At 71.5% G+C, this 115,343-nt stretch carries 91 protein-coding genes and 4 pseudogenes (2 of these 95 cut by a window edge); 39 read left to right on the forward strand and 56 right to left on the reverse strand.

Annotated elements, in window-relative coordinates; translation table 11 throughout:
- Together ACH4K4_RS25750 and ACH4K4_RS25755 are read right to left on the reverse strand one after the other, a co-directional pair.
- On the reverse strand, positions 1–32 hold the 5' portion of the coding sequence (locus tag ACH4K4_RS25750; RefSeq protein WP_398170401.1) for a DUF779 domain-containing protein. Its footprint begins 364 nt before the window's first position; only the first 32 of its 396 coding nucleotides appear in the window; it begins with the start codon at positions 30–32; the stop codon falls past the left edge of the window.
- A 105-nt stretch (positions 33–137) separates the two neighbouring features.
- Positions 138–917, reverse strand: coding sequence for an SDR family NAD(P)-dependent oxidoreductase (locus ACH4K4_RS25755; RefSeq protein WP_398170402.1), 780 nt, complete (start codon positions 915–917; stop codon positions 138–140).
- Between the two features lie 255 nt (positions 918–1,172).
- On the opposite strand from ACH4K4_RS25755, the gene ACH4K4_RS25760 reads away from it, so the two are divergent.
- Positions 1,173–3,959 carry a LuxR C-terminal-related transcriptional regulator gene (locus ACH4K4_RS25760; RefSeq protein WP_398170403.1) on the forward strand — a complete coding sequence of 929 codons (2,787 nt, stop codon included), beginning with the start codon at positions 1,173–1,175 and terminating at the stop codon, positions 3,957–3,959.
- On the opposite strand, the gene ACH4K4_RS25765 is transcribed toward ACH4K4_RS25760, so the two are convergent.
- From ACH4K4_RS25765 to ACH4K4_RS25795, 7 genes are all read right to left on the reverse strand, one after another.
- On the reverse strand, positions 3,928–4,941 hold the full coding sequence (locus ACH4K4_RS25765; RefSeq protein ID WP_398170404.1) for a lantibiotic dehydratase C-terminal domain-containing protein: 1,014 nt from the start codon (positions 4,939–4,941) through the stop codon (positions 3,928–3,930). The two genes, ACH4K4_RS25760 and ACH4K4_RS25765, sit on opposite strands and share 32 nt — an antisense overlap.
- Complete coding sequence (locus ACH4K4_RS25770; protein WP_398170406.1) at positions 4,928–7,525, reverse strand: lantibiotic dehydratase; 2,598 nt, start codon at positions 7,523–7,525, stop codon at positions 4,928–4,930. The genes ACH4K4_RS25765 and ACH4K4_RS25770 overlap by 14 nt, the downstream gene beginning before the upstream one ends.
- Positions 7,526–7,551: 26 nt before the next feature.
- Complete coding sequence (locus ACH4K4_RS25775; protein ID WP_398170408.1) at positions 7,552–9,489, reverse strand: TOMM precursor leader peptide-binding protein; 1,938 nt, start codon at positions 9,487–9,489, stop codon at positions 7,552–7,554.
- A 108-nt stretch (positions 9,490–9,597) separates the two neighbouring features.
- A complete protein-coding gene (locus tag ACH4K4_RS25780; protein ID WP_360134322.1) occupies positions 9,598–9,780 on the reverse strand; it encodes a hypothetical protein in 183 nt (60 codons plus the stop codon).
- Positions 9,781–9,925: 145 nt separating this feature from the next.
- Positions 9,926–11,512, reverse strand: coding sequence for a SagB family peptide dehydrogenase (locus tag ACH4K4_RS25785; protein ID WP_398170409.1), 1,587 nt, complete (start codon positions 11,510–11,512; stop codon positions 9,926–9,928).
- Positions 11,509–13,404 (reverse strand): hypothetical protein, encoded by a 1,896-nt coding sequence (locus ACH4K4_RS25790; protein ID WP_398170410.1) that lies wholly within the window; start codon positions 13,402–13,404, stop codon positions 11,509–11,511. The genes ACH4K4_RS25785 and ACH4K4_RS25790 overlap by 4 nt, the downstream gene beginning before the upstream one ends.
- 107 nt (positions 13,405–13,511) lie before the next feature.
- Complete coding sequence (locus tag ACH4K4_RS25795; protein ID WP_398170411.1) at positions 13,512–14,231, reverse strand: helix-turn-helix domain-containing protein; 720 nt, start codon at positions 14,229–14,231, stop codon at positions 13,512–13,514.
- Between the two features lie 221 nt (positions 14,232–14,452).
- On the opposite strand from ACH4K4_RS25795, the pseudogene ACH4K4_RS25800 reads away from it, so the two are divergent.
- From ACH4K4_RS25800 to ACH4K4_RS25845, 10 genes and pseudogenes are all read left to right on the forward strand, one after another.
- Positions 14,453–15,120, forward strand: a pseudogene (locus ACH4K4_RS25800) (DUF4097 family beta strand repeat-containing protein).
- 55 nt (positions 15,121–15,175) lie between these two features.
- A complete protein-coding gene (locus tag ACH4K4_RS25805) occupies positions 15,176–17,452 on the forward strand; it encodes a DPP IV N-terminal domain-containing protein (RefSeq protein WP_398170412.1) in 2,277 nt (758 codons plus the stop codon).
- Positions 17,453–17,728: 276 nt separating this feature from the next.
- The gene (locus ACH4K4_RS25810) at positions 17,729–20,014 is read left to right on the forward strand and encodes an ATP-binding cassette domain-containing protein (protein WP_398170414.1); all 2,286 of its coding nucleotides are present in this window, start codon (positions 17,729–17,731) and stop codon (positions 20,012–20,014) included.
- A 248-nt stretch (positions 20,015–20,262) separates the two neighbouring features.
- On the forward strand, positions 20,263–20,964 hold the full coding sequence (locus ACH4K4_RS25815; RefSeq protein ID WP_398170415.1) for a class I SAM-dependent methyltransferase: 702 nt from the start codon (positions 20,263–20,265) through the stop codon (positions 20,962–20,964).
- Positions 20,965–21,070: 106 nt separating this feature from the next.
- A complete protein-coding gene (locus ACH4K4_RS25820) occupies positions 21,071–21,631 on the forward strand; it encodes a PadR family transcriptional regulator (protein ID WP_398170416.1) in 561 nt (186 codons plus the stop codon).
- A gap of 57 nt (positions 21,632–21,688) precedes the next feature.
- On the forward strand, positions 21,689–23,410 hold the full coding sequence (locus ACH4K4_RS25825) for an acyl-CoA dehydrogenase family protein (protein WP_398170417.1): 1,722 nt from the start codon (positions 21,689–21,691) through the stop codon (positions 23,408–23,410).
- Positions 23,411–23,528: 118 nt separating this feature from the next.
- Positions 23,529–23,918 (forward strand): SH3 domain-containing protein, encoded by a 390-nt coding sequence (locus tag ACH4K4_RS25830; RefSeq protein WP_398170418.1) that lies wholly within the window; start codon positions 23,529–23,531, stop codon positions 23,916–23,918.
- Positions 23,919–24,196: 278 nt separating this feature from the next.
- Complete coding sequence (locus tag ACH4K4_RS25835) at positions 24,197–25,561, forward strand: aspartate aminotransferase family protein (RefSeq protein ID WP_398170420.1); 1,365 nt, start codon at positions 24,197–24,199, stop codon at positions 25,559–25,561.
- 138 nt (positions 25,562–25,699) lie between these two features.
- On the forward strand, positions 25,700–26,941 hold the full coding sequence (locus tag ACH4K4_RS25840) for an acetyl-CoA carboxylase biotin carboxylase subunit family protein (RefSeq protein ID WP_398170422.1): 1,242 nt from the start codon (positions 25,700–25,702) through the stop codon (positions 26,939–26,941).
- Positions 26,938–28,176 carry an MFS transporter gene (locus ACH4K4_RS25845; RefSeq protein WP_398170423.1) on the forward strand — a complete coding sequence of 413 codons (1,239 nt, stop codon included), beginning with the start codon at positions 26,938–26,940 and terminating at the stop codon, positions 28,174–28,176. The genes ACH4K4_RS25840 and ACH4K4_RS25845 overlap by 4 nt, the downstream gene beginning before the upstream one ends.
- 56 nt (positions 28,177–28,232) lie before the next feature.
- Here the strand turns inward: ACH4K4_RS25845 and ACH4K4_RS25850 are convergent, their stop codons facing one another.
- Positions 28,233–28,748: a 2,4'-dihydroxyacetophenone dioxygenase family protein gene (locus ACH4K4_RS25850; protein WP_398170424.1), complete on the reverse strand. Its 516-nt coding sequence runs from the start codon at positions 28,746–28,748 to the stop codon at positions 28,233–28,235.
- Positions 28,749–29,554: 806 nt separating this feature from the next.
- On the opposite strand from ACH4K4_RS25850, the gene ACH4K4_RS25855 reads away from it, so the two are divergent.
- A complete protein-coding gene (locus tag ACH4K4_RS25855; RefSeq protein ID WP_398170426.1) occupies positions 29,555–29,917 on the forward strand; it encodes an STAS domain-containing protein in 363 nt (120 codons plus the stop codon).
- A 56-nt stretch (positions 29,918–29,973) separates the two neighbouring features.
- On the opposite strand, the gene ACH4K4_RS25860 is transcribed toward ACH4K4_RS25855, so the two are convergent.
- Positions 29,974–30,387, reverse strand: a complete 414-nt coding sequence (locus tag ACH4K4_RS25860) for an STAS domain-containing protein (protein WP_398170427.1) — start codon at positions 30,385–30,387, stop codon at positions 29,974–29,976.
- 199 nt (positions 30,388–30,586) lie between these two features.
- Positions 30,587–31,135: an STAS domain-containing protein gene (locus tag ACH4K4_RS25865; protein WP_398170429.1), complete on the reverse strand. Its 549-nt coding sequence runs from the start codon at positions 31,133–31,135 to the stop codon at positions 30,587–30,589.
- A 317-nt stretch (positions 31,136–31,452) separates the two neighbouring features.
- Between ACH4K4_RS25865 and ACH4K4_RS25870 the strand changes: the two genes are divergently transcribed.
- From ACH4K4_RS25870 to ACH4K4_RS25880, 3 genes are all read left to right on the forward strand, one after another.
- Positions 31,453–31,869 (forward strand): ATP-binding protein, encoded by a 417-nt coding sequence (locus ACH4K4_RS25870; RefSeq protein WP_398170430.1) that lies wholly within the window; start codon positions 31,453–31,455, stop codon positions 31,867–31,869.
- Positions 31,870–32,101: 232 nt separating this feature from the next.
- Positions 32,102–33,625, forward strand: a complete 1,524-nt coding sequence (locus ACH4K4_RS25875) for a carboxylesterase/lipase family protein (RefSeq protein ID WP_398170431.1) — start codon at positions 32,102–32,104, stop codon at positions 33,623–33,625.
- Between the two features lie 194 nt (positions 33,626–33,819).
- On the forward strand, positions 33,820–34,506 hold the full coding sequence (locus ACH4K4_RS25880) for a phosphatase PAP2 family protein (RefSeq protein WP_398170433.1): 687 nt from the start codon (positions 33,820–33,822) through the stop codon (positions 34,504–34,506).
- A 13-nt stretch (positions 34,507–34,519) separates the two neighbouring features.
- Here the strand turns inward: ACH4K4_RS25880 and ACH4K4_RS25885 are convergent, their stop codons facing one another.
- The 22 genes from ACH4K4_RS25885 to ACH4K4_RS25990 form a co-directional block, all read right to left on the reverse strand.
- Positions 34,520–35,845: a glutamate-1-semialdehyde 2,1-aminomutase gene (locus tag ACH4K4_RS25885; RefSeq protein ID WP_398170642.1), complete on the reverse strand. Its 1,326-nt coding sequence runs from the start codon at positions 35,843–35,845 to the stop codon at positions 34,520–34,522.
- A gap of 7 nt (positions 35,846–35,852) precedes the next feature.
- Entirely contained in the window at positions 35,853–36,404 is a 552-nt protein-coding gene (rfbC, locus tag ACH4K4_RS25890) for a dTDP-4-dehydrorhamnose 3,5-epimerase (RefSeq protein WP_398170434.1), read from the reverse strand.
- A complete protein-coding gene (locus ACH4K4_RS25895; protein ID WP_398170435.1) occupies positions 36,401–37,600 on the reverse strand; it encodes a polysaccharide pyruvyl transferase family protein in 1,200 nt (399 codons plus the stop codon). The genes rfbC and ACH4K4_RS25895 overlap by 4 nt, the downstream gene beginning before the upstream one ends.
- Positions 37,597–38,547, reverse strand: coding sequence for a glycosyltransferase family 2 protein (locus tag ACH4K4_RS25900; RefSeq protein ID WP_398170437.1), 951 nt, complete (start codon positions 38,545–38,547; stop codon positions 37,597–37,599). The genes ACH4K4_RS25895 and ACH4K4_RS25900 overlap by 4 nt, the downstream gene beginning before the upstream one ends.
- The gene (locus ACH4K4_RS25905; protein WP_398170438.1) at positions 38,544–39,827 is read right to left on the reverse strand and encodes a hypothetical protein; all 1,284 of its coding nucleotides are present in this window, start codon (positions 39,825–39,827) and stop codon (positions 38,544–38,546) included. Before ACH4K4_RS25905 ends, ACH4K4_RS25900 begins: the two co-directional genes overlap by 4 nt.
- Positions 39,824–41,098: a DUF4910 domain-containing protein gene (locus ACH4K4_RS25910; protein ID WP_398170439.1), complete on the reverse strand. Its 1,275-nt coding sequence runs from the start codon at positions 41,096–41,098 to the stop codon at positions 39,824–39,826. The genes ACH4K4_RS25905 and ACH4K4_RS25910 overlap by 4 nt, the downstream gene beginning before the upstream one ends.
- On the reverse strand, positions 41,095–42,120 hold the full coding sequence (locus tag ACH4K4_RS25915; RefSeq protein ID WP_398170440.1) for an NAD-dependent epimerase/dehydratase family protein: 1,026 nt from the start codon (positions 42,118–42,120) through the stop codon (positions 41,095–41,097). The genes ACH4K4_RS25910 and ACH4K4_RS25915 overlap by 4 nt, the downstream gene beginning before the upstream one ends.
- Before the next feature lie 3 nt (positions 42,121–42,123).
- Positions 42,124–42,771, reverse strand: a complete 648-nt coding sequence (locus tag ACH4K4_RS25920) for a PIG-L deacetylase family protein (RefSeq protein WP_398170441.1) — start codon at positions 42,769–42,771, stop codon at positions 42,124–42,126.
- Positions 42,768–43,562, reverse strand: a complete 795-nt coding sequence (locus tag ACH4K4_RS25925; RefSeq protein WP_398170443.1) for a glucose-1-phosphate cytidylyltransferase — start codon at positions 43,560–43,562, stop codon at positions 42,768–42,770. The genes ACH4K4_RS25920 and ACH4K4_RS25925 overlap by 4 nt, the downstream gene beginning before the upstream one ends.
- Positions 43,559–44,794: a class I SAM-dependent methyltransferase gene (locus ACH4K4_RS25930; RefSeq protein ID WP_398170444.1), complete on the reverse strand. Its 1,236-nt coding sequence runs from the start codon at positions 44,792–44,794 to the stop codon at positions 43,559–43,561. The genes ACH4K4_RS25925 and ACH4K4_RS25930 overlap by 4 nt, the downstream gene beginning before the upstream one ends.
- Positions 44,791–45,999, reverse strand: a complete 1,209-nt coding sequence (locus ACH4K4_RS25935) for a glycosyltransferase (protein ID WP_398170446.1) — start codon at positions 45,997–45,999, stop codon at positions 44,791–44,793. The genes ACH4K4_RS25930 and ACH4K4_RS25935 overlap by 4 nt, the downstream gene beginning before the upstream one ends.
- A gap of 8 nt (positions 46,000–46,007) precedes the next feature.
- Positions 46,008–47,306, reverse strand: coding sequence for an O-antigen ligase domain-containing protein (locus ACH4K4_RS25940; protein ID WP_398170447.1), 1,299 nt, complete (start codon positions 47,304–47,306; stop codon positions 46,008–46,010).
- A 1-nt stretch (position 47,307) separates the two neighbouring features.
- Entirely contained in the window at positions 47,308–48,843 is a 1,536-nt protein-coding gene (locus tag ACH4K4_RS25945) for a right-handed parallel beta-helix repeat-containing protein (protein ID WP_398170448.1), read from the reverse strand.
- 8 nt (positions 48,844–48,851) lie between these two features.
- Positions 48,852–50,849, reverse strand: coding sequence for an alginate lyase family protein (locus tag ACH4K4_RS25950; RefSeq protein WP_398170449.1), 1,998 nt, complete (start codon positions 50,847–50,849; stop codon positions 48,852–48,854).
- Positions 50,846–53,041 carry a bi-domain-containing oxidoreductase gene (locus ACH4K4_RS25955; RefSeq protein ID WP_398170450.1) on the reverse strand — a complete coding sequence of 732 codons (2,196 nt, stop codon included), beginning with the start codon at positions 53,039–53,041 and terminating at the stop codon, positions 50,846–50,848. Before ACH4K4_RS25955 ends, ACH4K4_RS25950 begins: the two co-directional genes overlap by 4 nt.
- A gap of 25 nt (positions 53,042–53,066) precedes the next feature.
- Positions 53,067–54,995 (reverse strand): asparagine synthase (glutamine-hydrolyzing), encoded by a 1,929-nt coding sequence (gene asnB, locus ACH4K4_RS25960; RefSeq protein WP_398170451.1) that lies wholly within the window; start codon positions 54,993–54,995, stop codon positions 53,067–53,069.
- A 3-nt stretch (positions 54,996–54,998) separates the two neighbouring features.
- Complete coding sequence (locus ACH4K4_RS25965; protein ID WP_398170453.1) at positions 54,999–56,570, reverse strand: Wzz/FepE/Etk N-terminal domain-containing protein; 1,572 nt, start codon at positions 56,568–56,570, stop codon at positions 54,999–55,001.
- On the reverse strand, positions 56,567–57,967 hold the full coding sequence (locus ACH4K4_RS25970) for a Wzz/FepE/Etk N-terminal domain-containing protein (RefSeq protein WP_398170454.1): 1,401 nt from the start codon (positions 57,965–57,967) through the stop codon (positions 56,567–56,569). Before ACH4K4_RS25970 ends, ACH4K4_RS25965 begins: the two co-directional genes overlap by 4 nt.
- Complete coding sequence (locus tag ACH4K4_RS25975) at positions 57,964–59,235, reverse strand: glycosyltransferase family 4 protein (RefSeq protein WP_398170455.1); 1,272 nt, start codon at positions 59,233–59,235, stop codon at positions 57,964–57,966. Before ACH4K4_RS25975 ends, ACH4K4_RS25970 begins: the two co-directional genes overlap by 4 nt.
- On the reverse strand, positions 59,225–60,544 hold the full coding sequence (locus tag ACH4K4_RS25980; RefSeq protein ID WP_398170457.1) for a nucleotide sugar dehydrogenase: 1,320 nt from the start codon (positions 60,542–60,544) through the stop codon (positions 59,225–59,227). Before ACH4K4_RS25980 ends, ACH4K4_RS25975 begins: the two co-directional genes overlap by 11 nt.
- Before the next feature lie 82 nt (positions 60,545–60,626).
- Entirely contained in the window at positions 60,627–62,105 is a 1,479-nt protein-coding gene (locus ACH4K4_RS25985) for a sugar transferase (RefSeq protein WP_398170458.1), read from the reverse strand.
- Between the two features lie 1,046 nt (positions 62,106–63,151).
- Positions 63,152–64,294 carry an FAD-dependent monooxygenase gene (locus ACH4K4_RS25990; RefSeq protein WP_398170460.1) on the reverse strand — a complete coding sequence of 381 codons (1,143 nt, stop codon included), beginning with the start codon at positions 64,292–64,294 and terminating at the stop codon, positions 63,152–63,154.
- A 171-nt stretch (positions 64,295–64,465) separates the two neighbouring features.
- On the opposite strand from ACH4K4_RS25990, the gene ACH4K4_RS25995 reads away from it, so the two are divergent.
- Together ACH4K4_RS25995 and ACH4K4_RS26000 are read left to right on the forward strand one after the other, a co-directional pair.
- Complete coding sequence (locus tag ACH4K4_RS25995) at positions 64,466–64,801, forward strand: ArsR/SmtB family transcription factor (RefSeq protein WP_398170461.1); 336 nt, start codon at positions 64,466–64,468, stop codon at positions 64,799–64,801.
- 317 nt (positions 64,802–65,118) lie between these two features.
- Positions 65,119–65,751, forward strand: a pseudogene (locus ACH4K4_RS26000) (transposase family protein); the annotation flags it as partial.
- Here the strand turns inward: ACH4K4_RS26000 and ACH4K4_RS26005 are convergent.
- The 3 genes from ACH4K4_RS26005 to ACH4K4_RS26015 all read right to left on the reverse strand — a co-directional run bounded on the left by ACH4K4_RS26005 (position 65,717) and on the right by ACH4K4_RS26015 (position 67,679).
- Entirely contained in the window at positions 65,717–66,175 is a 459-nt protein-coding gene (locus ACH4K4_RS26005) for a DUF6461 domain-containing protein (RefSeq protein WP_398170463.1), read from the reverse strand. The pseudogene ACH4K4_RS26000 and the gene ACH4K4_RS26005 overlap by 35 nt on opposite strands.
- A gap of 3 nt (positions 66,176–66,178) precedes the next feature.
- Positions 66,179–66,319 carry a hypothetical protein gene (locus tag ACH4K4_RS26010; RefSeq protein ID WP_398170464.1) on the reverse strand — a complete coding sequence of 47 codons (141 nt, stop codon included), beginning with the start codon at positions 66,317–66,319 and terminating at the stop codon, positions 66,179–66,181.
- A 118-nt stretch (positions 66,320–66,437) separates the two neighbouring features.
- Positions 66,438–67,679 (reverse strand): FAD-dependent monooxygenase, encoded by a 1,242-nt coding sequence (locus ACH4K4_RS26015; RefSeq protein ID WP_398170466.1) that lies wholly within the window; start codon positions 67,677–67,679, stop codon positions 66,438–66,440.
- Between the two features lie 390 nt (positions 67,680–68,069).
- On the opposite strand from ACH4K4_RS26015, the gene ACH4K4_RS26020 reads away from it, so the two are divergent.
- Positions 68,070–68,792 (forward strand): dienelactone hydrolase family protein, encoded by a 723-nt coding sequence (locus ACH4K4_RS26020; RefSeq protein WP_398170467.1) that lies wholly within the window; start codon positions 68,070–68,072, stop codon positions 68,790–68,792.
- Positions 68,793–68,830: 38 nt separating this feature from the next.
- Here the strand turns inward: ACH4K4_RS26020 and ACH4K4_RS26025 are convergent, their stop codons facing one another.
- Positions 68,831–69,784, reverse strand: coding sequence for a LysR family transcriptional regulator (locus ACH4K4_RS26025; protein WP_398170468.1), 954 nt, complete (start codon positions 69,782–69,784; stop codon positions 68,831–68,833).
- Positions 69,785–69,923: 139 nt separating this feature from the next.
- Here ACH4K4_RS26025 and ACH4K4_RS26030 point away from each other — a divergent pair, with 139 nt between their 5' ends.
- Complete coding sequence (locus ACH4K4_RS26030) at positions 69,924–71,204, forward strand: MFS transporter (protein WP_398170470.1); 1,281 nt, start codon at positions 69,924–69,926, stop codon at positions 71,202–71,204.
- 112 nt (positions 71,205–71,316) lie between these two features.
- Here the strand turns inward: ACH4K4_RS26030 and ACH4K4_RS26035 are convergent, their stop codons facing one another.
- Positions 71,317–71,733, reverse strand: coding sequence for an STAS domain-containing protein (locus tag ACH4K4_RS26035; RefSeq protein WP_398170471.1), 417 nt, complete (start codon positions 71,731–71,733; stop codon positions 71,317–71,319).
- Between the two features lie 563 nt (positions 71,734–72,296).
- Here ACH4K4_RS26035 and ACH4K4_RS26040 point away from each other — a divergent pair.
- Both ACH4K4_RS26040 and ACH4K4_RS26045 read left to right on the forward strand, forming a co-directional pair.
- Positions 72,297–73,061: a GNAT family N-acetyltransferase gene (locus tag ACH4K4_RS26040; RefSeq protein WP_398170643.1), complete on the forward strand. Its 765-nt coding sequence runs from the start codon at positions 72,297–72,299 to the stop codon at positions 73,059–73,061.
- Positions 73,062–73,641: 580 nt separating this feature from the next.
- On the forward strand, positions 73,642–74,007 hold the full coding sequence (locus ACH4K4_RS26045; RefSeq protein ID WP_398170473.1) for a hypothetical protein: 366 nt from the start codon (positions 73,642–73,644) through the stop codon (positions 74,005–74,007).
- Positions 74,008–74,168: 161 nt separating this feature from the next.
- Here the strand turns inward: ACH4K4_RS26045 and ACH4K4_RS26050 are convergent, their stop codons facing one another.
- On the reverse strand, positions 74,169–75,422 hold the full coding sequence (locus ACH4K4_RS26050) for a cytochrome P450 (RefSeq protein WP_398170475.1): 1,254 nt from the start codon (positions 75,420–75,422) through the stop codon (positions 74,169–74,171).
- Between the two features lie 318 nt (positions 75,423–75,740).
- Positions 75,741–77,174 carry a lamin tail domain-containing protein gene (locus ACH4K4_RS26055; protein ID WP_398170476.1) on the reverse strand — a complete coding sequence of 478 codons (1,434 nt, stop codon included), beginning with the start codon at positions 77,172–77,174 and terminating at the stop codon, positions 75,741–75,743.
- Between the two features lie 469 nt (positions 77,175–77,643).
- Here ACH4K4_RS26055 and ACH4K4_RS26060 point away from each other — a divergent pair, with 469 nt between their 5' ends.
- The gene (locus ACH4K4_RS26060) at positions 77,644–78,315 is read left to right on the forward strand and encodes a hemopexin repeat-containing protein (protein WP_398170478.1); all 672 of its coding nucleotides are present in this window, start codon (positions 77,644–77,646) and stop codon (positions 78,313–78,315) included.
- 79 nt (positions 78,316–78,394) lie between these two features.
- Here ACH4K4_RS26060 and ACH4K4_RS26065 read toward each other — a convergent pair whose 3' ends face one another.
- Positions 78,395–80,065, reverse strand: coding sequence for an IS1182 family transposase (locus tag ACH4K4_RS26065; RefSeq protein WP_398170480.1), 1,671 nt, complete (start codon positions 80,063–80,065; stop codon positions 78,395–78,397).
- Positions 80,066–80,290: 225 nt separating this feature from the next.
- Complete coding sequence (locus ACH4K4_RS26070) at positions 80,291–80,959, reverse strand: DUF1345 domain-containing protein (protein WP_398170481.1); 669 nt, start codon at positions 80,957–80,959, stop codon at positions 80,291–80,293.
- Positions 80,960–81,341: 382 nt separating this feature from the next.
- Between ACH4K4_RS26070 and ACH4K4_RS26075 the strand changes: the two genes are divergently transcribed.
- The 4 genes and pseudogenes from ACH4K4_RS26075 to ACH4K4_RS26090 form a co-directional block, all read left to right on the forward strand.
- Entirely contained in the window at positions 81,342–81,719 is a 378-nt protein-coding gene (locus tag ACH4K4_RS26075) for a hypothetical protein (RefSeq protein ID WP_398170482.1), read from the forward strand.
- Positions 81,712–82,785 (forward strand): polyprenyl synthetase family protein, encoded by a 1,074-nt coding sequence (locus tag ACH4K4_RS26080; RefSeq protein ID WP_398170483.1) that lies wholly within the window; start codon positions 81,712–81,714, stop codon positions 82,783–82,785. Before ACH4K4_RS26075 ends, ACH4K4_RS26080 begins: the two co-directional genes overlap by 8 nt.
- A 25-nt stretch (positions 82,786–82,810) precedes the next feature.
- The gene (locus ACH4K4_RS26085) at positions 82,811–84,034 is read left to right on the forward strand and encodes an oxygenase MpaB family protein (protein ID WP_398170484.1); all 1,224 of its coding nucleotides are present in this window, start codon (positions 82,811–82,813) and stop codon (positions 84,032–84,034) included.
- Positions 84,035–84,042: 8 nt separating this feature from the next.
- Positions 84,043–84,201: pseudogene (locus ACH4K4_RS26090) on the forward strand (transcriptional regulator); the annotation flags it as partial.
- A 371-nt stretch (positions 84,202–84,572) separates the two neighbouring features.
- Here ACH4K4_RS26090 and ACH4K4_RS26095 read toward each other — a convergent pair.
- Positions 84,573–85,646: a DUF5954 family protein gene (locus tag ACH4K4_RS26095; RefSeq protein ID WP_398170485.1), complete on the reverse strand. Its 1,074-nt coding sequence runs from the start codon at positions 85,644–85,646 to the stop codon at positions 84,573–84,575.
- Positions 85,647–86,175: 529 nt separating this feature from the next.
- Between ACH4K4_RS26095 and ACH4K4_RS26100 the strand changes: the two genes are divergently transcribed.
- From ACH4K4_RS26100 to ACH4K4_RS26120, 5 genes are all read left to right on the forward strand, one after another.
- On the forward strand, positions 86,176–86,283 hold the full coding sequence (locus tag ACH4K4_RS26100) for a keywimysin-related RiPP (protein ID WP_242577869.1): 108 nt from the start codon (positions 86,176–86,178) through the stop codon (positions 86,281–86,283).
- A gap of 165 nt (positions 86,284–86,448) precedes the next feature.
- Positions 86,449–88,305, forward strand: coding sequence for a lasso peptide isopeptide bond-forming cyclase (locus tag ACH4K4_RS26105; RefSeq protein WP_398170487.1), 1,857 nt, complete (start codon positions 86,449–86,451; stop codon positions 88,303–88,305).
- 23 nt (positions 88,306–88,328) lie between these two features.
- Positions 88,329–88,586 carry a lasso peptide biosynthesis PqqD family chaperone gene (locus ACH4K4_RS26110; RefSeq protein ID WP_398170488.1) on the forward strand — a complete coding sequence of 86 codons (258 nt, stop codon included), beginning with the start codon at positions 88,329–88,331 and terminating at the stop codon, positions 88,584–88,586.
- Between the two features lie 44 nt (positions 88,587–88,630).
- Positions 88,631–89,047, forward strand: a complete 417-nt coding sequence (locus ACH4K4_RS26115; RefSeq protein ID WP_398170490.1) for a lasso peptide biosynthesis B2 protein — start codon at positions 88,631–88,633, stop codon at positions 89,045–89,047.
- Between the two features lie 4 nt (positions 89,048–89,051).
- Positions 89,052–90,929: an ABC transporter ATP-binding protein gene (locus ACH4K4_RS26120; RefSeq protein ID WP_398170492.1), complete on the forward strand. Its 1,878-nt coding sequence runs from the start codon at positions 89,052–89,054 to the stop codon at positions 90,927–90,929.
- Positions 90,930–91,082: 153 nt separating this feature from the next.
- Here the strand turns inward: ACH4K4_RS26120 and ACH4K4_RS26125 are convergent, their stop codons facing one another.
- The 3 genes from ACH4K4_RS26125 to ACH4K4_RS26135 are packed head-to-tail and all read right to left on the reverse strand — an operon-like array spanning position 91,083 to position 94,686.
- Entirely contained in the window at positions 91,083–92,081 is a 999-nt protein-coding gene (locus ACH4K4_RS26125) for a hypothetical protein (protein ID WP_398170494.1), read from the reverse strand.
- On the reverse strand, positions 92,078–93,220 hold the full coding sequence (locus tag ACH4K4_RS26130) for a ThiF family adenylyltransferase (RefSeq protein WP_398170496.1): 1,143 nt from the start codon (positions 93,218–93,220) through the stop codon (positions 92,078–92,080). Before ACH4K4_RS26130 ends, ACH4K4_RS26125 begins: the two co-directional genes overlap by 4 nt.
- Positions 93,221–93,264: 44 nt before the next feature.
- Positions 93,265–94,686 (reverse strand): phenylacetate--CoA ligase family protein, encoded by a 1,422-nt coding sequence (locus tag ACH4K4_RS26135; RefSeq protein WP_398170498.1) that lies wholly within the window; start codon positions 94,684–94,686, stop codon positions 93,265–93,267.
- A gap of 249 nt (positions 94,687–94,935) precedes the next feature.
- Between ACH4K4_RS26135 and ACH4K4_RS26140 the strand changes: the two genes are divergently transcribed.
- The gene (locus ACH4K4_RS26140; protein ID WP_398170500.1) at positions 94,936–96,237 is read left to right on the forward strand and encodes a flavin monoamine oxidase family protein; all 1,302 of its coding nucleotides are present in this window, start codon (positions 94,936–94,938) and stop codon (positions 96,235–96,237) included.
- A 53-nt stretch (positions 96,238–96,290) separates the two neighbouring features.
- Here the strand turns inward: ACH4K4_RS26140 and ACH4K4_RS26145 are convergent, their stop codons facing one another.
- Positions 96,291–96,962 carry a TetR/AcrR family transcriptional regulator gene (locus ACH4K4_RS26145; protein WP_398170501.1) on the reverse strand — a complete coding sequence of 224 codons (672 nt, stop codon included), beginning with the start codon at positions 96,960–96,962 and terminating at the stop codon, positions 96,291–96,293.
- A gap of 100 nt (positions 96,963–97,062) precedes the next feature.
- On the opposite strand from ACH4K4_RS26145, the gene ACH4K4_RS26150 reads away from it, so the two are divergent.
- Together ACH4K4_RS26150 and ACH4K4_RS26155 are read left to right on the forward strand one after the other, a co-directional pair.
- A complete protein-coding gene (locus ACH4K4_RS26150; protein WP_398170503.1) occupies positions 97,063–97,893 on the forward strand; it encodes a phytanoyl-CoA dioxygenase family protein in 831 nt (276 codons plus the stop codon).
- Between the two features lie 26 nt (positions 97,894–97,919).
- On the forward strand, positions 97,920–98,234 hold the full coding sequence (locus ACH4K4_RS26155; RefSeq protein ID WP_398170505.1) for a Rid family hydrolase: 315 nt from the start codon (positions 97,920–97,922) through the stop codon (positions 98,232–98,234).
- Between the two features lie 91 nt (positions 98,235–98,325).
- On the opposite strand, the gene ACH4K4_RS26160 is transcribed toward ACH4K4_RS26155, so the two are convergent.
- On the reverse strand, positions 98,326–98,787 hold the full coding sequence (locus ACH4K4_RS26160; RefSeq protein ID WP_398170507.1) for a pyridoxamine 5'-phosphate oxidase family protein: 462 nt from the start codon (positions 98,785–98,787) through the stop codon (positions 98,326–98,328).
- Between the two features lie 308 nt (positions 98,788–99,095).
- On the opposite strand from ACH4K4_RS26160, the pseudogene ACH4K4_RS26165 reads away from it, so the two are divergent.
- A pseudogene (locus ACH4K4_RS26165) lies at positions 99,096–99,326 on the forward strand (3-oxoacyl-ACP reductase); the annotation flags it as partial.
- A 295-nt stretch (positions 99,327–99,621) separates the two neighbouring features.
- Here ACH4K4_RS26165 and ACH4K4_RS26170 read toward each other — a convergent pair.
- Positions 99,622–101,583: a hypothetical protein gene (locus tag ACH4K4_RS26170; protein ID WP_398170509.1), complete on the reverse strand. Its 1,962-nt coding sequence runs from the start codon at positions 101,581–101,583 to the stop codon at positions 99,622–99,624.
- 370 nt (positions 101,584–101,953) lie between these two features.
- Between ACH4K4_RS26170 and ACH4K4_RS26175 the strand changes: the two genes are divergently transcribed.
- Positions 101,954–103,201, forward strand: coding sequence for a serine hydrolase domain-containing protein (locus ACH4K4_RS26175; RefSeq protein ID WP_398170511.1), 1,248 nt, complete (start codon positions 101,954–101,956; stop codon positions 103,199–103,201).
- 105 nt (positions 103,202–103,306) lie between these two features.
- Here the strand turns inward: ACH4K4_RS26175 and ACH4K4_RS26180 are convergent, their stop codons facing one another.
- From ACH4K4_RS26180 to ACH4K4_RS26190, 3 genes are read right to left on the reverse strand one after another with little or no spacing between them, the layout of a single operon-like run.
- A complete protein-coding gene (locus ACH4K4_RS26180) occupies positions 103,307–103,645 on the reverse strand; it encodes an STAS domain-containing protein (RefSeq protein WP_398170512.1) in 339 nt (112 codons plus the stop codon).
- Positions 103,642–104,943 carry a PP2C family protein-serine/threonine phosphatase gene (locus ACH4K4_RS26185; RefSeq protein ID WP_398170513.1) on the reverse strand — a complete coding sequence of 434 codons (1,302 nt, stop codon included), beginning with the start codon at positions 104,941–104,943 and terminating at the stop codon, positions 103,642–103,644. The genes ACH4K4_RS26180 and ACH4K4_RS26185 overlap by 4 nt, the downstream gene beginning before the upstream one ends.
- The gene (locus tag ACH4K4_RS26190; protein ID WP_398170645.1) at positions 104,943–105,746 is read right to left on the reverse strand and encodes an alpha/beta fold hydrolase; all 804 of its coding nucleotides are present in this window, start codon (positions 105,744–105,746) and stop codon (positions 104,943–104,945) included. The genes ACH4K4_RS26185 and ACH4K4_RS26190 overlap by 1 nt, the downstream gene beginning before the upstream one ends.
- A gap of 213 nt (positions 105,747–105,959) precedes the next feature.
- Here ACH4K4_RS26190 and ACH4K4_RS26195 point away from each other — a divergent pair, with 213 nt between their 5' ends.
- Positions 105,960–106,928, forward strand: a complete 969-nt coding sequence (locus tag ACH4K4_RS26195) for an SDR family NAD(P)-dependent oxidoreductase (RefSeq protein ID WP_398170514.1) — start codon at positions 105,960–105,962, stop codon at positions 106,926–106,928.
- Here ACH4K4_RS26195 and dctA read toward each other — a convergent pair.
- From dctA to ACH4K4_RS26210, 3 genes are all read right to left on the reverse strand, one after another.
- Positions 106,925–108,301 carry a C4-dicarboxylate transporter DctA gene (dctA, locus tag ACH4K4_RS26200; protein WP_398170516.1) on the reverse strand — a complete coding sequence of 459 codons (1,377 nt, stop codon included), beginning with the start codon at positions 108,299–108,301 and terminating at the stop codon, positions 106,925–106,927. The two genes, ACH4K4_RS26195 and dctA, sit on opposite strands and share 4 nt — an antisense overlap.
- Positions 108,302–108,377: 76 nt before the next feature.
- Positions 108,378–109,436, reverse strand: coding sequence for a tartrate dehydrogenase (locus ACH4K4_RS26205; protein ID WP_398170517.1), 1,059 nt, complete (start codon positions 109,434–109,436; stop codon positions 108,378–108,380).
- Between the two features lie 57 nt (positions 109,437–109,493).
- Positions 109,494–110,399, reverse strand: coding sequence for a LysR family transcriptional regulator (locus tag ACH4K4_RS26210; RefSeq protein ID WP_398170518.1), 906 nt, complete (start codon positions 110,397–110,399; stop codon positions 109,494–109,496).
- Positions 110,400–110,819: 420 nt separating this feature from the next.
- Between ACH4K4_RS26210 and ACH4K4_RS26215 the strand changes: the two genes are divergently transcribed.
- On the forward strand, positions 110,820–111,581 hold the full coding sequence (locus ACH4K4_RS26215; protein WP_398170519.1) for a MerR family transcriptional regulator: 762 nt from the start codon (positions 110,820–110,822) through the stop codon (positions 111,579–111,581).
- A gap of 572 nt (positions 111,582–112,153) precedes the next feature.
- On the forward strand, positions 112,154–115,343 hold the 5' portion of the coding sequence (locus tag ACH4K4_RS26220; RefSeq protein ID WP_398170521.1) for an SDR family NAD(P)-dependent oxidoreductase. It continues 4,325 nt past the right edge of the window; 3,190 of the gene's 7,515 nt are visible here — the first part of the coding sequence; the start codon lies at positions 112,154–112,156; its stop codon lies beyond the right edge, outside the window.

Raw genomic sequence — 115,343 nt, forward strand, 5'->3', positions numbered from 1 at the left:
CGCTCCGTGGTGTGCTCCGTGGTGTGCTTCATGGGCCACTCCTTCGCCTGGTCGGCAACCGCTGTCCGCGCCGGCGCTGCGTGCAGTGTAGGGGCGACCGGCCCCGCGCCGTAGGGTCGCGCCCCGACCGTCCCGGATCAGTGGACGGACAGGCCGCCGTCGACGAAGAGCGACTGACCGGTGACGTAGGCCGAGGCGCGGCTCGCCAGGAAGACCGCGGCCCCCGCGAAGTCCTCTGGCAGACCGTTGCGTCCGGCCATGGTGCGGGCGGCCAGGTCCGCCACCTTCTCGGGGTCGGACGACAGACGGGCGTTCAGCGGCGTGGGGACGAAGCCCGGCACGAGCGTGTTGCAGGTGACGCCGTGCGGTGACCAGGCCTCGGCCTGGGAGCGGGCCAGCGACTCCAGCGCCCCCTTGGACACGCCGTACGCGCCGCTCCGGACGAACGCCCGGTGCGCCTGCTGGGACGAGATGTGGATGATCCGCCCGTAACCCCGTTCGGCCATACCGGGTCCGAAGCGCTGTCCCAGAAGGTAGGGCGCCTCCAGGTTCACCGCCATCGTGGCGTCCCACACCTCGTCGTCCAGCTCGTCCATCGGCGGACGCAGGTTGATCCCGGCGGAGTTGACGAGGATGTCGGGCTCGCCGAATATCCCGGCCGCCTCGTCGGCCGCCGCGCGCACGGCCGCGCGGGTGCCGAGGTCGGCGCTCACCCAGGCCGCCCGGCAGCCCTCGGCCGTGAGTTCGCCGGCCGTGGCGGCGAGCCCGGCCTCCTTGCGCGCCACGACCACGACGCTCGCGCCGGCGCGGGCGAGGGACCCGGTGACGGCCCGCCCGATGCCGGAGCTGCCGCCGGTCACCATGGCGACCAGCCCGTCGAGCGAGAACAGTTGGGAGAGATAGCTGTGGGAGGTCATTGCCGCACCTTAGACGGCAGGTGACCGGCACGGGCGTCCGGGGCGGCGAGCCCGGGGTAGGGCTGAACCGGTCGTTCGACTTCCTGGAGTCGCCGTCTCGGCAGTTCCGAACCGGCCGTCCGGGGTAGCGAACCGGCCGTTCTTGGCCCGGTCGGCAGTAGTCGTCCTGGTGCGGTGCGTATCAGGATGAAAGATGGACGAACCTGTCGGGTGTAAGTACGTCCCGACATATACATGTCTTGGGGAGGGCTGTCGATGCCGTTAACCGGTCGTGAATCGGAGCTGGCTCGGCTGAACGGGCTGATGGGGCGGGCCGGCGGCGGCGCACCGGTGATCGTCGCGGTGCGCGGCGAGCGGGGCATCGGCAAGTCGGCGCTGCTGGCCGAGGCCGCCGCCCGCGCCGAGGAGGCGGGTTTCCGGGTCGCGACCGCCACCGGCGGCCGGGTGCCGGGGGAGAGCACGTTCGCGGTGGCCCGCCAGGCACTCGGCGCCCCGGGAAGCGGGCCGGAGACCCTGGACGGATACGTCGGACGCGGCCGGGCGGTCCTGGCGCTGTCGCCCCTCGCGATCTTCGTCGACGACCTCGCCGGAACGGACCCCTCGTCGGCGCGCTGGCTGGCGGCCATGGCCTCGCTCGACCGTCCCGTACCGCTGCTGATCGTGGGCGCGGTCGGCGACGGCGAGGAGGGCGGCCGGCCGGACGAGGTGGCCGAACTCCTCGCGCGCGCCGAGCATATCGAGCTGGCCGGCCTGCCGGAGGACGAGATCGCGGGGTTCGCCGCCGACCGGTGCGGCGTCACGCTCGACGCCGCCGCGGCCGCCGTGTGCCTGGAGCAGACCGGCGGCAACCCGGGCCTGCTGCTGGCCCAGCTGGCCGGCCGCCCGGGTACGGCCGTCACGGCCCGGGAACTGCGCGGCGCGGCCGGGCCCGAGGTGCTGCGATGTACGCGGCGGTGGCTCGACGACCTGCCCCGACCAGCCCTGGCCATGGCCAGGGCTGTCGCGGTGCTGGGCGACAGCGCGGAGGTCGCCTACGCCGCCGTGCTGGCCGAGCTGCCGATGCCCGACGCGCTCCGGGCGATCGACACCCTCGTCGAACGGCAGGTCCTCGCCAACCGGGTGCCGCCGGCCTTCCGGTACCCGCTGCTGGGCGGCGCCGTGCTCGCCGGCATGCCGGTCGGCTCCCGGATCGGCGCGCACCTGCGGGTGGCCGGGATCCTGCGCGACGAGCAGCGGGGGGCGGAACGGATAGCCCAGCAGCTCGCGGCCGCGGGCCCGACCGGGCTGGACTGGGCGGTCGAGCCGCTGCGGACGGCGGCACGCAAACTGCTGCACGAGGGGAAGGCCGACGAGGCGAGCCGCTACCTGCGGTGCGTGCTGCGCGACCGGCTGCCCGCCGACGTACGGTCGGTGGTGCGCCGCGAACTCGCCGAGGCCGAGACGTTCGTCGACCCGGACCTCGCGCTGAGCGAACTGGACGCCGTGCTGCGCGAGACCGAGGACCTTGAGGTCTGCGCCGAACTGGCCCTGGACGTGGCCGCCATGCTGGTCGACCGGGCCAGGCCGGCGGACGCCGTGTCCGTGCTGGACGAGACGGCGGGCCGCATGGGCAGCGGCCACCCGGCGGCCGTCCGCAAGCTGACGCTCAGGAGGGCGACGGTCTCCCTGCTGGACCCGGCGGGCCCCTCCGAGGCGGCCCGCCGGCTGGCGGACGAGCCGGCCGCGGAGCCGTGCAGGGAACTGGCCAATCTGCGGGCCGCGCTCGCCTCCGACCGGGGAACGGACCGGGCAGCGGCCCTCGCCCACGCCCGGGAGGCGCTGACCGGCATGGGAAGTGATCTCGGGCGCAGCTGGCAGAGCTGCGCGACCCTGATCCGCGCCGACGAGCTGACCGAGGCCCGCGCCCACTGCCGGCGGTCCGGCAGGCTCAGCCGCGCGGTCTCCAGTCGGCGGTCCTGCCTGACGGCGGACATCTTCCGCGCCAAGATCTGCCGGGTCACCGGGGACCTGCCGGGCGCCGTCGCGATTCTGCGGCCGGTGGTCGAGGAGATGCATCCCAGCACCACCGCGCTGCCCATCATCGCCGGCTTCGCGGTGGCCGCGCTGGTGGAGGCGCTGGCGCTGTCCGGCGCCGGTGGCGAGGCGGCGGCGCTGCTGGCCGAATTCGGCCCCGCGGAACACGGGCCGGACGGCGACCTGGGGGAACGCTACGAGGAACCGTATCTGCTCGCGGCCCGGGCGGCCCTGCGGCAGCAGTGCGGCGCACCGGACCTGGCGGCCGAGGACCTGCTCGCCGCGGGGCGGCAGCTGACCCGCAGGGGCGTCGTCAGCCCGGCGGTCCTGCCCTGGCGGTCCCGCGCCGCGCTCGCGCTGGCCGCCGGGGGCGCGGCCGACCGGGCCGAGCCCCTGGCCCGCGAGGAGCTGGAGGCCGCCCGCCGCTGGGGGACGCCGCGCGCGATCGGCACCGCCCGGCACGCGCTGGCCATGACCCGGCAGGGCGAGACCCGGCTGACGATGCTGACCGAGGCGGTGCGGCACCTCGAAGCCTCGCCCGCCCGGCTGGAACTGGCGGCGGCCAGGGCCGATCTGGGCGCGGCGCTACAGGACGCGGGGCGGCCGGCCGACGCGCACCGGGCGTTCGCGGCGGCGCTCGCCCTGGCCGGGGAGTGCGGTGCCGGGCCGCTGGTCCAGCGGCTGCGGGAGGTGCCGGAGCCCGCACCGGTCCACGAGGCGCCGGTACGCGCGCACCCGCTGCTGACACCGCAGGAGGTGAAGATCGCCGGGCTGGCCCGGAGCGGCCACACCAATCGGCAGATCTCCCAGATGCTGTTCCTCACCATGCGGACGGTGGAGTTCCACCTCTCCGGCGTCTACCGGAAACTGGGCATTTCCGGCCGCCAGGAACTGGCCGCGGCGATCCCGGCGTCACCGTCCGAGCAGCCGCCCGACAGCCGGGCGGCGCCGGGAGGGCTCGCCTTGGAGCGGGCCCGCGCACACCACGCGGTACCGCTCAGGAGGCCGACGTCCGCGACAGGTCGGTGACCACCCGCCCCGCCAGGAAGCGCAGCTGGTTCTCCTGGTCCAGCGTCAGGCCGAGGCGGTTGTTGGCCAGGTGGACGCAGCGCAGCAGCGTCAGCGTGGTCGCGGGGTGCGGCAGCACGGCCAGATCGGGGCCCTGGGTCAGGGGAGTACGCGCCCGTTCGGAAGTGAAGGCGCCGGAATCCTCCCAGCCGCTGAGCCGGTCCCGCAGCTTGCGTACCGAGCGCAGCCAGTGTGCTTGCGGGGTCGCGCCGGCCGGTTCGGGGGCGAGCCGCCACACCCGCAGCGCCCGTTCCCGCAACTGCTCCCGGCGTGCCCGGTAGTGCGCTTCGGTGTCGGCGGGTTCGGCGCCGCGGGCGAAGGGGATGAGCGGCTGTCCGCTGTCCACCCACTGCGTGCGCAGGTCGTCGCAGAGGGCCAGTACGCCCAGCATCAAGTCCAGGGCGATCAGGGCCCGTTGCTGACTTGTGGTCCCGGCCGCCACGAGCGCCAGGGCCAGTTCGCTGGACTCCTGGAAGTGCTCCTCGGTGGCAGCCATGGCGGTGCCGTGGCCGTACACCTCGTGCTCGCGCCGGTACGGCAGGAACTCGACCGTGTTGTTCGAGCGCAGTACCCGGTCGTGCGCCGGCATGCCTTCCATGGCGGCCAGTTCGCCGGCCAGCTCGCGGTAGCGCGCGCGGTCCACCGTGTCCGGTGCCGGGCTGCTTTCGAGGAAGGCGCCGACCGACGCGGCGGTGCGCCGCCGTAGCTCGGCCGCGGCCTCCGTACCGGTGGGCAGGAGGCGCAGCCGCACGTGCGGGCCGCCCTCCCAGTACCGCAGGAAGAAGTAGCGGTGCAGCAGCCCGTCGGCGAAGAGCCCGGCGACCAGCGGCTGTACGCAGCCGGCCAGCAGGGCGTCGTGTCCGGTGTCGTAGAAGACGTGGGCGCACACCCAGTCGGACGCGCCGGCGGTGACCGGGTCCACCGTGCCGTCAGCGGCGGGCATGCTCTCCGACCTCCACGAGGTATTCGGTGACGCGGGCCCCCGCGTCGCCGTAGTGCGGCGCGGCGGCCGGGTCGGGCAGCGCCTCCTGGAGGAACAGCAGATTGCCCTCCTCGGCGAGCATCCGCTCGAACAGCCCGACCAGCAGCAGGTTGGCGAAGTCGATGTAGAGCGGCTTGCGCGACTTGAGCTGCCACACGTTGCCGCCGGTCAGCGCGGACGGGTCCAGCGCGCGGACGAAGCAGCGGTCGGGTACGCCGTGTTCGCGGAGCCACGAGGCCAGCCGCAGCAGGTAGCGGCCGTCCGCCTCGCCCCTGGCCCGCACCGGCGCGTCGCCGGTGCGGAAGACCCACTGGCGGCGGCTGACCGTGACCGTGCCGATGGTGATCCTGGGCTCGCGCAGCACACCGTGCGCCGTGGCGGGGGAGATGTCGCCGAACATCCGGCGGCCGGGGATGAGCAGCGTCGGCGTGTCGCCGAACGCCTGGATCAGCAGCCGCATCGCCGGCGGCAGCCAGAACTCCGCGATCAGGCTGGGGTGCACGGGGCGGACCTGGCAGTCCCGGGTACGCGACCACAGCACGAGCAGGTCGGGCCCGGGGTCGTGCCGCACTTCGAGGTCGTGCAGCGCGATGCGCCGGCCCGCGGGACGCGGGCCCGCCGCGCCCGGGTAGTCGATCTCGTCGGGTACGGCCAGCTCGCGCAGGCCCACATTGCTGCCGTAATGGCGGCAGGTGTCCGCGAGCACCACGCCCTCGGGCGAGCGGACCGGTTCGCCGGCCACGGTGACGCCCGCCTGGCCCAGCAGCCGGCGGATCCGGTCGCGGCCCCGCCCGTGACCGGCGTTGACCGCGTTGACCACGAACCCGGACGGGTCGCCGTACTCGCCGGTGACCTGCCCGTAGAACGCGACCGACCCGGGCGCGCGCAGCCACTCCGGCCAGCCGTCGGCCAGTGCGGCCAGCCGGCCGGGATCGACCCGTACCACCCCGTCGGCGTCCGGCTGCCCGTCCAGCGCGGCGCCGGTCAGCTCGTCCCGTATGCGCAGCAGCTCCTTGATGCGCGGCAACGGGCTGTCGGTGAGCGGCGCATAGCCGTGCTGCGAGACCGACAGCAGTCCTGACAGCCGCTCGTCCGCCCGCAGCTCTTCCTGCACGGCACGGTGGAACGCGAGGAACGGTACGCCCGCGCCCGTCCCGAAGCGGTCGGTGAACAGCCGGGCCAGGGCCACGCGGCCGGGCAGCGCGGGGTCGAGCGCCGCATAGCAGCGGCGGACGGTGTCCAGGTCCCGCAGCACCGGCTCCCACTCCTGCCGGTCCTGGCCGGCGGGCGGCCCGACGAGCAGGGCGTTCTCGATGATGTGGTTCTTGGGCGGCACGGCGATGCGCCCCGGCGCGAGGTGTTCGGCGAGTCCGCCCAGCGCCCGGTGGATCTCGCGGTTGCGCCGGGCGCGGTCGTCCGGACCGGCCAGCTCCGGATAGCCCGCCAGCAGCGTGGCCACCTCCTTGAGCCGGGCGGACACCTCCGCCAGCGCCGGCCCGCCGGTGTCCACCCACGCCCGCAGCGCGGCGAGCGGATCCGCCGCCTGTTCGGAGAACGGCGCCACGACCTCCAGCAGGCCGAGGTCGGTCAGCCGCTCGACGTAACGCGCGGCCTGCTCGGGTCCGGCACCGCTGCGCTCCACCAGGTGCGCCACCACGTCGCGCCGCAGCCGGCCGCCGTCGACGGCGACGAAGTCCAGGCAGGCCCGGACCGGCGCGGACATCGGCAGGGTGCGCAGCGGCTCCTCCTCGCCCGGCCCCAGGAACTCCCAGTGCCCGTCGGCCGGCCGTGCGCTCGGGTTGACCCGCAGCCGTGCGGTGGCCGCCAGGGCGGGGTGTTCGCGCAACTGCCGGACGAGCTGCTGGACGACCCACAGGTTGATCTCGACGGTGTCGCGCACCGCGAGGCCGCCGGCGTCCGCGCGCGGCCCGTCCCAGCGGCCGAGCCCGCTGATGGTGAAGGTGCTGAACGGGCTGGTCTTGGCCGCCACCCGGGACAGGTACTTGGCCAGCCGCAGGGCGAGTTTCCGGTCCGGCGGGCTGTCCTCGGGACGTCCCAGCCACTTGCCGAGCTGCTCGTGGAGCACCGGGCTGCCCTGGATCAGCCCGTGCCGGAACACCGGGTGGCCGGCCGCCTGCCGCAGCGCCGCGTGCCGGGCGGGCGCGTCCTGGGAGAGCAGGACGTCCAGCCACGCGAGGTCCTGGCGGTGGGTCGCCAGCAGGTCCGCCCACCGCTTGACGTCCGCCGCCAGTTCGGCGGGCAGCGCGGCGCGCACCTCGTCGTTCCAGCAGCGCGCGGCGGGCAGCCGCTGGTTGTGGACGGAACGGCGCAGCGCGACCAGCGCCGGTTTGGCGACCGGGTCGCGCCCGATCAGCTCGTACAGCGCGTCGGACAGTTTCCCGCCCCGCTCGGCCAGTTCCCGCTCGCCGTCGAGCAGCGCGCCGATCCGGCGCCACACCTCGGTCGACCGCAGCCCGTCCAGTACCGACACCGGCAGACCGCCGATGCGTACGCCGAACGTGTCCGCGACCTGGAAGCCACTCATCACTGTTCCTGCCTTCACGTACGGGTTCACGGGAACGGGTGCGGATGCGGATTGACGTCCGCCGGCTCCAGCGGCCGGTCCCGGTACCCGAGCCTGACCGGCACGTCGCGCAGCCGGGGCAGGCCGTGGGTACGGCGCATCCGGTGCCCGAAGGTCATCGGCAGCAGCCCTGGAATGATCACCTTCGCGCAGGCGAACCCGGCGGCGCGGTGCTCGTCGGTGCTCTGGTCGACCACGATGACGTCCAGACCACGGCTGGTGAAACGTTCGACCACCTCGGCCAGATCCTCACGCAGGTCGTCGCCGCGCGGCCGGCACGTCGCACGGGCGAATGCCTCGGCCACCGGCTGCTCCGCGTCTTCGCCCGGCAGGAAGGCGAACCGGTCGTACGCGTCCGGATGGCAGTACAGCAGCGCGTGGTCGCGCATCTCGCGCACCGTGTACGGATCGGCGACCATGCCCGCGATCCTGCGCAGCTCCTCGCGGTAGGCGGCGCGGTTCCAGCCCAGGTTCGCGGTGAGTTCCAGCAGGCCGTTGAGCAGCGCCTGTTCGGGATCGAAGTGGGCACCGGCGGCACAGATAGCGGCGGGCTCCGGACCCCCGCCGGGATGTACGGCCATCACCCACGAGGTCGCGATGCCGTGCTCGGGCGTGGTGGCGAAGGCGGCGACCCGGTGCCCGCTCTCCTGCCGTATCCGCTCGGCCAGCAGCCTGACCGCCGGATCGGAGACGGTGGACAGGTCCACGCGCGGCACCGGCAACCGGGCGTACCAGGTGAGCAGGAACGCGTCACGCTCGGCCAGCTCCAGGATGCCGTGCAGCGCGGCCTCCTCCAGGCAGCCGCCCAGGGCGCAGCCGTTGGACACCTCGTAGGCCAGCGGGCGCGCCGAGGAACTTCCGTGCCGGGTGCGGTAGTAGGCGTAGTCCTCGGGCACGAGCACGGGCTCGCCGCGGCCGAAGGAGTGCCCCCACACCCAGTTGATCTCCAGGTCCGGGGTGAAGACGGGATAGGGGAACTCCGGGTCCTCGTACCGGTCCGGCGGGTACAGGCCCAGGTCGGTCGGGCAGACCGCACGGTCGGCGACCTCCCGGTAGCCCGCGCGCACCGTCGTGCGCCGGCCGCCGGGTCGCGCGCCGCCCAGCCGCTCCAACGCCTCGGCCAGCGCGGTACGTTCGCAGCCTCCGTAGTCCAGGCCGCGGCCGAAACCCGCTTCCTGGATGCCGTCGGGCAGCCGCAGCGGCGCGGACACCATGGGGTACGCGTAGTCCGTCCGGACGTCCAGCTGCCGGACGATGCCGGTGTGCCCGTCCACGTAGGTACGGAGCAGGCCGTCCCAGTCCGTGTCCAGGCTGCGGACGCGGTAGACGTCCGGGGCGAGCTTGGGGCGCGGCGTGTCCATCAGCACCGGCGGCCGGTCGTCGGGCAGCCGGCCGCACCGGGAACAGCAGGGGTCGGGCAGGAACGGGTGCCGGTCGGCGGTGAGCGCGGCCAGCCCGATCATCGTGACCGCGTTGCGGGTGCCGGCGTGTTCCGGGTCGTCGAGGACGGCGGCGGCCTCGGCCGCCACGACCGCGGCGACCGTGTCGCGGGTCCAGGCCGACAGCAGTGGCGACGGCCGGGCGGCCAGCCGGTCGCCGTGGCGGCGCAGCAGTTCGGCGCGCGGGCTGGCCGGCCCCAGTGCGCGGTCCCTGCGGGTACGGGCGCACTGCGCGCACCCCGGCTGCCCCGGCAGCACCAGCGGCCCGATGACGACGTTGCCCAGCTCCACCCGGACCGGCAGCCACGGCAGCGCCGGGTTGCCCGCCGTCACGGTGTCCCGCCAGCCGTCGTCGACGCTGAGCACCCCGGCGCAGCGGCCGCCGTTCTCGCCTGCCAGCAGCTGACGGCGGGAGAGCTCGGTGCGGACCGCGTGCGCGAGCAGGCCCTCGCCGCGTACCGCGAGACCGGTCGGCCGATCCGGCACGTTCGCCTCCTTGGTTCTTCGGGTCGGTCGTGGTGGCACAGGCTGTCCAGCGGTACCGGGCCGCGCCCGGCGCCGAAGCGCCGGACACGGCCCGGCCGTATCACCGGATCAGCAGCAGCAACAAGAGCAGCAGCTCGCCGGCGAGCCCTGCGAGGTGCAGTTGGATGCGCCGATCTCGACCATCGCGTGACCGACGTTGATCGACTCCAGGGTGGAGCCGGGGGCGGTCGGCAGGATGTCGAGCTGGTCCACGCTCAGGTCGTCGAGGTCCAGCACCAGGTTCGCGTCCATGTCGTGTCCCTCCTTCCTCTGTGGGTGACGGTTGCGGACGGCGGTCGCCCGCTGTCCGAGCCGATTGTGTGATCCGCGGAGGCCCCGGGTCTCTACGGACGACCCGTAGGATCTGCGGGCACCGGGCGCCCTACGGTGCCTGTGGTCACCAGTCCAGCGGGGGCTCGTACTGGGACGTGGCCTGCCGCCGGCCCAGCACGATGGCGAAGACCGGCACGTGCGCGTCGCCGCCGCTGCCGGTCAGCTCCCGGACGACGCGGTCGTCGTACCCGTTGGTGATCCGGGCCGACAGCCCTTCGGCGGCGGCCAGCACACTGATCCGCTGGGCCGCGATACCGGCCTCGTGGTGCAGGATGCGGTAGCCGCGGTCCCCGAACCGGCGGGCGCCCTCGTACCGGTCCACCGAGAGGAAGACGACCGCGTTCGCGCGCGCCGTGTTCACCGAGGGCGTGCGGTCGCACAGCATGGCCACCGTGCGCCGCCCGTCGCGTCCGGGCACGGGCACGAGCGCGGGCGAGGGGTCCAGCCGGTACAGCCCGGCGGCCGGGCCCGTGGTGTTGAGGGCGAGTACGTGGCAGTCCAGCAGCGGGGGCAGCGGCGCTTCGTGATGGTCGGAGGGCACCGGCTCCAGCGCGTACCTGAGGAGGTCCGCGAGCTGCCGCTCGGGCAGCGGGGCGCGGGCCGGCTGGAACATCCGCCCGCCCGAGTCCCGCCGGCGCAGCGCGTCGCCCAACTCGACGCTCTCCGGCGGCCGGACGTCCTCCGCGAACGGCACGGCCCGGCCGGCCACGGGCAGGTGGAACGGTGCCGCGTCGACCGGCGCCGGCCGCGCGTCGCCGGTGAGCCGGGCGGCGCGGTCCAGCGCGGACAGCCGCGACCAGCGCGCCGCGTCCTCCCCGCAGGTACGCACGTGCTCCGTGACGAGGGGCGGCAGACCCGGCGCCGGCCGGGCGCCCACGGCATCCCGCGCCCCGACCTCCAGCACGGCGAACGCGGTCTCCTCCGCGCCGTCGACGCCCAGCGCCCGGTTCACCGGCTCGTCAGGGAACCGGTGGTGCACGCGGGCGTCCAGGCCGAGCGCCCCGGCCACCAGCAGCGCGTTGCCGATGACCATGCCGCACTCCTGCGCGCACAGTCGGTAGGCGTAGTCGCGGTACCGGAACGCGGTCTTGCGGAAGTACGCGGTCAGCACGACCAGCGCGGCCGTGTCCCGTCCCGCGCCCGCCACCGCAGCCCGCAGTTCGTCCGGCACCCCGCCGGACCGCAGCGCGGTCAGCGCGTGGTGGACCGGGTCGTAGTGGTAGCACCCCGCCGGTACGCCACCGGTGTCGCCGTTCAGCCACACGTACAGTTCCACCGGGTAGAAGCAGCGCGCGGAGGCGACCAGCCGGTGGTAGGGCCAGGCCGACTGCGGACCCAGCTCGATCCGGCCGAAGCCGTAGGTGTGGTGCAGCAGCGCGGACAGCGTGCTCCCGTCCCAGGGCCTGCGCGGCGGGCCCTTAGGATGCCGGTCGCGGAAGCCGGGGAACGACCAGCGCGCGTCGCCGACGCGCCGGGGCGGCGGCGCCAGCACATGGCGGGGCAGCCCGCGGTACGTCTTGCTCGGCAGCGGATCGTCAGGACCGCCCTCGGAACCGTGCCCCTCGGCGAAGAGTTCCTGCACGCCTTCGAAGGTGTCGTACCAGAACCGCAGCCCCAGCGTGCCGGCCCGGCCGTCGGAGACCTCGGTCATCCGAGCACCACCCGCACGATGTACGGCAGCACCTCGTGCACCGCCGGATCGTGGTCGAGCGGCACCACGACCGGGGGCTTTCCCCGGGACGCCAGCGCCTCGACCAGCGCGGGCAGTTCGGCGCCCGCCGGTACGGCCGCACCGGCCGGCGCCCCGGGCGGCGCGCCGAGGCCGGAATCCGGCGCCGGAGCGTACACGGACTCGCCGGTCAGCACGGACTGCCGGTCCAGCAGGGCCAGTTCGAGCCCGTCGGTCACCGCGCCGGGGCCGCAGGTCACCCCGATCGGCCGGCCCCCCTGCCACCAGGCCAGCACCGGCACGCCGAGCCCGGCGCCGATGTCGGCGGCCACCACCTCGCCGTCCGCCGTACGCAGCATGTCCAGATGACGGCGGCCGGCCTCCTCCAGCGGGGCACCCGCCACGTCCAGCGGGACCGCCTCCACGACGCCCCTGCGTACGTCCTCGACCGCCAGCCGCGCACACTGCTGCGCGACCGCCGCGGTGACCGCCTCCGTCCAGTCCAAGGCGGCGGCCACGCCGGGACCGGGAACGAACACGTCGCCGGCCGGCACCGCCGTGACCTCCTTGCCGACGAGGTCCCAGCCCCGCACCGAGCCGCCGTCGGCGAACCGTCGCGGGTCGGGCGCCGTCACCGCGTACCGCGCCAGCCCGCGCAGCGCCGCCCGCTGCCGGGCCTCGGCGAAGCCGGTGCCCCAGCCGAAGACCCGCTCGCCGGTCCCCTCGGGGCGCACCGCCTCGGTCACGTTCAGCGGCAGCTGCGTGAGATCGCCTTCCTCCAGCGCCCGCAGCACCCCCGTGTACCGGTCGAAGCAGGTCGCGGCGCGCGCGGAGAACTCCGTCCCGCTCAACGGAGCGGCCGAGCCGAGCCGTTCAATGCGCTGCCCGAATTCCTCGGCGCTCTCCTCCGGCGCATCAACGGCGGACGGGTGCGGGAGGAAGGAATGCGCCGAGGTGCGCAGTGTCTCCAGGTCGATCCGGGTCAGCGCCGCCCGCTCGTCCTCCCGCGCGCCCGTCAGCGCGGTGAAGCACGCCAGGCCCAGGTGACCGGCGACCACGGCGGCGGCCGGCCCGGTGAGAAAGGCGTTGGGCCGGGACGGCTCCGGCGCCGCCAAGCGCTGCCAGGCCGACGCCCAGGCGGCGCCGGACGGGCCCAGCCACGCGACGTCGTCCAGGACGACGCCTTGCACGAGCAGCCGGCCCGCCTCTTCGCACAGCCGGTGCAGCCGTACGGCCCGGTCCGCCACCGGCGCGGAGGACACGTGGACGACGGCATCGGCACCGTCCAGCGCCTTCACGAGTTCCTCGTCGGAGTCGCCGGACAGGACCGTCCGGATCAACTCCTGGTCCGGATCGCGCCGTACGGCCTCACCGGTCAGCTCGGCCAGCCGGTCCTCGTCGGTGGGGAACTCCGGAGTGCACACCGCGCGCAGCCTGCGGACGCCCGAGTGCAGCGCCGAGGAGATCAGCGCCGTGAACGCGGGCCCGGCGCCCAGCACCACCACCGAGCTGTTCCGGTACGTCTCGAAGCGCCGGGCCGCCGAGCCGCGGTAGTACTCGACGAAGGCGATCTCGGCCGCGTACGTCCGCAGTTCGCCGGGCGTCAGGCCGTGCGGCTCGTCCTCTTCCGCGTCGGTCAGGCAGCCGCCGTCCTCCAGGCGCCGCAGCAGTGCCGCGACCACGGCACGCTTGTCGTCCGGCAGCCCGTTCAGCAGGCCGTCCAGGGTGGTGGTGCCGTTCAGGTGCGGCGCCAGCCGGTCCACCCACTGGTAGATGGCGCCGCCCCGCAGTTCGAGGTTGGCGCCGGCACCGAACAGGTGCACCCCGTCTGCGGTGGGCACGTACAGCACGTCGGGCTTGAGTTTCGGTCGCATCGTCTGTCCTCGGGGTCGGCGGCTCGCCCCGAGTGTCACCACCGCCCGCGACACACGTCTCTACGGGCGCACCGTAGAACGACCACAGTGCTGCTCACGCCAGGGCGTCAGGGCGGACCGGGTTTCGTGTGCAGGACCTCCCGGGCCTGCTCCGCGGCGCGGGTGAGGCTCTCGGTGACGAAGTCGAGGAACCGGGCGATGTTTTCGAGGCGGACGCCGGCCGGGGTGCCGGGACCGAGGATGCCGACACCCTGCCGGGCGGTCTCGACGACCTGGGCGCTGGCGCGGGCGCTGGCCATCATCGACTGGTACCAGACGTCGTTGTCGACGACGTAGCGGTCGCGGCGGCGTTCGTCGCGTTCCCGGCGGACGAGGCCCTGGCCTTCGAGGAACGCGATCGCCTTGGAGACGGACGCCGGGCTGACCTGGAGGCGCCGCACGAGTTCGGACGCGGTGAGGCTGCCGGAGTCGGTGACGGACAGGCAGGCCAGCACCCGGGCCATCATCTTGGGCAGGCCCGAGGCCATGAGGACGGTGGTGAACACCTCCTCGTACTCGCGCACGGCCTCGGCGTCGCGCCCGTGGGCCTGCGGCCGCGCCTCCGGCTCCTGGGGCGCGGCCTGCCTGCGCCGGTGGGCGCGGCGTTCGGTGGCGCGGTGGGCCAGGTCGGCGCGGTAGGCGGTGGGGCCGCCGTTCCGCATCACCTCACGAGTGATCGTCGAGGTGGGGCGGCCGACACGTCTGGCGATCTCCGCGTAGGCGAGGCCGTCGGCCAGCCCCAGCGCGATCTGCTGGCGTTCCTGCTGAGTGAGTCTGCCTCCCGGCATCACGGTCTCCTTCGTGCTCTTCGATGCCCCCAGGGTAGCGTTCACCCTCAATTCATTGCAACGAACAGAGTGCTGACATTGCGTTACCTTCATGCCCATTGCAACGAAATAGAGGCTCCGAGCTGGGCTAACGTCGTTTCATCGCAACGAACTTATTGCCCGCTCTGGAAACGCAACGTAGCGTTTCCAATGACAGAAACGACGAGTCGCTGGAGCGCACGATGCAGAAGTTCGACACCCCCGCCCCGATCTCCGCCGTCCTCGACATCCCCGCGGGCGCGTCCGGCTCAACGCCGCCGACCGGGCTGACACCGCGGTCGAGGTGCTGCCCGCCGACGTCTCGAAGAGCCGCGACGTGGAGGCGGCGGAGCAGACCGAGGTCGCATACGGCGACGGCGTCCTGCGGATCGCGGCCCCGGCGAAGAGCCGGCTCCTCGGCTCGTCCGGAGCCATCGAGGTGACGGTTCGGCTGCCCGCCGGTTCCCGGGTCCGGGCGAAGGCGGCCAGCGCCGAATTCCGGGGCGTCGGGCGGCTCGGCGACGTCACCTTCGAGGGCGCGCACGGCCCGACCAAGATCGACGAGGCCGCGAGCCTCCGCCTCGCCACCACCGCCGGCGACGTCTCGGTCGGCCGCCTCGGCGGCCCCGCGGAAATCAGCACGGGCCAGGGCGACATCCGCATCGCGGAAGCCGTGCGCGGCACGGTCGTACTGCGTACCGAGGCCGGCGAGGTATCGGTCGGTGCCGCCGCCGGAGTCTCGGCCACCCTCGACGCCGGCACCTCCTACGGCCGGATCCGCAACGCGCTCAAGAACGCCGAAGGCGCCGCCGCCCAGCTCGACATCCGCGCGACCACCGCTTACGGCGACATCGTCGCCCGCAGCCTCTGAGAGCCACCCCGCCGGAACCGTCACACCCTTCACCACCCGAGAAAGGGCGAAGACAATGAGCACCACTGAGAACTACCAGGCCGCCGAGCAGCTCCTCCGCCGGTCCGCACGCCCCGGCGAGCTCGTCGTCGGCGACAAGGTCAGACCGCGGTGGACCGACGGAGGCGCCCGCTTCTGGTACGCGGTGAACAACGGCGCCGGCCGGCGCTTCGTACTGGTGGACCCGGCGGCGGGCACCCGCGAGCCCGCCTTCGACCACGCCCTGCTCGCCGCCGCGCTCGCCACCGCCTCCGGGCAGCCGGTCGACCCCGGGGCCTTGCCGTTCATGGCCATCGAACGCGTCGAGGGCGCCGTGGAGTTCGACGCGTTCGGCGAGCACTGGCGCTGCCGCCTGGACGACTACGCCTGCGAGCGGGCCGAGTCCAGCCCGCCGGGCAACCCGCTGGAGGTACCGTCACCCGACAAGAAGGTCGCGGTCTTCCTGCGGGAGCACGACCTGTGGGCGCGCTCGCTGTCCGACGGCCGCGAGTGGGCGCTGACCACCGACGGCGAGCCCCACCACCGGTACGGCTCCGGCCCGGACTGCACGAGCAACGGCACCCTGCTGCGCAAGTTCGGCCTGCCGCACCTGCCGCCGGTGGTGGCCTGGTCGCCCGACTCGACGAAGGTGCTGGCGCACCAGACCGACGAGCGCGACGTCCGGCAGACCCACCTCGTGGAGGCCAGGCCCGCCGACGGCGGCGCGCCCCTCCTGCACACCCAGCGGTACGCCTACGCCGGGGACGAACACGTACCGCAGGCCCGGCTGGTCGTACTGGACGTCGCCGCGGGCACGGTGGTCCGCGCGCAGGCCGAGCCGCTGCTCATGCCGGCGGTGTCGCCGATCGCGGCCAAATGGGCGTGGTGGGCGGCGGACGGCTCGGCGGTGTACTACCTCAGCCGGCCCCGCGACCTGCACACGCTCACCCTGCACCGGCTGGACCCGGCCACCGGCGAGGTCACCACCGTGCTCAGCGAGACCGGGGACACCCGCGTCGAGCCCAACCAGTGGATGTTCGAGCCGCCCATCGTGCAGGTGCTGGCCGACGAGGTGCTGTGGTACTCGCAGCGGGACGGCTGGGGCCACCTCTACCGCTACGACCTGCACACCGGCGCGCTGCTCGGGCAGGTCACCTCCGGGCAGTGGGTGGTACGGCAGATCCTGCGCGTCGACGAGGCCGAGCGGGTGGTGTACTTCACCGCCTCCGGGCTGGTGGACGCCGACCCGTACCGGCGCACGGTGTGCCGGGCCGGCCTGGACGGCTCCTGCTTCGCCAAGGTCACGGACGACGAGCTGGACCACATCGTCACCCTGCCGGACCACCAGGAGTACTTCGTCGACTCCGCGTCCACGGTCGGCACCCCGCCGGTGACCCGCGTCCGCGACTGGGCCGGGCGGGAGCTGGTCGAGCTGGAGCGCGCCGACACCGGCAAGCTCGCCGTCACCGGCTGGACGCCGCCGGAACGGTTCTGCGCCAAGGCGGCCGACGGGGTGACGGACATCTACGGAGTGCTGTACCGGCCGCGGGGCTTCGACCCCGCCCTGCGCTACCCGGTGGTGGACACCCTCTACCCCGGCCCGCAGGTCAACCGGGTCGCCCCGTGCTTCGACCCCGGCGGGACGGGCCTCGACGCGGAACCCCTCGCGGCGCTGGGCTTCGTGGTGGTGGCGATGGACGGGCGAGGCACCCCGGGCCGGAGCAAGTCCTTCCACGACGCCTCCTACGGGCGTATGGCCGACGCGGGCTGCCTGGCCGACCATGCCGCGGTGCTGCGGCAACTGGCCCGGACCCGGCCGTGGATGGACCTGGACAGGGTGGGCGCGTTCGGCCACTCCGGAGGAGGCTTCGCCGCGGCGCGGGCGATGCTGGACTTCCCCGAGGTCTACAAGGCGGGTGTCGCCCTCTCCGGCTCGCACGACGCCCGCTACTTCAACCCGGGCTTCGTGGAGACCTACGACGGTGCCGACCGGCCCGAGGCCTGGGCCCGCGCCTCCAACGTGGAACTCGCGGACCGGCTGGCGGGCAGGCTGCTGCTCGTCCACGGCGAAATGGACGACCAGGTCCACCCGCACCACACACTGCGGCTGGCCGACCGGCTCATCGCCGCCGGCAAGGACTTCGAGCTGCTCATCGTGCCCGGGGCCGAGCACGTCTTCATCGACTGCCTGGCCTATGTCCGCACGCGCTGCTGGGACTTCCTGGTCCGCGAGCTGATGGGCACCCAGCCCCCCGCCTACCGCCCCGCCCCCATCACCATCGACCCGGAGATGCTCGGCGAACTGTTCGCCTGAACGTTCCGAGGGCGCATTCGGCGAGGCCGGTGCGCGCCTGGTGCTGCGCGAGGGCCGCCCCGCGTGGCTGCGGCGACTCCCAAGGGACACCCGCCCACGTGCCCTCCGTTCCGTACCCCGTATTTGAGTACACCATATTTGAGTACGCCGTACGCGGAAAGTGTGGCAGAGTACGGCCACGCGACGGGGGGCCCGCGGCCGCTGCCCGCCCTCGGTCGTGCCGACCGTTCGAGGCGCCACCGTCCGGCCGCCGCACCGAAGGAGAGGGAACCCGTCATGCCTGCTGCCCCCGCCGACCCCCAGCCGGCCGCCGCCGACCTGCACCACGTGATCCAGGTTCGCGGGGCGCGGGAGAACAACCTGGCCGACGTGTCGCTGGACCTGCCCAAGCGGCGGCTCACCGTCTTCACCGGAGTCTCCGGATCGGGCAAGTCGTCGCTGGTCTTCGGCACCATCGCCGCCGAGGCCCAGCGGCTGATCAACGAGACGTACACCGCCTTCGTCCAGTCCTTCATGCCGAGTGCGGGCCGCCCGGACGTGGACGAGCTGCGCAACCTGAGCGCCGCGATCATCGTCGACCAGGAGCGGATGGGCGCCAACTCCCGCTCCACCGTGGGCACCGCCACCGACGCGTACACCATGCTGCGGATCGTCTTCAGCCGCCTCGGCACTCCCCGCATCGGCACCTCCAGCGCCTTCGGCTTCAACAGCTCCGAGGGCATGTGCCCCGAGTGCGAGGGCATCGGCCAGGTCTCGACGATCGACGTCGACCAGCTCGTGGACCGGGAGCTCTCCCTCGACGAGGGCGCCGTCACGGTGCCCAACTTCGCCGTCGGCTCCTGGTACTGGCAGGTCATGGCGGGCTCCGGCTTCTTCCCGCCGGACAAGAAGCTCAAGGACTACACCGAGCAGGAGTGGCAGGACTTCCTCCACAAGCCCGCGACCAAGGTGAAGGCCGCCGCCCTCAACACGACGTACGAGGGGCTCGTCACCAAGGTCCGGCGGCTCTTCCTGTCCAAGGACCGCGACGCGCTGCAACCCCACATCCGGGCCTTCGTGGACCGGGCGGTGGCCTTCACCGAGTGCCCTGCCTGCGGTGGCGCCCGGCTGAACGCCGCCGCGCTGTCCTCCACCGTCAACGGCGTCAACATCGCGCGGTGCTCGGCGATGCAGATCAGCGATCTCGCCGCGTTCCTGCGCTCGGTCGACGACCCGTCCGTGGCGCCGCTCCTCGCCAACCTGCGGCACCTGCTCGACTCCCTGGTGGAGATCGGCCTCGGCTACCTGAGCCTGGACCGGCCCGCGGGCACCCTCTCCGGCGGCGAGGCGCAGCGCGTCAAGATGGTGCGGCACCTCGGCTCCAGCCTGACCGACGTCACGTACGTCTTCGACGAACCCACCGTCGGACTGCACCCGCACGACATCCAGCGCATGAACGGCCTGCTGCTGCGCCTGCGGGACAAGGGCAACACGGTGCTGGTCGTCGAGCACAAACCGGAGGTCGTCACGATCGCCGACCACGTGGTGGACCTCGGACCGGGCGCGGGCACCGACGGCGGACGGATCTGCTACTCAGGGGACGTGGCGGGACTGCGCGCCTCCGGGACGCTGACCGGGCGGTACCTGGAGCACCGGGCCGGGCTGCGCGAGCCGGTGCGCACGCCCCGCGGCACCCTCGCGATCGAGGGCGCCGACCGGCACAACCTGCGCGACGTCAGTGTGGGGATACCCCTGGGAGTGCTGACCGTCGTCACCGGGGTCGCGGGCTCCGGCAAGAGTTCGCTCATCCACGGGTACGTCGCGGGGCGCGAGGGCGTCGCCGTCGCCGACCAGTCGCCGATCCGCGGTTCGCGCCGCTCCAACCCGGCCACGTACACCGGCCTGCTGAACCCGATCCGTACCGCCTTCGCCAAGGCCAACGGCGTCAAGGCGGCACTGTTCAGCGCCAACTCCGAGGGCGCCTGCCCGCACTGCAACGGCATCGGGCTCGTCTACACCGACCTCGCCATGATGGCGGGCGTGGCGTCCGTGTGCGAAGAATGCGAGGGCAAGCGCTTCACGGCGAAGGTGCTGACGTACAAGCTGCGGGGCAAGGACATCAGCGAGGTGCTGGCGATGTCCGTCGCGGAGGCGCACACGTTCTTCCCCTCCGGGCAGGCGCACGCCATCCTCGGGCGGCTCGCGGACGTGGGGCTGGGCTACCTGCGGCTCGGCCAGCCGCTCAACACCCTCTCCGGCGGCGAGCGGCAGCGCATCAAGCTGGCCATCCACATGAACGAGAAGGCGACGACGTACGTCCTGGACGAGCCCACCACCGGCCTGCACATGGCCGATGTCGACCAGTTGCTCGCGCTGCTCGACCGCTTGGTGGACGACGGCAACTCGGTCGTCGTCATCGAGCACCACCAGGCGGTGATGGCCCACGCGGACTGGATCGTGGACCTCGGCCCCGGTGCCGGCCACGACGGCGGCCGTGTCGTCTTCGAGGGCACCCCCGCCGACCTCGTCGCCACCGGCGACACACTGACGGCCCGGCACCTGCGGGAGTACGTCGGACGGTAAAAGCGCCGCCGGTACGCGAAATCGGGCCGGCCGCCCGTCCAACCGGTCGCGGTTGACCGGGTTCGGCGGGGGCCGGAAAGTGGGGGAGAACGGTCGCGGAATCCCGGTGTTTTCCGGATTCGATTCCTGGCGCTCGCCGAAACAGAACCGCTATCCGGCGAAAGCCGCCCACCAGACTCGGCGCCGGCCTCCGGTCCCCCTCCACCGGGGCCGGCGCCGACCTCCGGAAAGGGTGCCAGGATGCTGCCGTGATATCTCCGGAGAACGCGTACCACGGCAGACTGGGCGACTACTTCGCACGGATGGCCGGCACCAGCCCCTACAACGCCTGCGTCGACCGGCCCGCGGTGCTGGACCTCGCGGGCGACGTCGCCGGGTTACGGCTCCTGGACGCCGGGTGCGGTGCCGGGCACTACACGGCGGACCTGCTGCACCGGGGAGCCCGTGTCACCGGGATCGACGGCAGCGCGACGCTGCTGCGGCACGCCCGTGAGCGCGTGGGCGACCGGGCCGAGCTGCGGCTGCACGACCTGGAGGCACCGCTCGACTTCGCCGGTGACGCCGCCTTCGACGGAGCCGTGTGCGCGCTCGTCTACCACCACGTCGCGGCGCGGGCCCGGCTGCTGTCCGAGTTCCGGCGCGTGCTGCGGCCCGGCGGGTGGCTGGTGCTGTCCACCACCCATCCCACGGCCGAGTGGCTGTACCACGGCGGCTCCTACTTCGACGGGACCTGGGTGGACGCCAAGCTCCCCGATCCCTCGATGACCATCCGCTACCAGCGCATGACCCTGCAGGCCCTCGTGGACGAATGGCTGTCCGCCGGTTTCGTCCTGGAACGCCTCGTCGAGCCGCGCCCGCTGCCCCGGCTGCGGGAAACCGACGAAGCCCGGTACGAGAAGCTGTGCCGCGAGCCCAGCTTTCTGGCCGTACGGCTCCGGGCCCCGGCCTGACCAGGGGCGGACGCCGCCCCCTCCTGCCCGGGCACCGCGGGTGACCCGCGTCTCACCTGCCCGTAGCCGCTTGTCTATGCAACTCGTTGCATAGCAGGATCGGGGCATGGCGCTCGAACACGCGATTCTCGTCTCCCTGCTGGAGAAGCCGGGCTCCGGCTACGAGCTGGCCCGGCGCTTCGAGCGGTCCATCGGCTACTTCTGGACCGCCACCCACCAGCAGATCTACCGCGTGCTCAAGCGCATGGAGGGCGACGGCTGGGTCGATGTCCGCGAGGTGCCGCAGCAGGCCCGGCCGGACAAGAAGGAGTACTCCGTCGCCGCCCTCGGCCGGACCGCCCTGTCCCGGTGGCTGCACGAACCGATCGAGCCCGAGAGCGTACGGCACGACCTCGCGGTGAAGATCCGCGGCGCGGCCTTCGACGACCCGGCGGCACTGATCCGCGAGGTCGAGCGGCACCACCAGGCGCACACCGACCGGCTCACGCACTACCTCGCGGGGGAGCTGCGCGACTTCACGGGGCCCGAGGCTCCCGCGGCGCCCGATGCCGGGCAGCAGCTCCAGCACGTCGTGCTGCGCGGCGGCATCGCGTACGAGCGCATGACGATCGCCTGGCTGGAGGACGTACTAGCCACCCTCCACGCCTTGCGGCCCGAGCGGTCCTGAACCGCAGCGCCGCCCTGTCTCTCTTCCCACCCACCCTCGTCCCGAAAGGCGGACCCCATGGCCGACCCGCTGCTCTTCAACCCGCGCACTTACGACCCGGCGCACTTCGACCCCGAGACGCGCAGGCTGCTGCGCGCCACCGTCGACTGGTTCGAGGACCGCGGGAAGCGCCGGCTGATCGAGGACTACCGCTCGCGTGCCTGGCTGGCGGACTTCCTCGCGTTCTCGGCGAAGGAGGGGCTGTTCGCGACCTTCCTCACCCCGGCGGCCGCCGCCGACGGGCAGCAGGACAAGCGCTGGGACACCGCCCGGATCGCCGCCCTCAACGAGATCTTCGGCTTCTACGGGCTGGACTACTGGTACGCGTGGCAGGTCACCATCCTCGGCCTCGGCCCGGTCTGGCAGAGCGACAACGCCGCCGCCCGCGCCCGCGCGGCCGAACTCCTCGCCCAGGGAGAGGTGTTCGCCTTCGGCCTGTCCGAGAAGACGCACGGCGCCGACATCTACTCCACCGACATGCTGCTGGAGCCCGACGGCAACGGCGGCTTCCGCGCCAGTGGCTCCAAGTACTACATCGGCAACGGCAACGCCGCCGGTCTCGTCTCCGTCTTCGGCCGCCGCACCGACGTCGAAGGCCCGGACGGGTACGTGTTCTTCGCCGCCGACAGCCGCCACGAGGCGTACCACCTCGTCAAGAATGTGGTCGACTCCTCGAAGTACGTCAGCGAGTTCCGCCTCGACGCCTACCCGGTCGGCCCCGACGACGTCCTGCACACCGGCCGCGCCGCCTTCGACGCCGCCCTCAACACCGTCAACGTCGGCAAGTTCAACCTGTGCACCGCCTCCATCGGCATCTGCGAGCACGCGATGTACGAGGCCGTCACCCACGCCCACAACCGCATCCTCTACGGCCGCCCCGTCACCGCCTTCCCGCACGTACGCCGCGAGCTGACCGACGCCTACGTCCGCCTCGTCGGCATGAAGCTGTTCAGCGACCGCGCCGTCGACTACTTCCGCACCGCGGGCCCCGACGACCGCCGTTACCTCCTCTTCAATCCGATGACGAAGATGAAGGTGACCACCGAGGGCGAGAAGGTCATCGACCTGATGTGGGACGTCATCGCCGCCAAGGGCTTCGAGAAGGACACCTACTTCGCGCAGGCCGCCACCGAGATCCGCGGCCTGCCGAAGCTGGAGGGCACCGTCCACGTCAACCTCGCGCTGATCCTCAAGTTCATGGGCAACCACCTGCTGAACCCGGCCGAGTACGCACCCGTGCCGACCCGCCTCGACGCGGCCGACGACGCCTTCCTGTTCCGCCAGGGCCCGGCCCGCGGCCTCGGCTCCGTACGCTTCCACGACTGGCGTGCCGCCTACGACGCCTACGCCGAGGTGTCCAACGTCGCCCGCTTCCGTGAGCAGGCGGACGCCCTGTGCGAGTTCGTCACGACCGCCGCACCCGACGAGGCGCAGAGCCGCGACCTCGACCTGCTGCTCGCCGTCGGCCAGCTCTTCGCGCTGGTCGTCCACGGCCAGCTCATCCTGGAGCAGGCCCGCCTGACGGACCTCGACACGGACGTCCTCGACGAGCTGTTCGCCGTCCTCGTCCGCGACTTCTCCGCGCACGCCGTCGAACTCCACGGCAAGGATTCCGCCACCGAGGCCCAGCAGCGCTGGGCCCTGGGCGCGGTCCGCCGCCCGGTCGTCGGCGACGCCCGCTCCGCGCGGGTGTGGGAGCGCGTCGAGGGGCTGGCCGGTACGTACGAGATGCAGGCGTAAAGGAAGCTGCTTTCGGACATCCGGCTCCGGAGCCCCGTGCTTCACGCCTTTGCACGGCATTCTCTGAACCACCAGGGCAGCCAGCCGAGTTGTCTGCCCACGAGCAAGGGGGATGTCGATGAGTGCTCTGACGAAGCGGGCCAGATGGATATCGGCCGTCGCCGCGCCGCTGCTCCTCTCGGGCGCCGCGCTCACCGCCACGGCACCGGCGGCCAACGCCGCGCCCACCGGCGCTGACGCGTGTACCCACCCCAGCTGGTCCAACAAGTCTCCCGGCAAGGGCACCGCCAAGGGTGACACCGCCAAGGTCCGCACGGGCCCCAGCAAGGACTGCGGAGTGACCGCCACGGTCGGTACCGCGGTGGTGCTCCAGTACCACTGCTGGGTGCAGAACTCCGCGGGCAACAAGTGGACGCACGTACGGATCGACGGCAGCGAGATCAACGGCTGGGTCTACAACGGGAACCTGGACGACGGCGGTTCCGTGCACCCGGACAACAAGTGCTGACCTGACCGGCACCGCCGCGGCACGCCGCACGAACTCAGGAGCGAGTCCGTCACGGGCTCGCTCCTGAGGTGCGTCTCGACCCGTGAACGCCCCGGCCACGGCGTCTCCGAGCCGGTCGAGGACATCGCGGGCGAGCTGCACCGGCCCGGTGGACGAGAGGAGCGCGTGGATGGCGTCCCGCAGCCGACCGCCGTCGTCAAGCGATCGATCCAATGGTCGTCAAGAAGACGGTGTGAGCATCGGATCCACCTGTCGGACACGCCAAGGAGGAGCACAAGGTGACGACCAGCACGAACCGCACCCTCCCCAAGGATGAACAGGGAAAACTCGTCGGTGCCGACCGCCACGTCATGCATTCCAACGTGCGCGGTGACGATACGCGCCGCACCGTGATCGTGCAGGCCCAGGGGTGTCAGCTGTGGGACACCGAGGGCCGCCGCTACCTGGACGCCACCGCCGGCCTCGCGTTGACGCAGGTCGGACACGGCAGGCGGGAACTCGGGGAAGCGGCTGCCGCGCAGATGGCCAAGCTGGAGTACTACCACACCCGTTGGGGGTTCACCAACGACCGCGCCATCGAGCTCGCCGCCCGCCTGACGGAGCTGGCCCCCGACGGCCTGGACCACGTGTACTTCACCAGCGGTGGTGCGGAGGGCAACGAGATCGCGCTGCGCATGGCCCGGTTCTACCGCCACCGCACCGGCCAGCCGGACCGGACGTGGATCCTCGCGCTGGACAAGGGGTTCCACGGCATCAGCTACGGCGCGAGCAGCATGTCGGGGGGCTCCGAGGCGCACATCGGCTTCGGCCCCATGTTGCCGCACATCCGGTTCCTGACCACCCCGGACACCTTCCACCGCGCGGCGTTCGACGGCGAGGACGTGACCGAGTTCTGCCTGCGCGAACTGCGGGAGACCATCGAGGAGATCGGGCCCGAGCGGATCACCGCCATGATCGGCGAGCCGGTCCTCGGGCCGGGCGGAATGATCGTCCCGCCGGACGACTACTGGCCCCGCGTGGCCGCGCTGCTCCGCTCGTACGGCATCCTGCTGATCTCCGACGAGATCGTCACGGCCTTCGGCCGCCTCGGGCACTGGTTCGCGGCCGAGCGCACCGGGGTCACGCCGGACATCCTGGTCACCGCCAAGGGCATCACCTCGGGGTACATCCCGCACGGCGCGGTGATGGTCAGCGGGGAGATCGCCGAGGCGGTCGGCAAGGACGACGGCTTCCCGGTCGGCTTCACCTACAGCGGGCACGCCACCGCGTGTGCCGTCGCCCTCGCCAACCTCGACATCATCGCGAGGGAAGACCTGCTCGGCAACGCCGTCAAGGTGGGCTCGCACCTCGCGGACCGGCTGCGCGAACTGCTGGACCTGCCCACGGTCGCGGACGTACGGCAGATCGGGCTGATGGTGTGCGTCCAGCTGGTGTCCGACAAGGAGACGCGGGCGCCGCTGCCCAACGGGACCGGGGCCCTGACCGACGAACTGCGGGACGGGTTCGGCGTGCTGGTACGCGGCATGCCGAGCGGGGTGATGCTGGTGCCGCCGCTGGTGCTCAGCCGGGAGGAGGCCGACGAGGCGGCCGGGGCACTGCGCGAGGTACTGAGCCGTATGACGCCCGACGGCCTGCTCATGTAGGCACGACCTCGCCCCGCTCCCGCACCGTACGGCAACGGTGCGGGAGCGGGGCGGACTGCACGACCGGCCGGCGGTCCGTCCGGCAGGCCGGTGATATTCGGAAGGTGTCACACGCCGCCGCAGCACACGGAGATGGCCATGGCCGACGAGCTGATTCTTTGTTACCGGATTCACACTCCTGCGAACCCGATCGGCGCATGGCTCTCCGAAGCCATCGACCGGATCCGGTTGATCACCAGTGACGACACACACGACGCCTACGCCCCGGACTTCCCGAACCTGGAGTCCGTGCCGGACTACGTCACTTCGCCCGAGGTCGAGCGCCGCATGGACGCGATCTGCGAGCGAGGCGGCACCAAGGCGATCATCCACGTGACGGAGGACGACATCCTCCGCTGCGCCCGGGTACGGGACCGGTACGGCATCCCGGGGCTCGGCCTGGCCGACGCGCTGCCCTGGCGCGACAAGTACCACATGAAGCAGTGGATGAGGGAGGCCGGCGTGCCCACGGCGGATTTCCTGGTACCCACGGACGCCCGGGACGCGCAGGAGTTCGCCGAGCGGGTCGGCTACCCCCTGGTGGCCAAACCCCGCCTCGGCTTCGCCTCCCGCGGGGTCGAGCTGCTGTCCGGGCCGGACGAGGTGAAGCGCGCGGCGGCGGACTGGGACTTCGACGACCTGCTCCTGGAGTCCTACGTCGAGGGCGGCACGATGTACCACGTCGACGGGTTCACGGACTCGGCCGGTGTGACGTACGCCCAGGTGTCCCGCTACGTGAACGGTTGCCTGTCCTTCGCGGAAGCGCTTCCGCTGGGCAGCGTCCAACTCGACCCCGGGTCCCCGGAGTCCGCCGAACTGACCGCGTACACCGAGCGGGTCGTGGCCGCTCTGCCGGACGTCGGCTTCTGCCCCTTCCACCTGGAGGTATTCCGTACTCCGGACGGCGAGCTGGTCTTCTGCGAGATCGCCTGCCGGCTCGGCGGGGCCCACGTCGTGGAGACCCTCACGCTCGCGACGGGTGTCAACCCCCTGCGGCTGTGGGTCCGCCACCAGGCCGGTCTGGAGGACGGCCGGCAGACCGTCCTCGCCGACCGGGGCAGACGGTACGGATGGCTGTTCGTGCCGCCGAAGGCGGGGCGGCTGCTGTCGATCCGGGAACCCGGGGAAACCGCCTACATACGCCAGTACTCGATCAGGACCACCACACCCCGGACGTTCGACGGAGCGCATTCGAGCTCGGACTGCATAGCGACCTTCGTGGTCGACGGGGCGGACAGCGCGGAGGTGGAGCGGAACCTGCGTGCGTGCGTCGACCTGATGGGGTCCCTGGCGACATGGGAGGACGAGCGCGAACAGGCTGCGGCGGGCTCGCCCGGATGACGGTGTGGGAAGGCCTCCTCGGCGCCCGCGTCACTCCGCCGGTGCGCATGCTGCTGATCCTGGCCTCGCTCGGCTACGCGGGCCAGTGGACGATGACCGCCTACCTGACGATCTACGTCGTCACCACCCTGCCCGTCACCCAGGCGACGGCGGGTCTCCTGCTGGCCGCGGCGTCGGCGGCCGGGCTGGTCGCCGGGCCGACCGGCGGACGGCTCGCGGACGCCACGAGCCGGCGGACCGTACTGCTGCTCGGTACCACGGTCCAGGCCGCCGCGGCACTGCTGCTCCTCCTGGTGCCGCGCGAACCCGCGGCCGGCATCGGGGCCGCCGCCCTGCTGACCACCGGCGCCACACTGCGCACCACGGCGCTGAACGCCCTGGCGGCCGATGTCTCCACGGAGACCGACCGCGACACGACGTTCGCGCTGATGCGCATGGTGATGAACATCGCGGCCGTCGTCGGCACCGCGCTCGGGGCCGTCCTGGTCCCCGCCGGCTGGCAGGCGGTCTGGGCGACCTCACTGGCGGCCACCCTGCTCGGCCTGGTGCTCTGCCGGTGGTTGCAGGCCCCCGGCCCCGGCGGTCCCGCGCCGACCGGCGGCGCCCCGGCGGACACCGTGTCGTACGGGGCGGAGCCCTCGCCCGCGCCGGGCCGGAAGCGGGCCGTGCGGGTCGCCGCGGCAGCGAGCCTCCTGGCCTGCACCGTCTACAACTGCTTCGAGATCGTGTTCCCGGTCGCCGCGGTCCGGGAGTACGGCCTGTCACCGTCAGTGTGGGGACTGCTCTTCCTCCTCAACCCCGTCATCGTGCTGCTGTTCCAGGTGCGGCTGGTCGCCTGGACCGGAGCGCTGAACCGGGGCAGGAGGCTCATGCTGGCGACCTGCCTGATGGGGGCGAGCTTCATGATCCTCACCGTGACGCGCGGCGTAGCGGCGATCGCCGCCGTGGTCGTGGTGTTCACGGTCGGGGAAATTCTTCTGGGACCGACGATGCAGGGGCTGCTCATCGCGCTGGCGCCCGCGGACAAGCGGGCCGGCGCGATGGGACTGCTGTCCGCCGCGACCACCGGGGGCGTCATCCTGACCACGGCCGGCGGCATTCCGCTGCTCGCCGCCGCGGGCGGGAACCTCACCTGGACGGTGGTGACCGTCGTCGCCGTGGCGAGCGGCCTGCTGTTCGGCCGGGCCCACCGCGCGGCGGTCCGGACGACGCGCGGCGCGCCGCAGCGCGCCTGACACCCGCACCCCGTCTCACAGCTGTTGCCGGACTCCGGCCACACCACCCACCGGAATCACAGGTAGAGCGCCCGGTTGACCGGGATGCCCTGCTCCTGGCAGCCGCGCTCGTAGTGGTCGATGAACCAGAAGACGTCGATCACCTCGGTCACCCTGTCCCGCTCGTCGAGGAACTCCACCGGCCCGTTCAGCCAGAAGACGGTCTTCATGCCCTCGTCGGAGGCCAGGGTGTGGGTGCGGCCCGGACTCTCCCGGATGAAGTCGCCCGGCCGGCCGACCCAGTCGTACTCCAGGTACCGCCAGCTCCCGTCGAGCACATAGCCCGAGACCGGGCCGCGGTGGCGATGGCGGCCCAGCGTGCCGCCGGCCTGCACCCACAGGACGTTCGCGGCCGAACCGCCGCGGACATCGAACGTCAAGTGCTTGATCATCACCTGCGGTACGAACGGGAGCCACGGCGAGGCCGCCTCCGCGATATGGCCTTCGGGCAGCGCATACTGGTCCCGGCGCTGATCGATCCTCGCTTCGATCGCGGCCAGGCTCTCCGCACTCGGATCCGAGCTGATCGTCATGGCTGACGTCCTTCCTGTTGAAGCTGGAACGGACTCGCACGTACACCCATGTTCAACTCCTCCCGCCCGGTGCAACAGTGCCTTCCAGGACGGCCGGCCACAGCCGTGGAGAGACGGATAAGGCGCCGCGGCTCACTTCTCGCGCGCGCCGTCGGCCGTGGCCAGCACTGCGGAAGCGATGCCACGGGCCGTCCGGGCGGCGTTCGCTCCCAGGAGGGAGGACGTCACCATGGTTGACAAAGGCACACTCCCGGAACCCGGGCAGGCCGGCGGTTTCCTGTATGCAGTCGAAGGCCGCGTGCGAGCGAGACCTCCGCGCGGTCCCGGACCTGGGTCATCCGCACCGCGTGGACGCCAGGGCAGCCGGCGGGTTCAGCAGCTGGCGAATCCCGGCTCCGGCCTCCATCGGGAACCCGGAGTAGACGGCCAGCGAAACGCGGGCAGACCGAGCTCCGCGACGCGGTAAGGAAGTGCCGCGGACCAGACCACCACCGCCCGCACCGCCGTCCGGGCGCCGGGCGCCAGCTGTGCCGTCCTGACCGGTCGCGGTGTGTCGTCACCGGTTGCCGTCCATTCGAACCTCCGCGCGGAACGCCGAGGCCATGGCCCGGGTTTTTCGGTCGAGTGGTGTCAATATTCTTGCGAGATCGGTCGCTGAGCGGTCGAAGCACGTCATTCGTGAATGTTTCATTGATTCATGAACCTTCTGCTTCGTCTGCGCGCAAGGTGTCCGTAAGCTGCCAGCAGTCCTGCCGCAGGCCCCGCGACGCAGGCCGCATCACGCAGCTTCCGAGGAGTTGGCCGCCATGAACACCCGGTGTCCCGAGCTGAGGCAGGGCTGCCGGGTCGTATGCCCGGTCGGCGAACTCGACTTGGCGGCAGCCCCGGCGCTCCGGGACCAGCTCAGGGGGAACGACGCCACGCTCCCCGCGTTCGTGGTCGCCGACCTGCGCCGGGTGACGTTCATCGACAGCAGCGGGCTGCACGAACTGAAGGCCGCCGGCGCGCGCTGCGAGGCGGCCGGCGGCTGGTTGCGCCTGGTCTACGAGCACGAGGCCATCGCCCTGCTGCTCGACCTGACCGGCCTCCAGCAACGGTTTCCCCGCTACGCCACCGTCGAGGACGCCCGGCGAGACCGCCCGTTCGCCGATCGGCGGCCCCACAACTGACGGCCTCGCAGGGCGCCGCCTCGTAGGAGACGCCGCCGACGAGACGTCGTAACGGGTCAGATGCCGGGTTCCGCGCTCACCGGGTGCGGGGGCGGCCAAGCGGGGCGGACGGCCACGGGCAGGCTGGCCAGCGCCCGGCTGACGGTGGGGAAGACGGCCAGTACCTCCCTGCTGCCGGTATGGTCCAGCATCCACTGCACGCGGCGGCCCACACAGGCGAGCAGGAGGCGGCCGCGGCGCCTGCCGAGCAGCCAGTGCAACCCGAGCAGGCAGTTCAGCCCGCGCGAGTTGCAGTAGACCAGCGCCGAGCAGTCCAGGACCACGAAGCGGTACCCCGTGTCGACATAGCCGCCCATCGTCGTACGGAAGAACTGCTCTCCAACGTGATCGAGGGCGCCGCTGACGCGCACGACCACACACGCGTCGCAGTCGGCGACCAGGTTGACCGCCAACCCGTTAGCGTGCGTCATATCGCACCTCCGAGCGGGACTCGCACCCAATACCCCAAGGGCCGGGCAGCCCACGCTATCCGTAGGCGGGCAAGGGAACCAGGTGGGCGCGTCAGGGAGGCAGGCCCTTGCGCCACCGGCCGTCCGGGCGCGGACCGGCGGATCACGACGCGGCGACCGGCCACCGCCGCGCCACCGCGCGCAGGCCGCCCGGCCGTCCTCAGCCGCCGTACGGCCGCGGATTTCCGTACGCGGTGCTGCGCCGGCGGGTGGCGAGGCGCCGGCCGCCACCCGTCGAGCGGCCACTGCCCGTACCGGTCCCCGGCGCCGGGAGCAGCGCGAACGGGCGGGAGAGCGACACCAGTTGCAGCAAGCGGTACACGCACCGGGGCGGCTGGCGCAGATAGGTTTCTCCGCCGTGCGCGGCCGCCCGGGCACGTACCTCGCACAGCCACTGCAACCCGCTGCAGTCGAAGAAGGTGACCTGACTCAGATCCAACACCACCGTGCGTACGGAGGGCGACGACACCTGGGACAGAGCCGGGCGCAGGCGCTGGGCGAGTTCCAGGTCGAGGTCGCCGCGGATCGACAGCAGCAGCGTCTGCCCCTCCCGCCGCGCCCGCCAGCACGGCCCGTCGCTCCGGAGGTACACGGCGGCCGCCCGCCGGCGCGGCATCCGTTCGGACCGCCACCAGCGGACACCGGTACGCGCGAGGCGGCGCGCGGGAGCGCCGCGACCGCGGAAGTAGCGTGCGCACAGTCCAGACACAGGCGGCTCCTCCGTCGGTGGACGGCCCCGGCCCGCCGGGAGCGGCCGGGTGGCGAGGGTGAGCGCGGCAGGCGGTCCGACGTCGGCCAGGGCGTCGCGCCGGCCCCGTCCGTTCGGCTCCAATCGATGTGATGCCCCCGAAAGCGCGGGGACAAGCACGGGTTGCCGAGCCGTCCCACCGTGTTGCCAGCGCCACGTCCGGACCGTGCGTGGCCGCCACCCGAACGGGGCATGGATGGTACAGACCAGTCATCGCGATCCGGCCACCGAGGCTCGCCTCAAGAAGCCGGCCGGCCCTTGGGGGAGTGAGCCGATCATTGCGTACCCGTCGTCGCGCCCGTGTCCGGACGGCGCGGGCCGAATACCTCTTACCGCACGCCCACGAATCCGTCTTCTGGGCCCGGTTTCTCACCGCCGCCTTCCTGGCCAGGGACGAGATCGACGGCTTCGGCCCCGCCGACCCGGCCGACGCCTCCCTGGTCGTCACCGAACTCGTCGCCAACGTCACCCGCCACACCAGCAGCAGCTGCCGGCTGCGGCTGTGCGTCCAGGCCGACACCCTGACCGTCGAGGTACGCGACGACAGCCCGAAGTGGCCCAGCCTCCGCCCGTCCGGCGCGAGCGACGAGAGCGGCCGCGGCCTGACCATCGTGTGCGCCCTGACCCACACCCTGGACGTCCTCGGCGAGCCCGGCGGCGGAAAGACGATCCGCGCCACCCTGGGCACCGGCTGACCGGAGTACGCGGACGGGGGCCCGCCGGGCGGCACTGCGAACAGTGCATGCCCGCCGGTGGCCGTGGTGCCGCACCACTGAACCGGCGGCCGAAACCCGCGTACCGCCAGCGTCCTGCTCGTGCACCGGGCTCCCCGCGCTGTCGTCCACCCGCCTAGGCTGCCCCACAACGGGCAGGGCGGGAGAAAAACGGCGCACTGGGCGCGGCCCCGCTCCAGAAGGAGGGATCCATATGACGACCCGCTCCCTTCAAGCACCCGAAGTCCGCACGGTGGCCGGTACCGTCCGGGGCCGGTGGCAGGGCGGCGTGGCGGTCTTCCGGGGCATTCCGTATGCCCGGCCGCCCGTCGGTGATCTGCACCTGGCGGCGCCGGTGCCCGCGCTGCCCTGGAACGGTGTACGCGAGGCCGACGCTTTCGGGCCCCCGCCGCCGCAATCCCTCGCACTCGGGTACGGCGTCGGGCCGCAGCGGACCGAGGGCGGCGACGACTGGCTGACCGTCAACGTCTACAGCCCCGACCCCGGAGGAGCCCAACTGGCCGTGATGGTATGGCTCTACGGCGGCGTCTACCTGATCGGTTCGTCCGGCGGAACCGGCTATGACGGAACGGCCCTGGCCCGGCGCGGCACCGTCGTCGTGACGTTCAACCACCGCGTGGGCGCGGAAGGGTACGGGCAGTTCGAGGGCGCGCCGCCCAACCGGGCGCTGCTGGACCAGGTCGCCGCGCTGGAGTGGGTACGTGACAACATCGCGGCCTTCGGCGGCGATCCAGGCCGGGTGACCGTCTTCGGCGAGTCGGCCGGCGCGGGCGCGGTGGCCGCGTTGCTGGCGATGCCCCGCGCGGCCGGACTCTTCCACCGGGCCGTGGCGCAGAGCGTGCCGGGCCCCTTCTACAGCGTGCCGCTGGCCGCGGACATCGGTACGGCCGTCGCCGCCGAACTCGGGGCGCCCCCTACGCTCGCCGGTCTCGCGCCGGTGGCGCCCGACGCCCTGCGGGACGCGGCGGACTCCGTACTGAACAAGATGGCGGGCCACGAGTCGCGGTGGGGCCGGGCGGCCCGTGCCCGGATGCCGTTCGCGCCCGTGGTCGACGGCGACGTGCTGCCGCGAACTCCCTGGGAGGCGCTGCGCGCGGGGCAGAGCGCCGGCATCGACCTCGTCGTGGGGCACACGCGGGACGAATGCCGTCTGTTCACCGTGCTGTCGGGACGGCTCGGGAAAGTCACCGAAGAGGAAGCCGCCGCCACCGTCGAATGGTTCGCCCCCGGCGCCGGGGCGCGTGCCTACCGAACGGGTTATCCGGACGCGAGCCCCACCGACTTGCACGACCTGGTGATGTCCGACTGGCTGTTCCGCATGCCGAGCCTCCACCTGGCCGAGGCCCATATCAGCGGCGGCGGTACCTCGTACCTGTACGAACTGGCCTGGCCGAGCCCGGCCATGGGCGGTGTGCTCGGCTCCTGCCACGGGCTCGACGTTCCGCTGGTCTTCGGTGCCTTCAGCGGTGAGATCGCGGAACTGCTCCTGGGGGAGGAGCCCCCTCCCGAGGCCGGTGTGCTTTCGGAAACGATGATGGCGGCCTGGACCGCCTTCGCCGGAACCGGTTCCCCCGGTTGGGCCCCGTACCGGTCGGAGGACCGGCTGACCCGGGTGTTCACCGCGGCGTCCGCCACGGTGCCGTACCCGGAGGAGACGTCGCGTCTGATCTGGGCCGACTGGGATCTCGCCGCCCTGGAAATGATGAATGGCGCGTAACGGGTGACAGCAAGGATGCCGGGATCGCCCGCCACTTCGATGTCCGGTTCGCCGTCGAGCAGTTCGCGTACGCCCCGGCGTATCCACGGGGCACGATGGTTTGTCCGTTGTTGCAGGCGTGCGCTCAGGGGAGGGACGCCGTGGAATCACCGATCACGGCAAGCCGCCGCAGGTCGACCGGACGCAGTGGGCGTGTGACCGGCCGGCCGGTGCCTGCGGTGCTGCCCCCGTCGCCGCGCGCGTGGCTCGGGCTGATCGCGGTCCTCGCCGCGCTGGCGGTCGTCGTGCTCGGGGTTCTGTACGCCGGCCACAGCCAGTCCGGCACGGTGGACAGGTGGTTCGTCCAGCCGACGGCGGACAGCGTGCGGCCGCCGTGGCGGCGCGTCGCCCTGGCCATCGACTTCCTGGGGGAGCCCGCCGGAGCGGCGACGCTGGTGGTGATCGCCGCGACGGGCTGTCTGCTGCTCCGGTGTCCTCGCGCGGCGGTGTTCGTCGTCGCCGGGGCCGGCGCGGCCGTGGGGACGGCGACACTGCTCAAGTCGCTGGTGGGACGCACCATCCACGGCGACGGCAACCTGTCCTACCCGAGCGGGCACACCGCCTTCGTCACCGCGCTCGCCCTTGTGGTGGCGCTGCTCGCGGCCGGCCGGTTCGGTCTTGGCAGGACGGCCGGCACGTTGCTCGTACTCGCCGCGGCGCTGGTGGCCGGAGCCGCCATGGGCTGGGCGCAGGTCGCTCTGGGCGCGCACTACCCGACCGACGTCCTCGGCGGCTGGTGCACCGCGCTGGTGGTGATACCGGCGATCGGGTGGCTGGTCGACCGGGTGGGTGGCCCGTTGGCCGAGCGGAGGGCCGACGCCGGCCGGCGGGAGCGCCGCTGACCGGCGTGGCGCGTCACGCCAAGCGGCGGAACACCGGTTTCACGGGCCGCCCGGCCAGCCACGGGGTGGGGCCACCGGCGTCCAGCGCCTTCCGGTACACCCCACATGCCTGGGCCACCACGTTGACGGTGCGGTCGATGTCGGCGTCGTCGAGTGCGCTGCTCACCACGAACGACGGGGCCAGCACCCCGCCCGCGAGGAGCTGCCGCAGGAACAGGGTGCGGTACCGCTGCGACGGCTGCCGGTTCTCGCCGAGGGTGGCGTAGACCAGGTTGCTGGCCCGGCCCCGGACGACGAGGTGGTCGCCCACGCCCATGCCGGCCGCGGCTTCGCGGACTCCGGCGGCCAACCGCTCGCCGAGGGCGTGCAGCCGCGCGGTGATGCCCTCCTCCACGTAGGTGGCCTGTACGGCCATCGCGGCTGCCAGGGAGTGCGTTTCCGCGCCGTGCGTGGTGGACAGCAGGAACACCCGGTCACGGTCGTGGCGCAGCCCGCCCCGCTCCATGAGATCGCGGCGCCCGGCCAGCGCGGCGACGGCGAACCCGTTGCCCAGCGCCTTGCCGAACGTGGAGAGGTCGGGGACGACGCCGTACAGGCCCTGGGCGCCCGCAGCGGACCAGCGCAGGCCGGTGATCATCTCGTCGAAGACCAGTACGCAGCCGTGCCGGTCGGCCAGCTCGCGCAGCCCTGCGAGGTACCCGGGCGGAGGCTCGGTGTGGGTGGCGGGTTCGAGGATCAGGCAGGCGACCTCGTCCTGGTACCGGGTGAGCAGCTCCTCCGTGGCGGTCAGGTCTCCGTACGGGAACGCCACGGTGAGGCCGGTGGTCGCCGCCGGAACGCCGGCGGACATGGGCGTGGTGCCGATGAACCAGTCGTCCGTGGAGAAGAAGGGGTGGTCGGCGCAGATGGCGACCCGCGGGCGGCCGGTGACGGCGCGGGCGAGGCGCACCGCGGCGGTGGTGACGTCGGAGCCGTTCTTCGCGAACTTCACCATCTCCGCGGTCGGCACGGTGGCCAGGAAACGTTCCGCGGCCTCGACCTCCAGGATGGACGGGCGGACGAAGTTGCTGCCGCGGCCGAGTTCGCGGCGTACCGCCTCGGTCACGCGCGGGTGAGCGTGGCCGAGGCTGACCGACCGCAGGCCGGAGCCGTACTCGATGTAGCGGTTGCCGTCGATGTCCCACACGTGGGCGCCGTGGCCGTGGCTGATGACCGGGGCCAGGTTCTCGGGGTACTGGTCGTCGCCCTTGGCGTACGTGTGCGCGCCCCCGGGGATCATGGCGTGCAGCCGCTCGTTCGCCAGCCGCGACCGGGGCAGGAGGAACTCTTCGCCGTCCATGCCGGCCTCAGCTCTCATGGTGGTGCAGGGCCTCGGCGAGGCTCGGCGCCTCCCGGTCCCGCTGTGACATCAAGGTGACCGGGAGCGGCCAGGGAATGGCGAGTTCCGGGTCGTCGAAGGCGATCGCCACGTCCTCGGCCGGATCGTGCGGGCGGTCGATCCGGTACGAGGTGTCGGCGGCCTCGGTCAGCGCCTGGAAGCCGTGCGCGCACCCCGCCGGGACGTAGAGGGTCGTCTGCGTCTCGCCGGACAGTTCGAAGAAGGCCCGGTTGCGGTACGTCGGCGAGTCCGGCCGCAGGTCCACGACGACGTCGAAGATCTTCCCGTACGAGCACCGCACCAGCTTGGCCTCGCCCGCCCCCGAGCGCAGGTGCAGGCCGCGCAGCACACCCCGGGCCGAGCGGGACACGCTGTCCTGGACGAAGGCGGACGGGTCGAGGCCGACCGAGCGGACCACGTCGGCGTCGAAGGTGCGGCAGAAGAAGCCGCGTTCGTCGGCGCACGGGGTCGGCTCGAACAGGTACGCACCGGTGACAGTAGGGACTTCGGTCGCTTTCATCGGGTCTCCTGCGAGGCGGTCGACGGAAACAGCTTTGCGGTCAAGTCGGCGAATTGGCGGGAGAGTTCACGGGATGCGGCCTCGTTGTGTTCGGTGAGGGTCCGGCGTGCCTCCGCCGCGTGTTTCTCCAAGGACCGGAACTGTTCGAGGAGGCGGTCGGCGTCGACCTCACGGGCCGGGTGGCAGTACGCGCCGAGGCCCATCCGTTCCATGAGCGCGTCGCTCTTCGCCGCGTAGCTGAGCGCGAGCGTCGGCGTGCCGGCCTTCAGCGCGCCGACCAGGTTGTGGTAGCGGGTCGCGACCACGATGTCGGCAGCCGCCGTCTCCTTCATCACGTCGGCCGGCGATGCCGCCTCGGCGGCGGTCACCAGCGGCGAGTCCACCGCGTCGAGCATCGCGGCGACCACCGGTGCGTCGCACTCGTCGCCGGTGAGCAGCCGGACGGTCCTGCCGTCCTCGACCAGCGCGCGGACGAAGCGCGTCGTCCCGTCGAGGTAGCGGCGGTGGATCTCCTCGGCCCTGGCGCGGTCGTCGTTGCCGCCGTGGAAGTCCATGACGCCGACGCAGACCGCGCCCGAGGGCGGGGCGGCCGAAGGCGCCGGCAGGGCGAAGGCGAGGTCGGGGTAGACCTCGTCGCGCGCGGTGTCCACGCCCATCGCCCGCATCGCGTCGCGGGACGGGGCGTCCCGGTACGACCGGTACGCGGCGAGCCGTGCCGACCAGCGCACCAGGGCCCGGGTCGGCCGGTCGCCGATCGCGGCGGCGCCGACGCCGACCAGGGCGACCCGGGTGCCGAACAGCCGGCCGCTCGCGCAGAGCAGGAACAGCGCGTACGGGAAGCCCCACGGCCGCAGCGGCAGGGTGGCCTCCAGGACGCCCATGCCCGGCACGATCACCACGTCGTGCCGGCGCACCCAGGCGGCGGTGCGGAAGGCGTCGACGAGCTTGCCCAGGCCCTTCGCCGCGATCGCACCCGCACGCGAGGCGGTCCGGTACTCCCCGCGGTACCAGTGCAGCCGTGTCGCGGGGATCCGGTACCGGGTCGCGACGGCCTCGGGTCCGCCGCACAGCGCGTCCACGACCGCCTCGGGGTGCTCGGCGCGGAGGTAGCCGAGCACGGCTTCGAGCGACCCGTCGTTGCCGAGGTTGCCGGAGCCGAGCAGGCCGAACACCCCCACCCGCGTCGCAGCCTTCATACCTGCCGCCCCGCACGGCCCGCGACGAGGGCGTCGACGGAGACGGCGAGCCGGGCCGGGTCGGCCGGGACGCGGTCCTCGACCCGCTCGCCCGCGCCGCCCGGCCGGGCCCGGCTGGTCATCCATGCGGCCAGGTGGCGGTAGCAGGCGCGTCGGTCGGCCGACGACAACGGCGCGCGCCGGATCGCCGCGACGAAGCCCCATACGTACTCGGCGAGCAGCCGGGGCGTCGGGTGCAGCGGGCCTGCCCGGCGCGGGTCCAGGTTGACGCACCGGGAGCGTTTGCCCGGGTTCGCCCGCTCGGCGCGGGTGGGGTGGTCGCGGCGGAAGTACAGCAGCTCCGGCACCTGGTGGAAGGGCCCGTGCAGGGTGATCTCGGCGACGAAGGTGCGGTCCGCGTGGTGGTAGCTGTCGTGCGGCTTCACCCGGCGCAGTACGTCCGCCCGTATCACCCCGTAGAAGTCGTCGCCCCCGGGCTCGAACAGCAGACTGCGGAAGCGCTCCGGCGCGCGCGGCGAGTCGGTGGCGAGCCCGTACTCGTACGGGACCTTCACCTTGCCGTCGCCGTCGATGACCGCCTGGCCGGTGTGCGCGAGGACCACATTCGGCCGCTCGTCCAGCGCTTCCACGCAGCGCAGCAGCAGGTCCCGGGCGTACAGGTCGTCGTGCGAGGCCCATTTGAACAGCTCGCCGCGGCACTCGGTGAACACGTAATTGTGGTTCGGCGCGGCGCCGATGTTCCGGGGCAGCCGGAGGTAGCGGACGCGTGGGTCCTGCGCGGCGTACCGGCGGCAGATGTCCCGGGTCCCGTCGGTCGAGGCGTTGTCGGAAATGACCAGCTCGAAGTCCTCGTACGTCTGGCCGAGCAGGGCGTCGAGCGACTCGGCGAGGTACTCCTCGCCGTTGTACACGGGCAGGCCGATGCTCAACCTGGGCTGGGCGGTCATGGCGTCCTCACTTCGGGGATGGGGATCTGGTGGCGCTCGCGCAGGGCGGACCGCAGTTGCAGCCACCACACGGCCGAGCCGCACACGGTCGCGGCGGCGACGCCCCAGGCCGAGCCGACCGTGCCGCCCGCGGCCGCCCCGCCGAGCCCGCCGCCGACGTAGCAGGCGGAGGCGAACAGCTGGCAGCGCAGACTGCGCCGGGCCGCGGCGAGCGCGCGCAGCCCGGCCGCCGCGCCGGTGCCGAGGCCGGCGCCCGCGACGCCGAGCGCGGCCGGCACGATGAGCTGGGCGGCGGAGTGCCAGACGTCGCCGAGTACGAGTTCGCCGAGCCGGTCCGGCATCAGCAGCAGTGCCGCGCCCCAGAGCAGTGCGGCGGCTGCCTGCCCGCCGCCGAGCAGGAAACAGAACCTGCCGAGCCGGTCCGGGGCCTGCCGCAGCACCCGTGCCGCCTCCGCGACGGTCACCAGCGAAAGCCCCATCAGTACGGCGAGGAACGGGCCGAGCAGGAGTTCGGCGCCCCGGACCGCGCCCACCGCGCCGACTCCGACGATCGCGCCGAGCCCGTACGCCCGCAGCTGGCTCGCGCCGCTGAGGCTGACGTTCTCGACCAGGTACCGGTAGCCGAGGTCGCGGTGCTCGCGAAGCCACGCGCGCGCTCCGGCCAACTGGGGCCTGACGCCGGATTGGAGGCAGCCGTAGACCGCGGCCACCGCGGCGGACGCGCCCCAGGCGAGCACGAAAGCGGCCACGCTGCCCACGCCGGCTGCCACGACCATGGCCGGGACGAGCGCGACGCCCCACACGAGGTCGTTGACGAACGCCTTCCGCCCGGTGCCGGCAGCGAAGAACGCGTACCGCCAGGCGTCCTGCAGCAGCAGCCCCGGCAGTACGACGCCGAGACAGACGAACGCGGGCCCCACGCGGTCGCCGAGACCGAGGCCGACCACCAGACACGCCGCGCCGATGACGGCACCGACGCCGAGCGCGGTACCCGAGGACCGGGCCGCCCCCGCGCGCCAGGACGCGTCCGGCACGCCGCTGAAGCGCACCACGAGCGGATCGGTGGCCAGCCCGCGGGCGACGTTGAGCACCACGCCGTAGGTCAGCCAGGCCAGGCTGAACACGCCGAACGCGGTCACTCCCAGCGTGCGTGCCACGTAGATGCCCACCGCGAAGTTGGTCATGCTGGAGGCCGCCTGGTCGGCCAGCCCCCAGGACAGCCGGCCGACGACGGCCCGCTTGGCGGTGCGCTGCTCCCTCGCGGTGGTCATCGGCGTCATGCCTTGATCAGCCCGGCGCCGTGCAGGGCGTCGGCCGCGACGGCGACGGTGCCGAACGGCAGCCCGGACCGTTCGGCCACGTCCAGCAGACTGTGCTCGCCGTCGGAGAGGCTGAGCACCCAGAGCATGGCCGTCTGGGCCTGCTTCGCGTCGCTGCGGCCGCCGAGCGTGTCGTACAACCCCCGCCGGCCGAGCTGCGGTTCGCCGCAGGGGCTGAGGTTGACGTACCGGCGGTTGCGGTCGAGGACGGCGAATGCCTCGCGGCAGACGGCAAGGGTGTCCGCCATCGCCTCCGGGGAGACGAAGTCCGGGTTGTCCGCCGAGGTGTGGTATTCGGGGTAGCCGGCATACGGGGTACGGCTGAGCGAGCCCACGCCGAGGTTGAAACCGGGCGAGCAGTACTGCCGCTCGTCGTAGCCGTACGGCGTGAACTCGACGACGCGGTGCGGGCGTTCGGAGGCGGCGAGCACGTGCCGCAGCACCCGGTCGATCTCCGCGTCGCCGCGCCTGCTCTGCTTGTACGTCAGCTGACCCGAGTCGCCCGCGCAGGCCAGTACCAGGCCGTGCTTGACCCGGTCGATCCGCTCCGTGTTGCGCGCCAACCAGGTGATCGCCCCGATGGTGCCGGGCGCGAAGATGAACCGGTAGGTGTAGTACGGGGTTTCCCGCGCCAGCGCCCGGGTCAGGAACGTCGCCACCGCGATGCCGGCCAGGTTGTCGTTGGCCAGCGACGGGTGGCAGACGTGGCAGGAGACGATCACCTCGTCCGGGACCTGCCCGGGGACCACGTGCTCGGCGTAGGTGAGGTGGCCGTCCGTGAGGCTGGAGTCGATACGCACCTCGTACTCGCCGTCCGGCAGCGCGTCCAGGGTCTCCTGGGCCAGGCAGAACCCCCATTCCGGCTTGTAGTAGCTGGTGCGGTACGGCACCCAGGCCGGGTGCTCCGGCAGGGTGTGCAGGTGTCCGCGCAGTTCGGCCAGCGGCATGGTCCGCGACACCGGCACGCTGTAGCCGAGCACGTGCAGGCTGGACGCGGCGAAGTCGACGACCCGGTTGCCCGCGGCGTCGGCGACGTGAGCGTCCCGGATGTTCCACTCCTGCGGCACCGTCCAGTCGAGCACTTGCGTCCCGGTCGGTACCTCGTACACCTGTAGCGGGACGTACTCCCCGACGATCTCCAGGGTGGCGCGCACCCCGTCGCCGGTGATGCTCCGGCACAGCGGGTACAGCCGCTCCACCAGCGCGTGCATCTCCTCCCCGACAGCGGTCATCGGCGCCACCGCAGGGTGTCGTCGACGGTGCCGGCGTCGGACGCCGCGCGCAGCACGGCGAGGCGGGTGAAGCGACGCTCGAAGTCCTCCCGGGTCAGTCCGTGTTCCCGGTAGGCGTCGGCGAGTTCGAGCGCGCCCTGCTTGACCGTCCACGCGCAGTCGAAGCCGGGGATCGCGGCGCGGAAGCGGGAGAAGTCCACCCGGTACGACCGCGGATCGGCGCCGGTCTCCCCGGTGATCACCACCTTGGCGCCGGACACCGCCTCGGCGACCTGTCCGGCGATCTCGGCGACCGTGACGTTGTTGACCTCGCTGCCGATGTTGAACGCCCGGTCGTGCACCGCTTCCCGGGGCGCGGTCAGCGCGGCCGTGAAGGCCCGTGCGATGTCGGCGGCGTGCACCAGCGGGCGCCAGGGGGTGCCGTCGGAGAGCACCAGCACCTCACCGGAGAGCAGCGCGTGGCCCACCAGGTTGTTCAGTACGATGTCGGCGCGCAGCCGGGGGGAGTAGCCGAAGGCGGTGGCGTTGCGCATGAACACCGGGCTGAAGTCGCCGTCGGACAGCGCGTGCAGGTCGTCCTCCACCCGCACCTTGGACTCCGCGTACGGCGTCACCGGGCGCAGCGGGGCGTCCTCGGTCACCAGGCCGGTGCTGCCCGCGGCACCGTAGACCGAGCAGGTCGACGCGTACAGGAAGCGCCGCACCCCGGCATCGCGGGCCAGCCGGGCCAGCCGCACGGACGCGTGGTGGTTGATGTCGTAGGTGAGTTGCGGAGCCAGTGATCCCAGCGGGTCGTTGGAGAGTGCGGCCAGGTGGATCACGGCGTCCACGCCGATCACGTGTTCCGCTGTGACGTCGCGCAGATCCACCCGGTGCCCCGCCGGGTCCACGGGCGGCGTGCCCAGCACGCAGTCGGCGAACAGGCCGGCGTCGAGACCGACGACCTCGTGTCCGGCGGCGGCGAGCACCGGGGCCATCACCGTGCCCAGGTAGCCCTGGTGTCCGGTCAGCAACACGCGCAAATTTCAGTCCCCCAGATCGAGAGTGAGTTTGGTGACGGCGAACGCCTCGGCGTAGCGCGCGTGGCATTCGATGCCGCGGATCCGCGCCAGCCCGAGGAAGGCTTCCCGGTCGTACCAGGGCCGGTGCCACTGCGACGGGTAGTGCTCCTCCAGCAGCCGCACCTTCTGTTCGGCGATCTCCGGCGACAGCGGCTGGTACGCCGCCGGACGGCCGAGGTCGCCGTCCCACTTGACGATCTCGTAGCCGAGGACGAGGTGGTCGCGGAACGCGGTGGTCACCAGCTTCGCCAGACCGCGGTGGTCCTGGTGCGCGTCCTCGGTACGCGGGGCGAGGACCAGGCCGGGATCGGTCCGCTCGCGCAGTTCCCCGACCGCGGCCTTGGCCTCGTCCCAGTGCGCGGGCATCCGGCCGTCCGGCAGCTTGAGCACGGTGAGGCGCAGGTCGCCGCCCGGGCAGAAGGCCGTGAGCGCGGCCTGCTCCTCCTGCTCGCGCTCGCTGCCACCGCCGGAGAGCACCAGCGCGTCGACGCGCAGACCCGGCCGCGCGAGACACAGCGTCAGCAGCGTGCCGCCGGCGCCGATGGCGATGTCGTCGCAGTGCGCGCCCACCGCGACGACCCGGTCCAGGCGCCCGGCTCCGAGCCGGATCACGCCCGCGCTCCGGCGGCGTCCCGTTCCCACACGGCCCACGGGCGATCGCCCCTGGCGTAGGCGGCGTCGAGCGCGGCCCGTTCCTTCACCGTGTCGGTCGGCTTCCAGAAACCGCGGTGCCGGTGCGCCACGAGACGGCCGCGCTTGGCCAGCTGGGCGCAGCCGTCGGCGACCAGGTCCCCGTTCTCCGGGATGTGGTCGAAGACCTCCTGGCGGAGCACGAAGTAGCCGCCGTTCTCCCACAGCGGCAGTCGGCTCACCTCGGTGATGCCCCCCACCAGGCCGTCCTCGCCCAGGTCCACGCAGTGGAACGAGGACTGCGGTGGCACCACCATCATCGACGCACCGGCGTCGCGCCGGGCGAACCGGTCGATCATCTCCGGCAGCGGCGCGTCGGTGAGCACGTCGGCGTAGTTGGCGAGGAACATCTCGTCGCCGTCCAGGTGGTGCCGCACCCGGCGCAGCCGTTCCCCGATCGGTGACTCGACGCCGGTCTGCGCGAACGTGATCGTCCAGTCCGCGATGTCGGTGGACAGCAGCTCGGTCCGCCCGTTGCGCAGGACGAAGTCGTTGGACGCCGTCTCCTCGTAGCTGAGGAAGAAGTTCTTGATGTGATGAGCCCCGTAACCGAGGCACAGGATGAACTCCGTGTGCCCGAAGTACGCGTAGTAGCGCATGACATGCCAGATCAGCGGCCGCGGTCCGACCATCGCCATCGGCTTGGGTATGTCGTCGGACGCTCCGGCGCGCATACGCAGTCCGTAACCGCCGCAGAAAAGTACGACCTTCATGAGGTGCCCTCGACAATGCTCAGTTCCGGGATGGGGAAGACCAGCCGGCCGCCCCAGGCGTGCACGAAGGACAGCTGCTCGACCAGCTCGGCCCGCAGGTTCCACGGGAGGACGAGCACGTAGTCCGGCCGGTCGGTGCCGATCTGCTCGGGTGGCAGGATCGGGATGCGGGTGCCCGGGGTGAACCTGCCGTGCTTGTAGGGGTTGCGGTCGACGGTGTACGGGAGCAGGTCGGGCCGGATGCCGCAGTGGTTGAGCAGGGTGTTGCCCTTGCCGGGGGCGCCGTAGCCGACGACCGTCTCGCCGCGCTCGGCCGCCTCGATGAGGAACCGCAGAAGGTCCCGGCGCACCTTGGCCACCCGGGCGGAGAACTCGGTGTACCCGGACAGCTCCTGCAGCCCGGCGGCCTTCTCCCGTTCCAGCGCGTCGGCCACCCGGCGGGACGGCTCGCCGGCCACCTCGGCCGGACGGGCCCACAGCCGGATGGAGCCGCCGTGTGTGGGCAGCAGCTCGACGTCCACGAGCGCGAGACCGCCGCTCGCCAGCGCCCGGGCCGCGGACGCGACCGTGTAGTACTGGAAGTGCTCGTGGTAGATCGTGTCGTACTGGTTCCGCTCGATCAGCGTCAGCAGGTGCTGCACCTCGATGGAGACCCAGCCGTCGTCCGCGACCAGGGCGCGCAGGCCCTCGGTGAACCCGACCACGTCGGGGATGTGCGCGTACACGTTGTTGGCCACGACCAGGTCCGCCGGGCCCTGCTCGGCGCGGACCGCCGAGCCGGTGGCCGGGTCCAGGAACGCCGTGAGCGTCGGCACACCCGCGTCCCGCGCCGCGGCGCCGACGTTCACCGACGGCTCGATGCCGAGGCAGCGGATCCCCCGGTCCACCACGTGCCGCAACAGGTACCCGTCGTTGCTCGCGACCTCGACGACGAAGGCGTCGGGGCCGAGAGCGAGACGCCGTTCGGCGTCGGCGACGAAGGCGCGCGCGTGCTCCACCCAGGACGTCGAGTAGGAGGAGAAGTACGCGTACTGCGTGAACGTCTCCTCCGGGGTGATCAGCGGAGGGATCTGCGCGAGCCAGCAGTCGGTGCAGACCCGCAGGTGCAGCGGGTACGTCGGCTCCGGCCGGTCCAGTTGGTCCGCGGCGAGCACACTCTCGCACGGCGGAGTCGCTCCGAGATCGACGACGCTGGCCATCGCCGCCGAGCCGCAGAGTCGGCATCGTGTCATCTACTGCCCCCCATTGATTCCGTCCGCCCCGCGATCGCGGAGCGGTACCCGTCCACCAGGCGCTCAAGACCGACGGCCGGGCTGAAACCCTGCTCGTAACGGCGCCGGGCCGCCTGGCCCATCTCCCGGTTGCGGGCCGGCTCGGCCGTGACCCGGCGCAGGCAGGACGCGAGCGAGGCGGCCTCGCCCGGCCGGTGCAGCAGCCCGGTCACCCCGTTCTCGACGAGTTCGACGAAGGCGCCGTGACCGGCGGCGACGGCCGGCACCCCCGCTGCCATCGCCTCCACGACCACCAGGCCGAACGCCTCCAGCCACGTCGAGGGGGCCACCACGGCGACCGACCGCGCGACGGCCTCCCGGCACTGGGCCGGGTCGTACAGGCCGACGTACCGCACGTCGTCCCGGCCCGCCGCCCAGGCGCTCACCTCTCGCTCCAGCGGCCCCGCGCCGGCGACCACGAGCGGCACGCCCACACCGCCGTCGGCGGCGATCTCGTCCCACGCGGCCATGAGCAGCCGTACGCCCTTGGCCTCCGCGAGCCGGCCGAGATAGAGCAGATGCTCGCCGGCGCCCGACCGGCGGGCGTCCGGGTCGGGCACGAAGTTGTGCTTGACCGCCAGCCGCTCGGCCGGCATGCCGGCCCGTACCAGGACGTCGCGCTGCGCCGCGGAGATGCAGAAGAACCGCGTGACGCCCGACCACCACCGCCGCCGGTTGACCGACAGGCCGACCGCGAGGGGCACCGTCGCCAGCCGGGAGTTCCGGTAGCAGCCGTGCCGGACGGCGGGCAGCGGCGCGGACCCGACGCACTCGGTGCACGGCCGGCCGTCCCGTTGCAGGGTGCCGGGCGGGCAGACCTGGGAGTAGTTGTGCAGTGTGGCCACGGCGGGCACGCCGGCGTCGGCGCAGGCGGCCAGCACCGCGGGCGACAGGAGCGGGAAGACGTTGTGGACGTGCACCACGTCAGGGCGTGAGGTACGGAGCCGGGCGGCCAGTTCCGCGCGGACCGCCGGGTTCCACGGCACCAGCAGCGGCACCATGGCCTTGCCCGGCAGGGACCGGGCGGCGATGTCGTCGCTGCGCCGCTCGAACACCTCGACCCGGTGGCCGGCCGCGCGCAGCAGCGCCACCTCCTGGTCGACGACCTTGTTCTCCCCGCTCGGCTGCGCCGAGGAGTAGCGGTTGTGCACCACGAGCACGTGCATGTTTGAGGTCACCTCCGATCCCGGGCCCATCGCGGGATGCGCCGTCGGGGGATTGCGGGCGTCGCGAGGGGCGTGGCCGCGGCAGGTGCCGCCAGGAGCGAGGCGGCCACGGCCAGGTGCAACAGGTACGGCGAGGCGTCACCCAACCCGGCCTCGGTGTACGACGCGATGGCGCAGTAGCTGATCAGGAAGAGCGCACAGGCCCTCGGCAGTGACGGTGGCCGCAGCAACGCGACGCCGCCCAGCACGAGGATGACGGCCGCCACCAAGGCGATACCGGTCAGGCCCTGCTCGTGGTAGACGGCCAGCCAGCTGTTGTCGATCGGCAGCCCGCCGAACGACTTGTCGCCCAGGCCCACGCCGAACAACGTCTCCACGGCCGACCGGGGCGCCGCCAGCAGGGCGTCCCAGACCGTGGCCCTGCCGGTGAGGCTGGTGAGGTACTCCTGGCTCTGGCCGCGCAGGAACCACGCCCGTAGCGCGGCGGCGAACCCCACCGCCGCCACCGCGCCGCACAGCACCGCCCAGGTGACGAACCGGCGGGCGGCGACGCTGGTCGGCAAGAGCGAGCCGACCGCCAATGCCAGCCCGATGAGCAGGCCGAGGGTGGCCGTACGGGTATGGGTCAGCGCGAGCAGGACGAGCGAGGGCACGATGACGACCGCCGCGCCGGCCCGGTCGGTGCGGCGGCCCAGTACGAGCAGCACGGTGAGCCCGATGATCACTGCGGCGTACTGTCCGATCTGCGGCGGGGTGAGCGGCCACAACGCGCCGACCAGCCGCCCGCCGTACAGCTCGGGCATGGCCGCGCCCGGCGAGACGACCAGGCCGGCGGCGACCGACCCGAGCACCGCGAAGTACATCCGGATGTGGTGCCGTACGAACGTCGTACCGCCGTCCCACCAGCGGCTGAGCAGCCACAGCGTGCCGACGAAGAGAGCCAGCCGGGCGCAGCGGAACAGCGCGCCGAGCCCGGACTCCAGTTGCAGGCTGGAGATCACGCTCGGCACGAGGAGCAGGGTGAGCAGGAGCAGGTAGGCGCTGGCCCGGATGCGCAGCCGGAGGTTGAGCGCGAGTGCCAGCGTGAACGCGGCGACCAGCGCGCCCATGGTGACGACCTGGATGAAGGAGCGGGGCAGCGGGATGATGGTCTTCGCCCCGGCGGAGCCGAGCGTGTTGAGGACCAGCAGCCCCCAGACGATCCCCACGGTCTTCGGCACACCGGCCGGGCGCGCCTCGGCGCCGGGCCGGGCGCCCTCCGTGTCCGCTCCGCCCGGCAGCCCAGCGCGTCGCAGATCCCCGCCCATCTCAATCACCGGCCCGTGGGTCGAGGGTGCTGCCGGCGTCTTGCTGGTAGGGCGGGTTCTGCCACTGGCCGAAGTCGAGCACCCGGCTGGGATCGTGCGCGACGAAGGTCCAGGGGCCGAGGTAGACGTTGTCGTGCCAGCGGTTGAGCTGCTTGTGGGTGATCGCCTCGGCCACCCGCTCACCCTGGTACGGCGACCAGTCGGGGTAGGTGCCGTAGTTGGCGAGCACCGCCATCCGGTCGCACTTCACCGTGCACTCCACGACGGACTTGTCCAGCACGAAGCGGTTGTCGTGAATGTCCACCCGCTGGGTCTTCCACCGGCAGTCGGCGTAGAGCGGGGCTTCGGCGATCGCCGGCCGCGCGCAGCGGTCGGCGCGCCGCACCAGCAACGTGCAGTCACCGGAGGAGGTGTTGGCCGGGCTGTTGCAGAACCGGTCGGCGTTTTCCCACAGGGTGATGCCGGACCAGTTGTTCTCCAGCACGTTCCGGTAGATCTCGATCTTGTCCGTGCGGGCCTTGACCCGTGGTTCGCCGCCGGACTCGGACAGGTAGACGGTCGCGAACGGGAAGCTGTCGCCACGGTCGGCGTACCGACGGCCCTCGACCCAGTTGTTGCGCCGGACCGTGTTGTTCCGGATGACCGCGTTGTAGCTGGTCTCGTAGATCAGCGCGGCACCGTCGTTGGCTTCGAGCACGTTGTTCTCGATGCGGAAGTCGTTGTTGTTGGTGTCCGCCCACAACCCGGTTCCGCGGTTGTCGTGCACCCAGTTGCCGCGTATGTCGGCGCCGTCGACGGCCCAGAACTTCACCCCACCGGTGCAGCCGCAGCCCTCGCGCCGCCGCTCCCAGTCGCCGGTGTTGTTGCCCGCGATCTCGTTGCCCTCGACCACCAGGCCGCTGATGCGGCCGCCGCCCTTGTACGCGTTCATGCCGTACTGCCCGTTGCCGCGCAGGCAGCTGGCGCGGACCCGCTGCCGGGCACCGGCCATCAGCCCGGCGCCGGAGTTGTGCTGGATCGTCGCGTGCTCGATCACCCACCCGTCGGCCGAGTCGTGGTTGACCACGCCCTCGTCGTGCGGCGCGACGAAACCCTGCACGGTCAGGTGGCGGATGGTGACGTCGGGGGCGCTCCCGCTGAAGGCGTACTGGTTCTTCTTCCGGCCGTCGAGCACCGCGCCCGGCGCGCCGAGGTAGCGGTTTCCCTTCTTGGGGACGACCTGTGCGTAGCGGTCCGGATCGAGCCGGTGCGTGCCCGGTCGGAGCCAGAACGTGGTGTTCGGGGGGCTGCTCTTGGTCTTCGCGGCCAGATCACCGACCACCGCGGGATCGACCGTCACCGCGCCCGCCGGCGCCTTCGCCGGACCGGTTCCGGGCTTGGCGCACACCTTGGCCACGGGCGACCGGGCCCCGGACGTGGAGGGCGCGGCGGTCGGCTCCGGCCGCGCGCTCGGCGTGCTCACACAGCCGACCGCCCCCAGCACGACCAGCGCCTGCGCCGCCACCGGCAACGACCAGTTCCGCCACTTGATCCCCACGCGCCCCCCTAGCCGCGGAACTTGAGTACGGTGGTGAACCCCTGCCCGCCGTCGGCGCACCCGGTGCCGAGCAGCGTCGTGGTGGGTTCCTTGCGCCCGAAGCCGGGGGAGTACCAGCCCAGCATCGGGTACCCCCTGCTCGAAGAGCCGGGGGAAGGGCCGGTCTCGCCGCGATGCGCCCGCCAGCTCAGCTGCCCGGGCAGGTCGAGCACCGCGGACCGGTCCTCGCCGTCCCGGGCCCAGGTGAGCACCGCCCGGCTCCCCACCAGGTCCGCGGCGATCGCCGGGCCGAGGTGGAACGCCAGCCGCACGGTCCGGCGCGGGCCGCTCACCTCGTCGACCACGCGCAACTCCGCGCTCGCGACGGCCAGTTCGACCCGGCGGCGGTGCACGGAGGGCCGGTAGCCGTTGTGCTCGGCGCACCAGCGGGCCACACCGTCACCGGGCGCGTCCGCGGCCAGGACGCGGCTGCGGGCATGCCGGGTCCACAGGAACGGGCCGCCGGAGACGGACTGGTCACCGCCGTCCAGCTCCAGGGTGTTGTGGCCGAGGGTCGACCGGAAGTACCGCCGCCACTCCGGCTGCCCGTGGTAGCAGAACGTCCCCGGGTCGGCGAGCACGTCGACCCCGTCGTGCCGGACCTCCACGGACAGCGCGTCCGCGTGGGCGTGCGCGGCGATGGACAGGAAGCCGTGCGGGCCGCCGTCGCAGCGGCACCAGATCTCTCCCGGCCCGCGCAGGATGGTGAGCCCCGCGTCGGCGAAGTGGCCTGGCCGGCTCGCCGGGCGGGGCACGGCCGGGGCGGTTCCGCTCTTCGCGTACGGCCGGATGAGCGCGGCCAGCAGCGAGGTACGCACATCGGTGCCGGTCACTTCCGGCCACCAGGCGAGCCGGCCGAACACGGCGTCCCCAGTGGCCAGCAACGAGCCCCAGCGGTCGGTGCCCGCGCCGTCCAGGACCAGACCGTGACCGTCGTCCGCGTCCCCCTGGCGCGGCGGCCGCAGCCGGCAGTCGACGATGGCCGCGAGCGCGTCGGTCATCCGCAGCAGCACCAGCCGGACGGACGCGGGGACCGGCACGCCGGCGGCATCGGCCTCGGCCACCGCGGCCAGGCCGAGTTCAAGGACGAGTCCGTGGTACTCGGTGGCCAGTTCGCGGTTGAGGCCGGAGGGGAAGGTGTTGCTCTTCAAGTGCCGCTCCAGCGACCGCAGCGCGCCGGCCCGCCAGCGCGCCGAGGCGGGGAACCACCCGAACGCGCAGGCCGCCGCGAACTGCCCGGCGGCCTCGGCGATGGCGTGATTGTTCGCCGAAGACCCCCGGCTGGGGAAGGCGGCCAGCCAGCGCTGGTGATGCCAGATCTGGTTGAGCGCCACCGGGTTGTCCTCGAAGAGACCGGCCGCGCCTGGCCAGCCTTCGAGCAGCCGGCGGATCCACACCCAGGACAGCAGCCGGATGCCCAGCTCGATGCCGCTGATCCAGTGCACGCCGCGCAGCGGCGGGTTGGCCTTCCACCACGACCGCAGGAGCGCGGCCACCCGCTCGGCGTACCGCTCGTTGCCGGTGATCGCGTAGGCGGCGGCGAGCACGGTGAGGAACTGGTGCCGGGACGGCTCCCAGATCTGCTTGACGTCACCGACCGCGTCCTCGTTCCGGTACGGCACGTCGAAGGCGTAGCCCCACGGCGCCCGGCGCCCGGTCTTCGGGTCGCACCACCAGTCCGGGTCGGTCAGGTCGTCGCGGACCACCCCGAAGTACTCGGCGTGCCCGTACATCAGCCGGTCCGCCTCGGCGACGAGACGTTTCGCGGCGTCCGGCGGCACCGCGGCGATCGTCCCGGCGGGCAGTACCGCGGTGAACCGGGCGCCGGCCACCCTCGGGCAGTCGGGGCGCGCCGACCGCCACCGCCGTCTGCGCACCGCGTCGCCCACCCGGCCGCCGACCTCCCGCGGCCCCATCCGGGACAGCCGCCGCAGGTACCACCCCGCACTCCCCGGACTCACGGTCATTGCGCCCTCACCAACGTCACCGGCCCGCCGCCGGCCAGGCTTGCCTGCACGGCGAGGGTGGCCGCCGTGGTGGCGGCCGGCGACTCCAGCGGCACCGGCATCGGCCCGCCGGTCCGTACGGCCTTCACGAACGCGGCCAGTTCGGCTTCCTGGCCTTTGTCCCTGGCCTTGGACAGCCGCGAACTGACCCACCGTTTGCGCCCGACCGATCCGTCCGCATACACCGAGGCGCGGACGAAGTCGTCGAGCCGCAGCGCACGGCCGTCCGCGACCAGGTCCAGCGTCTCCTTGGGGAAGCCGGGCGGGCCGGTGGTGACGTAGCTGATGGTGGCGGTGGATCCGTCCGGGTAGCGCAGTACGACCTGGAGGTCCTCGTTGCCGGACGTGCCGACCGCGTACACCGAGACCGGGTCGGCTCCGAGCAGCCAGCTCGCCGTGTCGATGAAGTGCCCGCCCTCGCCGGCGAACCGCGAGCCCTCGGTGCCCTGTCGCAGGTACCAGCTGCCGTGCTCCAGCCGGCCCGCGTTGACCAGGTAGCGGAGGCTCGCCGGACCGCTCCGGGCGCCGAACCGCTGCCGGGCCTCCCGCAGCAGCGGCGCGAACCGGCGGTTGAAGCCCACCTGCAGCCGGTCGTTGCCGGACTCCTCCACCGCCGCGAGCACGGAGGCCAGCTCGTCCTCGGTGAGGGCCAGCGGCTTCTCCACGAACACCGTCTTGCCGGCCAGCAGCGCCTTCCGGGTCAGTTCGGCGTGGGAGCTGTGCCGGGTGACCACGAACACCGCGTCGATCGACGCGTCGCCGAGCACGGCGTCGAGATCGGTGGTCGCCTCGGCGAAGCCGAACTTCCGCTGCGCGTTGGCAGCGGACAGCGCCGTGGTGGTGACGACGGTCGACAGCGTGACGCCGTCGCGCTGTGCCAGGTGGGGCAGCAGCATCGACGTCGCGTAATTCCCCGCGCCGACGAATGCCAGCCGCACCGGCGACCTGGCAGGCCGCACCGGACCCGCCTTCCTGTTCACCGCGGGCACGGCCACCGCCGGGACCTGCGTTCCCCCCGCTTCCCCCGTGTGTCCGGGGTAGCGGAACAGCACAGCCACGGCCTTCAGATCGCCGTCCTTCAGACTCCGGTACGTCTCGACGGCGTCATCGAAGTCGGCGGTGTGGGAGACCAGGGGCTCCACGTCGACGCGGCCGCGGGCGAGGAGGTCGAGGAAGCAGGCCAGGTTGCGGCGCTCGGTCCAGCGCACGTAGCCGACCGGGTAGTCGCGGCCTTCGAGCTCGTACTCCGGGTCGTAGCGCCCGGGGCCGTACGAGCGGGAGAACCGTACGTCGAGTTCCTTCTCGTAGTACGCGTTCCACGGCAGGTCCAGGCGGCACTTGCCGATGTCGACGACCCGGCCGCGGTCCCGGCTCAACCGCGCGGCCAGCTCGACGGGCTGGTTGCTGCCGCCGCCCGCGGCCAGGTACACCTGATCCACGCCGTGACCGCCGGTCAGCTCGGCGACAGCGGCCTCCACGGCCGCGGACGCGGGATCGCCGCAGGCCGCGGCGCCCAGGCGCGCGGCCAGCTCGCAGCGCACCGGGTCGGGATCGGCCCCGACGACGCGGACTCCCGAGGCGGCCAGCAGCTGCACCACCAGCTGTCCGATCAGCCCGAGGCCGATGACCAGCGCCACGTCGCCGAGCTGCGGCTCGCCGCGGCGGACGCCCTGCATCGCGATCGACCCGACGGTGCCGAAGGCCGCGTGCCGCGGCGCGAGGCCGTCCGGAACCCGGGCGTAGAGGTTCTTCGGCACCCAGTTCAGCTCGGCGTGCAGCGCGTGCTCATTGCCGGCGCAGGCCACCAGGTCGCCGACCGCCACATCGTCGGTCCCGGTGCCGACCTGCTCGACCACGCCGCACAGCGAATAGCCCAGCGGCGTGTAGGAGTCCAGCTTGCCCATCACCTTGCGGTAGGTGGCGGGCACTCCGTTGGTGGCCACGCTCTGCATGACCTTGGCCACCTGGTCGGGGCGGGAGCGGGCCTTGCCCACCATCGACAGGCCGGCCTCGGACACCTTCATGAGTTCGGTCCCGGTGGAGATCAGCGAGTAGGCGCTGCGGACCAGCACACCGCCCGGCTTGCACCCCGGAACCGGCACGTCGAGCACCGTCAGCTCGCCGCTCTTGTAGTTCTGCACGACCTGTTTCACCCGAGCTCCTCTTGTTTCCACGCCGTCAAGCCGCCCGGCTCCGGCCGCAGCCGGAGGTCGCGCCGCGATACCAGTACTCCAGGGTCAGCACGTGCCACAGATGCTTGGAGAAGTCCCGCTGCCCGGCGGCGTCCTCGGCGACCATGCGCGCCAGCGCGTCGCGGCGCAGGATCCCGGAACCGACGAGCGCGCCGTCGTGCACCACCTCGCGCACCAGCGGTGCCAGGTCCCGGCTCATCCAGGCGCGCAGCGGGGCGCTGAACAGGCCCTTGGGCCGGTACACGATCTCCCGGGGCAGGACCGAGGCGGCCGCCTCCTTGAGGACGGCCTTGCCCTGCCGCCCGACGATCTTGCGGTCACCGGGCACGGCGAACGCCGCCTTGACCACCTCGACGTCCACGTACGGCACCCGCACCTCGGTCGACGCGGCCATGCTGGAGCGGTCCGTGTACGCGAGGTTCAGGCCCGGCAGGAACATCCGGGCGTCGCCCAGGCACATGCGGTTGACGAAGTCGTCGAGGTCGTTGTCCCGGTAGACGTCCGCGTGCTCGGTCAGCACGTCCTCCACCGTCCCGGCCAGGTCCGGATCGACCAGGGCGAGCAGCTCGTCCTGGTCGTACATGGTGTAGCTGCGCCGGAACGCGGTCTCCTCCGGCAGCTCGGCGAAGGACAGGAACCGCTTCGCGAAGCGCACCGACCGGTACCCCCGGCGGGACGTGGCGACCGGCAGCCGGTCCACGGTCGCGGACAGGCCGCTCCGCAGGGGCCGCGGGATGCGCTGGTAGCGCAGCGCGAGCAGGTTGGCCAGGTGCTTGCGGTACCCGGCGAACAGCTCGTCGGCACCCATGCCCGAGAGCATCACCTTGACCCCGGCCTCCCGGGCCGCCGAGCAGATCAGGAACGTGTTGATCGCGGCGGGGTCGCCGATCGGCTCGTCCAGGTGGTAGGTCATCCGCGGCAGCAGGTCGAGCACGTTCGGGGCGATCTCGATCTCGTGCAGGTCGACACCGAACCGCTCGGCCACCTGCCGGGCGTAGCGCAGGTCGTCCGGCATCGCCTCGAACCTGGCGTCCTCGGCGCGGAACCCGATCGTGTAAGCGGAGATCCCGGGCCGGTCGCGGGCCGCCAGCGCGGTCAGGTAGCTGGAGTCGAGGCCGCCGGAGAGGAAGGTCGCCACGGGTACGTCGGAGAGCAGGTGGCGCCGGGCCGACTCCTCGACGACGGCGGCGACATCCGGCTGCTCGCCGCTCCGGGCCCGCTCCTGGCCCTCGGCCGCGACGTCCCTGAGGTTCCAGTACCGGCCGCTCTCGGTCAGGCCGTCGGGCCGGCACCGCAGCCAGCTGCCCGGCGGCAGCTTCTCCGCCTCGCGGAACGCGCAGCGCGAGTCCGGTACCCAGTAGTACAGCAGCGACGCCACCAGCGCCGCGTGGTCCACTTGCAGCGTCCCGCCGGTCACGGCGGCGAGCGCCTTGAGCTCGGAGGCGAACAGCAGGCCCGCACCGCGCCGGAGCAGGAACAGCGGCTTGATGCCGAGCTGGTCGCGGGCGAGCACCAGCTCACCGGTCCGCTCGTCGAAGACCGCGAACGCGAACATGCCGCGCAGCCGGGGCAAGCAGTCGGTGCCCCAGCGCCGCCAGGCCTCCAACAGCACCTCGGTGTCGGAGGTACCGCGGAAGCGCACCCCGGCTGCCGACAGCTCGGCGCGCAGTTCGGGCGCGTTGTACAGCTCGCCGTTGTACGTCAGGGCCAGTCCGCCCGAAACCATCGGCTGGGCGCCGGTCTCGGACAGATCGATGACGGCCAGCCGACGGTGCCCGAGATGCACTTCGCCGTCACCGGCGGGGTGGCCGTAGCGGCCCGCCCCGTCGGGGCCGCGGTGGGCGAGGACACCGGTGAGCCGGTCGGTCACGGCCTTCCCATCCGGCCAGTGGTACGTACCTGCGATTCCACACATGTCCTACCGCGCCTCCTGGTTGCCGCCCGGGGCCCGTGCGGCCGGCACCGAAGGCCGCTCCGCCCGCAACCGGGCTGTTCCGTGCTGCCGGGCCAGCCGTTCCGTCCGCGGCTGGCCCGTCCCGTGCTGCCAGGCCAGCCGCTCATGAGGGCCGGGTAGCGCCGTGCCCGGTCTGTCCCACAGCGTGCCGTCGGTCCGGTCACGCGGATCGGGGTCGATCAGCACCACACCGATCACCGCGACGCGCTGGTCCGCGAGCTGCCGCGCCACGGTGTGCAGCCAGGCGGCGCTGCCGTGCCCGGCCCGCACGACGAGCACGGTCCGGGTGCCGAGGTACTGGAGGTCGGTCCACGCCGTGCCGGGCGCGACCGAGCCGACGCCGAGCCGGCACACGTGCGCCGGCACGGCCGCGGCACGCTCGCCGCTGACGACGGTCGTACCCCCGGGCGTCTGGCGGCTGTTGAAGAGTTCCGGACCGGGCAGGCCGTCGATGACGACGACCGGCCCCTCCGCCGCCAGCACCCCGGCGACGTTCAGGGCGATCACGCTCGTGCTGCGCGCGCAGCCCAGTTCCAGCAGCGACACCGGTTCCGTGGAGCCGCGCACGGTCCGGGCCAGGGACACGGTGAGCCGTTCATACGCCGTACGGGTCCGGCGGCGCCGCCACCACCCGGCCGGCCGGCGGGGCGCGGGGCGCAGCTCCGCGATGACCGAGGCACCCAGGTTCGCCGCGATCTCCCGGCGCAGCACGGGGCGGTCCGCCACCACCGTGCCGACCGCGGCCAGCGCGAGCCCCAGCGCCAGCCCGAGGACGAGCCCGATCCCGGCCTTGGTGGCAGCGGCCTTGGGCAGGGAGTGCCGCACCGCGCGCGGTGCGTCCACGATCTGCGTGCCGACGACGAGCCGGGGCGTGCCGGTGCGCGCCTCCGCGGCGCGCTGGTCGAAATCGGTGATCCGTGAGGTGAGCTCGGCCCGGCGGGCGAAGAGCGACTCCAGGCTCGCCGACGCTGTCGGGTCGCTTCCCGGCGACCGGTCCCCGATCGCCTTGTTGACCTGGGCCAGCTCGTCCCGCATGCGGTCACGCTGGTCGAGCAGGGCCTTGGCCTCGGCCTGCGCGGTTTCCCGCATCCGCCGCACATGGTCCGCGACGAACGTGTCGGCCAGCGCCTTGGCCCGGGCCACCGCTTCCGCTTCGCTGTCGCCTGTCACGTCGATCTGCAGGAGGTTGTTGGTCAAGCCGGTGCCCCGGTAGTCCTGTATGAAGTCCTCCGGTTTCTCCGCGGACTTGAGGGCCTTCAGTGCCTGGGTGGCGATCCGTGTGGTTCCCAGCAGCGCGACGTCGGTGCGGATCAGCGTTCCGGTGTCGTTCGGTTGGTCCTCCTTGTGCGCGACCAGCACCTTGGTCACCGCGGTCGGCGGCGGTGGCATCAGGACCGCCACCGCCGCGCCGATCAGCAGCCCCAGCAGTGCCATGGAGCACCAGAGGCGGCGGCGCCTGCGCACCGCCACGACCAGCGCCTGGAGGTCCAGCAGCGGAGCGGTCGCCGACGACTCAGGAGCCGTGCTCGTCGTCACGCCGGACCTCCCGTCGCGTGGCCGCGGACCGCGAGCGGCGCAGTGGCGTTCTCCGGAGGACGACGGGCGGACCGCGGCGGACGGGTACGGACCGCGCCGGCGACGACGGCGCCGACGACCTCGTGCCCGGCGTCCGCACACGCCTCGGCGATGCCGGCAAGCTCCCCCGCGGTCCAGCTGCCCGCGCTGAGCACGACCAGGGCACCGGACTCGGTGTCGCGGTCCGGCACCATCGGCTCGGACGCCGAAACCTCCACCACCCGCAGCACGGGGTCTCCGCCGCTCGAAGCGCCCGGGGAGGAATGGCTCCCGGCCTCGGCGACGAGCTGCCCGGCGGCCCGGCGGGCGATCTCGTCACCGTCCGGTACGACGACCAGCAGCCGCCGGGGGGCCGGCAGTTGGGCCCGGAGGCGGGCGCACACCCGCCGGTAGCGGATCCGCCTGCCGGCCTCGTCGCCGGACCTCTGCTGGGCCGGTACGTCCCACCGGGTGTCGACGCCCAGCAGCCGGCGGACCAAGGCCCGCGGGTCACCGCCTGCGGGCCGGTGAGAACGCCGCTCACCGGGCACATCGACGGTGCCCAGCAGCGGCGAGCCCAGCGCCGCGGCGATCTCCGGTTCGGTGCGCAACCGGCGGTTGACCCGGGCGGCGGCGAGGTGGCCGACGACCGCGGCCAGGAAGAACAGCAGCGCCCCGGCGAGGACGAGCTGCACCCTCGTCGGCGGCACCTCGCCGGTCGGCCGGGCCGCCGGTCCCATGACGACCATGCCGGCCTTCCCGGCCATCGGGTCGGTCTCGTCCAGCTTCTTCATGGCCTCCTGCAGCGCGGTGCGCAGCTTTTCGAGCGCGGTACGGGCCTGCACGCTCTCCACGGTCCGCCCCGGATCGGCCGCATTGGCCAACTCGGTGATACGGCGGTTGGTCTCCGCGACCTTCTTCCGCAGCGCCTCCGGTCCCGTGTCCGCTTCGGGGGCGCCGCCGTCGCCCGCGATCCGCGCGGCGAAGGCGACGAACTCCTGTGCCACCCGGTCGGAGAGCTGCTGCGCGCGCTCCGGGGTGTCGGCCGTACCCGAGATCTTGATGATGTTCCCGTCGGCGGCCTTGGCGCTCACCCGGTCCCGTAACTCGCCGCCGCTGACGCCCGCCCAGCCGAGCCTGGCAGCCGCGCGGTCGACCACCGCCGAACTGGCCGCGATCTGCACCTGGGTCAGCAGCTCGCGCTCCTCCCACTGCCCCGGCAGTAGCACCGATGCCGACGCCGTGTACCGCGGCGGGAACAGCAGCGCCGAGGTGCCGTAGCCGACGAGCGCGCCCAGCACGGCGAGGACGGCGATCAGCCGCCGGCGCCGGCGGAGCACCCGCCCGATCGTGACCAGGCGTATCGTGTCATCGCTCAACGGCGCGGCCACCTCCTTGGCCGGCCCCGGGCCGGTCCGCTCGCCGGCACCGGAGTGTGGTCACGGCAGGCGGCGGCGTAGGCGGCGAGCAGCGCCGCCTGCGAGTTCCGCCAGGAAAGCCGCCCGCCGATCCGCTCCTGGCCGATCTTGCCCATCCGGGCCCGCTTCTCCGGATCGTCCAGCAGCAGCGCGACAAGTTCGGCGAAGGCGGCCTCGTCGTTGGCGGGCGCGTACACGGCGGCGTCACCGGCGGAGACGCGCGCCTCCCGGAGGTCGAACGAGACGATCGGCCGGCCCATCGCCATGTACTCCAGGACCTTGTTCATGGTCGACACGTCGTTGAGCGGATTGCGCGGGTCGGGGGAGAGGCACACGTCCGCGGTGGACAGGTAGCGCACCAGGTCGGCGTCCGGAATGCGCCCGGTGAACTGCACCTGCTCACCGAGCCCGAGCCGCCGGGACAGCTCCACCATCGCGTCGAAGGCGTCGCCGGAGCCGACGAACACCGCGTGCCAGTCGGTCCGCCCGAGGTCGTCGCGCAGCGTGGCGAGGGCCCGCAAGGCGTAGTCGACGCCGTCCTGCGGACCCATGACGCCTAAATAGCACAACAGGTGAGGCTTACCACGCTTCAACTCGGCCTCAACCGGCGCCGGTTGGAACCGGTCCGTCTGGGGCGCACTGCGTACCACGAAGACGTCCTCCGGCCGCCGGCCGCCACGGCGCACCGCGACGTCCCGGTAGCTCTCGTTCGTGGCCAGTACGACGTCGGCGGCCCGGTAGGTCAGCCGCTCCAGCGCGCACACGGCGCGGTAGAGCAGGTCTTCGCCGCGTCCGAACCGGGAGAGATACAGCTCGGGTACCAGGTCGTGCTGGTCGAAGACGAACCGCGCGCCGCGCCGCTTCAGCCACAGTGCCGGCAGGAACAGCAGGTCGGGCGGGTTGCAGGCATGGACCACGTCGACCGGGCCGACCTTGCGGGCCAGCCGGGCCGTGTGCCACAACGCCGAGCCGTACTCCCGCAGATAGCCGGCAGGCCCTCCGGTGGCCGCGCGCAACGGGTAGCGGTGGATCCGCACCCCGTCGATCACCGCCTCCGGCTCCGTGTCCCGCTTCTCCCCCCGGGGGCAGATGACGTGCACCGTCCAGCCCGCGTCGCGCAGCGTCGTACACTCCTGCCACACCCGCCGGTCGAACGGCACCGAAAGGTTCTCCACCAGGACCAGCGCGCGACGGACGGGCCCGCCGGCGCTCTTTGCGTCACCAAGCAAGGCCCACGTACCCCGGTTCGGCCCGGCGCGCTTCGGCGTCGGGAAGGTGGATGAGGTCGATGATCACCGGGCCGTCGCCGCCATGGGGCAGCGCCGACAGCACGGCCGGGTCCCTGGTGCCGACGAGGCACACCTCGGCGTGTTCGAGCACCTCGCCGACGGAGTCCGCGAGCAGCTGCGCGAGGTGCGGCAGCCGGGTCTCGATGTACTCCCGGTTCGCGCCGATCAGCCGGGACACGCTCACGTTGGCGTCGTAGATCTTCAGGTCGTACCCCTTGCCGAAGAGCCGCTCCGCCAGTTCGACGAGCGGGCTCTCGCGGAGGTCGTCGGTGCCGGGTTTGAAGGACAGCCCGAACAGGCCCACCCGGCGCTTGCCGGTGCGCTCGACCAGGTTCACCGCGCGCTCCAGATGTGCGGAGTTGGAGGGCAGCACGTGGGCGAGGATGGGCACCGAGACGTCGGCCCGCTGCGCCGCGTGGACCAGGCTGCGCAGGTCCTTGGGCAGGCAGGAGCCGCCGAAGGCGAAGCCGGGCCGCAGGTAGGCGGGGCTGATGTTCAGCTTGCGGTCGGCCAGGAACACATCCATCACCTGGTGCGAGTCCACCCCGAGTGCCTGGCACACCGCGCCCAGCTCGTTCGCGAAGCCGATCTTGAGGCCGTGGAACGCGTTGTCCGCGTACTTGATCGCCTCGGCCGTCGGTACCGGCACCCGGAACACCTCGCCGGGCAGGCTCTCGTAGAGCGCCGCCACCACATCGCCGCTCGCCGGATCCAGCTCGCCGATGACGGTCTTGGGCGGGTCGAAGAAGTCCCGCACGCTCGTGCCCTCGCGCAGGAACTCCGGGTTGACCGCGACCCCGAAGTCCACCCCGGCCGTGCCGCCGACGTTCTTCTCCAGGAGCGGCACCAGCAGGTTCAGGCAGGTGCCCGGGAGCATGGTGCTGCGGAAGACGACGGTGTGCCGCCCGCCGCGCTCCGCCAGCGCGGCGCCGATCTGCTCGGTGACCCGCTCCAGGTACGTGGTGCACAGGCTGCCGTTGGGCTCCGACGGCGTGCCCACGCAGACCAGGGACACCTCGCTGCCCGTGACCGCCTCGCGGACGTCGCCGGTGGCGCGCAACGCCCCGGTCCGCACGGCCCCGGCGATGAGCTCGCCGATCCGCTCCTCGACCACCGGGGCCTTGCCGTCGTTGACCAGGTCGACCTTCACCCGGTTCACGTCCACCCCGATGACCTCGTGACCCATGCCGGCCAGGCACGCGGCCGACACACAGCCCACGTAGCCGAGTCCGAAAACGCTGATCCTCATGTCCTGTCCCTCCCCCCAGGCAGACCCTTCGGGCCTGCGGTCCGCGCGCCGGCAGGATCGTTTCGCCGCAGCCCCTCGCGCATCAGTAGGCCCCCTGCCCGTACAGCACCGCACGCAGCGTCTTCCACAAGATCACCGCGTCCAGGGCGAGCGACCAGTCCTCCACGTACCGCAGGTCCAGCCGGACCGCCTCCTCCCACGGCAGGTCGCTGCGCCCGCTGATCTGCCACAGGCCGGTCAGGCCGGGCTTGACCAGCAGCCGCCGCCGGATGTCCGGGCCGTACGCGGCGGACTCCTCGGGTAGCGGAGGCCGCGGGCCGACGAGCGACATCGACCCGGTGAGCACGTTGAACAGCTGCGGAAGCTCGTCGATCGAGTACCGGCGCAGCACCGCTCCCACCCGGGTCACCCGCGGGTCCCGGCGGATCTTGAACAGCAGCCCCGCCCCCTCGTTGCGGTCGGCCAGCCCGGAGCGCGCCGCGTCGGCCCCGGCGACCATGGTGCGGAACTTGAAGATGGTGAACTCGCGGCCGTCCTTGCCGACCCTGCGCTGGCGGTAGACCGGCCCACCAGGACTGTCCGCCAGCACGAGCAGCCCGACGAGCACCATCAGCGGCGCGAACAGCACCAGCAGGAACGCCGCGCCCAACCGGTCGACGACTCCTTTGACCGCCCGGCGGCCCCCGCTGAAGGTCGGCATGCTGACCCGCAGCAGCGGGATCCCGAGCACCGCGTCGACGTGCAGCCGCGGACCGGCCACCTCCATCAGCACGGGGGCCACGACCATCTCGGCATCGCTGCCTTCGAGGTTCCAGGCCAGTCGCTGCAGCCGGTCCGGCGACCAGTGCGGGTCCGGAGTGATCGCGACGACACGGTAACCGTCGCGGCGTACGTGGTTGGCGACGTCCGTCAGCCGGCCGACGACCCGCACTCCGTCCAGTTGGTCGCCGTCGAGCCCGTGACCGTCCGTCGTGCACACGGCGTCCACCCGCCACCCGAGGTGCGGGAACTTACGGGCCCTGGTGATCAGATCGCGCACGGTGTCCGGGCTCCCGGCGGCGAGCACCGGTCTGAGGCACCGCCCTTCCTTGCGCTGTTTGTGCAGCGCGAGGCGCAGCAGATACCGCGCGATCATGGTGACGAGCGCGATCGCGGGGATCGCGACGAAGATCCATAGTTTGATGTTGCGCGAGGTGAGGGCGATTCCGCCGAGCGCCAGTACGACGGCCGCCGTGAACAGTGAACGGCCGAGCCGGCGGAATTCCTCGGCACCCTGGCCGAGCACGGCCGGAGCCCACGCCCGGCTCACCGCAAGCGCTCCCAGCACCAGCAGTTCGGTGCCGAAAGCGAGAATTCCCCACTTCTCGTGCCAGTTGGCCGCGTCGCGGGCCCCGAAGAAGATCCCGATTGCCGCCACCACGAAGGCGGTGGCGACGGAGTCGCTGGTGATCACGGTACGGCGGTACCGCTGTTCCCAGTCGATCGTGGGCTGGCTGCTTGCCCCGTTCGCCAGACGCCCGCGCGCCGACGGAAACGGGTTGACTAATCCCCCCTGTTGCACAGAACCCCCCGGTTCCCAGTGGTTCGACGTGTTCGCCTCACCCTGTTCCTCGCCCCCGGGAGGCCCCCGCCCCCCGCTCCGCGCTGTTCCTCTCCGCGAGAGGCCCCCGCCTCCCGGATGACATCCCGGCTGTTTCAGCGCTACTTGATCTACTTGGTCTATTTGGACAACCCCACCCCGGCCCTGCGGATTCACCCGTCCTGCCGGACCTTTCGGGCGCGCCGGACCCCGTCGAAACCGGCTGTTTGCGGCGCCGGACGTATAGATCATTCTTGGTCGCTTCGTGACCGAACTCCGGAAGCACGGTCAATCTAGAGCATCAGGGCCAATATGAAGAGGGGGGATGTGTGTAATTTGTACTCAAGCTGGGTAGCTGGGTCTACCAATCGGTTACTTCCTCCGGGACGTGACGAAGCAGACGTGCCTTGTGACCTGTGATGACGGGAGTGCGCTGGGCTGCCGACACCGCAAGCCCCCGGACGCCGGCACCAACATCTGGGCTCCATCCAGACCCTGCCGAGGCCTCAGGTGAGGCGGCGTCCGTGGAGTTCCCACCATCGAGGATCGGTGGCCTGCTCGTAGTGAGCCCTTTCCAACCTCAGGTTGAGGCGTGACGAAGGGCGGGGATGGTCTTCACGATGGCAGTGGCTCGGTTGGTGCTACAGCGGAGTTTCCGCGGGAGGCGCCAGCCCTTCAGGGCGGCCATGGCTTGGTCGCCGAGGCAACGGATTCCGGCCTGGCTGCTGTTGTGCCGACGTCGCCGCAGCTTGAGATGCCGACCGCGGACGGGCGCCCGGGTGGTGCCGCCGGCGCCTCGATGCACCTTGTCCGTCCAGCACTTCACCTCCGCGTCGCGGGGGGCGTAGTCACCGGCAGCACCCGTGTCGTGGCGAGCGCCCGGAACGGTGGGTGAGGCCGCCAGCAGCCGACCTGCCGCATCGGTGATGGCCTGCCACGCCGGGCTCGTCGGGCATGGCGGCGCCGACACGGCTGAGAGCTACCGCGGAGCTGCGCACCGACCGGTGACCGGTCGGTGCGGGCCCGGTCTACCGGTTCGCGGCTTCGCGAGAGGCGATCCGGTTCGTGCGACCGACCGTGCGGCCCACCGCGTTGCGCACCGCGAGGCCCGGCCGGGTGCGGGGCACCATGAGCCTGGAGAGCAGACCGACACGTCGCTGCCGCGGGCCTACCTCACGGCGGAGCCGCGACTCGTAGGCGGCGAAGGCGCGGGCGTGATCACCGGGATGGGCGGCGAGCTCTTCTGCGAGGGCGTACGCGCCCGCCATCGCCATGCTGGACCCGTCACCCAGCAGGGCTGTCGCCGCCGCCGCGTCCCCGAGCAGTACGACCCGTCCGCGGGACCACGAGGGCACCCGGACGGTGGTCAGGGGGTCGAAGAACGGAGCCGGGTGGTCGAGGAACGCCGCCACGAGTTCCGGTGCCCGCCACCGCACGTCGGCGTAGGCGTCGGCCACGGTCTGCTTGTGAAGGGCGACGTTCTTGCGGTCGTGGGGCGCCGGCTGTGCGGCCCGGAAGGTGAAGATCGCGAGCGGAGTGGTCCGCGAGGGGTGGAGGACCAGCATCCGGTTCGGCACGGTCAGCATCGTCATCTCGGTCGGGTCCTCGATGGCGTCGGGTTCCAGCGGGACGGTCGCGCCGTACAGGCCCAGGTCGCTCGCGAACTGCCGCTCGGGTCCGAACACCAGGCGCCGTACGGTGGAGTGCATCCCGTCGGCACCGACTACCAAGTCGAAGCGCCGTGGCGCGGACCGCCGGAAGGTGACGTCCACCCCGCCTGCGTCCTGGTCGAGAGCGGTGACCGTGTCGTCGAACAAGAACTCGGCCTCGGTCTGCGCCGACCGATGGAGCACCTCGGACAGGTCGGCTCGGGTCACCTCGACCGTCGGCGCCTTGTCCGAGGTGAGCGGGAGTTGCAGGATCCGCCTGCCGCCGGGGTCGAGCAGGGTCAGCGACCGATTGCGGGTGGCGAGTCCGCGGAGCTGCGGGAGGATGCCCATGCGCTCGGCGACCGGGACCGCGGGCCCCTTCACGACGATCGCACTACCACCGGAGCGCAGCTGCCGGGCATGTTCGACAACCGTCGGCCGGTATCCATTCCGGGAGAGCCAGTAGGCGAGTGCGGGCCCTGCGATTCCGGCACCGACTATCAGCACCTCGGGCTTCTTCATGACGATGACCTCTCGGAGTGTCGATGACCAGGTCCCCGGCGAGTGCCGGCCCTGGTTTCAGGGGGCGGCGGCACGGGGCAGCACAACCGGGACCAAGGTACGAAAATTTTCGTACCTCAGTGGAGCACGTCCTTCAGGTACGATGCAAGTCGTACTTGAAGGAGGTGCGGCGTGGCCGGGAGGAACCTGGTCGGCCCGGAGGCCGATGCGCTCGATCTGGGTGCGGTGTTCCGCGCCCTCGCCGACGAGCACCGTCGTTCGGTGATGACGGAGTTGGCCGCCGACCGCAGCGACAGCGAGCGGGGCTGCAACTCGTTCGATCTTCCGATCTCGAAGCAGACCCAGACCCACCACTTCCGGGTCCTGCGCGAGGCAGGTCTCATTGACGAGGTCGACTACGGCAACCGCAAGGGCATCCGACTACGACGCGCGGACATCGAGAAGAGATTCCCCGGGCTGCTCACGCTCCTGGGCGCAGAGTCCCCGGGCGGGACTGCTCCTCGCTGAACGCAGCTGAGCACACCGGAAGGAGTCCGAGTCGGCCCTGAGCCGCAAACTCGACCGGATCCAGCTCGCGCCCGGCTCGCAGGTAGCCGAGCACGACGCGGACACGAATGGATCGGTGTCGCTTCGACCACCGTCCCGCGCTCGTGATCGGCGCCGAGCACTTCCGCGCGCGCTCCCTCATGCCAACGCCCACCGAGGTGTCCTCAACCTGCGTGCGGAGCAGAGCCACTGGGGGTAAGGGCGGGGTCCGGACGTAGAGAAGCTCCTGGTAGACGGGTGCGTGTCGAGTACAAGCCATCCTGCCAGGAGCTTTCCGCATGCTTGTCTACCCAGCCGGGGTGGATCTGCCCACCTCCGCTCTGCGCTTCCTCGCCCGTGAGTTGACCGCACGCCGTCTTGCGCAAGGGACACGATGGCGCCGGCCGGCCGCCGGACGGCAGGCACTGCTCGTGCTGGCTCATCTGCGATGCGGCCATACTCCCCCAGCCTCCGGCTGGGGGTACCCCCAACGCCCAGCTCGCCGCCGGATTCGGTGTGGGCACCACCACCGCCTACCGGCACATCGCCGAGGCCGTCGACATCCTGGCCGCTCTGGCGCCAACCCTCGCCGAGGCGGTTAAGAAGCACGGCGCATGACCGTGCAGATGATCGCCGACCCGGCAGGACGGCTGCTGTGGGCCTCGCCCGCGCTGCCGGGACCCGTCCACGACATCAAGGCCGCGCGAACCCACGGCACCATCGGAGCCCTGGCGGGGGCCGGGGTGGATTGCTGGGCCGACAAGGACTACCGGGGCGCCGGCGGCACCGTGCGAGTTCCCTACTGGGGGCGCTGGGAGACTCTCTCCCCTGGCCAGCGGGCCGTCAACTGCTCACACGCGAAGATCCGTGCACTCGTCGAACAGGCCATGGTCACCCTCAAAACCTGGGGAGGGCGCCTTCGGCGAGTGCGGCGCGAGGCAGGGACAGGCCGCAGCGTTCCTCGAAGACGGCCAGGCCGCGGCGCTTGCGAGCGTCGTAGTCAGCTATGTCGCGATCGCAGTAGGTCTCGCCGTCGGGACGCAGAATGCCGGCGGCCACGAGGCCGGGCAGGAGCAGATCAGGCTCCCGGCCGTAGCGGTGGCGTTCCTCGCACAGTCCGAATCCGCAGACCGTGTGGCCGTCGCGCGCGTACATGACAGTGGTGGGCGGATGCTCCGAGTTGTAGTGGTAGTGGACAGCTTCCACGCCGTCACGAGAGACCCTTTCCAGCCGGTCGAGACAAGGACCGTAGGTGATGGCGAACGCCCAGCCGGCGTCCTCGCCGACGCGCACCACGGCGCTGCCCGGCCCACGGTCGGGGTAGGCATCGACGTCAAGCGCGCCCACCTCGCCCATCGGTCATCGGCCCGGCCACGGCTCCCCACTGCGCCCCATACGAAGCGCCAGTTCCTCGGCGTCGATGCCCCGGGCGAAGTGCACGTCCAACATCCACCCGGAACTCGTCGTCGCACCGACCATCCACTGGATACCGTCGCTCACGGGCCCTCCCCTCGGCAGCGAACAGGCACTCTGCCTGCTCGTGTTGACCATAGGGCGGGCCTGTGACATCGCCTGGGAGGGTTGGCGCGATGCCGCGCACCTGTATGCCCGATCCTGTCTATGCAGTCGCCGACCTGTGGCCGGGAGCGGCCCCACAGGGTCCGGGCGGAGCGTATTCCGGCAGGGCGATGTTCCCGGCTTTGGCGAACTGCGCGGCGAGCAGCTTCCGCATCGGCCAGCGGGTCATCTGCCGCATGGAGAGGTTCCGCAGCCAGATGCCGAGCCGGCTCGAGGGCGCGAAGCCTGACGCGCCGCCCGGTGGCAACTGCTGGGCCTGGCTCACGTAGGGCCGCATCACCTCGTCGTAGCGGCGGAAGGCGACGCGGTGATCACCCCCGGCGGCGGCGAGTTCACCGGCCAGGACGTAGGCGCCGACCAGGGCGAGACTGGTGCCGAGGCCGGTCAGCGGGGTCGCGCAGTACCCGGCGTCGCCGAGCAGCGCCACCCGGCCGCGCGACCAGCTGTCGAGGCGGACCTGACCCATGGAGTCGAGGAAGAAATCCGGAGCGGTACGCATCGCCCGCAGCAGGCGCGGCGCCTCCCAGCCGACGTGGGCGAAGTGCCGTGCCACGAGTTCTTTCTGCGCGGTGACGTCGTGCCGATCAAAGGCCGGCGGTGGCGAGCGGAAGCTGAATCCGGCCTTGATCTCGCCGGGCAGGCGCCCGGACCGGGCGGTGGCGACGAGGCCGCCGGGCGCGTTGTGCATCAGGAACCAGCCGTCGAGGTCGAGCGGGTCGAGTGCGGTGAACCAGGCCGTGTAGAGGCCGAGCGGACGGACGAAGTCACCCTCTGGTCCGAAGGCCAGCGCGCGTACCTTGGAGTGCGGCCCGTCCGCACCCGCGACCAGCCCGAACCGGCGCCGCGCGGCCTTTTCGAAGGTGACGGTGACTCCGTCCGCATCCTGGTCGATCCCGGTGACGGTGTCGTCGAAGAGGTACCGCGTGTCCGGCAGGGTGGCCTCGTACAGCAGACGGGCGAGATCGCCGCGGAGGATCTCGATCTCGGAGACGATCCCCTCGCCGCCGAAGCTGTCCGCGGACATCCGAGCGGTGACGCGGCCGGAGGCGTCGACGGCCGCGAATCCGCGCTGGTCCAGGCTCTCCGCCCTGACCCGGTCCAGCAGGCCCATCCGCTCGATCACGGCGCGGCCGGCGCCGCGCAGATCCACGGCCTGCCCACCCGGCCGGGGTTCCGGCGCGCGCTCCACGATCGTGACCGCAAAACCTCCCTCGCGTAGCCAGTACGCCAGCGCGGGCCCTGCTATGCCAGCTCCGCTGATGAGTATCTCGTTGGTCGTCATGAGGCGAGCGTACGGCGTACACAGCAAGCGTTCAATCGTGAAAGCCCCTTGGGAAGCGGGTAGTTGCTTCAGTGGAGAACTAGTGCGCTGGTGGGCGAAAGGCGTGCGCGCTCAGGGATCGCCCCGGTCAGTGGCCGGGAGGAGCCCCTTCCTGTGCACTAGTGCAGGGGGCGTGGACAAGCGGGTAAGCGGTCAGGCAGTGCCGCGCGGCCCCTGAAAACCGTTGGCGGACCGCGGCGGACCACTGCTACTTTTCCGGAGGCCGTGCGAGAAAACGAGGAGGTGGTACCCGTGAACGCAGTATCGACATGGGTGCTCCCCTCCGGGGTCACGGTCGGGCGATAGGTCGTCCGGGAGCGCCGTTCACGAGCACTCCCGAAAGGTACGACCATGCAATTCACTTCCGAACAGCGCCTCGGCGACGGCGTCCTGGAGCGCGAATTCACCCTCGGCGAGATCCCCGGCACCCTGTGGACGCCTGAATCCACAGCACCGGCCCCACTGATCCTGATGGCCCACAACAACGGCCTGCCCAAGAGGGAGCCCCGGCTGGTGGCCCGGGCCCGGCAAACCGCGGCGTACGGCTACGCGGTAGCCGCCATCGATGCCCCCGGGTGCGGTGACCGGCCCCGTTCCGCCGCCGACGAGCAGGCTCGCGCCGAACTCCGCCGGGCGATGCAGTCCGGCGAGCCGGTCGACGAGGTCTTCGAGTCCTTCGTCGGCCCGCTGGTCGAAAAGACGGTCCCGGAATGGCGGACCACCCTGGACGCCCTCCTTGCGCTGCCCGAGATCGGCGGCCCGGTCGGGTATTCGGGGTGGACCGCCGTCGGCATCCGGCTCGCGGTGGTCGAACCGCGCATCGCGGCCGCCGGTTTCTTCGCCGGGGGTTACGTGCCCCGCGCCCAGCGCGAGGAAGCCCGGCAGGTCACGATTCCGCTCCTCTTCCTGCTGCAATGGGACGACGAAGGGAATCCCCGGCAGCGGGCCCTGGACCTGTTCGACGCATTCGGCACCAAGGAGAAGACGCTGCACGCCAATATGGGCGGGCACACCGGCACCCCGTGGTTCGAGCTGGAGGACGGGGGCCGGTTCTTCGCCCGGCACCTGAAGTGAGGCCGGGCCGCCGGGCTGGCAGCAGACGCTAGGTGGTGTCAGCCTGGCGTGCCGGGTTCACGGACGGGCAGCAGCGACGGCAACTCCCTCCGGCTTGGGCGCGTGAACTCCTCCCGCAGGAGCTGGGCGAGCATGGTGAGCTGTGGTGTGGTGTGGTCGGTGCGCCAGATCAGCCCCATCTGTGACGGCGCGTCAAGGCCGTCGATCAAGAGGTAACGCACGTCGCTGCGGGTGACACGCTCGGCCAGCGGCCGGCAGACCAGCATGGCGTGGTCGTCGGCGGCCACGAGCGCCAGGCCCTCCTGGACGCTGGTGATACCCCGGGTCGAGCGGATGGGCACTCCGGCGGGGGTGGAACGCGGTACGTGGGCGGCTCTCCAGTAGGCGGGGGCGTCTCCGGTCGGGTGGAGGACGTCCAGGCCGACGAGTTCCTCGACGTGGACGTGTCCGGCGTCGGCCAGCGGGTGGGTGGAGGCGACAGCGAGCAGCCGGTCCTGCGGAGGAAACCGGAACCCGACGGTCAACGCGGCTTCCGCTACGGGCAGTTCGACCACGGCAGCGTCGAGCCGGCCGTCGAGTACGGCGGAGAAGGGCGAGCCCAGGGGGATTTCGCTCAGCGCCATCGTGACCTCATGGTGCGCGCGCAGCCGGCGGAACGCCTCGGTGACCTCTTCGTAGATGCTGCCGTGGAAGCCGATACGCAACTGGCGCAGCGACCCGTGACCGGCACGCTCGCGCGCCCGGGCGAACACGGTGACCAACGCCTCGTACGCCGGACGTACCTCATCGACGAACTGCGCACCGAACCGGGTCAGCTCCACGCGCCGGCTGGTGCGTTCGACGAGCCGTACGCCGACGCGTCGTTCGAGGGCGGCGACGAGCTGGCTGACCCGGCTCTGGGAGTAGCCCAGGCGTCCGGCCGTCCGGCCGAAGTGCAGCTCTTCGGCCAGCGTGAGCAGGCACTCGATTTCTTGGACGTGAACCTGGTCCATGGCCCCCACCGCCCCCTCCCGACGTCCCATCGATCCACCCGCCCACTCGACCGCCCACCCGGCCATCAATCAATCTAGCTGATCGATCCATGAGGAACTCGCCGTTGATCAGGGGGCCGGCGCGCTGTTGGCTGCCGTCATGCGTGTAGATGCGTCGGTGAAGGAAGTCGGGTCCGCTTCAGCTGGTACCACGTTGTGGCAGTGGGTGGCGGTGGCCGTGTTGTCGTTGAGTACGTTCGTGGTCGTGACGTCGGAGATGCTGCCGGTCGGCGTGCTGACACCGATGGCCGACGGCTTGCACATCTCCTCCGGCCGGGCGGGGTTCAGCTTGACGATCACCGGTTTGGTGACCGCCGTCACGGCTCCGCTGGTGGTACGCGTGGTGGGCGCGCTCGACCGGCGCGCGGTTCTGGCGGCGGCGATGGTGGTGCTGGCCGTCGGCAACGCGTTGACCACTGCGGCGGACGGTTTCGGCCTGCTCGTCGTCTCCCGGGTCGTCGTCGGGGTCGGGATGGGGGCGGTGTGGGGCCTGGCCTCCGCGGTCGCAGCGCGGCTCGTCGCTCCCCGCAATGTCGCGCTGGCGGTGTCCTGCACCATCGGCGGGGTCGCGGCAGCCTCGGTGATCGGCGTGCCTCTGGGCACCTTCGTCGGCAACGCCTTCGGATGGCGCGCCGCGTTCGCCGCCCTGTCCGCCGCCGCATTGGTTCTCGCTGCCGGGTTGCTGCCGACGCTGCCCCGGCTGCCCCGCCCGGCCGCGCCGGATGGCGCGCACCACCCCGCCCGCCGCGAGCCCCTTCTGCGTACCGCTCCGGTGACGGTCGGCCTGGTGCTGATCGTGTTCCTCGTCACCGCGCACTTCGCCGCCTATACGTACGTGCGGCCCGTCCTCGAAGAGCGCACCGGATCGACCCCTGGAGCCATCTCTCTGCTCTTGCTGGTCTACGGCCTCTTCGGGCTGATCGGCAACTTCGTGGCGGGCGCATCGGCGGCGCGGCGCGCCCGGGGCACGGTTCTGGGCCTGACGATCGGTATCGGCGCGGGCATCGCGCTCCTCGCGGCCTTCGGCGCCGTCACCGGAGTCGCCGGCGTCAGCATCGCCCTGTGGGGCCTGGCCTACGGCGGGGTGTCGGTGGCCGGTCAGATCTGGATGGCTCAGGCCGCACCGGAACGCATCGAACACGTCACCGGGCTCTATGTGGGTGTCTTCACCGCGGCTATCGCCTTGGGCGCCTTTCTCGGTGGTGTCGTGGTGGAAACGGCCGGCATCACTCCTCTGCTGTGGAGCGCCACCGCGCTGGCGGGCGTGGCCCTCGCCGTGGGGCTGTTCGGCCCCGGTCCGTCCGGGCGGTCCCGCCGGGTCGCCGGTTCCGCGGCCGCGTCGGAAGACCCTCAAGGTACGGGGACTGTCCTTAAGCCTTGAGGAGCCCTGCGAGACAGCGGGTAGCGGTCGGCCGGTTCGTCGAAGCGGGTGGCGATGGCCCGGAACTGTCGGAGCATGAAGGTCGTCGGCCGGACCAGCGCAGCGCGCACCGCTACCGGAAGGTGCCGTTACGGTTCAGTTGGCCGAGGACGCCGTGGCCGGGACCCAGGCGAGGACCTACGCCGGTGCGGGCCAAGGCGCGGTCGACTGTTTCGCTGGCGGCTGTCAGCTCCAGTTGGCCCTGCGCGGCGTGGACGGCGCCCCGTACGCCCAGGAGGGTGTAGAGGCCGGCGTTGTCGCACCAGGTGATGCCGGACAGGTCCAACCGCAGCCGACGGTGGCCGGACTTCAGGTGGGTGACAGTGGCTTCGCGCAGCAGGCTCACCGTGTGTACGTCGAGTTCGCCGGCTAGTTGCAGATCCGTTTCGTCGCCTGCGTCGGTGCGGGAGCGGACGGTCAGCCGGGAATCGGGTGGCTCCTCCAGCGCACGCCGCAGAACAGGGGCCACGGAGGGTGGGGCGTGACGCACGGTCCCTCCAGTGAGCCGCCGGGAGGCCCAAAGGCCATTTCGACGCCGACCAGACTTCCCGGCACACCCTGCGCACCTGGCGCATTGACGTCACCGTAGCGGCAGCCGACCCGGTACGGAAGCGGAGTGGCCGAAAGGGCCCCTGGAGGGGTAACTGGACGAGCGCCTCGGCGCGAGCCCTCACGGGCGCCCGGGTGTCCGCCACGGCCGGCGACGTGATCGCGGAACCGGTCTGCGCTTCTCGGTGAGCAGTTCGGCTCCCCACCGCGCCCGTCAGAGCACGAGCCGGCGGCCGGGCCCGGGCAGGTGGGTTGCCGACACTCGTGCGACGGGGGTGGGGCGCTTCCGTGCTGTAGCCCGCGCACTGACCGACTCCGCCGCGCGCGCCGCCATGCCGCGTCTTGACTGCCAACATGATCACCCCGCTCCAGTGGGCAGCTCTTGAACGGCCCATTCACAGACACGGAAAAGCACCTGCTAACACCGCAGCCGGCATGCTGGAATGAACCAACATGAAGCCCGCGAATCTTCCGTCGCTCAATGACTCCGACCTTTTGCTCGCCATGGAGCTGAACCTCGCCGAGCATGCCTGCCACCTGCACCGAAACCTGAAAGGCGCGTCCGTCACCGAGACCGGCGACCTGCTGATCGCCGACAGCGGTCTCGCCGACGACACCTTCAACATCGTCGCGGCGGCCCGCTTCGACCCGGACACTGCCCCGGACCGCGCCGCGGAGACGGCCCGGACCTTGACCGCCACCGGCCGCCCCTTTTCCTGGTGGGTGGGCCCTGCCTCCACACCGGACAATCTTGCCGAGTACGTAGAGGCCGCCGGCTTGGAGGCGTCGGAGACCGAGGCGGGTATGCGGAAGGACCTGCGCGGCCCTCTCCCCGAGGCCCACGTCGGCGACCTGGAAATCCGCCCGGTAACCACTCCGGAGCAACTCGCCGACTACGCCACGGTCCTCGCTGCGAACTGGAACCCGCCCGCCGCCACAGTGCGCCGGTTCTTCGCCGACGCCGCCGACTTGGCGCTCACTGCTGACTGCCCTGCCCGCTACTTGGTCGGCTACGTAGACGGCCGTCCCGTCTGCTCGGCCGAGGTCTTCCTGCACGCGGGTGTCGCCGGGATCTACAACATCGCCACGCTCGCCACTGACCGCCGTCGTGGTTATGGCGGCGCCATCACCCTGGCCACCCTGCACACCGCACGCGAAGCGGGCTACGAGACCGCGGTGCTACAGGCATCCGCCGACGGAGAACCCGTCTACCGCCGCCTCGGTTTCACCACCTGTGGCCACTTCACCGAATATGCCATCACCCCCTGACTTCAGCCACCACGGCAGGCGCGTCCGCCTAAGTCGGCCACGCTCGCTCCAGCACGGCTGCAAACTCCTCCACCCGCACCGCCGCAGACTGCTTGTTTGCCTCCAGAACCGTCCGCATCGACGGCATCCGCCACCCCACGACTTCCCGGTCGGCAACGAACCAAGATTCCCGCGGAAGCTACGACATCATGACTGAAGTTGGTCATTTCCTATACTGCCGGCCATCAGGAGCAGTGACCGTTTCCTGGCGGCTACAGCGGTGTTATGTGCCTGCATTCCATATTCGCTCCCTCACGGAACAGAGAGGTCGCCATGGCGCTCCTCAATCAGCATTCGCCCAGGCGACAGTTCCGGCCAACCTCCGTGCCTTCGGGTGGGAAGCGGCGAATCGGCTCGAAGGGCGCTTCGTCTTGCCTGGCTGAAATGCGATCGTGCCTGCCCCGGGGCTGAAACTCGTCCATGTGGTGGCCCTCGTCATCGTGTTACCAATGAGGCGGACCACCCTCGCTGGAAAGCCCCCGCGAGGCCCGACGTAGCGGGAGCCGGCAGTACTGCCTGCTCTCGCAAAGAAGGGAACCGCATGGCGCTCGCCTTCCGAACCGTGAAACTGAAGGTGCCTCGGCAGTCGATCTCGAAGCCGGCGACGGATGAGCAACCCTTTGAATTCCACAGTCCCATCTGCCGGGATTACCGCGATCACCGCATCTGGGCCGTTTCCCTCCAGTCCTACGAGTTCACTGCCTACCACGGAGGCAGGGAAGAGGACTGGGAACTCGGCAAGCAGTCGATAAAGCTGCGGTTGGACCCCGACGACTACCAGAGCGGCAAGGTCGTCGCGGAGTTCTACATGACCGGCAGGCCCGACGTGCGGAACGACTCGGCCTACGAGTTCTCGGCGGAGGCCACCGTGCTGATCACCGCGGATCTGGAGATCGGGCGAACGTGATGCCGTAGGGCTGCGCGCTGCCCGCGCCCGTACGGTACGGCCGATTCGAGGACGTACGGTACGGGCGCGAGCTTTTCTCGTGCTGGGTGTCGACGACAACGTGTAAACGCAGGAGGCACCTTACGGGGCTCCGACGGCTCGACGTTCTGCTCGTGAGGGGCTCATGCCGGGGTTTCCTCGCACGACGCAGGGCGGAGTATGACCGGCAGTTCGCGGTGGCCGTTGGAGACGAAGCTCGGCAGGGGGCGCAGTCGGCTGGCGGGGACGGCGAGGGCGAGGGCCGGGAAGCGCTCGAAGAGGCCGCGCAGAGCGATCGCGCCTTCCAGCCGGGCGAGTGGGGCGCCCAGGCAGGCGTGTACCCCGTGTCCGAAGGAGAGGTGGGTTTTGTCCTTTCTCGTGGGGTCGAAGTGGTCGGCGGTGGCGCCGTGCAGGCCGGGGTGCCGGTTCGCAGCCGCGTACGAGGCGAGGATCGCGTCCCCCTTGCGGATCGTCAGGCCGTGGCCGGGCAGTGGAATGTCTTCGACCGCATAGCGCATGGGCAGGTAGGGGATCGGGGCCTCCCAGCGCAGCGTCTCCTCCACGACGTCGTACCAGGTGATGCGGCCGGCCCGCACCTGGGCGAGCCGGTCGGGCCGGGTGAGCAGGGCCGTCGTGGCCTGGTCGATCAGGTCGACGGTGGTCTCATAGCCGGCGTTGATCACGAGGAGGAGGGTGTCGAGCAGTTCCGCCTCGGTCAGGCGAGAGCCGTCCTCCTCGCCGTCCCGCGCTGCGATGAGGTGCGAGGCCAGGTCGTCGCCGGGCGCGGCCCGTTTGGCGGCGACGAGGCCGGCCAGCAACGCGTACATCTCCTTGACGTTGGCGCCTGCCTCGGCCGGGCTCAGGCTGGTGGAGAAGACTTTGTCGACGGTACGGCGGAAGTGCGGTACGTCCACGTCGGCCAGGCCCACCAGGTGGCAGACGACCTGGATCGGAAGCGGATAGGCGAAGTGTTCTCGCAGGTCCACCGGTGTTCCGGGGGGTGTTGTGGCGAGGCCGTCAAGTAGATCGGCGGTGATCCGTTCGATGACCGGTGCCAGGGTGTTGACGCGGCGCGCGGCGAAGGCAGGGCCGATGATGCGGCGCAGGCGGCGGTGCTCGTCGCCGTAGGCGGTGAACATGCTCTCCACCGCCACCCACAGCTCCAGCGGCCAGACACCCGCGATCCGGCCGGGGTAGGCGGGCCAGTGCCGACGGGCGTCCTTCGAGACACGGGGGTCCACGAGGAGCCGCCGCAGCAGTACGGGGTCGGAGACGGCCCAGGCTTCGACGCCGAGCACATCGACCCGTACGAGCGGGCCATGAGCACGCAGCCGGGCGTCCTCGCCGTGCCGGTCGCGGCCTTCGGGGTCCAAGGCGATGGCGGGCCGCTCGGTCATTCGGGGCTCCTCTGTATCCGCGGCCGGAGAAGTCGGGGCCGAGGCCCGGAACCGGCCTGGGCGAGATGGCCGTGCACAGGAGGGCGTACGGCGGCGATGATCGCGAAGTGCCGCGAGACCAGGCGCCGTTGGCGCATGTGGCTCGCGGTGGTTCCAGGCGCTGAGCGTGTCACGACTGAACAGCATGGTGCACCCCAGAGCGTTGCGCCACCGGCGAGGCATCGGCCCGGACTCCGGCGGCGGCTGCGGCCAGAGCCCGCGTCGATCAGCTTTCAGTCAGTGGTCACGCGCAGAGCATTCGGCCTGCGGGCACGGGAGTCAACAGGTGATGGTGCCCTTGCGCAGTGCGTGGCCGTCGTCGTTGCCGTCGTCGGACCAGTAGACGGGCTTGGAGCCGGCGACGCACTCGTCGGCGCCTGCCAGGGTGAAACCTTCGTTGTTGTAGTTGGGCATACCGGTGGGGCGGTTGTAGACGGCGGTGGTGGTGAAGGCGCCGGAGGTGCCGATCTCTAGGGTGCGATGCTGACCGTTGCAGGTGTCGTCGCAGACGGCCCACAGGCGGGCGGCCTGGGGCTCCCACTGCAGTTCCATGACGCCACTCATGCCGCTGTTGACGGACACGACGCGGGTGAAGGCGCCGGAGTCCTGCAGGACGTAGCCGTGGATCATGCCGGTGCCCTCGACGCCGGTGAAGAACACGCCACCGCTGTGAGCGCCGTAGCGTGCCGGGTCGTAGGCGGTGCCGGTGGAGGCGTCCTTGAAGGCGGCGCTGGTCAGGTAGGCGTCGGGGACCCAGGTGATGCCTTCGAAGCCGAGGTTGGAGCCGACGGGCGGCAGGTCCGAGGTGAGGTTCCACTCCTTGGTGGCGGTCAGGGTGGAGCCGGTGCCGGAAACATCGTATTTGAGGACGGACAGGCGGCTGGTGCCGGAGGCGTCTCCGTTGCGTTCGCCGGCAACGAATACACCGGCGGCGGGGCCGCTGCCGGTCACGGTGACGGCCTCGCTGTCGGGGCGGCCGGAGCCACCGGGGAAGCGCAGGGCCTTGCCGGAGGACCAGCCGTTGCCGGTGTCGGGAGACCAGTCGCCGGAGCCGTTGCGGGTCAGGCGCCACAGCCTGCCGCTGTTCTGGGCGGCCCACATGACGCTCCCGTCCTGGTAGAGGCCGCTGAGATCCTGCCCGAAGACGCCGGAGGCGTCAGCGGTCGTCACGTGGCTGCTGCCGGGCCACGCAGCCGGTGTGGTGCCGCCCCCGCCACCACAGTCGTTGGCGGCGCCCAAGGTCACCCTGGCCGCCTTGAAGGCGCCGGTGCCGTCGGGGCAGCGCGACCACGAGGGGGCGGAGTGCTTGCTCCAGGAGAAGTTGTCGACCAGGGTCTTACCGTCCGGTAGATACAGGCGGGCCTTGTCGTCCGAGCCCAGCCCGAACGCGCCGTGGACATCGAAGGCGCGGGAAGCGCCCGCGGCCAGCGTGGTCCCTGAAGCGATCTTGTACTTCGAGCCGTCCTTGTCGTCCTTGAGGATCCAGCCCGAGATGTCGGTCGCCGCGGTGCCCTTGTTGTACAGCTCGATCGAGTCCGCTACGTCCCCGGTGGTCACCACTTCGTTGACACGGATGTCACCGGACGGAGCCGCCGCGTGGGCAGGAGCGGTGGCCGACGTGCCGACCAGTGCCGAACCGATGACGAGGAGAAAGAGGACAAGGAGGAGAAGAGCGCGATCACGGTGCCGGCGGCGCGTACGTATTGCGGTCACGGGGTCCGTCCAGAGGTCGCGGGGAAGGGGGCGGCACGACGGTCGCGGCGCAGACCGAACGAGACGACTCCCGCCATGCAGACATCACGTGAACGAAGGCCGAAAAATTCGTGGTGGGCCGGATACCTCAAAACCTCATACGTCGGCGAAGCTTTCGGCCGAACACCTGCCTGCCAGTCAACGTCCTGCGGCGTTGGGGCCGGCGACAGCGGCGGTTGACCTGGGGCGGAGCCCCGGGGTGTCAGGGGGCCTGAGGCGAGCCTGAGATGTATGGGTGGCAGACGCGGTCACCGAGGCAGTTCGGGTGGATGTGCTATGGCTCGATCTGAATAGCAGGATGAGGGAGAGATGAGCCGATACGTGATGGTGGCGTGACACGACCGTAGTGGACTGGCAAGGTGGCGGAGCGAGCTCGAACCGCCGCCGGCCGGCGCCAACCAGACCCATCGACCGCGAGAGGGTGTGGAACGTGGCAGAGCACACCGCTTCACGAGGATCCTTCAACCGGCGCATCGACGCCGTGGTGAGGGCCAAGGGCAACGACCCCATCATGTGGATCCTCAAGGACAACTCCTACGTGCGCTACGACATCCGGGAGAACCACGGCTTCGAGGGATACCCGAAGCTCATCGAGGGCAACTGGCCCGGCCTGGTGGACAGCTTCGGGCGCCGTATCGACGCCGCGCTCAACCGCCGGGACCAGCCGCACATCGTGTACCTCTTCAAGGACAGCCAGTACGTCCGCTACGACCTGGACTCCGACAAGGTGGAGCCGGGCTACCCGCTCGGCATCGCCGAGGCGTGGACGGGGCTGCCGCCGGACTTCCAACTCGGCGTCGACGCGGCCGTCAACCACCAGAGCGACCCCAACGTCAGCTGGTTCTTCAAGGACGACCTGTACGTCCGCTACGACGTCCCCAACGACAAGCTGCTGGGCGGGCCGACACCCATCATGCGCGGCTGGCGCGGGCTGCCGGACAACTTCTCGCGCGGTATCGACGCGGCCGTCAACTCGGTGCTCGACACGGACAAGGTCTACCTCTTCAAGGACGACCAGTACGTCCGGTACGACCTGGTCAGCGACCGGACCGACAGCGGCTACCCGCTGCCGATCGAGGGGAACTGGAACTTCTTCGTGTGAGCCGGGCGGCATGATGCGCGCGGCAGTACGGTGCCCCGTCCGGATCGTTCCGACGCTGTTGGCGAATTCGGGGGTGGCGCTACTCGGCCCCGCTGAGCATCGGCTCGGCGGGGCCGAGTGCTGCGAAGTGGCTGGTGCGCGTGGAGGCTCGTGGTGTGTCTGTGAGGTGAGCGTCGATGCGGGCGAGGTTGATCGCGGCGCCAATGAGCTGGTGCTGGCGGCTGGTCTTGGGCAGACCCCGGTAGCGGGATCTGCGAAGTCCGCAGCGGTTCACGCCCTGGGAGAAGGTGCCTTCGACCCCGGCGCGGATCTTGTAGCGCTCCTTCCACTCTTCGGTCTGCTGTAGGGCGCGGGCCTGCTGGAGTTCCTGGTGGGCCTGCTGCGGCCGCAGGGTGATGGCACGGCCCTTAGCCTTCAGGGCCGGGACGCAGTCGTGCACGACGGGACATGGCCGGCAGTCACGCACGGGGAACTGAGCTCGGACCACCGCGAGACCGTGCTGGGAGCGATCTTCCCGCCAGCTGGTGCTGGTGCGCCCGTTGGGGCAGGTCACACGCTTGTTGTCCCAGTCGACGGTGAAGGCGTCCTGGCCGTAGGCGGCTCTTGTTCGGGCCTGTGAGTTGGTCACCGACTTGAGCGGTCCGTGCAGTGCGACGCCGTGATCACGGGCGTCCGTCATGGCTGCGGCGTTGGCGTATCCGGTGTCGACCCAGTGCTCGCGTGGAAGCAGGCCCCGCTCGGTCAGACCCGCGTGGACGACTGCCGCCATTCGGTCATCGGAGACGGTGGCAGCGGTGGTGACCACGTTCGTGATCAGGTTCGGGGCGTCGGGCTCGCACGTCTCGGTGAGATGGACCTTGTAACCGTGCCAGAGGGTGTCGCGTTTGACGCTGCCACGCGCTTCGATGTCATAGGGAGTGACCAGGCGCATCGCGCCTGGCGGCCGGTCTTTTGGGCCCCGGCGCATCACCTCGCCGTCGACCAGGTGGAAGTCCTGAACCCACATCTGCCGCAGGACCTCGATCTCCGGCAGATCCCGCAGGGCTTCGGGCGCCGCCGGTGAGAGAACGGCCTCAAGCAGCCGCGTCCCGTCCCTGCCGATCCTCAGGCCCACCTCGTCCCGCTTCGTGCGAGCCTGAGGAAACCGGGAGTCCTCAGCCCTCGTCGAGTAGTGCTTGAACCAGTCCGGCTCAGCGATGTCAACCAGCCAGCCGGGGGCCGCCTTGGCCAGCGCGTTCAATGCCGACCGCAGTGTCTCTGCGACCTTCTCCAACCAGCACAGCTCACGGGCCGCGGACAGCACGTGCGTGGAGTCGGTGCGGGCCCGGCCCGCGCTCTTGAGCAGCCGTTTCTCCCGGGCCGCGGCCAGGATGCCATCCAGAACCCGCCGCCCGGCCTCAGCCTCGATCAGACGGTCCCGGAACTCCGACAGGACCGAGAAATCGAAGCCCGGATCATCAAGTTCCAGCCCGAGCGCGTACGTGAAGTCAATCCTTGCCCGCACCGCCTCCGCAGCCTGCCGGTCAGTCAGCCCCTCCACGAACTGCAACACCAGCACGAGTGCCAGCCGGCCCGGCGACCAGGCGGGTTTTCCCCGCGCCGGGAACAGATCCGCGAACTGCGCGTCGGCGAACAGCACACCCAGCTCGTCCCGGACCCGGATCGCCAGGCTCCCCTTCGGGAACGCGGCCCGCGCCACCCGCACTGTCTCCGCCGGGATCTCGCCCGGCCCGCTCGGCTGCATCGACACCCGCACCCACCCCATACGACAACGTCGGCCTTCAAGACCACAACCGGGTCTTGAAGGCCGACGTCACGTGCGCCCCCGAATTCGCCAACAGCGTCGGATCGTTCCGGGCGGGGCGCTGCGGTCGCGGCCGTTGCCGGCGCAACCCCATCACGATCCGTGGTCAGGCGTTCTGCCGAGCTGGACCCGGCGGCGCCTCCTGGATCGCGCCGAACCGGGCTCCGAGTACTAGCTGCTGCCCAGCGCGGATACCAGGCTTGCCACCGTGACGGTGTTGAAGACGAAGGCGATGACCGTGTTCGCCGCCACCGTCCGTCGCATTTCCCGCGAGATCACGTCGACGTCGGTGGTGCCGAACGTCGTCATCGCCGACAAGGCGAAGTAGACGTAGTCGGCCCAGACCGGGGGACTCCCGCCGCCGGGGAAGTCGAGAGCCCGCTCGTTCTCTACGAGGTTGTCGGCTTGGAAGGTGACCGCGAAAGCCACGACCACGCAGATCCAGGCGACGACGACCAGAGCGAGAGCCACCAGCGTGCGCGGCAGGGCGGAGAACGCGGTGCTGGCGTGACCCGGGAGCCACACCACCGCCACCATCAACGCGGCAGCCGCGATGAAAAGTGACACGCCCGGCCCGGGCGCGGTCCCGAGAACGTAGCGCTGCATGAACGTGCCGCGAGCTTCGCGGTGCGCCCAGGAGCGAACCTGTTCCGGAGCGACGTTCATGAAGACGGTCAAGGTAATCGCGAGGTAGGGGATCAGGTAGGCGAAAAGTACGAGCACGCCGACGTCTATCGCCGAGATCCGCACCACGCTGTCGTTGGGAAGGACGACTGCCGCGCACACCGCGATTACCATCCCCACCGCCGTCCGACGGCCTTCGGAAAGCCAACGGTGCACAGGCGATCCTCTCTGGGGGGCATCGTGTGAGGGGGTGGCAGTGAACGGGCGGGCTTCGGCTGATGCCATGAGTGCCCCGATGCTATGAGGGCTCCGACTCCTGGCAGACGGATTTCGGGGCGTGTCTTCGGTTGTGACCGAAGTCGGAATTGCGGATGCATCGCCTGCCTGACCGCCTCTTCTGAAGCCGGCGTCCGATCTAGGGGATCAGGGCTGCCACTGTCTGCGTGTTGGGGTGATCGTCACTCCATCGTAGGAATTACGGACCACTGACGAGGGGTGGGGAGCCGGAACCGCGGCCTTCGTCCGGGCGAATCGGTTCACTGGACGCTCCTGGGCGATCAGACGATCGCATCGGAACGGGAGCAAGGGAGTACCGGAGATGCCGGAGCAGGAAGAGGGAACCGATTCCGCAGGTAGCGACCCCACGGGTACCGACCCCACAAGTAGCGGTCCCACAGGTACCGACCCGTCCGGTCGGCACCCCACCGTCGGACTTGAGCATGCGGCCCTGCTCGCCGTGGGTATCGCGGATCTCGCACTCGAACGGCTGCGTCACGCCGCGGACCGGGGCCAGCAGCTGTTGCGCCGCTCCGATCTGCGAGACCTTCTCGCCGACGGAATGAACGACCTGCGCGCCCGCGGAGAACTCGCCTCCCGCCGTGTCACGCCGGACACCGAGAACTACCTTGAGGTGATGGCGCGCCGCGCGGCGAAGAGGGCAGGGGCGGCCGAAGCGTCCGGACCGACTCATGCATGACGCGACGGGATTCAAGGAGCGCATCGACGCGTACCTGCGCCGGCTGGCCGACGAGGAGGAAGCCGAGCTACTGCACCTGTCCGGTGAGCTCGCACCTCTCTGTGCCCAGCTGCGCAGTTCGCTGACGAGCGGGAAGCGACTGCGGGCCGCCTTCCTGTACTGGGGCTGGCGGGCGTCCGGGCAGCCGGATTGCGACGGCGTGATCAAGGCCGCTGCCGCCATGGAACTGGTGCACGCGGCGGCGTGCACCCACGACGACATCATCGATGACAGTCCGCTGCGACACGGTCTGCCGACGGCGCATGCGGCCTTTGCCGCCGCCGGCGTCGGCACCTGGGGGGCCGCGGCCGAGCAGTCCAGCGGGCGCCGCCAGGACCGCTCCGCCGCGCTCGCGATGATGCTGGGCGATCTGCTGATGGGCTACGCGGGCAAGGTCTTCGCGACCTGCGGCCTGCCCGGCGCCTATGTGGCACGGACGGTCCCGCTGTGGTCCACGCTGCTGCGCGAGACCGTCGCGGGGGAGTGCCTGGAAGTGCTGCGTACCGGCGGCAGCACATCCGGTGTCGCCGAATCCCTGGAGGTCGCCCGGTACAAGACGGCCAAGTACACCGTGGAGCGCCCGTTGCACATGGGAGCCACGCTCGGTGGTGCCTCACGAGAGGTACTCGCCGCTTTCACCGGATACGGGCTGCCGCTGGGTGAAGCGTTCCAGCTCCGCGACGACCTGCTGGGCACCTTCGGTGATCCGGACCGAACGGGAAAGTCGAATCTGGACGACCTGCGGGACAGGAAACCCACCGCGCTGCTCGCGCTCACCCACTCGCTTCTCTCCCCGGTGGAAGGGCGGCTGCTGGCCAAAACCTTGGCCGGCCCGAGCCTGGACGAGGCCGGCGCGGCGCTCGTACGGGAGCTGATGGAGCACAGCGGTGCGCGGCAGCGCGTCGAGGAAATGATCGAGGAGCGGGTCGCGCGGTCCCGTGCGGCGCTGGACTCCGTGGCGCTGCCGGCGGACGCGCGCTCGGTGCTCGGCGCACTGGCGGCTTCGGCGGTCGACCGCTCCCTGTGAGGGCTACGAGAAAGACGAGGAACCCGTGACCACTGAGTTTACGACGGCCGAGACCACGACGACCGAAACCACGGCCACCGCGCGATACACCGAAGCGACGCTGGACGAGCTGCGTACCCAAGGCGACCCGCTCGCCGACGAAACCGTGGCGACCATGTTCGAACGGGGAGAAGTAGCGGACTTCAACACCCTCATGCGCTTCTTCACCACCGCCGGACACAAACTGCCGGAGGGCCTGCCACGGTCGGCGGCGTCCTACCTGGAAGCAACCGGCATGCCCCCGGCAGGGGTGGACTGGGACATCATGGAGCGGGCACGACTGTTCTTCATGGACAACGCCGCGCACATCAACACCGGTCTGTCCTTCGCCGCCATGCCGACCTCTTACGCTGTCCCGCGCGTGGCCAAGCTGCTGGCTTCCACGCACTCCATGGACTACCCGTCGCGCCGGATGGCGAACACCGGGCAGTTCGTCACGTACCTGATGCAGACCAACGCCTTCGAGGAGGGCAGCAAGTTCATCCCGGCCGCCCAGAAAGTGCGCTTGCTGCACGCCGCGGTGCGTCACCATCTGACCAGGTCCGGACGTTGGGACATCGAGCGCGACGGTATGCCGCTCTGCCAGGAAGACATGATCGGCGGGCAGATCTGCTTCTCGATCCTCGTCTTGGACGCGATGCACCGCCTCGGCATCCACATGAGCCAGGAGGGCGCGGAGGCGTACTACTACGCCTGGCGTGTCGTCGGCTCCATCCTGGGCTGCGACATGGAGGCAGCACCGAAGAACCTCACCGAAGCCCGGGCCTACGCCGACCTCTACCTTCTGCGCAACCTGGGACCCTCGGAGGAGGGCGTACGGCTGAACAACCAGCTGATGCGGATGTACGAAGACGTCGTGCCCGGCACACTCTTCGACCCGATCGTCCCGGCCACGATCCGCTACCTCGTGGGCGACACCATCGCCGGCTGGCTGCAGATCCCGCGCGGTCCGTGGGACACGGCGGCCAAGGCCGTGCCGCTGATCCTCGGCGTGCTGGAGACCATCGAGGACAGCAGCCCGCTGGGGGAGTGGGCACTGGACAAGGCGGGCAGCCTGGTCTCCGGCTTCGAACTCGCCTCTCTCACCCGCGGCCGGGTGATGCAGTACGCCATTCCTGAGGAACTTAAATCCGACTATGGCCTGCGGTCCCAGCAGTCACGCAACCAGCGCTGGGTGCCACCCGCTCCGACGTCGGCGGGAGCGAACTGAGCAGGGCGCAGCTCCTTCACCCCACGCTCGGTCTGATCGAGGTCAACTGCCTGAACCTGTTCAGCGAGGACGGCCGGCAGCGGCTCCTCTGGTTCACCCCCGCGGTCGGCACCGACAGCGCCGACCTTCTCGCCCTGCTCGCCGTCCTCGGCACCCAAGAAGTCACCGGTCCGGTCCTAGACGTTGACAGCCGCCGTTGGCAGTCCCCCCCCACGACAGCGTCTGTCACGAGATTGGGTCCGGTGGGCGGTGACGAAGCCCGTGCCGGCTGGCGGTGCGCCGGAACCGAACGTGACGTCGGCGCCTTACGGCAGCGGGGTGACGAGCCGATGGTGCCGCCGTGTGCCGGGGGAGGGGCCGGTCATGGCGGTGGTCTGTTGATGATGGGCGAGTCGCCGGTTTGGCTAACCGGCGACTCGCGCTGTCTTGCTCCGCTCCGAAGCGGCCTGCCTTGTCTTGACCGCGACGCGACGGACGTGCCGATGACACCCGGGTCTCGGCAATCGCGTTCGTCTCCGGACGGGGCGTATACGTCCTGTTAGTCGTAGTGAATCTTGCCGTCCTCATCGAGGCGCGGGTGCATCTGGCACGGAGTTTGGCTGTTGGTGTCGGACGGACGTGGCCCTTCGGGCCCGTCAGGGCCCCAGCGCAGCAGTCGACGAACGCGGCAGATACGGTGCACGGTGCCGCGGACCTCGACCTGGTTGGCACGCTCGGACCGGAGCCGGTCAGCGGCCCGGGCGTACTCGGCCAGCTCGTCGGCTGCGGGGTCGGTGCCCTCGGCAGCCACCGTACGGGCGTCGATGTCCCTGCCGTCGGCATCCATGGGAATGAGACCGCGCATGCGCGGCTGAAGCCACGTCAGGGCGAAGTCCAGCGACCTGCGGGCTCCGTGCGCACTGGCATGCAAGCCCCCGCCGGTCTGCCACCCGTGGCCGCTCTTCTCCACGGTCCTGAAGGTCGTGGGCAGCAGCATGACGTCGGGGTGGGTCTCCAGCGCCTGCTGGGAGTCGCTGCGCACGGATTCGGGGAACCGGTCGCCGCTGTAGGCCAGACTGCGCAATGCCAGCCGCTCCGCTGCCTGGCTCGGTGTGACCGGCGCCTCCGGGTCCAGGACCAGGCCGTCGTCGAATGGTTCCCTGGCGCTGCGGCTCCAGTCGGGCACGGCGGGTTCAGGGTCGGTCGGGCGGGGCTGCTCGATGCCGTCCGGCCCCATGCCCGCGTACTCCTCGGCGCGCACGATCCGGTAGCGGGTGCCGAGTACGGTGAGGTCATCGACGCGTTCGCGCTCCAGCCGGGCGACCGCCGCCAACAGGGCGCGCCGTTCCTCCCGGTCCTGGGCCTCGTCCTTCGCCCGGTACCACAGCAGCGAGTTGAGGCTGTCCCGGGCCTGCTGCGGACAGCCGGCTTCCACCGCGGTCACCACCTGCCACCGCGGTGGCTGCCCGATGTCCTGTGAGGCCACTCCGAACAGCGGGCCTCGTACGAGTATCGTCGCGGTGCCCAGTGCGGCGTCGAGTGCGTCGGCCTCCATGACCGCCTCCACCGGATCTTCCGGATGCCTCACCGCGATCGGCCGCATCCGGCCCCGACTCACATGCTCATGGCCCATGTCCTCATCCTGCCGACTGCCGTAGGTGCTTGACATGGTTTTTCTGATTCCTCACTCCCGTCGCGCGAGGATGACCGCACTCAGCCGGAAGGCGTTCCCGCCAGGCGCCGACAACGACGCCCCTGCTACGGAGACGATCGAGCCCCGATTTTGCGAACGAAAGGTGCACGGGGTGATGGCGGCTCCCGCGGCCAATGCTCTCCCGGGCAAGGAGCCGAAGCGCGCGGGCCGGGCGGAATGTCCGGCCCGTGCTCGTTCTGCTTCGGGCGCGGCATCGGATCGGCGCCTTCAAACCGGTCCGTGGCACGAATGGGGGGCGTGTGGCATTACACCGCGCCAGGGCAACCGGAACACACGCCCCCGGCGCACTGCACATGACCGTGAGCGAATCATTGCGATGATGCTCTGAGCACTCTTACGGTTGCGGCGCGGCGTCAACCGCTCGCGGGAGCGAAGACGCAAATGCTTCCGTATTTCGTCGGTCCGGTCCCGTGATCCGCGTTATTCCCAAGGGAAATGGAGTGCGACCATGACGTACGAGCGTCCCACACTCACCAAGGTCGGCGGCTTCCGCAAGGTGACGGGTGTAAAGAACACCGGCCCCAAGGATGTTCTCGGCGGCAAGCAACTCCTCTGACGCGACCGGTGCGGAGCCGCTGAGCGGATCCGCACCGTGCCCCGGGACGGGCCGGCCCCCGCGCCGGCCCGTCCCGCGGCCGATCGAGTCCGTCCGCCGGTGCCCCCGCCCGCTCCCGAAGATCCTCTCCGACCCGAGGATTCTCTCCGACCGAAGGCCGTAGCCGTGGAAGAGACCCTGTCTTTGTCGGCCCTGTCCAGCTGGTTCGTCGTCCTGCCCGACACCGACGCGGCCACCACGGTCGCCGCGAAAGCGCTTTCTCACGCATCGCACAGCCTGCGCCACGCGTCCGGCAGGCCCTGGCTGGTGGGCCGGTGGGCAGCGCAGTCGGTCGTCGTGGGAGCGCACGGCCAGACCCGCGTCGCCGTGCTCGGGGAGCACTCCGTCACCCCTCGGGAAGCCCGGCGCGCCGCCGAGGCAACAGCCACCGCGTCGCTGACGGCTCTGGACCGACTCAGCACCACGTGGGCGGGCAGCTTCCACCTCGTGGCCAGTTCAGGCGGACGGGTCCGGGCGCAGGGCGGAGTCGTGGACCTGCGGCGGGTGTTCTACGCCGACGCCACGCCTCCGGCGTCCGCCCGGGTGAGCGTCGCGTCCGACCGGGCCGACGTACTGGCCGAGTTGGTCGGTGCGGGGCTGGACGAACGCCGTCTCGCCCTGGAGTTGCTCACCTTGGGCGTACCGCATCCTCTGTCGGGATCACCGCAGTGGCGGGGCGTTCACGCTCTGCGCGGCGGCCACTGTCTGACTCTTGACGCCGACGGACGAGCGCGGTCGCGCCGGTGGTGGTCGCCGCCCGATCCCGACGTCCCGTTGGCGGAGGGGGCGGGGCGCCTGCGCGAGGTGCTGACCGCCGCCGTCGATCTGCGCACGCGGGGACGCGACCTGGTGACGACGGACCTGGGCGGCCTGGACTCGACCGCCGTGTGCTGCGCCGCGGCGCGCGGTGCGGCCAAGGTCGTCGCGTACACCGCCGCTCTCCATGACGAGCTCGGCGACGATGTGCACTGGGCGCGGCAGACCGTCCAGGCCCTGGGAACGGTCGAGCATCACGTCGTACCCGCCGAGGACACGGCCCTGACGTTCGACGGCATCGACACGCTCCAGGACATCCTGGACACGCCCAGCATGCTCACGGTCGACCGCAACCGCCGCATGCACCTGGTGGGCCTGGCGGCCGCCCGGGGGTCCGGACTGCACCTGACCGGGCTGGGAGGCGACGAACTCCTGGCCGGAACACCTGCCCGCCTGCACGCCTCGATATCCGCCCACCCCTTCCACACCCTGCGGGACGTGCGCGGGTACGCGGCCAAATACCAGTGGCCCCGGCGCAAGGTGCTGCGCCAGCTCGTGGACCGCCGCTCCTACCGGGCCTGGCTCGCCCGGGTCGCCCGTGACCTCACCGGGCCGGCGGCCGCCGCGGACGAGCCGCTGCTCGACTGGGCCGTACCGCCCCGGATGCCGCCCTGGGCCACGCCCGAGGCCGTCGCGGCGGCGCGCGAACTGCTGCTCACCTGCCTGCCGGATGCCGAACCGCGAGGCAGGGGCCATGGCGAACACCGGGAGCTGGCCGCCATGGACGGCATCTCCCAGTGGACCCGGCACATCGGGCAGATGGCCGCGCCCCTGGGGATCACCGTGGCGGCCCCGTACTACGACGACCGTGTCGTCGAAGCGTGCCTCGCGGTCCGGGCACCGGACCGGATCACCCCTTGGCGTTACAAACCGCTGATCGTCGAGGCCACGCGCGGCATCGTGCCCGAAGCCGTCCGCACGCGCGGCACCAAGGCCAACGCCACCTTCGAGGAAGAGACCGGGCTGCGGCGCCACCGCGGCCGGCTGCTGGCGCTGTGCGAGGAATCCCGGTTGGGCCGGCTCGGCCTGATCGACGTGGACGCCCTGCGGGAATGGTGCCGCCGCTCGCTGTCCGCGGAGACGGAGAGCTATCTGCTGCATCCGACCGTGGCCTGTGAAGTGTGGTTGCGCTCCCGTGAAATGATGCCGGCACCGCCCGGCTGCTGACCGAACAGGAGAAGGTGACGGCGATGTACGCGCTGAAACCCGGTGTTCTGCTCACCGAGACCGAGTACGGCATGGCGCTGCTCGACCAGAAGAGCGCCGAGTACTGGACGCTCAACCCCACGGCAGCAGACGTCCTCCAGACCCTGCTGGACGGCCGCGGCATCGACCAGGCGGTGGAGGCACTGACCGGGCAGTACGAGGGCGTCGACACCGACCTGGCCACCCAAGACGTCATCCGCATCATCGACGACCTGCGTTCCGCGGGCCTCATCGCACCGTAACCGCCGCGCCAGGCAGGCAGCCGGCCCCAGGGAAGAGGTACGCAATGTCGACGCCGGAAGCCGTCCCTTACCGCCCTCGCTCCATCCCCTTGGCCCGCCGCCTCACGGCTCGGGTGGTGGTGGGCTGTGCCCATGTGCTGGCCACGCTGCCGCCTGGCCGTATCCGCGTCGTACTGGGCTGGTTGCGGCGCGGGGCGAAGCCCGCCACGCTCGCCGAGGCCGCCCGTGCCAGGCAAACGGTGCTGGCCGTGAGCCTGGCCGCCGGGGGGAGCAAGGGGTGCCTGCCCCGGTCCCTGGCCACGGTGCTGCTGTGCCGTCTCCACGGGCAGTGGCCCGCCTGGTGCGTAGGAGTTCGCGCCCGCCCGCCGTTCGCCGCACATGCCTGGGTGGAAGCGGAGGGAGAACTCGTCGGTGAGCACGTGCCGGCCTCCTACTTCCAGCGCTTCTTCGTCGTGGAGTGAGGCCGTGACCTCGGCGCCCCCGACCGAAACCGCCCGTAACGACGACCAGGCGCCCCCACCGGAGCAGCCGGCCGGCCGTCGTGCCGCCCCCAGCCCTGTCTGGCCCGGCCTGCGGGCGCTCGCCGGCCTGCTCCGGCCGCAACGCGGACGCCTGCTCGCCGGGATCGCGCTCGGTCTGCTGGGCAGCCTCCTGGGGCTGGCCCAGCCGATGGCGGCCAAGCACGTGATGGACTCCGTCGGCCAAGGGCAGCCGGCGGTCGGCTCCGTAGTACTCCTCAGCACGCTGGTGCTGGCCGGCGGGCTTCTCGCGGGCCTGGGCCACTACGTGCTCGACTGCTCCGCCGAGTCCGTCGTCTGCACCGCCCGGCGCAGGCTGACCCACCGCCTGCCACGCCTGCGCGTACCAGTGATCGAACACACCGAGCCGGGCGATCTGATCGCGCGCGTCACCTCGGACACCGCACTGTTGCGGCGCACCGCCCCCCAGGCCGCGTCAGCCGCGGTCACCGGCACCCTGATCACCGTGGCGACCGTCGTGATGATGGGGCTGCTGGACGCTGTCCTGCTCTGCGTCACCCTCACCGTGGTCGCCTTCGTCGGCCTCGTCGTCATCCTGGTGACCCCGCACATCGGCCGGGCCACCCGGCACACGCAGGAAGCCGTCGGCCGCATGGGGGCCGGTCTCGAACGGACACTGGGTGCCTTGCGCACCGTCAAGGCGGCGGGCGCCGAACAGCGGGAGACCGCGGCGCTGCACCGTGCGGCCGAGTACGCCCGCCGTGCGGGCGTCCGCGCCGCCGCGTGGGAGGCGGTGTCCACCACTCTGTCGGCCGTCGTCCTCCAAGCCTGTTTCCTGGCGGTGCTCGGCGTCGGCGGCGCGCGCGTGACCTCCGGTTCCATCGGCGTCTCCACCCTTGTCGCCTTCCTGCTCTACCTCTTCGCGCTCGCTCCCAGGGTCGGCCAACTGGTCGAAGGAGTAGGGCAGTTGCAGATCGGTGCAGCCGCCGCCGTACGTCTGCGGGAAGCCGAGGCACTGGAGGTCGAAGAGGCGGAAAGTACGGAACCGGATCGTCCGGAAGGAGACGGCGACGAGACGGCCCCGGCCCCGGAGCAGGCCCCCGGCTCGCACGAACGGCATCGGCACCCTGCCGCCGTGGCCTTCCAACAGGTGCACTTCACCTACCGCCCCGGCCTCCCCCCAGTCCACCGCCATGTCTCCTTCACCGTCCCCGCCGGCGGCATGACCGCGATCGTCGGGCCGTCCGGCGCGGGCAAGACCACCGTCTTCGCCCTCATCGAGCGCTTCTACGAACCGGACGCCGGCCGCGTACTGCTGGACGGCAGGGACGTACGCCGGTGGCCTCTCGCCCGGCTCCGCGCCGCCATCGGCTACGTCGAACAGGACCCGACCGTCCTCGCCGGAACCTTGCGCGACAACCTGACGCTGGGCGCAGCCGACGCCACCGACGAACAGATCGCCCAAGTCCTGCGCCTGGCCCGGCTCGACACCATGACGGGCCGCCTGCCGCACGGCCTGGACACCCAGGTCGGCCACCGCGGCAGCCGGCTCTCCGGCGGCGAGCGGCAGCGGGTGGCGATCGCCCGTGCCTTGCTCCGGCGGCCTCGGCTGCTCCTGCTCGACGAGGCCACCTCTCAGCTCGACGCGGCCAACGAGGCCGCCCTGCGTGAGACCATCACGGACACCGCACGCCGCACCACCGTCCTGGTCGTCGCGCACCGCCTGTCCACCGTGACCACCGCGGACCGCATCCTGGTCATGGAAGCCGGCCGGGTACGGGCACGGGGAACCCACGCCGAACTGATGGCACGCGACTCCCTGTACGCCGAATTGGCGAGCACACAACTGATCGCCTTCCGTTGACGTCACGGCCCTCCGGGTGGTGCCTACGCGAGGCCGCCGTTGCTCGTCAGGAGCCCCCCGCCGGTGATCAAGGCGAGCGGACGGTTGGCCGGAGGGCCTTGGGCGTAGGCGCGTTCGTCATGGTCGGGTCTCGTCGTCACGGCAGGTGATGTGTCAGTCCAGCGTGACGGTTCTGCGCACGGAGCGGATGCGCTGAGGGGCGAGGGGGCGCCCGATCCGTAGGAGGATCTGTGGTCGCCATCCGGGTTCCAGCTCGGCCGCGAGCCGCACTGCCAATGCGGGTATCTCCACTGGCCCGGCCTGGATGTCGTGTGCCAGTCCCTCGGCTGCCGCGCGCAGCAGAACGTGGTAGGCGGCGCGGCCCGCGTCGCACCAGGCCATCGGGTCGTCGGCCCTTGTCGCGACGACCACGACCAGTCCCGGCCCTGTCGCGTAGACGGTGCGTACGGCCTCAGCTGCCCGAGTGGGGTCCGCGTGTTCCAGGAACCACTGGGAGGCGGGCATGTCGTGTCGTTCGGTGCCGGGGAGCAGGGCTTCCGCGGCCATCCCGTTGCGGGCGGGCTCCCCGTGCCAGTGCACCAGCCCGGCGAGCTCGCGGCGGAGGGCGGGCAGGGACAGAGCGGTGGCGAGGCCGGTTCCCGCGAGCACGCCGATCCTCTCCACCGCTTTCGGGTCGGTGATCGGGAAGAGCTGGGTATCGGCTCCGGTGTCCGGCAGGGCAGTGGAGTCCAGCCAGGGGGGCTCGGCCAGCGGCGCGTAGGGCCCCCGTTCGGTGTGTCGTTGCCAGATCGCCCGATACAGGGCGGAGTCCCCGGCCGGGGAGCTTTCGGTGAGATGCAGTACCGCCAAGGTGCGGTCGCCGGGAACCTGTGCCGTGCACGTCACGCGGGCGTGAATGCCCCAGCGGTACGCCGCCACCACGAATGCCTCGACGTACATGGCGAGGGAAAGCGCCGTCTGACGCCGGGTCGGGTCGCCGGCGTCCAGCGCACAGGCGTCATGACGGCCGATGCGGAGCGCGTTCCCGGTGAGCTCGCAGGCCCAGGGCTGCGCGTTGTGGGCCGAAGGCGCGCGGCCCGCGACCTGCGCCAGGAAGCGCACTTTGTCCCGGAGGGACCCGTCCGCGGGATACCGGCCCGGCTCCCGTGTCACGGCGCCTCCCCGAACAGCGCCCGCATACTCACGGTGTACTCGGCGTCGACGCGTTCGCGCTCGGCCACCGCTTGCGGGGCATGGTGGCCGACGTCCAGGGCCGCGTCCAGATCCACCGCGTACCGGCCGGACGGCATCGGGCGGCCGGTGAGGATCCGCCGGGCCGTGTAGGCCAGCGCGGCACCGGCGAGTCCGGCTGCAGTGCCGAGTTGCGGCCAACTGACGAGGCGCGTACCCACTTGCAGCAGCGACAATTTCATCCGTGCGGTCACCTCCGGCCCCACCAGCGCGTCGGCCAGAGTGATGCGTTCGGCATCCGTGAGGTGCTCGGGCAGCCGGCGTAGCCGGGCTTGGTCCACCGCTCCGTGGAACAACGGACGCTCCGGTTCCAGGTCGTAGCGCTCCACGTCCACGAGGACGTTGTCCCCGTTGTCGGTCGCCATGACGACCGGCACCTTCCGGGAGCGGGCGGCGAAGCGGGCGAAGGCTTTCACCCGCAGGTCGTCCGTCTCCTCGATGAGCAGGTCAAGGCTGTCGGCGCCACGGCCGAAGAACTCCTCGAAGGTCCGTTCCGACAGGTCGTTGAACAGCTCGATGTGCTGGAAGGGGTTGAGTTCCCACACGCGCTCGGCACAGACCGCGGTCTTGGGCAGGCCGAGGTGGCATACCGAGGCCGTCACCCTGTTGAGATTCGTGAGCGCGAGGGTGTCCGGATCGGCGATGCGCAGCCGGCCCGCGCCTCCCGTACCGACCAGTGTCATGACCGCAGACATGCCTACGCTCAGTCCGGCCACCCCCACCCGGGCGGCGTGATAGCGCTGTTGTTCCTGGTGTGTGATCAGGTCGCGGTTACGTGCAGTGCGCAGCCGCAAGAACGTCGTCTCGTCCGGCAGATGGACGGCCGTGCGCCGCCACGGGAAGTAGGCCCACACGCCGGCGCGGCGCAGGTCGCCGTCGTTCCACTTGGAGGCCAGGTAGCGCCGGTAGGTGACCTGATACCACGGGGAGTCGACGGAGAGGAAGGGGAACTCGACGCGGAAGAGCTCCTCGATGATGCAGGGGAGGGTGTCCACCTCGTGCATCGGTTCCCCGCAGGCCCGCAACCCCGCAAAGGCCGCGACGTCCTGGCGGCGCGACATGTCGTACAGGCGAACGCCCGCCGGCGACCCCACGGAGCGGCGCCTCACGGGACGACCCGCCGGCCCTTGCCTGTGCGCACGAAGACCGGATCGCCGTGCGGGAGCGCGACCACATCCAGGAGACGCCGGCCAGGCATCGCTTCCTCCAACTTCCGGTATTCCGCGTTGGTCGTCCGCAGCGATTCACCGACAGCCCGCTCGATGCGTTGCCGCAACGGCGGGCTCAGCGCGGTGTCCGGTGCCAGCTCGACCCGCAGGCGCAGGAACTGCCCGCCGCTTTCCGCGGCCTCCTTGCCGAGGACGAACCTTCCGGATGTCCTGGACACCAGGTCGGGCCGCTCCAGCGCGCCTTTGATGTTGTCCGGGTAGATGTTGACCGCGTAGAAGGTGCATACGACATCCATGCGCCCGTACAGCGCGACGAAGTGCCCTGTCGAGCGCTCGGCCAGATGCGCGGGCACGTGGTGACCACACCGGGCCATCGCCTCGGCCAACGTCGTCATCGACAGCACCCGGCCCGCGTCACCGATGCGGTAGCGGACCAACGGCAGACCGCTGCCTGTGCTGAGGACGAGGTCCCCGTGGACGTCCTCGATGTGGCGGTACCGCGGATCGAACTCCACTAGCGTGGGCAGTGCGCCGGCGTCGGGGAACAGTGCCTCGCACAGCTTCGGATCCTTTGCCGCGGCGCGCCGGACGTGCACGGTCAGCGGGGACTCGACGCCGATGATCCCGGTGTCCGCCGAACCGTAGATCCCCAGGGAACTGCTGAGGGGATCGGTGGCTCGTGCCGCCTGGTGGACGCTGTCGCGCCAGCCTTCGGAAAAGCTCTCACCCGAGAACACCAGGCGGAGTCCGAGCGGCTCCAGGGGCACGTTGGCGGCGGAGGCAGCGGCCAGGACATCCTTGACGAGAGGCGGGTAGCCCATGACCACTGTCTGGTCGAAACCGGGAGCGACGTCCCGCAGGACCCGCACATTCTCCTCGACGTCGATGCCCGGACAGATCGCTGTGAGCCGGTAGCCCCGCTGTGCCAGACACAGTGCTGCCTGAAGCTGATAGATGCCTGCCACGTGCGTGCCCATGAAGAAGGAGATGACGCACAGGGTGGACCGGGAACGGCAGTCGAAGGTGTCAAACACACGTGCGTTGAGGTGGGCGGCTTCCCGCAGGCTGTCCTCGTCCTGGGGCCAGTAGAACGGGGTGCCGCTCGATCCCGAACTGGACGCCACCAGGCGGGTACCGCCGAGGCTGCCGTGCCACATCAGATCGGCCAGCGGAGCCGACCGCAGGTAGTTCTCCTTGGACGTGAGCGGGACGCGACCGAAGTCGGCGGCTTCCACCACCATGGCCGGGTCGCAGTCGCGGCTGCGCAGAAAGCTCGCGTACGCCGGTACGGACACCGACGCCCGGCGGAAGAGCTGCAGTGGCCAGTCACTGTCGGCCGTAGTGGTCAGGACAGACATCAAAGCCCCGCTTTTCTTGCTGGCCACGACGTTATGCCCAGACCCAGGGGCCGGCCACATGCGAGGTGCCAGGCGGGTGACGCGCGCGGCCGGCTGCGACACAACGGCCCAGGCCGTGGTCGTCCCGCACAGTCCAGTGGCTGTCGTGTCCGCGGGCAGAGGTGTGGCCGTATTTAACGTAACGGTCGTTGCGTGAATTCATGGTGCTCGGTACGGTGCCGCCATCCTCAGTACTCAGGACAGGAAGCCGTGATCAACGTGTATGACGTCGCAGTGGTCGGAGCCGGCTTCGCCGGTGTGGTCGCAGCCCGGGATCTCAGCGCCGAGGGCCACTCGGTGGTGCTGTGCGAAGCGCGCGACAGGATCGGCGGCCGGACCTACACGGGCGAGGCGTTCGGCCGCCCGGTGGAGTTCGGCGGGGCGTACGCACACTGGACCCAGCCCTACGTCTGGCGCGAACTCAGGCGCTACGGCATCGGCCTGTCCGCACCGATGGAAATCGAGAAGGCCTACTGGCTCGCCGACGGCGCCGTGCACTCGGGAACCGCGGCCGAGTACGCGAGCCTCTGCGGCCCGCTGGTCACCCGTTGCCTGCACGACGCGCGGGCGCGGTTCCCGCAGCCGTTCGACCTCACCGCTGCCGACACCGGCGCGATCGAGAAGGAGACACTCGGGGACCGGCTCGACGCGCTCAACCTCTCCGCGTACGACCGGGACGTACTCGATGGAGCGCTGGCGTCGATGGTCCACTCCTACAGCGAACAGGGCATCGCCCAGTTCCTCCTGTGGGCCGCGACGACCTTCGGCGACTGGGGCGCGTTCTTCGAAACCGCCGGCAGCCGGCCGATCGAGGGCGGGACCAAGCGGCTGCTCGACGCGATCACCGGCGAGTCGAAGGCCGAACTGCGGCTGTCCACACCGGTGGCGGCGGTCGAGGACGACGGTTCCGGGGTCACCGTGACCACCCGGGAGCGCGGCCGCATCCGCGCACGGCACGCTGTCGTCGCACTCCCGCTCAACACCCTGGGCGAGGTGACCGTCACCCCTGCCCTCGCCCGGCCGGTGCGCACCATGATCGAGCAGAAGCACCCGGTGAAGGCGCTCAAGCTCTGGGTGCGGGTCCGGGGCGGGATACCGCCCTTCGCCGCCGGTGCCCCGGTCGGCAAGCACCCCGTCAACGCCGCCAGGACGGAATACCGCCACGACGGCGACACCCTCGTCGTGTGCTTCTGCTCCGACGCCTCGGCAATCGACGGCGATGACCACGCGGCGGTGCAAGACGCCCTGCGGGCCTTCGTCCCCGGCATCGAAGTGGTCGACACCGCTTGCCACGACTGGGTGACCGATCCGTTCTCCCGCGGCGCCTGGGCGCATCACCGGCCGGGGAACCTGACCCGGGCCGCACCCCGCATGCGCGAGCCCCACGGACGCATCCGCTTCGCCGGCGGCGACATCGCCGCTATCGGCGTCGGCGGCATCGACGGCGCCATCGAGACCGGAGTCGAGGCGGCCCGGGACATCGCTCGCGCCCTGGGCGGCGGGGGCGCCTGACCGTGTCCGTTCGCGTGGGCACGGACCGGTCGCGGCCGGCCCGTGCCCGTCCCTTACGAGTCGGAGCTGCGGCGCGCGCCCGGGGGCGGGGCGATCAGGGTGATGGCGGTGTCGAGAAGGGCCTGGACCCGGCTCGCCGTGAACCTCGCGGGCTCGATGGGGAACATCATCATCCAGCCGTCGCCGATGGCGCCGAGCTGGTCGGCGAGCAGGTCGGCGGGAATGTCGTCGCGGATGGTCCCCTGCGTCTGCCCGGCCGCGAGGAGCGTGGCCAGCTCGCCGCGGTGGCGGGCGTAACGCCGCTCGATGACGGCGGCGAAGGCCGGTTCGTAGTGTGCGTGGACGAGCAGTTGGGACATCACGGGCCAGAACTCGGGATCGTCGGTGGTCCGCAACAGCCACCGTTCCAGGAGGGTTCTGATGTCGGGCTGATCCCGGCCGGCCGCGAGCGTGGCGTCGAAGCTGTCGAACCGGCTCTCGGCCAACGCGGTGACCAGCTCCTCCTTGTTCGCGAAGTAGTACGTCACCGCCCCGGTCGTACACCCCGCGCGGTGGGCCACCTTGCGCAGCGAGGTGTTGGCGTAGCCCTCCTGGGCGATCACCGAGGCCGCCGCCTTCAGCAGCTCGGCCCGTTTCGCCGCGCGGTCGCCGGTCGGGCGGCCACGCCGTACGGGCGCGCCGGTGCCGCCGTCGTCGTTCGCTTGTCGGGTCGGGTTGTCGGACACCCTGTGATTCTGCCACACAATTAACGTAACAACTGTTGTGTAAAACGCTGACGGCTCGTTACGGTGCTGCCACCACCTGACCTACGGGAGGGAAAGCCCCATGCAGGAGTCAGCGAGGGAAACATTCCGCAACGACGGCGCCGTCCTCATGAAGGACTGTCTCGACGCGGCGCAGTTGGCGCGGTGCCAAGAGGCGTACCAGTGGGCCGTCGAGCACCCCGGGCCCAACGCGTCGCGGATGTTCAACGGAACCGAGCAGCAGTCCCACGTCGACAACGCCAACCCGCTCGCCAAGTCCCGACTGGACGCGATGGTCCCGTCGCTGCCGTTCGGCCGGCTGTTCGCCGACCTGTGGGACTCCCGGCACGTCTGGTACTTCGCCGAGGAAATATTCCTCAAGGCCGGCGGACGCGGCGCACGCACCGCCTGGCACCAGGACACCGCGTACCTGCCCTGGGCCGGCGAACACTGGGCCAACGCCTGGATCAGCTTCCAGACACTCCCGAAAGCGAACTCGCTGCAGATCGTCCGCGGCTCCCACCACGGCACCCAGTACGACGGAACCACCTTCGCCAACCCCGACGATCCCACCGAACCCCTCCACGGCGGCGGCGCCCTGCCGCGCCTGCCCGACATAGACGCCGAACTCGCGCGCGACCCCGACACCTACGACGTGCTCTCCTGGGCGACCGAGCCCGGCGATGTCGTCGTACTGCACCCCCGCGCGCTGCACGGCGGCGCGCACGTCGACGCCACGTGCCCGGAACGCCACACGCTGGTCCTGCGCTTCTTCGGCGACGACGCGACGTTCCGCCCCCTCCCGGAGGAGAACAGGCACTTCGCCCGCAACGGCGTCCTCTTCATTGAGGAGATGGCGAAGCTGAACGCGGGCGACCCGTTCCGCTCACCCGTCTTCCGGCAGCTCGTCTGACCAGGCCCGCGAGGAGGACCGACGACATGAAGCGCCACACGATCAACCCGCCTCCCGGCGCCGTGTTGGAGGCCGCGGGAGCGAGCCTGGACGACATCGTCGAGCTGACTACGTTCCACACCGACCTCCGAGGTGACGCGGAAGCGTTCAGCCGGGTCAAGGACGAGTACATCACCGCCCCGTACCCGTCGTGGACCGCGGTCGGAGTGACCCAACTGGCCCTGCCCGAACTGCTGGTCGAAATCTGCGCCGTCGCCGTGGCAGGCAGCGGCAACCACACCGGCGCCAGTATCGACACCAGTACCGGCAGCCGCCGCCCCGACCGCTCACCGGTCGACTGACAGACAGACGAGCGCCACCGTGCGGCGCGGGGAGTGGGCCGTCTGCCAGGTTGGCGACCGGGGGCCGAGCTGTGTTGGGGAGGGACGGCTGCTACTCCAGCCACTTCCCGTCGCGCATGATGACCCTCCCGCGGAGTTCCGGCTCGCCGCGCCAAGCGCGCACAGTCCTCGGCATCACGCGTACATACAGAAAAGCATCCCCTTCCACGCGTGGATCCCACCCGAACTTGGCGGCGAACGCCTCCGCTGCGCCTTCGGGCACCTCTTGATCCGGGAAGCACTCCGCCTCTCCCTGGAGGAGCACCACGTCAACGGTGTCCGGTAGCGCCAGGCGCACGCGCGGCTCTTTGCGTACGTTCCGCGCGGTCGCGGAAGTGGCGCTGGTGCACATCCACACTGCTTGCCCATCCCACAAGAACCACAGCGGCACCTGGTGCGGTCCGTGATCAGGGTGAGCCGTCGATACCCATACATCCCGCTCGGTGACGAGCCGCTCCAGAGTGTCGCGCTTACGCTCCGCCGTCTGGCGACGAACGATTGCCGTGGTCTCCATGAGAACCGACCCTAGCCAGGCAGGCGCGAAGCGCGCCTGGGGCGCAGGACCTACTCCCAGCGACCGACGAACCCTTCGGCTCTTGGCTCGGGGCGGCCAACAACAACACGCTCTCCCGCTCGCTTACGTTGTGTCTCGACGAGGCGATCGCCAGACAGCAGCGTGCCGGCCTGCTAGACGTGCTTCAGCACAGGTGAGACCTCCATGCTGTGCAGAGCGGCCAGGGATTCGATGCGGTCCGTCGTGAAACCGGATCGCGGGTGACGACTGGGGCTTCGGGGAAGGGCGGGCCTGCACTGCCCAGCATGGAAGACCTCGTGCCCCCCAACGGGCTGATCGGCGCGATGTCGTCCGGGCAAGGCAGCATCACGAACAACGCGACCGCCGGCCGCGAGGTCTACCGCGGCAGTAAAGCGTCCCTGAACACGTTCATGCGCGGCTTCGCAGCCCGGCAGGCCGAGACACAGCGCGCCTTCGCCCTCCTGGCACCAGGCTGGATTCGCACCGCTCTGGGTGGGCCGGACGCTCCGTACACGCTCACCATGCGGGGCGGCCTGACGAGGACGCCCCAGCCGGCGGTCTACGCCGGTCCGCCGCCCAGGCGTCACCTGATGCCACGTGAAGTGATCGCCTCCGCAGGACACCGGAAGGAAGGCGGCCATGCCGCTCATCGCGATCGAAGAACACTGGATCATGCTGGACGTGACGTCCGCGCTGCGCGCTGTCCACCCTTCCCAGGTCTTCGCCGAAGGACGTCGCGGGAGAGCTTGCACGGACGCGGAACGTGAACAGTTCTCGTGGGCCAACGCGGCTTCCTGCGGGGAGGGCTGCGTCTCAGTCCTCCGCTGAATCTCCGACCTCGGCCACCTTCCCGCCCCCGGCCAGGCGTGCAACCACCCGCACCCGCGCGTCCGCAGGTGCCCGTACCGCGAGGGTCCGGCCCCCGGCCGAAGCGCGTACCGCACCCGTCACCTCGATCCCCGTGACCGCCCCGCCGCCCGCGGCCAGCAGGTAGTGGCGCCCGGACCTCGCCCGCCACCCGGTGCCGGCCAGGACGTGCCGACCGAAGCGGCTGCATGCCGCGGTCGAGCGGGATCGGGCCACGGTCCGCGCCGCGGCTCCTGGTGCGGTGAAGCGTACGCTCACGTCACCGGGGCCACGCCACGTGTCGGCCCGTACGCAGGACCACACGGCGTGTCCGCCGCCCTCGGGCAGGTTCTGTTCGGCGAAGTCCCAGATGCTGACCGTGCGTACGCCGCCGGGCAGTTCCGTGAGACGGCAGGCCGCGCGAGCCCAGCTCAGCCGTGCCGGCGTGCCGGTGACCTCGTGCGGCTGCCACGCCGTGGCGTCCCTGCCGGGCGGTGGGGTGTAGGTGAGGTGGGCCGGCGCGAGCCCGCCGAGGTCGGTGACGACGAAGGTGTGCCGCTCCGCGATGAGGGTGGAAGTATGCAGGTGCAGTGCGGGCCAAGAGCCGCAGAGGCCCGAGGTCGCGGGGGTGCGCGCGGGCTCGGTGACGCCGGCTTTCGACACGCGTAGCGGGTGCGCGGGAACGCCGGGACGCAGCAGGTCGCGTGTCTGTGCCCCGGTGATCCAGGGGGCGGTCAAGTAGCGGGACGTGCCGCGTCCGCGGCTGACGACCAGGGCGGCGGCCGTCGTCACGTCGCTGTCGTCGGCACGGGCGAAGTCGAGGGCTGAACTGCCGTCGGGGGAGAGGGGTTCGCTGTACCGGACGGCGCGCAGGCCGTCGTGGAACAGCGCCACGGCCTTGCCGTCCACCTCGCCCGCGTACAGCAGCCGGGTGCCGTGCCGCGGCGGGTCCGTCGCGGTGTCGGGCGTACGGGTGACACGGGCGCCCGCGGGCGGTGCCGCCCAGGTGGCCAGCGCGCGGGCGAGCAGGCCGCGGTCTCCGGTGCGCTCGCCGCGGGGCGGCCAGGCGGTGAAGTCCACCCGCGCGGTGCCCAACCACTCGTCCCGGGGTGTGCGCACCAGGTCGCCGGGGGAGACCGCCCCGGCACCGGCAGTCGGGTGCGGCGCCTTCGCCCCTGGCGCCGATCCGGTGGCGCTCAGCACCACGGCGCCGACCGCCACCACCGCCGCCACGGCCCAGGCGAGGCGGAAGCGGTGCCTGCGCCGCAGCAGGTCCGTGGGGCGGATCCGTACCGAGCAGGCGTCGAACTCGGCCGAGCGGAGCAGGGGCCTGGCTGCTTCGACGGCGGGGGCGTCCAACTGGCGCGCGAGGCGGACGACCCGGTCCGCGCGGCTCGCTCCCGCGGCGGTGAGCAGCGCCAGGGCGTGTGCCTCGGGCAGTCCGTCCGCTCGGCACAGGACGAAGGCCGCACGGACGTCGGCGGACACCCCGGACAGCGCCTTCCCCAGCGCGATCTCCTCCCGGCCGCCTGCGCGCGGGAAGAGCCGCAGCCCCCACACCACAGGCAGCGTGGGCCGCAGCGCACGCGGCGGCGGAAGGCTTTTCGGCCACCAGCGGGGGCGCCGCTCGTACGCCAGCGCGGCACGCAGTACGCGCTCCCGCACCGCCCATACCGGCCCGTGGCGCTCCGGTCCCGGCCGCTGGGCCGGTACTCGCAAGGCGGCCTGCCACAGCCGGAAGCCGGGCAGGGCGCGCTGCACCAGGCCGTGGGCCACCAGCACTCGGCGGTGCCTGCCGAGCGAGGGCGGCAGTGTGAGATAGGCGAGCCGGACCAGGCCGGTGTAGTGCTCGGCGAGGCCGGCCTCGGCGTCGCCGAGCGCCGTCGTGCGTTCACTGCCCTTCGGGAGGCGGCTCTTGAAGGTGACCATGCGGCGAGGTGCCTCCCAAAGGCTGTCGGCGAGTTGTCGCTTCCCTCCATCAAACGAGTGAACGGTGGTGTGGTCACCGTGATGACGCGACCGGTGATCACCGTCAGTGCCGCACGGCGGGGTCCTTTTTTCGCCCCTTTGCGCATCGTGCGGGACACGCGTCGAGGCGGCGATTATGCTCGGCCGGCTGGTGCTTGAGGAGCCGCGCGCGGCTCATGCGGCCGGAGCGATGACGCTTTTGCCGGGCGCCGCGCGCAGTTGGGGAGGGTGACCGCGCATGCAGAGCCGTACCGAACGTGCCCGTACCGAATGTGTGCGTACCGATCGTGCTCGTACCCGTCGCGCCCGGTTCCGTGTGTACGCGGGAACGGTGGCGTCCATCGTCCTCGGCGTGACCGTCCTTACCGGTCCGGCGCGGGCTACGGGCGCCGAGCAACGGGCGTCAGGGCACCACGAGTTGACGCAGGAAGCCCTGGACCGGTTGGTGGCCGAGGCCGGTATGCCCGGTGTGGCGGCCCAGGCCCGGGACGGCGGTGGCGTGTGGAGCGGTACGGCCGGGGTCGCCGACCTCGACACCGGACGCGAGCGCAGCGCCGCCGACCACTTCCGGGCCGCCAGCATCACCAAGACGTTCCTCGCCACTCTCGTCCTGCAACTGGAGGCAGCGGGCAAGCTCGCTCTCGACGACAGCGTGGACCGGTGGCTGCCGGGCGTGATCCGCGGCAACGGCAACGACGGCCGCCGGATATCCGTACGCCAACTGCTCCAGCAGACCAGCGGACTGTTCAGCTTCAGCGACGACCCGGAACTGCTGAAGCTCTACAGAGGCGAAGGCTTCCTCAAGCACCGTTACGACACGTTCGCCCCCGAGGACGTGCTGAGCGCCGCGCTGCGGCACCGGCCGCTGTTCGAACCGGGCAAGGGCTGGGCGTATTCCAACACCAACTACCTCGTCGCCGGGATGGTCGTCGAAGCGGTGACCGGCCACTCCTACCGCGACGAGATCGAGCGCCGCATCCTGCGCCCGCTGAAACTGCGCGAGACGTCCTTCCCCGGCACCGACCCCACGCTGCCCGCTCCGCACCCCGTCGCGTACTCCACGCTCGGCGTGCAGGAGCCGCACGCCGAGGTCCACGACGCGACCGAGTACAACACCACCATGTGGGCGGGCTCCGCCGACCTGGTGTCCACCACAGGGGACATCAACCGTTTCCTGACCGCGCTGCTGGGCGGGAAGCTGCTGCCCGCGGCACAGATGCGGGCCATGCTCCAGTCGGTACGCGTACCGGAAGGGGCCCTCATGGACCACTACGGGCTCGGCCTCATGGGCCGCGACCTGTCCTGCGGGAAGACGGTCTGGGGCCACGACGGAAGCCTGAACGGCTCCCTGTCGCACGCCTCCGGCACCGTGGGCGGCCGGCACCTGCTCACCTTCAACATCAACGGTGACTGGCTGACACTGCAGACGGCGCAGTTCTTCCAGGACGTCATGGAGGCGGAATTCTGCGGCAAGAAGCCCGGCGGGAAGCATGGCACAAAGCCTGGTACGACGCCCGGTACGACGCCTCCGGAGAAGTACAGCAGGCAGCCTGCCTTCGGCATCGCGCGGCCGCATTAGTCAGGCTGTCGGCAGGGCGGCGGTGTGCAGGGCCGGGTGCCGGCAGCCACTTCCCGTTCGGCCCAGGGCCATGAACGCTGCTCGTCCTGCCACCGGGCAGGCGTCTCAGGACGCGGTGGCGCTCTCGCTGTCGGTGTGGCACGGGAAGACCTGGTCGAGACCGACGTACCGCAGGACCCGCAGGGTGTTGGCCGGTACGGCGGCGAGCGCGATGTCCGCCCGCGCGGCCAAGGCGTGGTTGCGGGCCGCCAGCAGGGCGGTGATGCCGCTGGAGTCGCAGAACTCCATCCCTGCCAGGTCGAGGACCAGGCGCCGGCCCGGCTCCAGGGTGAGGCCGGCGACGAAGGCGCGCAGTTCGTCGGCGTGGTCGTAGTCGAGGTCGCCGGAGATCTCCAGTACGGGTCCGGTCGCGGTGTCTCGGGCGGTGATCTTCAGCGGGCTCATCGGTGGTGGTTCGTCGCGGGGTCGGTGGTCGGGCGGGTCTCGGCGGGTATGCCGAGGGCGAGCAGGGCGGTGTCGTCGTCCAGGCCGTCGCCGAAGCTGTCCAGCAGCTCGGTCAGCGCCTGGATCACGGCGTGCGGTGGTGCGCCGGTGTGGCCGGCGGCGAACTGCTGCAGGGCTTCGTCCCCGTAGAGGGCACGGTCGGGACCGGTGCGGGCCTCGGTGAGGCCGTCGGTGTAGAGCAGCAGGGAGTCGCCCGGGGCGAGGGTGGTCGTGGCGGTGGCGAAGTGCGGGTCGGGCAGGATGCCGACGAGCAGGCCGCCGGGGGTGGGCAGGTAGTCGCAGGCACCGTCGGCGCGCAGGACCAGGGCCGGCGGGTGGCCGCCGGAGGCGAGCTGCACGGTGACATGCCCGCTGTCGGCGTGGGGTTCCAGGGTGCCGAAGATGGCGGTGCAGTAGCGCGGGTCGCCGCCGGTGTACCGCTCGTGCAGGACCGTGTTCAGGGTGGCCAGGGTGGTCACCGGGTCGGCGTCGTGCAGTGCGGCGGCGCGCAGGGTGTGACGGGTCAGCGACGTCAGGGCGGCGGCGCGGGGCCCCTTGCCGCTCACGTCCCCGAGGAAGAAGGCCCAGCGTTTGCCGTCCAGGGCGAACAGGTCGTAGAAGTCGCCGCCGAGCCGGTCGGGGGAGGCGGTGTGGTAGTACGAGGCCACCTCCAGGCCGGGGATGTCGGGCAGCACGCTGGGCAGCAGGCTCTGCTGGAGGACGGCGAGCGCTTCCTGCAACCGGGCGCGGTCGGCCTCCGCCTGCTTGCGGGCCGCTTCCGCCTCCCGCCGGCGCCGCAGGAGTTCCTCCTCGTAGGCGCGGCGGTCGCGGGCGTCGAAGAGGGTGGTGCGGACGAGCAGCGGCTCGCCCTCGGAACCGCGCTTGACGGTCGAGGAGACCAGCACCGGCATCCGGGTGCCGTCCGCGCACTCGACCTCCAGCGCGATTCCGTTGACCTCGCCCTGCATGCGCAGCAGCGGTGCGAAGTGGGTCTCGTGGTAGAGCTTGCCGCCCACCGTGAGCAGGTCGGTGAAGCGCATGCGCCCCACCACCGCGTCCCTTGCCAGGCCGAGCCAGCCCAGGAGCGTGGCGTTGATCTTCGCGATGGTGCCGTCCATCAACGTGGACAGATAGCCGCACGGGGCGGAGTCGTAGAGTTCCTCGGCGCTGTCCTCCAGCAGGGCGGCGAACGCGGCGTTCGCGACGCCGCCGCCTCCGGTCTCGCGCGGGTCGGGGTCCTCCGGTCCGGTGCGGCACATCACCGCAGGCCCGCGAGGAAGGCGGTGACGGCCTGGTTGACGGCCTCGGGCGCGGACAGGTGCGGGCAGTGCCCGGTGGCGTCCAGGGTGACCAGCGTCGAGCCGGGGATCCGCGCGTGCACGTAGGCGCCGACCTCCCGCGGGGCGATCACATCCTGCGCGCTCTCCAGCACCAGCGTCGGCACGGCGACCGTCTTCAGGTCGTCGCGGCAGTCGGACAGGAAGGTGGTACGGGCGAAGACGCGGGCCATGTCGGGGTCGGTGGCGCAGAAGCTGTTGGTCAGCTCCTCGCCCAGTTCGGGCCGGTCCGGGGTTCCCATGATCGTCGGCGCCATGGCGGCCGACCAGCCCAGGTAGTTCGACTCCAGCGAGTCCAGCAGCTCGTCGATGTCCGCCGCGCTGAACCCGCCGCGGTAGCCGTCGTCGTCGATGTAGCACGGCGACGGGGCGACCATCACCAGGGAGCCGATCCGCTCCGGAGCCTGCCGGGCGGCGAGCACACCGACCATGGCGCTCACCGAGTGCCCGACGAACGCCGCGTCGCGCAGGTCGAGGGCCTCGGCCACCTCCACCACGTCCTGGGCGTAGCCGCTCACGGAGGCGTACCGGTCCTCCTGGAAGGCCGAGAGGTCGGAGCGGCCGCAGCCGACGTAGTCGAACAGCACCACCCGGTAGACATCGGTCAGGGCAGGCACGGTCAGACGCCACATGTTCTGGTCGCAGCCGAACCCGTGGGCCAGCACCACCGCCGGCCCCTCCGGGTTGCCGGTGACCGTGACGTTGTTCCTGCGAAGGATGTCCATGGCAGCCATCCTCGCATCTTCGCCGACCGTTCTGGCATGCCCCTGACGACCGGGCGCCGGGGCCGGCGGGAACCGGCCGCCGAAGCGCGTCGGTGCCGCGTCGGTGGCGTGTCGGCGGGCGCTGCGACCTTGGCACACGGGACGGCACCGGGGCGGCCGGCCGGGCCGTCCCGGCACCGCCCGCCGTCCGGTCCCCGAGATCAAGGAGTCGCCATGTCCCCGGAAGCACGGCCGCAGGCCCACCCCCGGGCCCGGCCCTGGGACGTCCACCGGCTGCCGCGCGCCGACGGAAAAACGTTCCTGGTCACCGGCGGCAACGCGGGCATCGGCTACTTCGTCGCGGAACAGCTCGCCGGAACCGGGGCCCAGGTCGTACTGGGCAGCCGCGACCGTACGAAGGCCGGGGCCGCGGCGGACGCCATCCGCGCCCGCGTTCCCGGCGCCCACGTACGCCACGTCCCGCTGGACCTGGCCGACCTGGCGTCCCTGAAGGGCACGGTGGACGCGCTGGGGCCGGCCCCGCTCGACGCGGTGGTCAACAACGCCGGTGTGGCGCTCGACGACCCGCCGCGCCGCGAGACGAAGGACGGCAACGAGCTGATGTTCGGCACCAACCACCTCGGCCACTTCGCGCTGACCCGGTGGCTCGCGCCCCTGCTGGCCGCCGCGCCGGCCGGCCGTGTCGTGACCGTCGGCAGCTTCGCGGCGAAGTCCGAGCGGCTGGACCTGGACGACCTCCAATCCACCGGGGACTACCGGCCGAAACGCACCTACGGCCGGTCGAAGCTGGCGCAGACGCTCTTCGGATTCGAACTCGACCGCCGCCTGCGCTCCGCCGGCAGCACCGTACGCAGCGTCGTGGCCCACCCCGGCGGCGCACTGGACTCCCTCACCCCCGCGCGGCCGCCGGTGCACGTGCGGACCGCCGGCGAACGACTGCGCGGCCTGCCGGCCGGCCTGATGGTCCAGGGCAAGGACGCGGGCGCGTGGCCCATCGTGCGGGCCGTCCTCGACCCGGAGGTGGCGGGGGGCCAGCTGTGGGGGCCGTGGGTTTTCGGCCTGCGCGGAATGCCACGGGCCGAGCCGGTCAAGGGCCGCTTCGCCGACACCGGCCTCGCGGCGCGCCTGTGGGACGCCAGCCGCGAACTGACCGGCGGCGATCCGATCCCCGGCTTCGCCTAGCGTGCCAGCCTGTCGGTGCGCCTGTCCGCGGGGGCGCTCTTCCGAGGGGCCTCGGGACCTTCCGGTACGTCCGGCTCGGGGCGTCCCGTGCGCAGGACGCGGTTGACGCGGGCCGTGTCCAGGACGCCTTCCCAGCGGGCGACGACGAGGGTGGCGACGGTGTTGCCTGCGAGGTTGGTCAGCGCGCGGCACTCGGACATGAACTTGTCGATACCGAAGATGAGCATGATCCCGGCGGCGGGAACGGTGCCGACCGTGGACAGGGTGGCGGCCAGGGCGATGAAACCCGCGCCGGTGATGCCGCCGGAACCCTTCGAGGTGAGGAGCATGACGGCCAGCAGCCCGAGTTGCCCGCCGATGCCGAGGGGCGTGTCGGTGGCCTGGGCGATGTAGACGGCGGCCAGGGAGAGGTAGATCGAGCTGCCGTCGAGGTTGAAGGAGTAGCCGGTCGGTACGGTCAGGCCGACGATGTCGCGGCGGACGCCCAGCCCTTCGAGCTTGCCCATGAGCCGGGGCAGGGCGCTCTCGGAGGACGACGTGCCCAGGACGAGCAGGAACTCCTCGCGCAGGTGGCGCAGCAGCCGGAAGATGTTGACACCGAGGAGCGCGGTGATGCCCCCGAGGATCACGACGACGAAGAGCAGGGACGTGCCGTAGAAGAGGCCGACGAGCCGTCCGAGGCTGGTGAGGGTGGAGACGCCGTACTTGCCGATGGTGTACGCCATCGCGCCGAACGCGCCGATGGGCGCGGCCAGCATGACGTAGTGCAGGATCTTGAAGACCACGGCGCTCAGCCGGGTCACGCCGTCGGCGATCGGCTCGCCGGTGGGCCCCACGGTCTTGAGGGCGACGCCGAACAGCACCGAGAAGAAGATGACCTGGAGGATGTTGCCCTCGGCGAAGGCGCCGACGCTGCTGGTCGGCACGAGATCGGTGAGGAAGTGCCACCAGCTGCGGTCCGCCCCCTCCTTGACGTACTGGGCGGCGTCCCCTTCCAGCCGCAGGTCGCCGGGGTGGGCGTGCACCCCGGCGCCGGGCTGGAAGACGTTGACGGCGAGCAGGCCCAGGAGCAGGGCGAGCAGGGTGCCCGCCTGGAAGTAGGCGAGCGCCTTGAGGCCGACCCGGCCGACCCGGCCGAGGCTGTCGACGCTGCCGATGCCGGCCACGACGGTCAGGAAGACGATCGGCGTGATGAGCATCTTGATGGCGGCCACGAACGTGGTGCCCACCGGCCCCAGCGCGACGCCCGCCGCCGGCCACAGCCAGCCGGTGAGGATGCCGGACACGATCGCGGTCAGCACCCAGAAGTAGAGCTGCCGGTTCCAGGGCCTGGCGTGCGGCGGGGCCGGGGCGGCGGGCGCGGGTGGTGCCATGACGTTTCTCCTCGTCGGGGGAGGGGCACGGCCGGACGGGGACTCCACGGCCGTTCGAGGCGGTGCGGGCGGCCGCTCAGAGGAGTTCGAGGAGCTTGCCGGTGAACTCCGCGGTGGTGGCGGTGCCGCCCAGATCGGGCGTACGGACGTCCGACTTGGCGAGGACCGCCGCGATGGCACCGGTGACATCCCCGGCCGCCGCACGGTGGCCGAGGTGGTCGAGCAGCATCGCGGCGGACCAGATCGCGCCCAGCGGATTGGCGACGCCGCGGCCCGCGATGTCCGGCGCCGAACCGTGCACCGGCTCGAACATCGAGGGGAAGTCGCGCTCCGGATTGAGGTTGGCGGCCGGCGCGATGCCGATCGAACCGGCCACGGCCGCGGCCAGGTCGCTGAGGATGTCCCCGAAGAGATTGGAGGCGACCACCACGTCGAACCGGGCCGGATCCAGCACGAACTTCGCCGCCAGCGCGTCGATGTGCTCCTGGTCCCAGGCCACCTGCGGGTGCGCGGAGCCGCGTTCGGCGACCAGCTCGTCCCAGAACGGCATGGTGTGCACGATGCCGTTCGACTTGGTGGCCGAGGTGAGCCTGCCGCCGCGGGCCGCGGCCAGCCCGAAGGCGTAGTCCAGCACCCGCGTGACCCCGGCCCGGGTGAACACCGACTCCTGCACGGCCGCCTCTTCCGGGAAGCCGCGGTGCAGGCGCCCGCCGATCTCGCTGTACTCGCCCTCGGCGTTCTCCCGTACGACGACGAAGTCGACCTCCCCTGCCACCGCGCCCCGCACCGGGCTGTCGAGCCCGTCGAAGACGCGGATCGGGCGCAGGTTGACGTACTGGCGGAAGCGGCGGCGGATCGGTATCAGCAGCCCCCACAGCGACACGTGGTCCGGCACGCCGGGGAAGCCGACCGCGCCGAGCAGGATGGCGTCCTTGTCGCGCAGCTGCTCCAGGCCGTCCGTCGGCATCATCGCGCCCTCGCGCAGATAGCGCTCGCAGGACCAGTCGTCGTACGAGGTGTACGAGAAGGCGAAGCCGTGGCGGCGGCCGACGGCGTCGAGGACCTGCCGCGCCGGGGGCAGCACTTCGGCGCCGATGCCGTCACCGGGGATCAGGGCGATGCGGTGGTTCGTCATGCGACTGATTGCAGCAACGGGCCCGCGGGCCCGTCCAAGACGCAGTTGCGATCTGCCTTATAAGCAGCGCCTATCAGGTGCGGCCGCGCTCTCGGGCAAGGCCGCGGCCAGGAAGGCCCGCGCGGCAGGGGACAGCCCGGTACGGCGGCTCACCAGCCCGATGTTCAGCGTGGTCTTCGGCTCGATGTCCAGCGCGCGGGCACCGGTGCGCTCCGCCACCGCACGCCACGACTCCGTCACCACCGCCAGCCCCACCCCGGCCAGCACCAGGGGAAGAATGGCCACCCGGTGCTCGGTCTCGGCCGCGATCGTGAACGCGATGCCACGCTCGCGCAGACCGTCGACGTACGCGCGCATCCCCGTACCGCGCTGCCCGACGATCAGCCGCTGCCCCGCCAGCTCCTCGCACGCCACGCTCCGCCGGCCGGCGAACGGCCCGTCGGCGGGCGTCACCAGCACGAAGCGCTGCTCCCCGGCGGGGTGGGACGCCACCTCCCGGTCCGGCAGCGGCCCCGCCGTGGCCATCAGCCCGAGTTCCACGGCGCCCGTGCGGACCATGTCGACCACGTCACGGGAGGTGAAGGCCGCCTTGATGGCCACCGAGACCCCCGGGTAGCGGCCGCTGAAAGCACGGATCATCGTGGTCAGCGGCTCCACCGCCTGCGACGGCATCGCCGCCACGTCCACCCGGCCCGTACGCAGTTCGTGCACGGCGGCGACACCGGCCCGCGCGGTCGCCAGACTGCGGACCGCGGCGCGAGCCGGCTCGATCAGCGCCCGGCCCGCCTCGGTGAGCACCGCCCGCCGCCCGATCCGGTGGAAGAGCTCGCTGCCCAGGTCGCGCTCCAGCGCCCGCACCGCCTGGGACAGCGACGGCTGGGAGACGTACAGGGCCGACGCGGCCCGGTTGAACCCGTCGTGGTCGACGATCGCGAGGAAGTACTCCAGCTGCCGGATGTCCATCCGCCGATTCTCGCCGGGGGAATCCGAAAGACGCCTTCTAGCCCTCCCGCGTCACGCGCCGACATGGCGTTCACGCCGAGCCGAGCCGAGCAACCAGTAAGCGAAGTTGACCAGTTGGCGTCTCACACTGGCCGCATCGTTCGGGGCCGGCCCCGACATTTCCATGCTTCCGGCCGCCCCCTCGCCTTACCTTTCGCAGCTTCGCGTCGTCGGGCTGCCGTGACCGCGGCGGCGCTGGCCCGGCGCGCCGGGAGCCTTCGTTAGGGAGCATCAATGGTGGAGGTTCTCGGCTGGGTGACGACTGGTGGCGGGGCCGTCGGCCCTGAGAGCGGGGCTTGAAGTTGCCGCAGCGGAAACCTCTACCGTGCTGAGCAGGGCCGGAAATTCCGGCCCGGTGAAGCATGTGTGAGGGAGGCGGCGATGGCCTGGCCGATCGCGGAGGTCGCCCGGATGTCGGGTGTGACGGCCCGGGCACTGCGGCACTACGACGCCATCGGCCTGCTGCCACCGGCCTGGATCGGGGCCAACGGCCACCGTTACTACGAGGAGCGCCAACTGCTGCGGCTACAGCAGGTTCTCGTATTGCGGGCGCTGGGCCTGGGGCTGCCTGAGATCGGCCGGATCCTGGCCGCGCAGGTCGACGAGCTGGCGGCTCTGCGGGGCCACCACCGTCGGCTGCTCGTCGAGCGCGACCGGCTGGATGCCCTGGCCGGCACCGTCGCCCGCACGATCACCGAACTGGAGCGGTCCAGGAAGGACGGCACAGACATGATCAGCATCAGCCGGCCGGAGAACCTGTTCGAGGGCCTCCGTCCTGCCCAGTGCATGAAGGTCCTGCGCGGTTTCCCGGAGCTGGTCGGGGCCGTCGAGCGGCATACCGCGGCGTTGAGCACGGCCGAGATCGAGGCCGACGAGCGCGAGCGCACGGCGCAGATGATCCGGCTGGCGGAGCTGATGGCCGCAGGCACCCCGGTCGGCACCGAACCCGTACAGGCCGAGATCGACAGCCAGTACCGGACATTGGCCCGGAGCCGGGCCGCCACCGCCGAGGAGTACCGCGCGATCGGGCGGTGCTGCGTGGAGCACGAGCACTGGCGCGCGGTATACGAGTCGATCGCGCCGGGCCTGGCCGCGTACCAGCGGGCCGCCATCGAGGCGTACGCCGCAACTCGGCTGCGCTGAGCCGGGGCAGGGCCGCCGTCACGGGGGTGCGGCGGCCCTGCCGGGCCGGGCCGCTCGACGGTTCCGCCGTCATGGGGCCCGCGACCGTCCCGGCCCAACGAGGTGTCGGCCGGCAACCCGCCATGAATGCTTCCTAGCCGGATTTGGCCCGCTTCAGCGCGGAGGCCCGGCGTGCGCGCCGCGCTTGCCACCACACCCATAGATCGTGCGCTTTCCTGAGCATGGTCATGGCAATCAACAGGGCGAGGGCGGAGAGGAATCGACCGCCAGGGCTGCCTCGACCGGTCATTGCCGACCTCCTGGAAAAGAAAACCCGACAGAAGTGAGCCCGCACACTCAACGAGCGTGCGGCGAGCAGGTGACGAGCCGACGGGACGATTTTCGGTTGGCTGTTTTATTGAGCCAATCGGGTAGCTCGTTAGGGGGACGGTCTCTTGTGCCGCGGAGATGTTCTGGCCAGGATGCGCTGACGTCCGCCGCCGAAGCCCGGAGGGGCCTCGGCATGCGGCGAACCTCCCGGTGACCGGCCAGTGGGGCCGTGCCGCCCTCGCGTTATCTGCAGTGAGAGGCTCATGTCAGTCAACTCCAGCAAGGTGCCCTCCCTCGATCGGGGAATTGCGGTCATCGGAACGGCCTGCCGCCTGCCCGGCGGAATCACCGACCTCGACAGTCTGTGGGTGGCGCTGTCGGCCGGCGCGGACCAGGTTTCGGAGGTTCCCGAGAACCGGTTCGAGGTGGCGCGGTTCGTCGATGCGGCCATGCCGCGGCCGGGAAAGAGTTACACGAAAGCCGGTGGGTTCCTGGGAGACGTCAGCGGCTTCGACGCCGCCTACTTCGGCATTTCGCCGAAGGAAGCGGCACAGATGGACCCCCAGCACCGGCTGCTGCTGGAGTTGGCCGTCGAAGCCTGCGACGACGCCGGCGTGGCCCCCGCCACCCTGGCGGGCACCGACACGGCCGTGTACGTGGGCGTGTCGGACCAGTCCTACGGCGCGCTGCAGATGATGACGCCGGAGAACGTCAACGCGTACACCATGTCGGGGGCCGCGTCGTCGATCGCCGCCAACCGCCTCTCGCACTTCTTCGACCTGCACGGCCCCAGCATGATCGTCGATACCGCCTGCTCGTCGTCGCTGGTCGCCCTGGCGGAGGCGTGCCGCACGCTGCGGGACGGCACCAGCCGCGCCGCCCTGGTCGGCGGCGTCAACCTGCTGCTCAGCCCGCAGAATTTCGTGGGCTTCTCCCAGGCGTCGATGCTCTCGCCCAGCGGGCGGTGCCGCTCCTTCTCGGCGGACGCCGACGGCTATGTCAGGGCCGAGGGCGGGGGCGTGATCCTGCTCAAGCGGCTGGCCGAGGCCCTCGCCGACGGGGACCGGGTGGACGCGGTGATCGTGGACTGCGCCACCAACAGCGACGGGCGCACACCAGGCCTGGCCCTGCCTCGTATGGAGTCCCAGCGCGCCCTGCTGGAGGACGTCTACCACCGTGCCGGGCTGACCGCGGACGATCTCGCCTACCTTGAGGCGCACGGCACCGGTACGCCGGTGGGGGACCCCACCGAGGCCGAGGCGATCGGGCAGGCGCTGGGTGTGCACCGCACCGCGGGGGCGTTGCCCATCGGGTCGGTGAAGACCAACGTGGGCCACCTGGAACCGGCTTCCGGCATCGCCGGCCTGCTCAAGGCCCTGCTGGTGCTCCGGCACGGCGTCATCCCGCCGTCGCTGCACGCCTCGTCGCCCAACCCGCGTATCGACTTCGACCGGTTGCGGCTGCGGCTGGTGGACCGTACCTGCCCGGTGGGCATCGGCGAACGGTCGGTGGTCGGCGTCAATTCCTTCGGCTTCGGTGGCGCCAACGCCCACGCCATCCTGGCACCTGGCCCCGCGCGAGCCGCGCAGAACAGCGCGCCGCCGGCTCCGGGGCCGCTTCCCGTGGTGGTCTCGGCACGCTCCGCCGCCGCGCTCGACGAAGCACTGCGGCGAGCGGCGCGGCAGCTGTCGACCGCTGACGCCGGCACGTTCTACGACCTGGCCTGGACCATGAGCAACCGGCGCGGCCGGCACCCCCTGCGGGCGGCGGTGCTGGCCGCCTCCGCTCAGCAGGCGGCAGCCTCGCTGGCACGACTGGTCGAAGAGCCGGGGGCGGAAAGCACCGAGGACCAAGGGGCGCACCCTGCCGGGCCGCGGGCGCAGCGGGCCGAGGCGGTGCGCGACGGACGCCCGGTGTTCGTCTTCTCCGGCAATGGAGCGCAGTGGGCGGGCATGGGGGCCGACCTGCTCCGCGACGACGCGGAGTTCCGTCGCGCGTTCGCCGCGGCGGACGCTGCGCTACAGGAGGAACTGGGCTGGTCCGTACTGCGCGAGCTGCGGCGGCCCGTCGGCCAGTGGCGCTTGGCGCGGACCGAGGTGGCCCAGCCGCTGATGTTCGCACTCCAGATCGCTCTGACGGCGATGCTGCGCCACCAGGGCGTCGAACCGTCCGCCGTACTCGGGCACAGCGTCGGCGAAATCGCGGCGGCACACGTGGCAGGCGCCCTGTCCCTGCCGGACGCGGCGCGGGTGATCGCCGCACGCGGCCGGGCCCAGGCCGCCACCGCGGGCACGGGCCGTATGGCAGCCCTCACCCTGTCCCGCCGGCAAGCCGAAGAGCTGCTGGAGCACTACCCGCAGGTGGAGCTCGCCTGTGTGAACACCGCGCGCGACGTGACGGTGGCCGGCCCGGCCGACGCCGTGCGGGCGCTGGTCGAGCACTGCGCCGGCCGGAACGTGGGCTGCTTCCTGCTCGACCTGGACTACGCCTTCCACAGCCGCGCCATGGAACCCGTCCGCGATCAGCTGCTCGCCGACTTGGCAGGGGTGCAGCCGCAGGACGGCACCGTACCGATGATCTCCGCGGTGACCGGGCAGCCGGTGGCGGGCCGCGAACTCGGCGCCGCCTACTGGTGGCGCAACGTGCGTGACACCGTCCAGTTCGAGCCCGCGGTGACCGGCCTGCTCAAGACGGGCTACGACGTGTTCGTCGACGTCGGGCCCCACCCGGTCGTACGGCCTTACGTACGCCGTATGACGACCGCTTCGCCCACTCCGGTGGCCGTCGTGCCGACGCTCTGCCGCGGCGGTGACGGCCCGCGGCAGATGCGAGCCGCCACTGCCTGTCTGATCGCCGCCGGGGCCCGTATCGACTGGAGCGCCCACTTTCCCGGCCCCGGGCACGTCGTCCGGCTGCCCGCCTACCCGTGGCAGCGCGAACGGCACTGGAACGGCGAGCACTACACATGGTCGGGCGACATCGGCGAGTACGATCACCCGCTGCTGGGCGTGCGCACGGTTCACTGCGAGCCGACCTGGAGCGGCCCGGTGGAACCTTCCCTCGTCCCGTGGCTGGCGGACCACCGCGTCGCCGGCGCGGTCATCCTGCCCGCCTCCGGCTACGTGGAGATGGCCCTGGCGGCCGGACGCCGGGTCCTCGACGCCGCTTGCGAGGTCGAGAACCTGGAGTTGACCAGGCCCATCGTCGTTCCCTGGGACGACCCCGGCCAGGTGCGCCTGGAGCTGACCTGGTCCCCCGAGGACGGCGTGGTCGGCATCGCTTCCGGGGACGGCCGGGCCGGGCGGGCGCGCCGGCACGCGCGCGGCCGGGTACGGCAGTTGTTCGGCCACCCGTGCACCGGCCTCGACGTGGCAGCCGCGCAGTCCCGCTGCCCGCACCGGATCTCTGCCGAGCAGCATTACGCCGCCATGTCCGCCGTGGGCATCGACTACG

Source organism: Streptomyces sp. NPDC017529 (genome assembly GCF_044329785.1).
In the GTDB taxonomy this organism is placed as follows: domain Bacteria; phylum Actinomycetota; class Actinomycetes; order Streptomycetales; family Streptomycetaceae; genus Streptomyces.

Bases quoted from the DNA above. Each gene is read 5' to 3' on its own strand.
- ACH4K4_RS26215 (WP_398170519.1), top strand. From the start codon at position 110,820: ATGGCCTGGCCGATCGCGGAGGTCGCCCGGATGTCGGGTGTGACGGCC.
- ACH4K4_RS26150 (WP_398170503.1), top strand. From the start codon at position 97,063: ATGCAGGAGTCAGCGAGGGAAACATTCCGCAACGACGGCGCCGTCCTC.
- ACH4K4_RS25830 (WP_398170418.1), top strand. From the start codon at position 23,529: ATGAGTGCTCTGACGAAGCGGGCCAGATGGATATCGGCCGTCGCCGCG.
- ACH4K4_RS26020 (WP_398170467.1), top strand. From the start codon at position 68,070: ATGCAATTCACTTCCGAACAGCGCCTCGGCGACGGCGTCCTGGAGCGC.
- ACH4K4_RS25805 (WP_398170412.1), top strand. From the start codon at position 15,176: ATGAGCACCACTGAGAACTACCAGGCCGCCGAGCAGCTCCTCCGCCGG.
- ACH4K4_RS25845 (WP_398170423.1), top strand. From the start codon at position 26,938: ATGACGGTGTGGGAAGGCCTCCTCGGCGCCCGCGTCACTCCGCCGGTG.
- ACH4K4_RS25940 (WP_398170447.1), bottom strand. From the start codon at position 47,306: ATGGGCGGGGATCTGCGACGCGCTGGGCTGCCGGGCGGAGCGGACACG.
- ACH4K4_RS26030 (WP_398170470.1), top strand. From the start codon at position 69,924: ATGCGTGTAGATGCGTCGGTGAAGGAAGTCGGGTCCGCTTCAGCTGGT.
- ACH4K4_RS25795 (WP_398170411.1), bottom strand. From the start codon at position 14,231: ATGCCGGGAGGCAGACTCACTCAGCAGGAACGCCAGCAGATCGCGCTG.
- ACH4K4_RS26025 (WP_398170468.1), bottom strand. From the start codon at position 69,784: ATGGACCAGGTTCACGTCCAAGAAATCGAGTGCCTGCTCACGCTGGCC.
- ACH4K4_RS25910 (WP_398170439.1), bottom strand. From the start codon at position 41,098: ATGACCGCTGTCGGGGAGGAGATGCACGCGCTGGTGGAGCGGCTGTAC.
- ACH4K4_RS25860 (WP_398170427.1), bottom strand. From the start codon at position 30,387: ATGACGCACGCTAACGGGTTGGCGGTCAACCTGGTCGCCGACTGCGAC.
- ACH4K4_RS25950 (WP_398170449.1), bottom strand. From the start codon at position 50,849: ATGACCGTGAGTCCGGGGAGTGCGGGGTGGTACCTGCGGCGGCTGTCC.
- ACH4K4_RS26210 (WP_398170518.1), bottom strand. From the start codon at position 110,399: ATGGACATCCGGCAGCTGGAGTACTTCCTCGCGATCGTCGACCACGAC.
- ACH4K4_RS26040 (WP_398170643.1), top strand. From the start codon at position 72,297: ATGGAGCTGAACCTCGCCGAGCATGCCTGCCACCTGCACCGAAACCTG.
- ACH4K4_RS25770 (WP_398170406.1), bottom strand. From the start codon at position 7,525: ATGAGTGGCTTCCAGGTCGCGGACACGTTCGGCGTACGCATCGGCGGT.
- ACH4K4_RS25885 (WP_398170642.1), bottom strand. From the start codon at position 35,845: ATGGACGGCGAAGAGTTCCTCCTGCCCCGGTCGCGGCTGGCGAACGAG.
- ACH4K4_RS25765 (WP_398170404.1), bottom strand. From the start codon at position 4,941: ATGCCCGCCGCTGACGGCACGGTGGACCCGGTCACCGCCGGCGCGTCC.
- ACH4K4_RS26205 (WP_398170517.1), bottom strand. From the start codon at position 109,436: ATGACGAACCACCGCATCGCCCTGATCCCCGGTGACGGCATCGGCGCC.
- ACH4K4_RS26100 (WP_242577869.1), top strand. From the start codon at position 86,176: ATGACGTACGAGCGTCCCACACTCACCAAGGTCGGCGGCTTCCGCAAG.
- ACH4K4_RS26115 (WP_398170490.1), top strand. From the start codon at position 88,631: ATGTCGACGCCGGAAGCCGTCCCTTACCGCCCTCGCTCCATCCCCTTG.
- ACH4K4_RS25820 (WP_398170416.1), top strand. From the start codon at position 21,071: ATGGCGCTCGAACACGCGATTCTCGTCTCCCTGCTGGAGAAGCCGGGC.
- ACH4K4_RS25980 (WP_398170457.1), bottom strand. From the start codon at position 60,544: ATGAGGATCAGCGTTTTCGGACTCGGCTACGTGGGCTGTGTGTCGGCC.
- ACH4K4_RS25840 (WP_398170422.1), top strand. From the start codon at position 25,700: ATGGCCGACGAGCTGATTCTTTGTTACCGGATTCACACTCCTGCGAAC.
- ACH4K4_RS25935 (WP_398170446.1), bottom strand. From the start codon at position 45,999: ATGCACGTGCTCGTGGTGCACAACCGCTACTCCTCGGCGCAGCCGAGC.
- ACH4K4_RS25930 (WP_398170444.1), bottom strand. From the start codon at position 44,794: ATGACACGATGCCGACTCTGCGGCTCGGCGGCGATGGCCAGCGTCGTC.
- ACH4K4_RS25755 (WP_398170402.1), bottom strand. From the start codon at position 917: ATGACCTCCCACAGCTATCTCTCCCAACTGTTCTCGCTCGACGGGCTG.
- rfbC (WP_398170434.1), bottom strand. From the start codon at position 36,404: ATGAAAGCGACCGAAGTCCCTACTGTCACCGGTGCGTACCTGTTCGAG.
- ACH4K4_RS25785 (WP_398170409.1), bottom strand. From the start codon at position 11,512: ATGACCGAGGTCTCCGACGGCCGGGCCGGCACGCTGGGGCTGCGGTTC.
- ACH4K4_RS26185 (WP_398170513.1), bottom strand. From the start codon at position 104,943: ATGTGCCGCACCGGACCGGAGGACCCCGACCCGCGCGAGACCGGAGGC.
- dctA (WP_398170516.1), bottom strand. From the start codon at position 108,301: ATGGCACCACCCGCGCCCGCCGCCCCGGCCCCGCCGCACGCCAGGCCC.
- ACH4K4_RS25760 (WP_398170403.1), top strand. From the start codon at position 1,173: ATGCCGTTAACCGGTCGTGAATCGGAGCTGGCTCGGCTGAACGGGCTG.
- ACH4K4_RS26075 (WP_398170482.1), top strand. From the start codon at position 81,342: ATGCCGGAGCAGGAAGAGGGAACCGATTCCGCAGGTAGCGACCCCACG.
- ACH4K4_RS26080 (WP_398170483.1), top strand. From the start codon at position 81,712: ATGCATGACGCGACGGGATTCAAGGAGCGCATCGACGCGTACCTGCGC.
- asnB (WP_398170451.1), bottom strand. From the start codon at position 54,995: ATGTGTGGAATCGCAGGTACGTACCACTGGCCGGATGGGAAGGCCGTG.
- ACH4K4_RS25790 (WP_398170410.1), bottom strand. From the start codon at position 13,404: ATGCGACCGAAACTCAAGCCCGACGTGCTGTACGTGCCCACCGCAGAC.
- ACH4K4_RS26195 (WP_398170514.1), top strand. From the start codon at position 105,960: ATGTCCCCGGAAGCACGGCCGCAGGCCCACCCCCGGGCCCGGCCCTGG.
- ACH4K4_RS26180 (WP_398170512.1), bottom strand. From the start codon at position 103,645: ATGAGCCCGCTGAAGATCACCGCCCGAGACACCGCGACCGGACCCGTA.
- ACH4K4_RS25905 (WP_398170438.1), bottom strand. From the start codon at position 39,827: ATGACGCCGATGACCACCGCGAGGGAGCAGCGCACCGCCAAGCGGGCC.
- ACH4K4_RS25810 (WP_398170414.1), top strand. From the start codon at position 17,729: ATGCCTGCTGCCCCCGCCGACCCCCAGCCGGCCGCCGCCGACCTGCAC.
- ACH4K4_RS25850 (WP_398170424.1), bottom strand. From the start codon at position 28,748: ATGACGATCAGCTCGGATCCGAGTGCGGAGAGCCTGGCCGCGATCGAA.
- ACH4K4_RS26170 (WP_398170509.1), bottom strand. From the start codon at position 101,583: ATGGTCACCTTCAAGAGCCGCCTCCCGAAGGGCAGTGAACGCACGACG.
- ACH4K4_RS25875 (WP_398170431.1), top strand. From the start codon at position 32,102: ATGACGACCCGCTCCCTTCAAGCACCCGAAGTCCGCACGGTGGCCGGT.
- ACH4K4_RS26135 (WP_398170498.1), bottom strand. From the start codon at position 94,686: ATGTCTGTCCTGACCACTACGGCCGACAGTGACTGGCCACTGCAGCTC.
- ACH4K4_RS25895 (WP_398170435.1), bottom strand. From the start codon at position 37,600: ATGAAGGCTGCGACGCGGGTGGGGGTGTTCGGCCTGCTCGGCTCCGGC.
- ACH4K4_RS25990 (WP_398170460.1), bottom strand. From the start codon at position 64,294: ATGAAGAAGCCCGAGGTGCTGATAGTCGGTGCCGGAATCGCAGGGCCC.
- ACH4K4_RS26050 (WP_398170475.1), bottom strand. From the start codon at position 75,422: ATGACCGAGCGGCCCGCCATCGCCTTGGACCCCGAAGGCCGCGACCGG.
- ACH4K4_RS25925 (WP_398170443.1), bottom strand. From the start codon at position 43,562: ATGAAGGTCGTACTTTTCTGCGGCGGTTACGGACTGCGTATGCGCGCC.
- ACH4K4_RS26190 (WP_398170645.1), bottom strand. From the start codon at position 105,746: ATGGACATCCTTCGCAGGAACAACGTCACGGTCACCGGCAACCCGGAG.
- ACH4K4_RS25780 (WP_360134322.1), bottom strand. From the start codon at position 9,780: ATGGACGCGAACCTGGTGCTGGACCTCGACGACCTGAGCGTGGACCAG.
- ACH4K4_RS26130 (WP_398170496.1), bottom strand. From the start codon at position 93,220: ATGTCGCGCCGCCAGGACGTCGCGGCCTTTGCGGGGTTGCGGGCCTGC.
- ACH4K4_RS25855 (WP_398170426.1), top strand. From the start codon at position 29,555: ATGAACACCCGGTGTCCCGAGCTGAGGCAGGGCTGCCGGGTCGTATGC.
- ACH4K4_RS26005 (WP_398170463.1), bottom strand. From the start codon at position 66,175: ATGGGCGAGGTGGGCGCGCTTGACGTCGATGCCTACCCCGACCGTGGG.
- ACH4K4_RS26160 (WP_398170507.1), bottom strand. From the start codon at position 98,787: ATGGAGACCACGGCAATCGTTCGTCGCCAGACGGCGGAGCGTAAGCGC.
- ACH4K4_RS26095 (WP_398170485.1), bottom strand. From the start codon at position 85,646: ATGGGCCATGAGCATGTGAGTCGGGGCCGGATGCGGCCGATCGCGGTG.
- ACH4K4_RS26045 (WP_398170473.1), top strand. From the start codon at position 73,642: ATGGCGCTCGCCTTCCGAACCGTGAAACTGAAGGTGCCTCGGCAGTCG.
- ACH4K4_RS26015 (WP_398170466.1), bottom strand. From the start codon at position 67,679: ATGACGACCAACGAGATACTCATCAGCGGAGCTGGCATAGCAGGGCCC.
- ACH4K4_RS25825 (WP_398170417.1), top strand. From the start codon at position 21,689: ATGGCCGACCCGCTGCTCTTCAACCCGCGCACTTACGACCCGGCGCAC.
- ACH4K4_RS25900 (WP_398170437.1), bottom strand. From the start codon at position 38,547: ATGACCGCCCAGCCCAGGTTGAGCATCGGCCTGCCCGTGTACAACGGC.
- ACH4K4_RS26155 (WP_398170505.1), top strand. From the start codon at position 97,920: ATGAAGCGCCACACGATCAACCCGCCTCCCGGCGCCGTGTTGGAGGCC.
- ACH4K4_RS26110 (WP_398170488.1), top strand. From the start codon at position 88,329: ATGTACGCGCTGAAACCCGGTGTTCTGCTCACCGAGACCGAGTACGGC.